A 115,343-nucleotide genomic window follows, 5' to 3' on the forward strand; every position below is an offset into this window, starting at 1 on the left:
TTTCTAAATGCAATAATTAGTTCTAAATTCTATTAAACTATACTATAATCTCTTATTTTAAAGGATTTTCTCAAAAAAAGAAATATGTAATAGCCATTTATCTATAAAAACTAGACATATTTTAATAGATTTTAACCTTTTACTAGACTATTCTTCCAAAATGGCTATATTTTGTCCGTTATTCTTCATTCTCATTGGAAATTATTTCTTCTTCTTCCGTAATTTCTTGATTAAACGGTTCAAAATAAGCACCTACCCCAATGTGAATAATACCTTCTGCATTAGGATCAAGTTGCGCTGCAATTGATGGATACACTTTCATCTTTTCTGAAAAGTCTCGTATGGAAGACTCTACCATAAATCCATCACTCATAAATAACGTAACTTCTTTACTGTTCAACTCATTCTTTGACCAGTGTATTTCTGAAATGATATTTAGAATGTTTGTAGGGAGTTTGCTCAATTCTTCAGACATTTCGGCTAATACTTTCTTATCCGTAAAATTTACTAGTAGCGGAGCATCTCCTGATAATCGTTCATTTTCACTATCCGCGAGAATCTCTCCATTCCCTAGAATTGGATAATAACTATTTTCCTTTTTTATATACCCAATTCTTTCATGCTCTACCATTCTAATTTCTACTGTCCATGGAAGCTTTGTCTCAACAGAAACCGTTTTGACTATCGGGTTCTTTTCGAGAGTTTTAATAATTTCCTCTTTTTGTATTGTCCAAATATTAGTATTTTTTATTATACCGCTTTGTTCAATAACCTGTTCCTCTGGATAAAAGGAATTGCCAATAACAACAACTGATTTAACATGGCTAAGTGGCGATTGAAGATAGACAATGATAGATAATAAGAAGAAAAAAATAGATAGGTAAAATACAAGGCGCCTATTAGCCTTTTTTTTACGGGCTTGCTTCAATTTGGGAATACGGTCCTCTATTGAAACAATTTTCTCTTTCGTCATTTCTATTCTTTCCCTTTTAACAAATTAACACATTAAAACGGCATACCAGATGCCGTTTAGACTGAGTTATTTAAATTATAACATAACATTCACCAAAACATATAGTAGACATATTGATAGTTCCCTAATTAAATTTTACCAATTTTAGTAAAAGACTTTTTCCAAATTCCGCTGTTATCCTTGTGGTCCTAAAATGAATGTATTATTTGCATCATAATCCCCTATTTTAACCTAATTACATATCGTTTAGAGTCTCGCATTTCTACTAATATTTAACAGAATTCCTACCGAACACAAAGTTAAAGTTAAGGAGGAACCGCCATAACTCAAGAATGGGAGGGTTATACCAGTAACAGGTATTAAACCTATTACAACGCTAATATTGATCATTACTTGCACTGTTAACATGGATACGATACCTAATGCGAGAAATCTACCAAATGAATCAGGTGCCTCTAATGCAACTCGGATACCACGCCAAAACAATAAAATAAATAATAATAATAATATTGTTCCACCAATGAAACCTAGCTCTTCTCCGAGAATGGCAAAAATGAAATCTGTTTGCGGTTCTGGAAGATAAAAATACTTCTGCAAACTATTCCCTAATCCTACCCCCATTAATCCTCCGGGTCCAATTGCATACAAGGATTGAATAATTTGAAACCCATCACCTAAAGGATCTTCCCACGGGTTCAAAAAGGCTGTTATCCTACTTATACGGTACGGTGCAGAAATAATAAGTAAAGCAAAACCCACTAAACCTAACAACCCTAATCCAATAAAATGTGATATTCTTGCTCCAGAAACAAATATCATAATCATACAAGTTAATACTAACACCATTCCAGTCCCAAGATCTGGCTGCAACATGATTAACCCAAATGCAGTAAACACTAAAAGCAAGGCTGGAAGAAATCCCTTTTTAAAGGAGGTAATATATTTTTGATTTACTGATAAAAAAACCGCCAGAAATATGATGAGACCCAATTTCATAAATTCAGATGGTTGTATACTGAATGCCCCAATTCCAATCCAACTTTGAGCTCCACCTCTGGTTAATCCAATCCCTGGAATCAACACGATTAGAAGAAGTCCAAAACAAACCAGTAAAATGGTTTTTGCATACTTCGCCCAATTGCTATATGGAATATACATAAAGAAAAACATTCCCGCTACCCCAACACCAGCAAACAATAATTGTCTTTTAACAAAATAAAGTGAATCAGCATACTTATACTCCGCCCAAATATATGAAGAGCTATATACCATCACTATCCCAATCAGTAATATTAATAATATAACAGTTAGTAATATATAGTCTGGCTTGTCCTTTATGGAAATCTCTCTATTAAACAAAAAAACACCCCTCGCAACAATTGTTGATTTAGGGGCATTTAATAGTCTATAACAATGGATTTTTATTAATACAAGCCCCTACTCTATTGTATGCACGGCTTGTATAAACATGTCTCCTCTTTCTTCAAAAGTCTTATATTGGTCCCAACTCGCACAAGCTGGTGATAATAGAATTACATCACCAGGTTCAGACATTCCATAAGCTTTGATTACAGCATCCTCTACATTTTCAGCATGAGTAATGGCATTGATTCCTGCTTTTTCTGCGGTATTTTTTAATTTTTCAGCAGTCTCACCAAAAACAACAATTCCTTTTACATTTTTTAGATAAGGGATTAGATCATCAAATCCATTACCTCGGTCTAAACCGCCTGCTAGTAATATTGTTGGTTGTGCAAAGGATGATAGTGCTTTTTGAGTTGCTAATATGTTAGTAGCTTTCGAGTCATTATAAATTAAACGCTCATTCTTGTTAGCAATAAATTGTAGACGATGTGTGACACCACTAAATGTCTTTAGGACTTTACTAATTCCTTTATTCGTTGCACCGCTTAATTTAGCCGCACATACTGCAGCTAGAATATTTTCTAAGTTATGAGTACCAACTAGTACAATATCCTTTAAAGCAATAACTCTTTCCTCTTTAAAATACAAGTTTTCACTATCTACCCATGCACCATTTTCTTGCTTAACAGAAACCGAAAATGGCACTTTGATTGACCTTGCTTTTCTAGAAGCATCGGAAACATTTGGTTCATCTGCATTATAAATTAGATAATCATCCTCTAATTGATTGAGAAAGATATTTGATTTTGCTTCTTTGTAGTTGTCTAATGTCTTATGATAATCCAAATGAGCCTCAAAAATATTCAACAACACAGCAATCTTAGGTCTGAATTTTTTTATTCCCATCAACTGAAAAGATGAAAGTTCTAGTACTAGTCTTTCATCTTGACCAAGATCCTTTGCTACTTCCGTTGCAACGATTCCAATATTTCCAGCTAGTTTAACTGGCGCCTCACTAGCAATTAGCATTTCGTAAATAAGCATAGTAGTTGTTGTTTTCCCATTGGAGCCGGTAATCCCTATAATAGTTCCTTCTGCCAATTGGCTAGCAAGTTCAATTTCTGTAATGATTGGTATATCTCGGTTAACTGCTTCTTTTAGAATTACATTTTCATAAGGTATGCCTGGGTTTTTCACAATTAAATCTATATTATCCAATACAGAAAGTGGATGTGAGCCAACAACCACCTCTGCTCCTAACGTACGTAACTCCTGAACCACGTCATCCTCATTATTTGCTTTTAAATCATTAACTCGCACATGTATACCACTATCTAATAACACTTGCGTTGCAGCTGTACCACTTTTCGCTAGCCCTAGAACAAGCACATGTGAATAAGGAAAATCAACTAATTTATTCAACCTAACCACACCTCGATGTAGATACCAAGAGCAGCAAAAATAAGTCCCATTAACCAAAATGTAGTAACAACTCTCCATTCTGACCAACCGACTAATTCATAATGGTGGTGTAATGGACTCATTTTAAAGACCCTTTTCCCGGTAGTTTTAAATGATATGACCTGAATAATCACAGATAAAGTTTCCATTACGAAAACTCCACCGATAATCACTAACAATATCTCCATTTTTGTCAAAATAGCAATGGCAGCTACAGCACCACCAAGTGCTAGTGAGCCGGTGTCTCCCATAAAAACTTTTGCAGGGTGAGCATTAAATACTAAGAATCCTAATAGAGCCCCAACAATTGCTAAAGAGAATATAGCAACTTCTACTTGTGGCTCTCCATGCCATGCTAGAATCCCAAACGCACCAAATGCAATTGCTGCTGTACCAGCTAATAGTCCATCTAGACCATCTGTTAAGTTTACCCCATTGGAAGCTCCAACTAGCATAAAGATAATAAGAAATGCATAACCAATACCAAGATCCCATTGAATTTCTGTCCCTGGTATTTGAATATATGTTGGGAATCCCTGATTCTTTAATATAATATAAAAAATAATGGCAATAATAATTTGTCCAAGCATTTTTTGCTTAGAGGTCAATCCTAAGTTTCTTTTTAGAACGACTTTTATAAAATCATCTAGAAACCCTAGTAATCCATAACCTAAAAGTACAAACAATAATAAGCCTATTTCGTAACCAAATTCCCCATCACCGTATTTATTGACCATAATGAAAGAAGTGATAACAATACTAAGGATAATGATGAGTCCCCCCATTGTAGGGGTACCCTTCTTCTTCATATGCGACTGAGGTCCTTCTTCCCGTATACTTTGTCCAAACTTTAAACGTCTTAAAAACGGAATTAAAATTGGGGACAAAAGGACGGTAATAAGAAATGCTATAGCTATTGTTATGATTAAACCTAATAAATTCACTGAAATTTTCCTCCTTAAAGTGCCAACCGTCCAACCCATCTATCTCTTTTTTGTTATTTTAGCTTTTCAATAATCGATTCGAATTTCATTCCTCTTGATGCTTTAAATAATATTAGTGTGTCTCTATTCAGATATTGCTCTAATTCCGGAAGAACTTCCTCTTTCAACTGGAAATGTTTTACGTCCATATTAGGATATTTCTTTTGTACTGCCTGGCTTATCACGTACGAGTCCTCACCAATTGTGTAAAGACTAGTGAGGGAATCATTTACAACTTCTGCAACCGTCTCAAGTAACGCTTTAGATCGTTCCCCTAACTCATAAACATCTCCAAGTACTACTACCTTGTTTTTAAATCCTCCCATTTTCTGGACAACATCTATAGCTGCCATCATGGAAGTGGGGGACGCATTATATGCATCATTAATAATAGAAACATCATTAATGCCAGTTAACAATTCAAATCTCATACCAGTCAATGATAAAGTTCGGAGTGCATGTTGAATCTTATCTGTGCTAATATCTAATATTTCACCTAAAATTACCCCATATGAAGCATTCTTGACATTATGTGAACCTAATAGAGAAACAGTGTATTCATTACCATCTGAACCTTTAAAAGTTGTTTCATTTCTCCTTAACTCAATATCAGACGCAATAAAGTCATTATGAGTTCCAAATCCTACTTTGATTACATTGTTTCGAGCATGAACATGATTGAGTAATTCTTCATCCCCATCAATAATTAATTTGCCATTGTTAGATAGGCCGCTAAGTATTTCCAACTTAGCTTTTGCAATTCCTGCACGTGTTTCTAAATATTCTATATGTGATTCACCAATATTTGTAATGACTGCATAATCTGGCTTAGCAATCTTAGATAGTAACTCAATTTCCCCAAAACTACTCATTCCCATTTCCAGAACAAGAATTTCTGTATCTCTGCTCATAGAAAGAATTGTAAATGGGAGTCCATATTCATTATTGAAATTTCCATCTGTAAAATGTGTTTTATATCTTTCTTTTGCAATGGAAGCAATAATGTCCTTTGTGGTTGTTTTACCGTTTGAGCCTGTCACACCAATAACAATTGGATTGACTTTATTGCGATAAGCACTCGCCAAATGCTGTAATGCTTTCGTTGTATCTTCTACCAGAAAAACGATTAACTCATCTGTTAAACCTTCAGGCAACTCTTTATTTTTATCCCAAAGAGTTGCAATTGCTCCATTTTCATAAGCTTGCTTTATAAATTTATGACCGTCAAAAGATTCCCCAACTATTGGAATAAATAAGGAATCCTCTGATTTTATTCTACTATCAGTAAAAAATCTATTAATATTTTGATCATCATGAATTTCCCCACGGTAGTTAGGAAAAACAGATGTTAACCATTTGACCGTAAATAACATATTTATTACTCCTTCATAAACAATGCTTCTTTAGCCACCTCACGGTCATCAAAATGATGCTTGACATGGCCTATTTGTTGGTATGTTTCATGTCCTTTACCTGCTATTAAGATAATATCATGTTCGGTTGCTTGGCTAATTGCTTTGTAAATTGCTTTTCTGCGGTCAGGAATTACTTGATATTTACCTTCTGAGTTAGTTACACCACTGATCATATCGTTTAATATTATATCAGGGTTTTCCGTGCGGGGATTATCAGAAGTAAAGATTGCTTCATCCGCATATTTCAACGCAATTTGAGCCATTAACGGTCTTTTTGATCGATCTCGATCACCACCACAACCGACAACTACATATACTTTTCTTTTCGCAAATTCGCGTATAGTAGTTAATACGTTTTCTAAAGAATCAGGTGTGTGTGCATAATCAACAATGACTGAAAATGAATTCTCATGGTTTACAAGCTCAAAACGCCCAGTTACACCTTGTATGGTTTCAAGTGCCTTTTTTACAATAGAAAGAGGAACCTCATTTACTAGTGCAGCAGCACTTGCAGCTAACATATTAGATACATTGAACTTGCCAATTAATTGACTATTTATTTCAGTATTTCCATTTGGAGTACATAATAAAAATTTAGTTCCTGTAGGCGTCAATGTAATGGATTTGGCCATAATCATAGCTTCATTATCTATCCCATATGTAATAACCTTTTGTGCAGTGGAACGTATTAATTTAGAAGATGCTCCATCATCAAGATTTATTACTGCGTACTTCCTGTTGTTTGAATGATACCCACTTCCCAATTGTGCAAACAAAAGACTCTTTGCTCGCAGATAATCATCCATGGAATCGTGGTAATCTAAGTGATCTTGCGACAGGTTTGTAAAAATCGCGGTATTATAATCGCAACCATAAACTCTTCCTTGATCAAGTGCATGAGAAGATACTTCCATAATGACTTGTTTAACCCCACTGTCAATCATCTTTCTAATCGTGTTTTGTAGAAATAAAGCATCTGGGGTAGTGTTGTCAACTGGAAAAACATCTTCACCAATTTTCATTTGAATGGTCCCAATGACACCTGTCTTTTTACCATGATATTTAAATATTTGCTCTAACAGGTAAGTTACGGTTGTTTTCCCGTTCGTACCTGTGACGCCTATTAAGGGAACTTGATTGGTCGGATATTGATAAAACTTTGCAGCAGCCATGGCTAGAAAACGAATTGTATCTGGGACAATTACAACGGGAACTTTAGCTTGTATATCCCTTTCAGCTACAATTACTGCAGCTCCGTTTTTTACAGCTTCATCAACATAATGATGACCATCTACTGTAAAACCACTAATGCAAACAAATAAATCTCCCTTTTTAATCTCTCTAGAATCCATTTTTAGGTTATTAATTTCTATGTCGTAAAGTGCAGAGAACTGTTGAGCGAATGGATGAAAAGAAAGAATTTCCTTTAATCGCAAAAGACATCTTCCTTTCTCCAACATAATATTCTCTTATGTGGGTATTTTTAAGAGGGTAGACTACCCATAAAATAATTAACCACATCCAATTTATTATACCAGAATAATGGTTTATTCTGAATGATTTTCTACATCATTATTTTCAACTGTTTTCTTCATGTGTATAACTACTCATTAATTCACACAATTTATTAGAAACTGTGCGGTGACTAAGCAGTTTGGATGGCGCATCATACTCGCTTCGGAAATACACTCCACTTTCCGCGGGCGGCTGGTGAGCCTCCTCGTGCTTACGCACTGCGGGGTCTCACCTATTCCTATCCTCCCGCAGGAGTCTCCGTGTATTTCCTACGCTAGTTTTGAGGAAATATGAATAACAGTGCTATATTTCTAACACAAAAATTCATTAACCATATTAAATAGAAAACCAAGACCAGCGCAGGCAGAATACGGAGACTCCTGCGGGAATAGCACGTGTCCGAAGACCCCTAGAGAGGCGAACTTTCCTCGAGGAGGCTGAGGCCGGGCCCGCGGCAAGGTAGACACTGCGACGGTCTTGATCTGAGCAGATGTCGCCCCTGTGCTGGCAGTAAAAGCGGAGTATTCTGCCGGAGCGGTGTCGTACAGCTATACCCAATAACTAATTCTGTTGTAATTAAATTAGTTACCGCGCAGTTTCTATCAATTTTGTTATCAACACCATATTATAGAACTGGATTGGTTACAATGTATTGTGCGGGTTCTAGCTATCCCCGCTAATTATTATTCACTTCTATCTTTCTCTTTTTCTTTCTTCTCATCTGATACATACACTCTAATTTTTGATCCTGGCTCTACCTTTGTCCCTGCTGCAGGGTCTTGATCTACGATGACGTCTCCTGTTCCACTTACCTCTACAGACAAATCTGTCATCATTTGAACTAATTGATCTTTATCCAATCCAATCAAATCTGGCACTTCAACCTTTGGTTGCTCTGGCCATAGGTATTCCTTTTCTAAACCATCTTTGCGCGGTTCTACTCCCATAAGAGGAAGACTTTCTTTAATTATAGCACCTACAATAGGTGCTGCTACAGTACCACCAAACTGGCGCACTCCCTTTGGATTGTCAACAGCTACATATACGACAATCTCTGGGTCATCGGCTGGAGCGAAGCCAATGAATGACACAATATGGTTATTTTCTAAATAACCTCCATTTGGACCAACCTTCTGGGCAGTACCTGTTTTACCTCCTACTCGATACCCATCAACATAAGCAGGTCTACCGGTTCCTTTTGCAACAACACTTTCTAATGATTTTCTTATTTCCTCAGATGTTGCCTCGGAGATAACTCGATTCTTAACCTTAGGTTCCTTTGATGTTACAATCTCTTCTGTGCGTGGATCTACCCATTGTTTAGCAATAAATGGCTCGTATAGATAACCTCCATTAATTGCAGCAGAAACAGCCATTACTTGCTGTATAGGTGTAACAGAAACACCTTGGCCAAAAGCTGTGGTTGCAAGTTCTACAGGACCAACATTTTCCGGTTTAAATAAAATACCAGAACCTTCACCTTGTAAGTCAATACCCGTTTCTTGACCAAATCCAAATTCCTTAATATAACTAAACAACTTTTCTTTTCCTAGTTCTTCACCCAAGTGCACAAACCCAGGGTTACAAGAGTTTTGGACAACCTCTAAGAAGGTTTGCTCTCCGTGCCCTCCTGGCTTCCAACATCGTAACTTCGCACCACCGACTTCTATAGAACCATGGTCATGAAAATGGTCCTCATGCAGATCAACTGCTTTTTCTTCTAAAGCAGCAGCAAGTGTAATGATTTTAAACGTAGAACCAGGTTCATATGTACTCCAAATTGGTAGGTTACGACCATATATAGTCGGATCTACTTCTTGATAATTTTCCGGGTGAAAGTTTGGTCTTGTTGTCATGCCCAAAATACCACCAGTGTCTGGATCAACAGCAATCGCTAAAGCACCATCAGGATTATATTTAGCAACCGCTAAATCTAACTCACGCTCCATAATCGTATTAATACGTGAGTCAATCGTGGTTACAAGGTCATAGCCGTCTTTTGGGGGAGTGTAGACGTCTGCTAGTTGATTCAATCGTTTACCCTTCGCATCCGAGTAAAAGGATAAACTCCCCTCTTCACCTTTTAACATTTCGTCGTAATAGAGTTCTAGTCCCATAAGTCCTTGATTATCAATACCTGCAAAACCAAGTACATGTGATAAATCGTCTCCAAATGGATAATTTCGTATCGAATCCTTTGCTAAATAGACTCCCTCAAGATTTAGGGTTCTAATAGCCCTTACTTGTTCCTCGGATAATTTTCTTCCTTCTGGGTTTATATTTTCAGACATGGAAGACTTGGTTACATGCTCTAACACCTCTTCAAAAGGCATGTCCAATATTTCAGCAAGTTTTTTTGCAGTATTTTCGGGATCCTTTATTTGTCTTGGAACCAGTACAATAGAAGGAGCAGTTACGTTTTCTGCCAAAATTTCTCCATTTACATCTAATATAAGACCACGTTCTGGTTGGAATTCAATATTTCTACTCCACAACTTGTCTGCTTTTTCCACCAATTGATCACCCAAGACAAATTGAACATATCCCAAGCGGAGATCAATAATCGCAAAAACAATTATGCCAATAAGAAAAACAGCGACTAATCGTTTTCTAACTGTTACAGTCGATACTCGTTTCATGATCCATCTCCTTCACATAGGTAGGCTTGTATCAACTATATGTAATTAAAAAATGATTAGAACACTGTTTTTCATCAATTGTTTTATATATCATTGAAAACTTTATTCGAAAACATCTACCGATTCTTCTTCAGTTGATTCCGTGTCGTTATTTTCTTCATTAGCTTTTAATTCTTGTAGTTCCTTAGGAGTTTTTAATTCGACACCAAGGTAATTCCCATTGCTTATTGTTTGACCTTCCTCAATACTTTGAGTAACAACATAACCATTACCAATGGTTTCTATATCAAGCGAAAGCATTTCACCTAGTTTTAAAACATCTCTATGTGACCAGCCAATAATGTTTGGCATTGTAGGACTTTCAGTTAATATAATTACCTTTTCATTTGGTAATATCTTTGTACCTTCCTCTGCACTCAATTGGACAATTTTTTTACCATTACCAACAATTGAATAGTCAACCCCAAAAGCGCTCAATTGCTCCGTTAAGTTACTAACAGACTTCCCTTTAACGTTAGGAATCTCAAAAGCACTTACTTTACTAGTTTCACCCTTATCAGGATCGATACTCAAATAATGTAATGCATTCTCGATCACATTATTGAAAATAAAGGATACTGGAGCTGATCCAGGTTCAATCCCTGTTTCAAATTCTAAAGTAGGCTGCTTTACCGAAACATACATCATTAGTTCTGGATCATCAGCAGGTGCCATTCCTAGAAAAGAAAACACGTAGTTTTCTCTACCAACTAGATAACCACCTTCTGGATCAGGTATTTGGGCTGTTCCGGTTTTGCCTCCAACTGAATAATCTTCTAGATTAAATCGACTACCAACTGCATGTTCTGATTGTACAGCAGAAACTAAGAGTTTTCTAACCTGTTCTGCCGTTTCCTGGGAGATAGGTTCACCAACTACTTCTGGTTCATGATTTACTATTACATTTTCAGTATCTGGATCTACTATTCTATCAATTATATAAGGTTTAAGCATTTTACCGTCATTAGCAATAGCTGTAGCAGCCTTCATGATTTGGATAGGCGTAGCTGTACTACCCTGCCCAAATGATGTGGTTATTTTCTCTAATGGCCAGTTATATAGAATTTGCCCTTGGACTTCTCCTGGCAAATCAATTCCACTCGGCTTATCAAAATCAAATGCTTTCATATACTCAAGAAAAGTATCTGGACCCATTTTCTCCCAAACTAGTTTAGCAGCAGCAACGTTAGAAGATCTAGCAAACCCCTCATTATAGGATATAGTTCCCCAGCCTTTTCTGTTGAAGTCATGTATTGGGCTAATACGATCACTAATTTGATATTTTCCTGACATATAGCCTTCTTCGCCGTTATATACATTCGACTCAATTGCAGCTGCCCATGTAAACATTTTTACAGTAGATCCTGGTTCAAATGGAGTAGATATAGCGTCATTATACCAATTTTTAACATTCGCAGGATTATTGGGATTGTAACTTGGTCGATTACTCATCGCCAAGATTTCACCTGTTTTTGGATTCATTACAATAGCTGTCATTCTCTCAGGCTTATATTTTTCATCCACTTGAGACATGACATCTTCTACCAATGTTTGTATCTTCTGATCAATGGTTAAATATACATCATCCCCATTATCCGGCAATTGAATCACTTCATTTGGATCTAGCAGCTTTTTATTATAAATATCCCGCTGGTAGGAAATATATCCATCCGTACCTTTTAACAGGTCATTCATTTCACGTTCAATTCCCGTTACCCCGGAAATCTCTTTTAAAACACCATCTTCTGTCTCTCTGGCAAATCCAATAATATGAGATGCAAACATACCATTCGGATAATATCTAATATTCTCTTGTACAAATCTGATTCCAGGTAATTTTAATGCTTCAATTTCGTCTTTTGTTTGAAGTGAAATTTCCTTACCGATAGATCCGAACTCTACTTGTGATCTATTATCTTCAATCCCTACATTCAATCGCTCTAGAATATATGCCTCTTCAGCATTTAAAAGAGGAGCCAATTTCTTCGCTGTTTCTTCAGGATCCACAACATGTTGCTTCTCCTCTAAGTTTTCAGAGAATTTCTCATCGACAATTGCATACATACGGAAGGTTGGCATATCATAGGCTAATGTCATGCCATTTTTGTCATAAATTTTACCTCGTTCTGAATCCAGTGTATAAGAAGTGGTCCGTACTTTGTTCGCCCATTCATCTAACGAAACACCCTCTACTACTCCTGACGCCTGAATATACAAAAACCTACCTGCTACAAGTAAAAAAGCCATGATGAAGATAACCATTAATACTCCAGCCATGGCATGTGTAGTCTTATTCTTTTTCATCCCTAATCACCCGCATTATTGATTGAAAGCATTGGCTTGTTTAACTTCTGCAGCTTGAATAGTAAAACCGTTTTCCCTAGCAATCTGTGTGATTCTTTCCGGTCTACTTAAATCTTTAATCTCAAAAACTAAACCTTCGTTAACAACTTGTTGTTCTGTGATTGAACTTTGAATTGATTGAATTTCGCGATTTAATGAATCCGTAGAAGAAGAATAGGAAACCATTAAGCCTCCTGCAATTAGAAGAAAAACGGCTACAAACGAATAGAGCATTTTTTCTCCTTTGGTTATCCAGCTTTTTTTGCGAATGACGACTTTTTTATCAATTTGTGGTTGATATGATGTATAGGAATGTTCCCAATTTCTTGCATGATTTGCTGCCATTATTTATTCCATCCTTCCCCGTAATTAAAATCATCAGACCAGTTATTGACTTTTTCTACAATCCGAAGCTTCGCTGATCTTGACCTACGATTCTCTTCTAATTCAAATTCATCTGCTACTATTGGTTTTCGATTGATTGCTCTAAATGGAGCCTCGTATTCTTTTGGAATAACCGGTAAATTCCTAGGTGTTTCTTTTGGTGTACTCCATTTTTTGAAAGCTTGTTTACATATCCGATCTTCTAACGAATGAAAGGTGATAACAGCAATTCTACCTTGCATGGAAACTACCCGTGCTGCTTGGTGTAAGGCATCATGGAAAGCCTGTAACTCATCATTAACTGCAATGCGTATTGCTTGAAATATTCGCTTTGCAGGATGGCCGCCTTTCCTTCTTGCAGGAGCCGGAATAGCATCTTTTATTATGTCAACTAATTGAAAAGTCGTTTCAATCGCATTTGTTTTTCGATACTCTTCTATTTTCCTAGCAATTTGCTTCGAGAATTTCTCTTCCCCATATTTAAAAAAGATGGAGACTAAATCATTATACGACCATTTATTGACAATTTCAAAGGCAGATAATTCCTGTTCTTGATTCATCCGCATATCTAACTTTGCGTTATGTTGATAACTAAATCCTCTTTCCCCTCTATCTAGCTGTGGTGAGGATACACCAAGATCAAATAAAATGCCGTCCACATGAGATATTCCGTGTTTTTTTAGCTCTTCTTCTAGATGTCTAAAGTTACTATGAATGAAGAGAATTCGATCTTGATAGGCCAAGAGCCTTTCTTTTGCGGCTAGTAATGCATCCACATCTTGATCAAATGCAATTAACAATCCACCTTCACCCAGTTGTGAAGCTATCCTCTCTGAATGTCCTCCACCACCTAATGTACAATCTACATATGTACCATTCGGCTTTATATCTAAACCTTTTATTGATTCTTCTTTTAACACTGTATAATGTTGAAACATTTTTACACCCACTTTAGCGATTTCCTGTTTAAATATCAAAGTCCATTAAATTCTCAGCAATCTCTGCAAAAGACTCCTCAGACTCATTAAAGTAGTCTTCCCAATTTTCGCTAGCCCAAAATTCAATTCGATTTGATACACCGATTACCACACACTCTTTATCTAAGCCCGCGTAGTTGCGTAGAGGCTGTGGAATATTTATTCTTCCCTGCTTATCTACATCACATTCTACTGCTCCAGAGAAGAAGAATCGCGTAAAGGCTCTTGCATCTTTTTTAGTAAGTGGGAGTTTTTTTAGCTTTTCTTCTAGTATTGTCCATTCAGACATTGGATAAGCGAATAAACATTTATCTAATCCACGAGTGACAACAAAACGTTCACCAAGTTCATCACGGAACTTTGAAGGGACAATAATTCTCCCCTTAGTATCGAAGTTATGCTGGAATTCACCCATGAACATATAGTCCGCCCCCACTTTCATATATCCATATTACCACATTCCCCCACTTTCCACCACCTGTTTTTTAAAAAATGTATAAAACAAACAAAATCAGTAGTTTTGAACCAAAAAAATAACTGCCTTTCTTTGAAAAGCAGTTCAGCTAGAAGCTTGATATATCAAGCATTCATAGTCCGATATTGCTTTTAAGAAAGACAGTTAATTTAAAAGTGGGTAGAAGTGGTAGATGTTAAACATATACTACAAAATGTTCATTTTCAAACGAACAAGCATGGGTTGATAATTCTTTAAAGAAATTAATTCCATATTGATTTAAAAATGGTAGCGGATTCCAGATACGTTCTTGTAAACCATTCGGATTAAGAAGATTTTCTAGAATAGCATATTCTGCAAGTTCCTTCTGATATCGCTCTTCTAACACTTTAAAAATTCGTTTTTCTAGAAATTCAACATCTTGAATGAGAATTTCCAGGTTCTTCTCAGCAAGTTCATTAATATCCGAGCGGATTTCTTTAGCTATTTTCCGTAATGGTTCATGTGCCTTGGTAATAACAGCTTTTATTTCGGACACAGTTTCTTCAATCGGTGGGTTTATCTTCTCTTTAAACCATGCATCCCTAATATCCCCAACCTTACCATTAATGGCTGACTCTATCGGAATATTATATTTTCCTAATAATTTATCCGCTTTACGATCTACAAGGGTAAAAGATAGTCTAGGTACAACTGGAGGCATCTTCATGTCTAACGTATGAAAAGCTGACTTTAAAACAGACCAGTAACTAATTTCACCTGGACCACCAATAAAAGCCAAAGTTGGAAAAACTAAATCTTGCATTAAAGGACGTGTTACTACATTATTGCTTAACAACTCTGGGGTACTAATCGCTACCTGTTGCAATTCTTCAGTAGTTAAGATTACTTCATCCTGTTTCCCAACCCAATTACCTTCCCGATTTCTACTCAACAAAATTCGTTCTTTATCCTTATGATAAAAAAGATGACCATTTTCCTTTGTAACATCTAAAGAAATAGGATACCCATTTTCAGTTAATTCCTTAAAGGAAATGTATACACTATTGCTTATTTCTTCTTGTTTTTGAATCATCTTTAGGAAATATTGACTTTCAAGCTTTCTAACTAAAGCATGACCAGAGTCAACTAGCACAATTCCCGAATCGTTAAACAACTTCAGAATTAGTTGAGCAAAGAAGTCAACATATGTAGTTGATTCGTTAAGACAAGTTTCCACTAAAGTAGAGATTTCCTTTGTATACTCTGTTTCTCTAAGCTCTTCCAATACAGTTTTTACAAAATGTGATACATCCACATGTTCTAATTCTATTTGAGAGATTGAGCGCTTATCAAGAACTCGTTGTCCAACTTTGACTTTTTTCATTTTTTGGTCTCGATTTATGTATACATGATTTATCTCTTCAAAATCATGATCCTCTCCCGCAATCCAAAATACAGGAATAACCGGAACACCTAATTCTTCTTCTTGCTGTTTTGCTAATTGTATAATAGATATTACCTTGTTCACAGAATATAATGGCCCAGTTAACAGACCCGCTTGCTGCCCTCCAATTACTACAACACTATTTTCATCCCTCATTCGTTCAATATTTTGTAATGTAGCATCCGGAGCTTGCCAGTCGTTATTAAGCTGTGTTAACACTTCCACAAGTTCTTGCCTTTGATAAGAACGAGTTTTTATTTCTTTCAAACGATTATTGAACTCCATGTAACCATAATCAAAATAACTTATAATGGTTGGTTTTTGTTCACGATAATCCTGAATTAATTTATTTTTGTTATCAATTTTTATTGGTTCAATTCGCATTTATTACGTACTCCTTTAGAGGTAAATAGTCTATAGGTATTGTACAAGATAGACAGTAATTTATCATGTTTTCTGATTCGCTTTATATGTGGCTGCTTATCAAAACATAATAAGATGATAAAACCTTTTAATAACTTCAAACAAGGACACCTCTAAGAATCCCGTATAGAACAAGAGAAATATACAAAACAAAAAAAGACAAGAAAGATAATCGCCATAATAACTTTAGTGCTTTTTGATAATTAATTTCTGTGTTGTTCTTCCATTGTAGAACAATGATAATAGTAAGCATGCATAATAAAAAAACAATTATATACCCAATGAATGCTCCTTCAAACAAATAGGTAAGCAACGTATTTACAGCTATGATGTAAATAATAGTTGTCCAATTAATCGCCATTAGAAAAGCTTTATGTGGGTTTTGATACATAAATTTCAAAGAATAATAAGTTAATATTGTTATTAAAATCGGTGCTGTAATAATAAATGCAAGTAATATTATAAAAAAATCTAACATAAAAGAAAGTTCCCCTCTATACAACTAGTACCATAACTTTTTATATTGTATCAAAATATTAAGAATTTGTACTTAAGATACTTAATTATTTATTAATCACAACCCCAAAATGACATTAAAATAATTATGTATTATAATTAAAGTACAAATAAATAATTTTCTGACAACAAAGGGGGATAAATTAATGGGCAAAGCAAAAGTTGAAAAACTATTAATTAATTATAAGACATTGGAAGAATTCAAACGGTTTAAAGAATACGGTAATCAGGAATTATCCATGTTAGAAGATTTACAATCTAATATTGTAGAAAATGATAGTGTATCACCTTTCTACGGGATATATTACGGTGGATCACTCGTTGCCCGAATGAGCTTATATAGAGTTGATAAAAAATACGACAAATACTTTGAACCACAACATGATTATTTAGAATTATGGAAACTAGAAGTATTACCACACTATCGCGACAAAGGGTATGGTAAAACATTAGTAGAATATGCAAAAAGTTATAATCTACCAATCAAAACAAATCCTAGAATTAATTCCCATGGGTTTTGGGAGAAAATGGGGTTCCAAAAAGCAAAGTACGAAATGCAAAGAGATTTTGGTCAAAATCCGTTACTTTGGCTACCAAAAGGGATAACTGAAAAGAGCGTAGATTAAAATGTAAGCTTTTTCATTTTATATATCGCATATTAGTGTAAAATAATAATTATCAAAATTAATAATGCATTAAAAAGAGGCTAATCTAAATGACTAGCCTCTTTTGTCAAGCGATATAATATAATAGCATGATTTTTTTGTGGATCTGATATTAATTCCTTATGACCCTCGACTATCATTTCAACTATGTTTGGAATCCTTGAAACTTAAAACCCTATTACTACTTCTAAGTAATACCTTTAGTTTTTATAAGGTATAGGCATTAATTTTTTTCTCTAATCCACTTCCAAAGATTGCCCATTTCCTCCCAAGCATTTTCATATCGCTGCAATTGAATTTTTAACTTTTTATTCTCTTCTTCTAAATTTTTCAATAATTTTTCCTGCTCTTTTCTTGCCAGATCCTGGTGCTCCGCAAAACTAGATTTCATCTTCTCCAGCAACAAAATTGCGGATTCTATCGTTTCTTTTTCAGGGGCAGTCTTTGATTCCTCAAAACTCCAAATAGCTTTTCTACCACCAAGTTTACGTTCCTCTTTCGCCTGTTGTATCTGTTCCTGGTATTCTTTACGAATCGTTGCATTCCATCTAAATCCACAGGCTGCAGATGTTCTAGATAATTGTTTCGCCACCTCTTTAAAGGCTTCAAGTTGAGTTTTACCTTCTTTTATATGGCGAAGTACTGTTTCTGCTAATATAATGTCCTCGTCTTCTGTCCAGGCATCCTGCCTTGTCGCATTCATAACATCACTCCTTATCTCTTTGCTATCAATGTATGCACAAAGTAGGAGTGATAGAATACTTCTTAAATAATTTTCTAAATTATTCCTTCTTCTAGTTTCGGTTAAAAAATGCTAACACAGCATTTTTATGCTCTGGTGAATCCCAAAGTGTTGCACATTTACTGACCTCAGATTTCATCTTGTCTTTTAAACCTATTACACCTATCTCCTCTAAAAAACGACTTTTTAAGATTTGCATTTGCTCGTGTGACTTAGATAAATATGGTGCTAATAGTTTGTCTGATTCTTCCCATTCACTATAATTGATAACTCTATGAATCCAGCCTTTACCTTCTAATGCCTTTTCATCATATATAGTACCTTCTATAATCCATTGATTCGCAAAACTAGGATGGACTTTTTGAGCTAAGAGAACACCTCCACCCCACCCTGGTATAATCCCTAGATTGGTCTGAACAAACCCAAATTTTGTACCACTTTTAGCAATTCGTATATCACATGCAGAAGCAAGTTCACATCCACCACCAGCAGCTCCACCATTAAGTAGAGCAATAGTAGGTACTTTAAATACTGCCAATCGGTAAAGTACTTCCATCATAATTAGTAAACTATTTTCAGCTTCAGATGGAGATAGTTCTCCGTGCAAATCCGTTAAATCTCCTCCTGAACAAAACATCCTGTTGCCAGCTCCAGTTACAACTAAAAATTTCAAAGTATCTTTACTGGCTCTTTCTATAACTTCGAGCAATCTCTTGGCCATTTCTATCGATATTGCATTCCGCTTCTCAGGACGATTAATCGTGATGATGCCGTAAGCTTTCTCAGGGTGAAATTGATATGTAATTGATTCTTTCAATTGATACCCCCCTTTTTGTTAGATGCAAAAAACAGACCACATTACTGTGATCTGTTTTGGCAATTATGTTGTAGAAAAGAAAAAGATCTTTCTCTTCCGCAAAAGAAAAACAAATACACTCACTAAATTTTAGTGAATAGAGGTTTTTCTAATTAATTATTTGCTAACAACTTCTTTTCCATCATATTGTCCACATGATTTACATACATGGTGTGGCTTAGTTAGTTCTCCACAATTTGAACATTCTACCATGCCAGGCACGTGTAATTTGATATGAGTACGACGTTGTCTTTTAACTTTTTTAGAAGTTCTAGTTTTAGGTACTGCCATGACTTACACCTCCTTCAAATACGAAAGCAAAAACATGAATTACTTCTTATTTTTCTTTCTCGGTATCTTTGAATAATGACTCCAGTTTCTTAAAACGTGGATCAATTTTCACTTCTTTTGGTTTCTCTGAGAGTACTTCCCAATCATTCCCCTCTTGAATTAATCCATTTGGATCTAATTCTTCGGCGAATACACGATAGGGGACCTCCAATAGAATATTTTCCTTTATAAATGGCATTAAGTCAAGCACTTCTCCATGAATCGGATGAATTTCTGTGTCGTATTCTTCATCAATGTAGGCAGAAGATGAGAATATCTCTTTTGCATTGATTTCAAATGGATAAGGAACATCGACAAGTGTACGAGCACACGGTAAAATCATTTGCCCTGTAATAGTAAATGTGAAGAAGAATTGTTCACCTTGCATATTACATATACCTTGTACTTGTACAGGATCAATTTTTCGTATGTCATTGTTCATCGATTCCAGTTCAGAAACATCTACTTCACCAGAGAATGAAAAAGGCTTGTTATAAGCATTTTTCTTTAGTTGTGCTAATGTAAATTTCATTAATTTCACCTCAAGGCAACAAGAGTAATTTTAAAAGGAAAATGTACTTTTGTCAATATATTTTCTTTACAGTAGTCAAAAAGATTCTTATTTGTAGCATTCCCTGACCCTTTTTTCTATAATCAACCATAACAGGAAATATTTAATATGCAATAGTTAAATCATATTCGAGGTGTTTGTCGTGAATGTTTGTGGATTAATCGTTGAATATAACCCTTTTCATAATGGCCATATTCACCATATCAAAGAATCTCAAAACGTAACAAATGCAGACTGCATGATAGCAGTTATGAGTGGTTCGTTTCTTCAAAGAGGTGAGCCAGCAATTATTGATAAGTATCATCGAGCGAAAGCTGCTCTGTTATCCGGAATTGATATTGTTGTTGAATTACCATACGTTTTTGCTGTTCAAAGCAGTGACTTATTTGCTAAAGGTTCCGTATTAACTTTAAACGAGTTAGGCGTGAACAGCATTTGCTTCGGGAGCGAATCTGGTGATATTCAACACTTTATTCAAGCCTATGAAAACTTCAGTGAAAACCAAGATAGTTTTCAAATTAAACTCAAGGAAGCTTTAAATGATGGCAAATCTTTTCCTGATGCAAGCACAATAGCTTATGAATCAATTGGTTTAACAGAAGCAGGTATGAATTTATCTAAACCAAATAATATTCTTGGTTTTAGTTACATTAAGACTATAATGGAAGAAAATCTCCCTATCCAACCTTCAACAATTAGGCGAAAGAACAGTGAATACCACGATACAGAAATAACAAGTTCAATTGCTAGCGCTACTAGTATTAGAAAGCAAATATTTGACCATCATGTAAATGTTTCAGCATTAAATCACACCATGCCAACTGCCACTATTGATCAACTTAAGGCTTACAACCAAGTATCGACAACATTTCATCATTGGGAAAAATACTTTCCTATCTTACATTACCGGGTAACAACAATGTCGCATGAGGAGTTACGTTTAATTCATGGTATCGAGGAAGGTATTGAACATCGAATTAAGAGAACTGCAAAGGATGTTCGCTCGTTATACGAATGGGTAGAACGAATAAAAACGAAACGATACACCTGGACAAGAATACAGCGCATTTTTGTTCATCTGTTAACAAACACTAAAAAAACAGAAATCGAAGTCCTATCTAAATCAATCCCATACATACGCCTACTAGGTATGACAAGTAAAGGAAGGGATTATTTAAATAAAGTCAAAAAGGATTTACGTATCCCGATTTTTCCTAAGCTAACTCGTGAACTACCCCAAATGCTTCAAGTAGAGGAAAGAGCTTCTAATGCTTATTATAGTATTTTGCCGATTGAAAGTAGATATGCACTAATGAAGCAAGAATTAAGAGGTCCTATTATAGTTTAAAGATTAAAAGCCCCTTAATAACAAGACTAGCTTTGAGCTAGTTTTGTTATTAAGGGGGCTAGAATCCTCAGATTAATATGTTCCCTATTCTAATTCTTCCTTTAAATACTTTAAGGCATCGTCAAATGTATCAACAGGGACAATAACCATATCTGTATTAATTTCTTCTGCTTTTTTCTTAGCTACTTCATAATTGGAGTCTCCACCTCTACCACCTTCGTTCGGTGCAAAAAACACATCCACACCTTCACGGTCTGCAGCAACTACTTTTTTATCTATCCCACCAATACGACCTACATTACCATCATAATCTACTTCCCCGGTACCAGCTATTTGATGTCCCTTTGTTAAATCTCCCTCAGTAAGCTGATCATAAATCTCTAACGAAAACATTAAACCTGCACTAGGACCACCAATATTACCACTCGTAAAGGTAACTTCTGGGTTGACTTTAACATCCCTGTCCGTTACTAATGATATTCCAATACCTACTTGTTTTGTTTCTTGATCAATAATCCCTAACGTAATCTCTTTCTTAAGTTCCTGCTCATTACGAAGAATTGTTAAGGTTACAGTATCTCCTATACTCTTATCCTCTAAATAAGTAATTAGTTCAATAGATTCATTTATTTCTATGTTATCAATACCTACGATATGGTCACCCATCTCTAAAATTCCATCAGAAGGTAAATCAGGGGCTACACTTACAACATAAACCCCTTTATAGTCTATTGTAATATCTTTCCCAGCTGCAGTATACGCGACCACTGTAGAAGCTTCTTGAGAGTTTTCCATCATTCGTAATTGTGCTTGGAAATACTCATCATCCGAGATACCCTCAGGCCGAACATCCTTAATGTCTAAAATATCATGATGAGGTAATATGTGGGCTAGAAAATATTGTACTGGTGTAGCTTGTCCCCCTCTTACAGTAACTAGGTGAAAGTCTCCTTCACTCTTGTCAGCACCATCAACTTGAACAATTGGATTTAAAGCATCCGCTCCACCTGGCTTTTGAATATAATATGGTAATTCATATGTAGAAAGAAAAAAAGCAATAATTACAGCTGCAATCAAAGAAATTATTTGCCCCTTCGAAAACTTCATAGTAGTCCCCTTTCATAGCAACGCATCAGGCCATTCAACACTATAAATATAATAAATAACTTATCTGGATAAAAGTGTATGGCATATTCAGGTAATGTATGAGCGTATATTGATATAAATATTTAAAACTTGTCTCATTAATTATATGTTTTTTTAGAAGCAACATATTAGACTAGTTTTATTTTACTACTATCAAAAAAATAAGTACAGTTATGCAAGTAATTAGGAGGCAGTCACTTGAAGCAACTATTCAAAACATTCATGCTCGCAGCATTAACTTTTTTCTTCGCATTTACCTTAATTAAATATCCTAGTAATGCACTGGAGGCCAGCATCCGTGGGCTTGATATGTGGTGGGAGGTCGTGTTCCCCTCCTTATTGCCCTTCTTTATAACCGCTGAGCTATTACTTAGTTTCGGTGTTGTTAAGTTTCTAGGAGTTGTATTTGAACCTATTATGCGTCCGCTTTTTAATGTTCCAGGGGTTGGGAGTTTTGCTTGGATCATGGGGATGGTGAGCGGTTACCCTACGGGGGCAAAAATTTCTGTTCGTTTAAAAGAGCAAAAACAAATTTCACAAGTTGAAGCAGAAAGATTAGTTGCCTTCACCAACTCTTCCAGTCCATTATTCATATTTGGTGCGATTTCTGCAGGTTTTTTCCACGATGTTAAGTTAGGAGTATTACTTGCTGTTTGTCACTATGTGGGAAATGCTTTAACTGGAATTTGCATGCGTTTTTATGGACGAAACATGGATGAGCCCCATAAAAGAGAGAGTCGTAAGATATCACTTAAAAGGGCATTTTCTGCCATGCATGAAACAAGAATACTAGATAAACGGCCAATCGGAGAAATAATGGGAGATGCAGTTATTAACTCTATCAAGACACTAGTGATGGTTGGTGGATTTATAATATTATTTTCTGTATTAAATAAAATGTTATTTCTAATTGGACTTACTCCAATTATTGCTATGTTATTTCAAAGTGTTTTTCATGTGTTATTCTTACCCATTGAACTTGCTCTCCCATTTATTTCGGGTCTCTTCGAAATAACTTTAGGTGCAAATATGGTATCCAAAGAAAATATTGACCCTTTTCTTGCTAGTGTTATTATTGTAAGTTTTATTCTTGGTTTTAATGGTTTTTCCATCCAAGCACAAGTAGCAAGTATAATCTCAAAAAGTAACATTCGATTTTATCCATATTTCTTAGCTCGAATTTTACACGGATTTATAGCTAGTGTTCTTGCCATCATACTGTATAAGCCGCTTTACCTTGATAAGAAAGAAACTAATGTTGAAGATATGCCCGTTATCAATCCTGACCAAGAGAACGACTGGGTAAATATATTAACATCATTAGAACAAATAGGACCTATTATTACTATTGGAGCATTTGCATTAGGATTTATAATCTTATACCGACGTTCAAGGAATCATTTTTAAGAACAAGTTAGATTATGTAAATAAAAAGGGCTGTCTATATTTTGAGTATCAATTAGACAGCCTCTTAAATTATTGCTTATATTTTTGTTTTAGAGCTTCTGCTACAACAACAGGAACTAAATCTGTAACATCCGCTTTATATTTAGCTACCTCTTTTACAATACTTGAACTTAAAAAGGAGTATTGATTATTGGTCATCATAAACAATGTTTCAATCTTTGAATTCAACTTACGATTCATTGCTGTGATCTGCATTTCGTATTCAAAGTCACTGACAGCCCTAAGACCTCTTAAAATAACTTGAGCATTTCTTTCCTCTGCATAATCGATTAACAGCCCGTCACTTGAATCCACTCGCACATTAGGTAAATATTTTGTAGATTCAGTGATAAGCTCAATCCTTTCCTCTACAGTAAATAATGGTGATTTAGATTGATTATTAAATACAGCTACGATAACCTCATCGAATACTTTTGATCCTCTTTCAATAATATCTAAATGCCCAAAAGTAATTGGATCAAAGCTTCCAGGACAAATTGCCAGTTTCGCCATGCTTGCACCCCTCTGTTTAAAATTATACCTTTTGATAGATTGTTACCCCTATTGTTCCTCCGTATTTTGCCTGTTTTATTAAATTCAAACCAGGAACTTCATTAGGCAATTCATCATTTATTTCGTGCTCACAATAAATAATACCATCATCAGTCAACAAGTGTTCTTTGCTAATTATCTCTAATAGGTCTTTATAGCTGACTTTTCTATATGGAGGATCCAAAAAGATTAAATTAAATGACAGTTCCCTTTTTGCTGCCGCTGTTAAAGCCCTATATGCGTCAGCACGGAAAACTTCTATTTGATCATCTAACTCTAATAGAGATATATTTTCATAAATCGTTTTTATTGCTTTCGGATGTTTGTCTACGAATATACAATAGTCCATACCACGACTTAATGCCTCTATGCCTAATGAACCACTTCCAGCAAATAAATCTAAGGCTTTTCCACCTTGAAAGAAAGGACCCATTATCTGAAAGATTGATTCTTTAACCTTATCAGTTGTTGGTCTGGTGTTACTTCCTGGAACCGCCTTTAGTTGCCTTCCTTTATGTATCCCAGCTATTACACGCATCATGTTCACCTCGAATAATCATTCGTTACAATCCTACCATAAAGAAATAAGATATTAAAATAGAATATATTCTTTCTAGAAAAAAATGGTTATGATGTATATTATTTTTACCTTTGTACATAATAGCTTAATGGAACAGCTAATGCGTAGCTTGGTTGTTTCAAAACACGGAGAAGACTTACACTTCCCCATAAGTTCTCCTCCGGTTTCTCCTCTCCCTTTGCCTTTTTGTTTTCTAGCAAGGAAACAAAGGGACCTGCAGAATTATTTCTGCAGGTTTTTTTAATGGTTGGGATTTCACTACACTATCAAATAGTCATGTAAATACCAGTATTTACACAAAAAAACCTCCCGCATTTGCGAGAGATGTTATATTCCCATTTTATAATCGTATTGCTTGGCTTTGTCAGGTTTCGCATTTTCATATTCTGTACGAATAAATGGCTTATAGGAACGATCTACCTTTGAAACAAAGGAATATTTCAATAACTTCGTTTCAATTTCTTCAATTTTATCTTGGTCTACATACATAACGGCATATTTCAGTCTTCTTGAGACATAGATTATATATCCTAGTCGTTTAAGTTGCTTTATATTTTTAGAATGTTGAAACCAAATAATGATTCCTTGGCGTTTCGTTCTCATAAAAAATCCTCACAATTCCAAGCGTATTTATCAGTAGTTTAACAGAATTAGATCTTAACATCAATAACTATGCTAAGAAACCTTACAGCCACATCCGCCACCATGTCCACAACCATGATCCGTTAGTGCTGCACCATCTTTAGGAACTTTAATTTGATCACTAACACTGTAAGCAATGTATTGACTTATTTCATCTAGTAAGCCTTGGAATTTACGTTCTGCAATCTTAAAAGTTGCAACTTTATCATTTAAATCCATTGCACGTTTTTTCACGCGAACAGACTTCATTATCTCAGAGTAATCCGGATGATATCTACCAAAACGTTGTACATCTTCATATTGATCTTTGACAGATGCAAACTCTTTTATTAAGCTTTGTGTTTCTATATCACTTTCCATTGCTAGTTTGGCTTTCTTGTACTCTTCATAAACATCAGAGCTGAGTACCATTTCTGCTAGCATTTCAGATTTATCTAATATCGTTACATATTCTAAGGTAGCTATCATATTTAATTCACCTCCACCAATAGTTTATCATCTTTTTGGTGAAAATGAAAAACAATTAATCTTTCATCATTTCTGCAAATTGTATAAGCATCCCTACCATTTGAACATTTTGATTCACTTTTTCAATTTTTTGAGAGAGTGTCTTTCCATAGTAACGTTTTGCTTCCAATTCAATTTCAGAAATCTTAGATGGATCCCTCGTTAGATAGCGATACCATTCCGGATTATTCCGAATAAAATTTAGTAGATCTGGCCTCGTGGTTAGATGTTGATATAATTTTTCATCCATGAATATCACTAATCCCTAAACCAACCAAAGGGATTGGAATCTTCATGACGGGATCCTTTTCTTGCCCCTTGGTGTTGGTCAATTAACTCTTGTATAGTAGCAATGGTACTACTTAACTGATGAACTTGTTTCTGAACTTTATCTATATCCATGTTTTCTGCATATTTCATAAGTTGATTAAGAAACTCCGACTTATTCTTCTCTTTATCCTCCGAATAACTTGAATCTTCATCTTCCTTGTATTCATTCCAGAAGGAATCTTCCTCACCTAATAGCATCCATTTTTCATAATACTCTTGCCAGGAACGACCAGTTTTTCTAATCTCCTTACGAAGTTTTGGATGTTGATTAATAAAATCTCTGAACTGTTGAATAGTTGGATCTAGAGAGTTATTACCCATATTATTTCACCCCATTTTAACAGCTTACCTTAGGCAATATTTCACTAGTATAAAATATGCTGTTGTCATGGTTCGTGTGCACTATCTAAAAATCACAAGCTATTCTGTGGGTTTTGTTAAAAAGTTTTGAGTATAGTATAACCGGTAAACTCCTACACCGAGATGAGTATAATCTTCATGAAGTAATGCTTCACGATGTCCTTTACTATTTAACCATCCCTCTACAGCGGCAGGGGCATCAACATATTGGGAAGCAATATTCTCTCCAGCTGCAAAATAATAAATCTCTTTATTCTCTAGACGCTCTTTTAATCCATCTCCATCCGGGCTGTAATGAGAGAAATAGTTACTATCTGACATATCTTTACTATGTGCAAAAGCTACCTCACTAACTTTTTCTTCCCACAATAAGGTATTCACATCGAAGTTGTTACGAATAACATTAGTAATATCGAATATTTGTTGCTCCATTCCATTCTCCACTTTTACCCAATCCTCATCTGTTAGACTTGGCAAATCCGGCAATCCTCCACGATATCTGAGTCCATAAGGTCTTTGTAAAAGCAGCACATCACCAGTCAAAACTCTAACGGATGATAATTTGTTCGTGAATGTATCGAAGTATACTTGTGCATACACATTATCCGATAGTTTAACAAGTGGACGCATTTGTAAATCCTCTTCATCTAGGAAGAAAGTATAAGCAGAAATCCCTTTCCTGTATGAAATTTCTTCTGCAAATTGTAGTTCTGCACTAACATTGTCATAAGTTTCTCCAATTGTTAGAGGCTCTATTGAGATATCCTTGCCGGTTGCATAAATTGTTTGAACCTTGTCATCCTCTACACCGAACTGAATATATTGTGTTTGATTATTTGTATAGACCCACCAGGTGTAACCATAACTACTTAAATCCCTTCGCTTAGGCTCACCGAACTCAGCCAATAATTCATCTGTACCCTTACCAACCCAACGGTAGATGTCACCTTTGAACTTTTTATTTAAGACAATATTTTCTGGGACTGACTTCTTGATGAAATCCTTTTGCTTTTGAGAAGTAATATGATTGATGTTCTCCATCGATTTGTCTGCTTCTAGTTGCTTTTTTTCCATAAGAAAGAATGTAAACGTTGCTACTATGATAAAAATTAATATTACCCTAAACCATCGCATATCAATCTAGCTCCTTCTATTAAATCTTATAGTCAACTATATGATTCACTATCAACTATCATGCATAAAAAATAGAATTAAAATGTGCAACGGTAAAATCTATTATTATATTAGTTAGGATTATATTTAGAGTATTGGTTAATTTAATCTAACAGATTATTGAAAGAAACTGCGCGGCTAAAGATTTTATTTGGGAGCACCTAACCCGCTTCGGAAATACACTCCGCTTTTACTGTCAGCACAGGGGCGACATCTGCTCGGAAGAACCGTCGCAGTGTCTACCTTGCCGTGGGCGGCTGGTGAGCCTCCTCGTGCTATCGCACTGTGGGGTCTCACCTATGCCTATCCTCCCACAGGAGTCTCCGTGTATTTCCTACGCTAGTATCAACTTTCAAAAAATTACTAGCATTTATTAAAAAAACATAATACAATACCTAACTTTAATTAGAAGATAATAACTAGCGCAGGCAGAACAAGGAGACTCCTCGAAAATAAAGAACAATTTTCTTCGTGCGATGATTAACCTGCCGTAGCCTTCCTTGGGACTGCGATTACTCGCCCCACCGAAAACCATTGTCCTACGGGAATAGCACGTGTCCGAAGACTCAGAAAGAGGCAATCTTTCCTCGAGGAGGCTGAAGCCGTGCCCGTGGAAAGCGGAGTATTCTGACGAGGCGGTGTCGTACTGCTATCCCATTAACTTATTGTGTTGTATTTAAACTAGTTACCGCACAGTTTGCATCATTTGCAACAAACTGCTGAAATAGGCCATGAATTCTGATTGTTATCAGGAACTACAAAAAGATTCGTTACAATTTCATGACTAATCTTAATAGAGCCTACTTAAAATTTCCCATTTTCATTGCAAGTTATGACAAATAATACTATTATTAATTTAGTGAGCAAAAATGTGAGGTGTATAGAAATGAAATTAGAAAATTTAGGAATTGAAGATACAGTCATTGAATTGAAACCACTTGACCATGTTATGGGATTAAATGCTTTCATTCGTGCTGGACAATGGGATTATGAAAGAGTTACATACGACTACAAAATTGGTTCCAATGAAGAAAATGTTACATATTATATCCGCGTTCAAGGATATGCCGTAGAAGGTGATGTGGATCGTAAGGATGCTGTTATTAAATTACTTACCCCATTACTTGGTAAACATTACTATCCACATGGAGTAGAGTATGGGGAAGGCGAGAACTTCCCAGAAAACCTTATTGAGCGTGCAAATAAAATCTTAGAAAAGGTTAGTGAAGAATTAAAAGCACTGACTGCTGAATAGAACAATTTAAAAAAGCCAACTACTCAGAACTTCTATGAGTAAGTTGGCTTTATTTTTGATTTCTCAATAGTAATGAAGAAAAAGTCCTATTCACATACATAATTTCATGCTATATTTTGTATAGTGTAATACAGAAATTTCCGTTTTATGGAGAGGAGAAACTCTTTTTGTTACGTAAAATTATCTTATTATTAATTATTGTTGCATTATTAATTATCGGTTATTTTGTGCTTTCCTTATCGATTCCTTTAATAGTTGCATTAATTACCGCTCTATCATTAAATCCATTAGTCCGTTTACTCCAATATCGCATTAAACTGAATCGGAAAGCCTCTGTATTAATTGTTTTCCTTTTGTTTCTGATAGTTGTAGGTTTACTTGGTACATTTTTAGTTACAAAGGCAATTGGTCAGGCTGTTAATTTCGTTGAAGATGTTCCTTCTCATATTAATAAAATCAATACTATTTACAGTGACTGGGAAGGTCGAATAAGTGAGTATGGAAAAGATTTACCTAATGAATTTGTAGTTGCTGTTACAGATAGCTTTAATACATATGTAACCTCATTAAATGCTACATTGAAAGAACATTTAACGATTAATAGAATTGCTGGTATTTTCTCTCAGATTCCACAGTATATAGTTAGTATATTAGTATATTTAATTGCACTATTTCTTTTTATGCTAGAATTACCGATTCTAAGAGAGAAAATCTTTAATATCTTTACTAAAGAAACTGCTGAAAAAGTTACCTTTATGAATAATAGAATAAAAAATGTCATCGTTGGCTTTTTTAAGGCTCAATTTTTAGTTAGTTTAATCATATTTGCTGTATCTTTAATCGGACTGTTCATAATTGCACCAGAGGTTGCATTAATCATGTCTTTAATTATTTGGATTATCGATTTAATACCGATTATCGGCTCTATCATAATACTAGGTCCTTGGGCTTTAATCATGTTCATGGCTGGTGATGTATCAGTAGGAATTGAGCTTTCAATTTTAGCGATAATTTTACTTGCAATTAGAAGAACAGTCGAACCAAAAGTAATGGGTAAACATATGGGGCTCTCTCCTCTAGCAACATTAATTTCTATGTTTTTAGGACTTAAGATATTTGGATTATTAGGATTTATCATTGGACCATTAATTTTGATTATTTATATTTCAGCTAGGGAAGCTGGTATACTAAGACTAAATATTAAAATATAAACTGCTCCAAGAGGATCTCCACAATGCAAAAAGAAAGTGATAGCGAATATGCTATCACTTTCTTTATGTACCTAAAATTGCCTTTATTAAACCAGTTGTTTGACCACCATCAAATAATACATAAAGCAGTAAATATACTGCAATTCCTGTAATTGCGGAACCAAACCATATTACTGCCGTTACGGGCCCTATTTTGCGGTGCTTTGTAATTTTTCGTTTAAAAGCTAAATAAAGCGTTACAAGTCCAAAAATTGCTCCAGTTGTCGCTAATATAATATGAAAAATCAAAAATATAGTATAATAAATTTTCAATTCTTCTGGTCCACCAAAGCTTGTATTTCCCGCGAATATTGTCCGTGACATATAAATAATAAAGAATAATAAGGCACTTATTGCTGCGGCTACCATTGTCTTCTTATGAGCCTTTGGTCTATCTGTAACTATAAATCGCCAACCAATTGCAACTAAAACAGCACTAAGAAAAATAAAAATAGTACTAATTGTAGGTAAAATTGCCATAGTTACCTTCCCCTCCTTCTATAAAAACTCGCATTCACTTATGACTTCAAGTACCAACTTAATATTTAGGTAAGGAGAATCCTTCCCCTCTCCCCTTATTTATTTAATTTGCATCATTTGTTTGAACAGTAGTAACCGGTAAAGGATCTATTTTTAATGCTTCTGGACTAAACCAAGAATAAAACACTTTTGCCAAAATACTTCCATACGTAATCTCTTGCATAATTTTCATAATAATACCACCAAGCTGCTGGTCCTCCAATGTACTTAAAGAAGAGAACATTTCAGGACCAGTTATTTGGAATGAAGATGCTAAACCTGATAATACATCACCTGGTACACATAATGCTAATGCCTGAATCCAAGCACCACTTGAACTATAGGCTGCAAATAATGGTGCATCAGCAAAGATAATCAATACACAAGCTGGAGTAATCAACACACTATTTCCAAAGATATAAAATATCTTCCCTAATGGATGCTTAATATGTGCGAATTCCTTAACCGGTGACATAATTGGAAACCAAACTAAGAAACCAGCAATTAACAGAACTAAATGAAAAGTTGTGTGGAAAACAGGTGATGATTTGGTTAAATCAAAGATAAACGGTAAATGGTACATAGAAAATAAACCATTAAATAAAATTATGGATATTAGTGGAAATGTTAATACTTTCATAACCGATCTAATCACAGGTTTAAGAAGTACCTTTTCCCAAATCCACACTGGTATACCTTTTATCATCAATATTGGAAATACAATTAAATATATTGCCATTTGGATCATATGTGCAGTTAAAGTTATATGGGTTAAGAGATCAACGGGTGATCCTTTAACAATATAAAGCAACACCAATCCAAGATAAAAAAGGCTTTGCTGCTTGACTGACGGTCTATCCTCTACTCCAAACTTGTGGCGTAAAGGTCCAGTAATTAGGAAGTATGTAACGCCTAATAGAGCAACAAATAAAAAGAAGTAAGGACTCCATAATGCACGAAATCCGAATAATTGTAAATTAAGCCACATAGTAATTCACTCCATAGTAATCCTATTATCTATCCTATTAATTATAACCTAAATTCCATATAGAAACACTGATTTAATATGACAACTTTTTAAAGATATAGCTTAAAATAAAATAGGATCGGGGGATACAAGTTCCCCGATCCTATTTATGTTTACCACCAAATTACTAAGGAAAGTGCAGCCACAGTTAAGATAGCCGCCCACACTCCACCATATATCATTACAGAAACCATTTCATGTCCTTTATCTTTCATATGCATGAAGTAATAGAACTGAAATGCAACTTGAATTAGTGCGAGAACTAGTAATAATGGAATAGCAAACATTTTACTCATAATACCAGAGCCCACAATCAAAAATGCTAAGATTGTAAATAGGATCATTGTGGCAAAGGAAATTAACTGCTTTTTCATTTCTTCTTTATTTTGTTGTCTTTGAAATTCTCCGGATTTGGTGTTATTTGCCATCGTTTATGCCACCTTCCCCATTAGGTAAACAACTGTAAAGATGAATACCCAAACTACATCAATAAAGTGCCAATATAGACTAAATGTATTGAACTTTGGTGCATTGTATAGATTTAATCCACGTTTCGCATTTCGAATCATAATAGCGGACAACCAGCAAAGACCAAATAATACGTGCCCTCCATGGAATCCAACTAAAGCATAGAAAGCAGATCCAAAAGCTGAAGAACGGAATGTAAATCCAAATTCATGAATATAGTGGTAAAACTCATAAATCTCACAGCCAAGGAATGCGATACCTAGTAGTCCTGTAATACCTAACCACAATTGCATCTTTTTAAAATCGTTATTTTTCATATGATACATTGCGTATACACTAGTTAAAGAACTAGTTAAAAGTAGCATTGTCATAAGAAATACTAATTCTAATCCGAAAAGATCCTGTGATGTTGGTCCACCAGCAGTTGAATTTTTCAATGCAAGGTACGTACCAAAAAGACTGGCGAATAGAACTGTTTCTCCACCTAGGAAAAACCATAACCCTAGAAACTTATTCTTCCCTTCAAGGGTTGCCTTCTCAGGATGCTGTGGCATAACTTCTGGGTTTAAGGAATGATCGTGACTCATATTAGTCAGCCTCCTTTTCTAGTTCTTCTTTCGTAATATGGTAGCCATGGTCATCCTTCAATGATCGAACTAACATACAACCTAATGCAAGTCCCATACCACCAAATAGGAAAATATAAGCTATATCATTTACAGTTTGATAAATAAAACCGAAACTTGCAATAAAGAATCCTACAGTCATTAAGAACGGTAAAATAGATCCATGCGGCATATGAATATCACCAACAGGTTCCGCAGGTGTCATCTTACCGTTACCTTCCATTTTCTCAATCCATAATGGATCCAAACCACGAACTAATGGAAGTTGTTTAAAATTATAGTATGGAACTGACTTATCGACAGCCCATTCTAGCGTACGTGCATCCCATGGATCTTGTGGTGCAGGATCTCCTTTAAACCAGCAATATATAGCGTTATAAAGGAAAATTATTACACCAATTGACATAAAGAGTGCACCAACAGAACTAATAAGGTTACCTAAATCCAGGCCTTGGTTTTCTAGGAATACCCAGTAACGACGTGGCATACCCATAAGACCCAAGAAATGCTGGATAAAGAATGTCATATGGAAACCGATGAAGAAGTTCCAGAATGCCCATTTTCCAAGTTTTTCATTAAGTACTCTTTTAAACATAATAGGCCACCAATAATGACAAGCAGCTAGAATTCCAAACACTACCCCACCGACAATTACATAGTGGAAATGGGCAACTACAAAGTACGTATCATGATATTGATAATCGGCAACACTTGAAGCAACCATAACTCCTGTCATACCTCCAATAGTAAAGGAAGGAATAAATGCTAATGCCCATAGCATTGCAGAGTTAATCGTAATATTTCCACCCCAAAGGGTTAATAACCAGTTAAAAATTTTAATTCCAGTTGGAACTGCAATCGCCATTGTTGCAATCGCAAATATCGAGTTAGTTACAGGACCCATACCAACCGTAAACATATGGTGAGCCCATACCATAAATCCTAAAAATCCAATTAGAATTGTTGCAAATACCATTGCGGTATAACCAAACAAACGTTTCTTAGAGAATGTAGCAAATATTTCACTAAAGACACCGAACACTGGTAGAATTAAGACATATACTTCTGGGTGTCCAAAGATCCAGAATAAATGTTGCCAAATAATAGAGTTACCACCGAGTGCAGTATCAAAGAATGCCGAACCAAACATACGGTCGAACATTAATAAGAATAAACCAACCGTTAATGCTGGAAATGCGAATAAAATTAATACACTAGTTATGAATGTTGTCCATGTAAATAATGGCATACGCATAAAAGTCATACCTGGTGCGCGCATATTAACAATTGTTACAAGGAAATTAATCCCCCCCATTAATGTACCAGCACCGGACAACTGTAAACCCAAGACATAATAATCAACACCATGTCCTGGCGACGTTGTCGATAGTGGTGCATATGCAGTCCAACCAGCGTCTGGTGCGCCACCTGTTAACCAACTTACATTTAACATAATCCCACCAAATAAGAATAACCAAAAACCCAATGCGTTGACAAATGGAAATGCCACGTCACGAGCCCCTATTTGTAGTGGCATTATGGCGTTCATTAATCCTAATAATAATGGCGTGGCCGCAAAGAAAATCATGGTAGTTCCATGCATAGTAATCATTTCATTGTATAGACCAGCTGAAATAAAATCATTTTCAGGCTTTATTAATTGGATACGAATAATCACAGCTTCTAATCCACCGAGCAGGAAAAAAAATGCACCACCATAAAGATATAGTTTACCTATTTTTTTATGGTCAACAGTTGTCAAATAATCCCATAACACGGCAGCGAAGCTCGTTTTCTGAGCAGTTAATGTACTCACAAAATAAACCTCCCTTTTTCAATCATCAAATCCTATTGTTCAATTCCGTTACCAGCATCTTCCGTGGTAATTTCAGATGGACTTAATTGTAATAAATACTCTGCAATCAACGCTGCATCATCTTGACTCACTTCTGGATACTTACCAGTCATTTTATTACCTGGCTTAATTAATTCTGGGTTTACAATCCACTCAACAAGTTTTTCTTTTGTCATTTCTTCAATTCCCGCCAATCTCGAACGTTCACCAAAGTTTGTTAAATTTGGACCAATCGCTGCGGCAGATGAACCGATTGCATGACAACCAAGACAGTTGTTTTCGTTGAATAGTTCTCTACCTTGAGCTGCCGCGTCTGTTGCAGGCTCTGCTGTTTCTGGATCAAAGTTTTGCATGTCTGCAACCCATTGTTCAAATTCTTCTTGACTTACTACAACAACCTTAAAGTCCATTAAAGAATGAGATGGCCCACAAAACTCTGCACATTTCCCCCAATATACTCCCTCTTCATGGGCATCAAGAAAGAAAGTGTTTTCGTTTTCAGGGTTAACATCTAATTTACCAGATAAAGTTGGTACCCAGAATGAATGGATTACATCAGAAGATTTCATATTAAAGTAAACTTTTGAATTCACAGGAATGTATACATCTTGACTTGTTTGAATTTCAAGCCCTTCATAATCAAAATGCCACCAATATTGATTTCCTGTAACATTAATATTTAAATGGTCACTAGCATCAGCATCGTCAGCTAAATCAAACGTATATATAACAGTTGGAACTGCAATGATAATTAATAGAATTATTGGTATTGTAGTCCAAACTACTTCTAATGTTTTATTTCCTTCAACTTGTTTTGGAATAAAGTCCTTTTGACCTTTTTTCTTTCGGAATTTAATAAGAGCTAGAACTAATAGAACCATAACAACAAGAAAAACAAAGGACATGATAACAGTAGGGATAATTATTAAATCCAATGATTTTTGTGCCCCTACACCTTTTGGATCTAATGCTGTTAAGTTTTCCTTACCACAAGCTGCTAGAAACAGTGCTACTAATCCTAACAGGGATAATACCTTAAATTTTCCCATCCAGCCTTTCATTTATTTATACCTCTCTTTCTATTTTTCCTTCTTAATATAAGTATTAAGTAAGGATTTTAATTATTAACTGGGAAGTGCTTCTTGTATCATTCCCATTGGTTACGATGAACTTTTCCTTATAGAACAAAAATAAAACTTTACAATATTTATTATGCCTAAATAGCCAAAAATATTGTATCTAAAAGGAAACAAATAATAAAAGGCAATTACTATTTAATCTTTTGTAAGCACATTCATGTTGTAAATTAAAAAATACAATTTTAATTCCGTAAGGTACAATAGCTTTTCCCGTTTTCTTTGAGGAAGTTGTCACTTTTAAAACCATCCTGTAAATCCCTCCTTTAACCCTCAAATAAATAGGAACATATAAAAGAAGCATTTGTGTAACTTTTGTAAGTACTTCTTTAAAGTATGTTATTAATCATGCTAATTGTATCACGGTTTAATCTTACAATCTATTTGCCTTCAGGTTAAAATCTGTAAAATTTGCTCGAAAGCTTCTGACAATTTTGTGAACTTTATAACCAAAACAAATATAAGGCAGAAGTGCCTTATTTAAAATTCAATCGTTGTCTATGTAATCGTAGAACCAGAAGCATTCGTAAATTTACAGAATATCCCCTATACTATTTCTAGCAGACAATGAAAAAGTTTGCAAGGTTTTTTTACTATTTCCAGTAGTTCCTTATTCAATTGCGTCTAATGTTTAACAATTATGTGTCAACTGAAGTTCTAAGCCGAAAATCATTTGCTTTATAGTAAGAGTAAAGTTTAATATTGAGATTAGTACCATAATTACTTTTAGAAAAACACAACAGGATATAAAGTGAGGATAATGTTTATGATTAGATTATTAAAATGGCTTTCGGTTTTGGCTGTCATAGGAATGACGTTCGTTCTAATTGGCGGTGCATTAGTAACCAAAACAGAGTCTGGTGATGGTTGTGGCGATAGTTGGCCACTATGTAAAGGTGAATTAATTCCATCAGAAATAGATATGGAGTTAATAATTGAGTTAAGTCATCGGTTAGTTTCAGGTTCAGTAGGAATTATTGTTCTTGTATTAGCTTACTTAGCATGGAAACATATTGGGAATATTAGAGAAGTTAAATTTCTGTCATTATTATCAGTAATATTCCTTGTTCTACAAGGCCTTATAGGGGCTGCAGCGGTTATATGGGGACAATCGGACTTTGTACTTGCTGCACATTTTGGTATTTCCTTAATTTCATTCGCAGCAGTATTTTTACTAATGTTACTAATATTTGAGATTGATAAGAAATTTGATGCTTCATCATTACATATTAAAAGGAAGCATCGAATAGAGATATATGCCCTGACTGTCTATACTCTAATAGTTGTTTATACCGGGGCATTAGTTCGGCATATAAATGCGAATTTAGTTTGTGGTGATTGGCCATTCTGTTCCAATACAGCCCCTCTTGATTTTGCCTCATACAGCTTTGAGCAGTGGGTACAAATGGGACATCGCTTAGCAGCAGGTGTTTTATTCATCTGGACTATATCACTTTTTGTAAGAATGATAAAAAACTATCGTCAAAGTAAAGTTATGTATTGGGGATGGATTACAACTGTTAGTCTTATTTCAATGCAAGTAATATTTGGTGCACTTATCATTTTCACTTTATTAAATCTGCTAGTTGCTCTAATGCATGCACTTGTTATTACTTGTTATTTTGGGATGCTAAGTTATTTCATTCTACTATCAACTAGAAGTTCGGCAATGGAACGTAAACAACAAAAACTTATAGAATCAGTAAGTTCAAAGATCAAATAATGACAATCCAGAGTTTTCGATTGACCATAGCTATAAATACTAAGCAAGCTGCAGTTCCTAAAGGCACCTGTAGCTTACTTAGTGTAAAATAACACCCTTTTCTTAATGAAAAAATGTTATTATTTCATACCCCTATAAACTTACCAAATATTTCCTTTAAGGTCTTACAACTTTGATTGGCCCCACTTCCTAGCACATCTGGTATTTTGATTTCTCTATTACTCGTGGTAGAGATTTACCACCAACTGATTTCTAATTCATACTAACACCAAATAACCATTAACTATGCTAATGACTACTACTATTTTAGTCTTAGGAATTAAAACATCGGTAAATATATAGTCATGTCAAACTAAAGAAGTATCGCAAGACCTGCAATGCTTCTATCCTAAATTAAATCCATCCTCTATTTTCATTCAGCCATTTTACACTTTCTGTTTTCTCTCCATTTACATACAATCGAAATATATCGGGTCTTGCATAATGACCTGTTACATCAAAATCTAGTTGACTTAGAGCTATATCTTCTAAATTCAAATCAGCAATCACAATTTCTTCCCTTCCATATATAGGTTCTACAACATATTCACCTAAGGGACCAACTACCGTACTACCACCCCTGCACATTTCTTCTGGTAAATCAGCTAAGTCATCGTAACAGGCCAAATCTTTCGGATACATGTCTTTCGTTACATATTGATTGCATGACAAAACGAAGCAACGTCCTTCCATTGCTATATGCCTAATCGTTGATTGCCACGTTTCTCTTGAATCAGCAGTGGGTGTGATGTAAAGTTGTACACCTTTTGAATACATCGCTGCCCTAGCTAAAGGCATATAGTTTTCCCAGCAAATTAATGCACCTATCCTTCCGTATGGTGTTTCAAATACTGGTAAAGTACTCCCATCCCCCTCACCCCAAACAATCCTTTCAGCTGCTGTTGGCTTCAACTTTCGATGCTTACCAAGTAGATTACCATCCGGGCCAAAGAATAATACAGTACAAAAAAGTGTTCCACCAGTACTTTCGTTATCTTTTTCAATTACACCAATAACAAGATAGACACCGGCTTTTCTAGCCGCCTCTCCTAATTTCATTGTAGACTCTCCAGGTATAGTAACAGAGTTTTTCCAATACCTTAACCAATCTCGTCGCCCTTGTGTAGTACGACTCCCGATTTTTGAGCCAAATGAAAGCCCTCTTGGATATGCAGAAATGAAAGCTTCTGGAAACACTACAATTTTCGCACCTTTTTCCCCTGCCTTTAGCGTCAACTCAACCGCTTTCTGAGTGCTCTCCTCTTCGTTCATAATAACAGGTGCAGCCTGCACAATTGCAACACGGACATTTTGATTTTCGTTCGTCATATATATCCTCCATTATTTATTTTTTCTAGAACATTAATTATCCCGCTTTAAGTAGATAATTCCTTTCATTTAGATACTTTTTATATTTGCCTAACCCCCTTCCTTGAGAATTGATTAAATTACACCATCTCCTTTAATTCTAATTCTTTTAAAATAGTTGGAATAAATTAAAACATTTATCTTTAAATAATATATTTATTAAAAAAGACACCCCTTTGTCTAATTTAAATAACGAAAGGATGCCTCTACTTATGTGGTTAGAAATACTATTTACGTATTTAATGTCTTAAACATAACTGTAAACCAAAAAATGTTCTATAGAAAGAGCCCTTTTATAATTAAACTCTTCTTAATAACTAATTATTCCCTTCTTATCCAATTTACAATAATATTTGTGTTTTAGATAATCTAATTTTGCATAAGTTTTTGTAGCTTCATCCCTTACTCGGTAGTCGAGAATAATTCTATTCCAGAACTTGTACCAATCCTCGTTGCACCTGCCTCGACCATTTGTTTTAAATCATTTAGGTCACGAACTCCACCTGAAGCCTTTACACCTATTGTTGTACCTACAGTTTTTCGCATTAACGCCACATCTTCAAATGTTGCACCGTGATGTGAGAAGCCAGTAGATGTTTTAACAAAATCAGCTCCGGCTTTTACCGCAAGTTGGCAAACACGAATTTTTTCCTCATCAGTTAATAAGCATGCTTCAATAATAACCTTTACTAATGCTTTCCCTTTTACAGCTTCGATCACCGCCCGGATATCTCGTTCAACAAGTCCGTCATTTTTATCCTTTAATGCACCAATGTTTATAACTGTATCTACTTCAGTAGCACCGTTATTTACTGCATCTTTTGCTTCAAAGGCTTTTGTTTCTGGCGTATTTGTACCTAATGGAAATCCTATAACTGTGCATACGTTAACTTCTGTACCTTTTAACATTTCAGCTGCGATATTTACCCATACAGGGTTTACAACCACAGATGCAAAGTCAAATTGTTTAGCTTCTTCACAAAGCTTCATAACGTCTTCCTTTGTTATTTCAGGTTTTAATAGTGTATGGTCAATAAGTTCCTTATAATTCAACTATGCTCTCTCCTTTATATATAGCCTCTAGGCTTACTAATCTACTTTATTCTGCTTAATTTAGCCAACTTTGACACAATTATACTCCACTTTTCCATATGTCACTATCCACTAAATACTTGTAATCCAAACTGTTATAACAATATGATAAAAGAATTTTATGCATCTAAACCTAGAATGGAAATAATACTTTTTTATATTAACATCACAGTTACTGCAGTAAACCAAGTGAGTGAGAGCTTTCACTAAAACATTATTTCGCTATATTGGAAAGCTCATCCCTATCTTAACATGTAACATGAAATTTTCTCCATCCAATTAGCCGTGTTTTTCATCACCCACTTTAGTTGAATCTTCACGTTAGTATTCAATCTCTGTTTTATAAATTATTGTATCTGTCACAACAAGACCTCCAGATGTTTCCAAGCTAGAAATGTGATTTATCAATTGTTATAACGGGTGTTCTATTTGCTTAAAAAAACTTTTTGTTATCAACAATAAAAAATAAGAATCAACAAAATCAATAATTAATCTTCGCTTTAAGATTTTAATTAACTAATAACTGGATGGCAATAAACGTGACTATTTGGATGGTTTATTATAACAAAAAGTAAGATACCATTAACATAAAAATATAAAGATTATTTTCATACAAGCAATTGCCAAACAGAAAAAGGCCACAATTTACAATAGTAAAAGAAAAATCGAATTAACTATTCGAAAACTAAATTTGTTTAATCAAAGGCCTATTTCACTTCAATTTCTTAAAAAAACCCACTGCAAGCTAGTAAATTTTTACAGAAGGTTGATTGAAAGTCTGTAATAGAGTGAATCATCCTAGTTTCGATTAAAGAAATTTACTATCTAACAGCAACATATTATAAAAGGCTTCTTCCCATTATCAATATATAAGACTCTTCTATTATAAGGAGGTGGTATTCTTCAGTTCTCTATGATTCCTCTAAGCCTTAGCAACCAAAAAGCCGGTTAAACCAAGTCTGATTGAACAAGCCTTTTTCGTGGGCTAAATATTTACAATGATATTTTAAGAAAGTACATATTATTATAGAAGGAGAAGATAATAAATGAGACTTTTTCAAGTATTAATGTTCATTCCTATCATTTTACTCTTTGCTTGTGGTGAGTATAGTGAAATCAATCCGGATATGTCTGAAACAGTAGCAGACTTTTCTTTTACAACCCAAGATAATGAAGTATTAAGTCTTAATGATCTAAAAGGTGAATGGTGGATTGCAGATTTCGTTTTTACCAATTGTGAAACAGTGTGCCTCCCGATGACATATAACATGTCAAACTTACAAAGAAAACTAAAAGAAAATGATATAGATGTACAGCTCGTCTCATTTTCTGTAGATCCAGATTATGACAGTCCCGAAGTGTTAAAGGAATATGCTATGCAATATGATGCGGATTTTAGCAACTGGAACTTTTTAACAGGTTATGACTTCCAAACAATTAGAGAGCTGTCAATCAAGTCATTTCGTTCTCTTGTACTGGCACCAAATAATGGTTCAGACCAGGTTACACATGGTACAAGCTTTATGCTAGTAACTCCTGATGGAAAATATATAAAAAGTTATGATGGAGTAGATGCAGACGAGATGGATAGAATTGTTGGAGACTTAAAGAAGGTTCTATATTAATAGTAGATTTTTATGGAGGAATAAAAATTGAGGAAATACAAATTTAATATGTTAGTTCTAATCCTTTTCCTAGTTGCTTGTGGTAGCAAAGAAATTGAGTCAAATATGTCGCAAAAAGTACCAGAGTTTGATTTTACAACACAAGAAAATGAAAAGTTAGGATTAAAGGATTTAAAAGGTGAATGGTGGATTGCAGATTTTATTTTCACAAAGTGTACTACAGTATGTCTTCCAATGACAGCAAATATGTCGAAGTTACAAGACCAACTAAAAAATGAAGGTTTGGATGTCCAAATAATATCTTTTACAGTAGATCCCGCTAATGATTCTCCAGGGGTATTGAAGAAGTATGCACAAGTTTATGATGCGGATTTTAGTATGTGGAGTTTTTTAACAGGCTATGAATTTGAAGAAATTAAGGAGTTTTCAGAGAACGCATTTTACTCGGAGGTATCAAGAGCACGAGATTCAGATCAAATAAATCATGGTGTCCGTTTCTATTTAGTTAATCCAGATGGAGAAATTATAAAATATTATGATGGTATCGATATGGATGAGGTCAAAACTATTATAGATGATTTAAAAAAAGTCTTATAAAGATTCATTATTATCATTAAAAGGGGTACAAAGTTTATGTTTAAAAATAGAATAGTTATTTTCATTAGCATACTTATTTCCATACTGATAATTATAAGTTTTTTGATACCTAGTGAAACGAAGCCATCTCCTAATACCAGGATAATACTAGAGCACACTTATAAAACATATATTGCACCCGGATGTTTTGAACAATCAAATCCAACAAATTATCTAGAAGATTCAACATTAGCGAAAGCAAAAGCCTTAAGCTATAGCCCGAATGGACCTTGCACAATGGAAGTCCTAGAAAGTGAAAAGGATTCATTCATTATTAGTTTACTAAAAAATGTTGGAGTTATAAATAAAAAATGGGATAACTGGTAAGATTAATTGTTGGAATATAGGATTTTTACGCCACTCCTCAATTATATAAATATACTTACTTTAAGGGAAATAGAATCCCCATTCACTAATTTTCATACTATATTGCGGACTAGTCCTAGGTAACTAATAAACCAACAGTTACATCATATAGATATGTTAACAACACGAGATAACGTAAACTCTAGAATTCTATGCTCAATATTGCACTTATTTGTTTTAGAGTTAAGGAGGAAATATAACTATGCTATTTGAAGATCCAGTATTAGCTAGCAGATTTTTAACAATGCTCACTCTTTCCTTTCACATAATTTACGCAACCATTGGTGTAGGTGTGCCACTCATGATTATGATTGCACAATGGGTTGGAATTAAAAAAAATGATGTACATTATATTTTATTAGCCAGACGATGGGCAAAAGGATTTGTTGTAACTGTTGCAGTTGGGGTTGTTACAGGAACTGTAATGGGACTCCAGCTTTCACTGTTATGGCCAAATTTTATGGAATTAGCAGGTCAAATTATTGCTTTACCTTTATTTATGGAAGTATTCGCTTTCTTCTTTGAAGCAATATTTTTAGGTATATATTTATACACATGGGATCGGTTTGAAGATCAGCGAAAACATTTTTTCTTGTTAATTCCAGTTGCATTAGGTGCGGGTATGTCAGCTTTGGTCATTACCATAGTCAATGCATTTATGAACGCACCACAAGGTTTTGATATTGTTGATGGACAACTCATTAATGCAAATCCAATTGCTGCAATGTTTAACCCAGCAATGCCAACTAAAGTTTCCCATGTCCTTGCAACTGCTTATATGACTGTCGCATTTATGCTTGCTGCAATTGCAGCTTACCGTTTACTAAGAGGCTCAAATCACGTTTATCATAAAAAGGCACTTTACTTAACTATGAAAGTGGGGTTAATTTTCTCTATTGCAACAGTAATTATTGGGGATTTCTCCGGAAAATACTTAGCAGAGTATCAGCCCGAAAAATTAGCTGCAGCAGAGTGGCACTTTGAAACCGAAGAAGGTGCACCCTTATTAATGTATGGAATACTTGATGAAAATAATGAGGTTAAAGGTGAAATAAAAATTCCATTTGCCTTAAGTATATTAGCATTTGGTAATCCAACAGCAGAAGTAATTGGACTTAATGAATTTCCTGTGGAAGAAACCCCTCCACTTATTATCCATTATTTCTTTGATTTAATGGTTACAATTGGTGTCTTTATGATTGTCTTATCACTTATATTTTGGATAGGAATAAAGCGAGGGTGGAATTTTGTAAAAGCAAAATGGTACCGTTGGCTAATCGTACTAGGTGGCCCATTATCTTTTCTAGCTATCGAAGCAGGATGGTGGATGGCAGAGGTTGGACGACAGCCGTGGATTCTCAATGGAATCATGACTGTAGAAGAAGCTGCCACATCTAGTGACTATGTCGGACTAATGTCCATTCTATTTATTCTTTTATATATCGTATTAGGAACTGGTACGATTATCGTACTTCGCCGAATATTTAAGGAAAATCCAGTAGAGAAAGAGCTTAAAATCCCACAAGGGGGTAATAACGCATGACATTGGAAATTTTAGGTATAACAGTTTTATGGACATTTTTGTTCGGGTACATTATTTTAGGATCAATTGATTATGGCGCCGGTTTTTTTAATGCATACAGTATTATTACAGGGAAAGACCATATATTATCTAATATTATACAGCGTTACTTGTCTCCTGTTTGGGAAGTTACCAATGTATTTTTCGTGTTTTTTTTCGTAGGGATTGTGGGTTTCTTCCCTAAATCAGCCTACTATTTTGGAACCATTTTTCTAATACCAGGCAGTATTGCGTTGATCCTACTCGCAATTCGAGGTTCATATTATGCATTTGAAACCTATGGAAATAAAGGACATAAGGGCTATGCGTTTATTTATGGATTATCAGGTCTTCTTATACCCGCTTCTCTTTCCATTGTACTTACGATATCAGAAGGCGGGTTTATATATATAGAAGATGGGAATCCTGTTCTAGATTACTGGGCGTTATTCATAAGCCCATTATCATGGTCGATTGTACTCTTAAGCATTGTAGCGGTGCTTTATATTTCGGCCGTTTTTCTTACTTGGTATGCAAATAAAACAGGTGATCTAAAAGCTACTAATCTAATGCGTAAATATGCACTGATATGGGCATTTCCTTTAATCATTACTGCAGCCGGGATTATTTATGAGTTAAGTTTCCATAGCTCTGAACATTATGAGCGAATAATAGACCTAGGTTGGATGTTCGGACTATCCTTTTTGTTATGGATTGCAACAGTATTATTAATTTGGAAACAAAAAAATTATGGAACTGCCGTTTGGTTATTAATCGGTCAGTTTACCCTAGCCTTTTATGGATTCGGAATTTCACACTATCCTTATTTGCTGTATCCATACTTAAACATTTACGAAGGATTTACAAATCAGGCAATGGCAATTTCACTAGTTGTTGTGTTTATTCTTGGCCTTGCGTTGTTAATACCTTCTCTATACCTGCTTTTAAAATTGTTCCTGTTTGATAAGAATTACCTACAAGGAAAACAAAAGAAAGAGTGAGAGATATGCTAACAGATTTTCTTATTTTTGTTGCTCCATTTATTATAATGATTTTAGCACTGGTACTAGCATTTATAGCATCATTCAAGGATGACCACGTGAGCAAAAATAAAAAAGTATAGGTATTCGTTATTAGCTACCAATCTGTAAGAAAGAGCTTCGTCACTTGGACAAAGCTCTTTTCTTTTTATTTTATGTTTGATTATTCATTCATGATTACAGACAGTGAAATGTACCATTTTTGTTCCAATATACCATTAATGTTTTTTATAATACTTTGAAATAAAAATCTTTATTAAAGAGACTAGGGAGATATCCCTAGTCTTTTTATACTTGGTATGATTTATCTATAATTAAAATCGGTTTGATTACAGAACCATTTGAGGAATCAGCGAACGCTCGATCGACATCTTCTAATTCATAAAATTTCACCAATTTTTCAATAGGGAATTGACCATTTTTAAAGAATGTAACCAGTTTTGGAATGATTAATTGTGGTACTGCATCCCCTTCGATTACACCACGCAATGTTAATGAGTTTGCAACTACATCGTTAAAAACATTAAATGTTAAGTCGCGCTTACCGACAGCCACTGTTGCACATATACCTTTCACGCGTAAGCAATGCAGTGCAGCTAATGTAACTTCTGGGACACCCGTCGTTTCGAATGAGTAGTGAGCACCTTTCCCTGTTATTTCCTTAATTTTTTCAACTGGATCTTCACTTTTGGAATTAATTATGTGTGTTGCACCTAGCTCTTTCGCAAGCTTTAAACGACTATCGTGAATATCTACCGCAATAATTGGATAACACCCGGCTATTTTTGCAGCTAACATACCACTTAATCCTACAGCACCTGTACCGAAAACAACAATGCTATTACCTGGTTCAGGGTTGATAGAATTTAATACCGTGCCGCTACCAGTCATAATACCGCAACCAAATGGTCCTAAGTAGCGTAAATCTACATCTTTATCTACTTTAACTATATTATTTTCATCTACTGTAGTGTACGTAGCAAAGGACGATTGACCAAAGAAGAGTGATACATCTTGATTTTCTTCCGTTGTAAGTGGTGTATCACCATATTGATTTTTACCACCGTAGTTAAGTTGAATCATGTTTTCACAACCACCTGCATTACCTTCTAAACAGTTATCGCAAATACCACAGTAAGCAAAGCCTAATACTACGTGATCACCTGGTTTAACAGATGAAACGTTTTCCCCGACTTTTTCAACAATACCAGAGCTTCGTGACCTAATACTACTGGGGATGGTACTGGAATGGTCCTATCAAGAACTGTTGCGTCGGTATGACAAACACCGGAAGCAACTAGACGAACTAATACTTCGCCAGCCTTCGGTTCAGCTAAATTTAAAGTTTGTTTTTGAAAATCCTTTTCAGTAGTTGTAACCATAGCATCAATTTTCATTTAAATACCTCACTTTATTTATTAGTTTTACAAATTAATAATCGCCTTATACGTTATTTTTATACTTTAAAGAAGTAAGTATTAAGTGGACTATTATCGTTGTAAATTCATTTTTCTTGACATTAATCAATTGTTAAAAGCACTGGCTATGAGTGGTAAATATTGTGTGATGAAAAACTGGCCAGAAGTGGTAGATTCTTATTGCCGTAATCAATTTATAAATACACTTTGCTCAATTTGTTTTACCTTATAGAAATATCCTTTATTCTCCATGAGATCGTCATAAGTTCCTATCTCTACAATTTTACCTGATTCCATTACTATAATCTGATCCATATTTTCTAGTCCAGTTAGGCGATGACTAATAAGTACAACTGTATCCTTTTTCGCTTCTTCAAAAAGGTAGTTATAAATATATTTTTCCGTCAATACATCCATGGATGAGGTCGGCTCATCTAGAAACCATATTGGAGCTTTCTTTAGCAATACTCTTGCAATTGCGAGTCGTTGTTTCTCACCTCCTGAAAGGTTCTCTCCTTTTTCTAGAACCTGGTCGTTTAACGTAAAATGATGGAGTTTAACTTTTTCTAATACATTTTCCATCTCTTTGTCTGATAATTCGTTCTTGGCAATCATTAAATTGTCACGAATAGTTCCATAAAAGAAATGATTCTTTTGAAGTACAACGTTTGTGCTTTTCCAAATGCTTTCTTGCGATAATGTATTCATCGATTTATTATTTATATAAATCTCACCTTGTTTTACGGGGTATATTTGTAATAATAATTGCATCAATGTTGATTTTCCAGACCCGCTAGGGCCAACAATTACTGTTTTGGAACCAGATGGTAAATTAAATGAAACATCAGATATTGTATTCTTTGAATCATTAGGAAACGCAAATGATAAATCATTCACTCTAATATACGGAGATTTCTTTAAAGACAATTTTTCTTTACTTTCTTTAATCGTTTCCTGTTCATGTTTTATACTTACAACATTGTTCAGTCTTGTTGCTGCTTGTCTGCTATCTTCCAAATAACCTGGAAATACCGACATGGATGTAGTATTTTCAAATGCCGTTAATGATACCATCACAAGCATTGCAAGGTAGATCCCATCAAGCTGTTCTATAGAAACTAAATAAGCTCCAAAACCTAGAACAGTAAACGACACTAAAAAGGATAAGAAAGTATTGGAAGACTCACTCAACAATTTATAAATACTTTCATTTTCTTGTTCCTTTAAATAGACATCTGCAGAATTACGGAGTCTGATTTCTTTTATCTCTAATTTTTGATATATTTTCAGGTCGCGAAATCCAAATAGAAATTCAGATACTTCTGTAGATAGTTTACCTCTACTATCCCTGACTCCCCGCTCTACTTTTTTTTGCCTAAATGCGATGATTGCTGGAAAAATAAATGTTGTCACAATAAAACCGATAAGTATAATCAATGTTACCTCGATTGAAAAATAGGTAACGAAGAAAATAGTACACAAAAAGACTAACAACAAAACAATTGGCGGGTAAAATACACGTAAAAAGAAATTTTGCAATGATTCTACATCCCCAACAATCCTGGAAAGGAGGTCTCCACTTCTATATTTTTGAAAGTTAGCTGGTGCTAATCTTTCGATCTTCTCGTAAAAAGAAACACGTAAATTGCTTAACATAGTAAAAGTCCCTCGATGTGAAAAATAACGCTCTCCATAACGAATTAATGCTGAAATAATTCCTAGCAGTTTAACAGAAGCTACGAGAATCATTAACGTGTAAATAGGCGGTTCTAGAGCGGACTTTGAAATTAAATACCCACTTAATGCAAATAGACCAATAGCTGTTATACCAGCAACAAATCCACAAAGAATGGAAATTATAATATCTCTTTTCTCCACAAACATTACCTTGCTAATCACGATTAAATCTTTCATTCTAAAAACCTCCCTGCTGTACCGAAACCATATTACGGTACGCTTCATTTGATCGTAGCAATTCTTTATGAGTACCGGATGCTACTATCACTCCATTTTCCATATAGAGTATCTGGTCAGCATTTTTAATCGTATGTAGACGATGCGCAACAGTTATAACTATGGATTTCTTCGATAACTCTTTCATTGAGGACTGCAAGATGTGTTCTGTTTTTAAATCTAAGCCAGTTGTCGGCTCATCAAATAAAATAATAGATGGACATTTTAAAAAAGCTCTAGCGATAGCGATTCGCTGTCTTTCTCCACCAGAAAGACCCCTTCCTGCTTCTCCAATTGGTGTATCATATCCATTACGAAGTGATTGGATTAACTCAGAAATTCCGGCTTTTTGAGCGGCCCTTACTATGTCTTCTCTCGCAGTATTCGTATTTCCACCAATAGCAATATTTTCTGAAATAGTACCCGAGAAAAGATATGGATCTTGTGAAATATAACTTATTCCATCAAACCAATCCTTTTCACTGTACAATTTCCGTGGGCTTTCATTTAAAAATACTTCCCCTTTAGAAAGTGGAACAAGACCAGCAATAACATGTAATAACGTTGTTTTTCCAGATCCTGTCTTACCGACTATTGCAATCTGTTCAAATGGCTTTATTAACAAATTAATGTTTTGTAAAGAAAATAAATCATTTTCACGGTAGCTAAACTCCGCTCCCCGTATTTCAATGGAAGGTGGAGTTGAACTTTTTAATCTTTGCTCCCCCCATTCAACGGACTTTACAGTAGATGCTAATTCATTTTCTAGCTTATTGGCTGCACCCAAACTTCCTCTTCCTGTATGGAAAGCGCTACCTAAGTCTCTTAATTTCGTATAGAATTCTGGTGCCAAGACTAGCATTAGAAATCCAGTGTAAAATGATAGGTCATGAAAAATGATCATACCTAAAGCTACATCTAAAGCAACAAGCCCAATACTTAGCATGGAAATAAATTCTAATGTTAAGGAATTCTGAAAAGCAATTTTTAAAATATCCATCGTCGAATCCCTAAAGCTTAGACTACTTTTTCGAATAGCTTCGTTTTGTTCTTTTGATTGGCTATATAATTTAAGGGTTGTAAGCCCTTGTATGGTATCAAGGAACTTCCCCGAAAAACCTCCCATCTTATTTAATTGTTCTTCCGTTTTATCTTTTGTTTTATTGCCAATTACTATCATAAATATAGGAATAAATGGTGCAGTAAATAGAATAATAATTCCTGTAGCTATATGCTCTGTAAAAATAAAGATAAGAATCATAATAGGTATAATACTAGCCTGAAACAGTTGCGGAATATAACTACTAAAATAACTATCGACTTCGTCCACAACATCCATCACCACACTTACCTTTTTACCTGACTGCCCTTGGATCGATAACTGAACTGGACTAGCAAAGAATTTATGCAGAAGTATGTTTCTTAGATCACGCTTCACTTTAGAAGCCATCTTAATACCAATTCTTCCACTTAAATAATTGAACAGAGTTCTTGCAAATAATATTGCTAATAGCCCAATTAATAGGGGAATTATTTCAGGGAATGAATAATCTTTTATGAAAATATAATCTACAATTGTGACAAACAAGTAACTCTGTCCAATAATTAATGTTCCTGATAGTATAGCAAAAAAACCTAATAAAAATAATTTCCCTTTTTGCTTCTTTGCCATATCTTTAAGCACAATCATTATTTTTCCTCCCGAACCTATTAGTGAATACTTTCACAAAATTATACAAAACAAGTCTGATGCTTGTAAAGTAATAGAAATGCATTTATTGGAATTGTCATTATTAATTCAATAAAACGATTATGATTGCTTCCGGATACACCACTATTCCATGTACTTCAACTCTTCCACCATAAGATCATAATTCATTGCACCCTTTACGATGAATTGTATGACACCTTTCGAATCAATCATATATGATGTTGGGTATGCCCTAAATTGAAATAATTTGAGGTATCGGATGTTTTATTCAACATACCGGGAAAGTCATTTCATGTTCTTTCACAAATTCGATAACATCCTTTTTACCTTTTCCTATTCTGTCGAATTCACAGCTAAAATAACTATATCTTTATTATAAAGCTTTTAAAATTCGGGAATTTCCACTCTACACGGAGAACTACAAGTAGCCCAAAAGTTAAAAATAACACGTTTTCCCCAATAATCTGATAGACGTATTGTTTTTCCCTCAAGTGACTTTAATTCAATGTCAGGTGCAATTTGACCTTTAGAAAGTCCAATTTCACCAAATTCCAAACTACTTGCACTATCCACTTCATCGGTCATTTCTTTAGGTGAATTTATAAAATCTCTAATGATAAACAATTTATCCTCATTTAAGTATAGAAACACCCTGATTTAGTACTTCCAAATCAGGGGTGTTCTTTATGGTCACGGCAGTTTACTATATACTACTATAATCTTTATACCGGAGTGGGATTTTTATTTTTCCGAAAAACATTCTTTAAGAAAGTAAAACTTTATTCAGCTGGTGTTGGAAAGGAAAGTACCATTGAATGTTAGTTGAACGAATCGGACTTTTACTAGATGGTGATCTCCAATACCATTCTATTATTTTATTAGAATTCCTGAAGTGGAAGTCTTACAGTTAATTATGCTGCTGCGATAGAAACTAAATACAGACAATCCTACTAAAAAGATTTCATTTCTATCATATTTTGCTTTCATGGAAATTGTTTGAATATCTAAAGGATTAAGTGTTGAATATATAAGTTAGGCTACTAATCATTAAATTATTATAGATTTAACAGTCGAGTTAACTGCTCTTCACCTAGGTAACTTCCGATATAAAATGTACCGAATTCTGCAAACCTAGCACTCACTTCATCAAAACGCATTTCATAGATTAATTTTTTAAAATCAATAGGATCATCAGCAAATAAGGCTACACCCCACTCATAATCATCTAATCCAACTGAACTTAAAATGATCTGTCTTACCTTACCATTATAACTTCTCCCAATAATACGATGGCTTTTCATCATTTGATTTCTTTCATCAGGGGTTAGCATATACCAGTTATCATTGCCGATACGAAGTTTGTTCATAGGATAAAAACAAATATTGTTCGTTTTAGGTATCTGTGGATACAAACGTTCCCTAATTTTAGTATCACTATAAGGGTCTTTCCCTTCTGGTAAATAGTTAGTTAATTCTACCACAGACACATAGGAAGTTGATTGTGTTGTAAACTTAGCAAACCTCGTTTTATTGATGGCCAATTCAGCCTGTGCTAACTCCTCTAGGTTCGGTCTTAAGAACATGAACAGAAAATCTGCTTTATGACCTAAGATTTGGAAAATCGCATGGCTCCCAGTCTTTTCATCTTCAACAACTTTCCACTGTTTACACACTTCTAATAGTTCTTCTAGAATTTCTCTACGTAACTGCACAGAAATTTCATTCCAGATTTCCCACTTGATTTTTCGAAAATCATTTAAACAATACCATCCCTCAAGTGTTTTAGGTGCATTAGACATACTCCTAACCTCCATTTACATCGCCTAATTATATTTTTTTTACAGATCTATCTTATCTTAATCACAAATTTAAAAAACAACTTTATTAATTATCTATATTAGTAGTTATTATTTATTTAATTTTAAAAGTTGTATGCCCTTTTACCCCCTTGTTAATTCATGTATTTCACATAATACTGGCATATCGATTAATTCTTTTTCAGTTACAATATTCCAGTTTATTCCACTTGGTTTGTCGTAAGTGGAATTCGTTCTAAATAGTTCTGTTTCAGTTGCAATCCAATCAACAGTTAAATCAAATGACTTTTTAGGAATATCCGCTTCAGTTAATTGAGTACTATGAATAGTACTTATTACCGGAATATCTGGATTTCCAAGTTCTCTTATTATTGCGTATTCCCTATCTGCATACCCTGCTCCTTTACCTACTCTTCTACCATCTCTGTTGAGAGCTACAGATCCAACAATAAATAGATCAATATTGGGAATGTCCGAAAGTGCAATTTCTCTACCATAAGATTTCATATGAGAAAGGCTAACCGCCCTTCTTTCCTCACCAACTGGAACCCATTCTGGTTTAATCATGATAAAGCCAGCTCTTAATCTAGGAGTTGGTACAAGTAATATTTTTCCGTCTTTTAGGATTTGAACTCTTATTGGTAATTGTGGAGAATCAGGATTAACCTTAATTACATTTGCTTTCTTATAATCAGGAATCATTGTTACTAGATGCGCTGCACTCTCAGCACCTTTGAAATTAGGAATACGATTGTTCAAAGGAAAGGGGAATCTTCCTAGTTTATGGTCAGTTAAATGTTTCCATTTCATCTCACGAATTTCTTGTTTTGTTATCATAAATAACTCCTACCTTAATAGATACTGTTTAGACTTTTAAGCCATATACCAACTTTAAAAGATATCAAAATACAAACTAATTGAAAGTACTGATTTTATAAATCAACAAACCGGTAAAACTGGATAATCTATTATTCAGTTTTACCGGTGCAAACACTCTATAAGATTGGTTTTTTAACACTTTACTAATTTTCTAGAAACAAAATTTTTTCACGAATAACATTAATTTCGAATAAGATAATCAAATGCACCTAGTGCTGCTGTAGCACCAGATCCCATGGAAATAATAATTTGATTATATGCGCTATCAGTACAATCACCAGCAGCAAACAGTCCAGGTATACTTGTCGCACCACGATTGTTTACAACAATTTCACCGATTCGATTCTTCTCAACAGATTCATCAAGCCAATCGGTATTTGGTACAAGTCCGATTTGAACAAAAACACCCTGTAGTTCAACATGGTTCTCTACTTTTGTCTCGCGATCCATATAGCTAATTCCGTTTACCTTGTCTGTGCCAGAGATTTTTGTAGTTTGAGCATTCTTTATAACATTAACATTTGGTAAACTATACAGACGCTTTTGTAGTACAGTATCTGCTTTTAACTCTGTTGCAAATTCAAGAACTGTCACATGATTCACAATTCCAGCGAGATCAATAGCAGCTTCGATACCAGAGTTACCTCCACCAATAACAGCTACGTCCTTGCCTTCAAACAGTGGACCATCACAATGTACACAGTAGGCTACACCTTTATTCTTGAATTTTTCTTCACCAGGTACACCAATTTTCCGCCAGCTAGCACCCGTTGAAACAATAACACTTTTGCTTTTAAGAACAGATCCATTTTCAAGTTCAATTTCAAACATATTTTTTTTGTCTAGTCGAATTACACTTTGCAAGTTTATAATATCAATATCATAATCTTTCACATGTTCTTCTAAGCTCGCTACAAGTTTAGGGCCTTCTGTACTTTTAACACTGATAAAGTTTTCAATACTCATTGTATCAAGTACTTGACCACCGAACCGTTCTGTAACAATCCCAGTCCGAATGCCTTTGCGTGCTGCATAAATTGCTGCACTTGAACCAGAAGGGCCACCACCAATAACAAGCACATCATACGGCTCTTTTTTAGAAAGTTCTGCTGCATCTGTACCACTTCCTAATTTAGAAAGAATTTCTTCCATGTTCATTCTGCCACTTCCGAATTCTTGTCCATTTAAATAAATAGTTGGCACTGCCATAATGTTTTTGCTTTCTACTTCTTCTTTATTTACCGCACCATCAATCATCGTATGGGTAATACCGGGATTTAGTACACTTATTATATTTAGCCCTTGTACAACATCAGGACAGTTGTGACAACTCAGACTAACGTATGTTTCAAAATGATATTCTCCTTTAATGTTTCTTACTTGTTTAATGATGTTTGGGTCAACTTTCGGAGATCTTCCACTAACTTGTAATAAAGCCATCACTAATGAAGTGAATTCGTGGCCTAAAGGGATTCCTGCAAAAACAATACCTGTATTTTCACCAACACGGTTTACGCTGAAGCTTGGAGTTCTTTCTAAAGTAGTTTCTTCAACAGTAATTTTTGATGACATAGAGGCTATTTCTTCAATCAACGATAGCATGTCTTTTGATACTTGATTAGATCCTACACTAACTTTAAGAACTATATCGTTTTCCAATAATTCAAGGTATTGATATAATGTTGTTTTAATATCGGCTTCCAGCATGTAATCACTCCTCTTATATTTTACCTACAAGGTCAAGGCTAGGTCTAAGTGTATCGGATCCTTCTTTCCATTTTGCAGGACAGACTTCTCCAGGATTACTACGTACATATTGTGCAGCTTTTATTTTGTCTACAAGAATACTTGCATCACGACCAATACCGTCTGCATTAATTTCAACGGTTTGAATAACCCCATCTGGATCAATGATAAAAGTACCGCGGTCGGCAAGACCCTCTTTTTCGTTTAATACTTCGAAGTTACGTGTAAGTGTTTGTGAGGGGTCACCAATCATCGCATAAGTAATTTTGCCAATTTTATCAGAGCTATCGTGCCATCCTTTATGGACAAAATGAGTATCAGTAGAAACTGAAAATACTTCAACCCTAAGTTTTTGTAAGTCTTCGTATTGATCTTGAAGATCCTCAAGTTCTGTGGGACACACAAATGAGAAGTCTGCAGGATAAAAACAAATAACACTCCATTGACCTTTTAGGGTTTCTTCATTTACATCTATAAACTCTCCATTTTTGTAAGCTTTTGCTTGGAATGGTTTTACTTCAGTACCTATTAATGACATAATTAATTTTCCTCCTAATTGTAATTTGGTAAATTAGAATTACCTGTAAATACTATTTATAAACCTAATGAAATCTTTATTAATTAAAACTGGGTCCAATAGGGTTGTTATTATCTCCTAGTCCTAATGGAGTCAATACTCTACCTTTCCTCTTATATATTATTTGTGATTATTTTCACAAAACGGACTAATAATTTGCCTCTATAATATAAATTTAATAATCTTTCCCATTTTTATTTCTATTGGACATGCTTAATTATAATAAATATAAATAACAATTGGACCATCCAGTTTTATAACATTATCCCCAACCACTTAAAACTTATGAAACAATAACACTTCTACTCTTAAGGACTACACCATTTTTTAATTCAACTTCTAATATATCATCATTCTTTTCTATACTATTCACTCGCTGTAAATTAAAGATATCAATACTATAATCTTTTATATATTGTTTGACGCTCACTACAAGCTTAGGTCCCTCAGCAGTTGTAACACTGATAAAGTTCTCCTTACTCAAAGTATCCAGAACTTGGCCTCCAAAACATTCGGTAACAATCCCAGTGCGGTTACCTTTACGTAATGCATTAATCGCCGCACTTGCACCTGATGGGCCACCACCAACAATAAGAAGATCATATGGCTCTTCTTCATAAAGCTCTGATACACTTGGGGAACTACCTAATTTAGATAGAATTTCTTCGATAGTCCCTAAATCTTCTTCACCAAGATGATTAGACCTAAATCTAGAAGTTCTTTCTAATGTTGGTTTCTCAATAGTAATTTTAGTGGATATGGTGACTAGCTCTTCAATAAAAGAAAGCATATTTTTAGAAACATTATCTGATTCTACAATTACTTTAATAACTAAATCGTTACCCACTAATTGAGGGTGTTCGACTAATTGTGTTTTTTACATCAGCTTTAAGCATTGTTTATCACTCCCCTTTTATTTTACTAAACGGTCAAAATTTGATCTAAGTGTACCCGGTCTTCTATTCTATTTATCGGGACATCTTTCATTATAATAAATATAAATAATAAACTGACCCTCCAGTTCTAATACTTTTCACCCAACCACTACTAGCATTTCTTTATACAAAAATGACCCTCAGTTTTACTAAGAGCCACTGTAAATTTATAAAATTGTAATTTATTTGGTTGATATATTAAATGAGTCTGTAAGTACACTAGCAAATCTTGAAATACCTTCTTTGATTAAATCCTTTTCTCCACGACCATAAGTAAAACGTACATAGCCTTTATCTGAACCAAATATTTTCCCTGGAACAAATGCTACCCCCTTTTTTATAGATTCATCCAGTAACTTATATTCGTTAATTTGTTCATCCAACTTATACCATAAATGAATGCCACCTTCTGGAATAATAAACTTCTCTTGATCATTCGATATACTTAATAAGGAATTTATCAATAAATCCCTTCTCTCCTTAAGTTGAATTCTCAGCATCGAAATGTGTTTGTCGAACTCAGGGGATTTTAAATACTCATTAGCGATCCACTGAGGAAATATACTATGCCCGTAATCTACTTGTTGTTTGGCATCTGCTAAACGCTCAATAACCTTTTGTGGACCAATAATCCATCCTATACGTAGTCCAGATGCCACTATCTTAGAAAGCGAACTTACATACACAACATTTCCATTATAGTCAATTGACTTTAAATTTGGACCTATATCCCCATTAAATGAAGTTAACCCATATGGATCATCCTCAATAATTGGGATACCATATTCTGAAGACAATTCTAATATTCTTTTCCGCCTATTTACAGACATTTTTGTGCCGGTTGGGTTTTGATGATCAGGATTTAAAAACAGCATTCGAATACGATGTTTTTTTTGTAGTGATATTATATCATCAGGATTCACACCATATTTATCAACAGGTAATAATAATGTATTAAGTCCAGCTGATTGAAATACAGGCAAAGAATAAAAATATGACGGATTTTCTATTGCAACAGTATCACCTGGTTTCAACAAACATTGTACGATTAGATGAAGGGCTTGTTGTGCGCCAGAAGTAATGAGTATAGACTCAGGAGTAACAGAAATATTCTTATAAATTTTCACGTGATTAGAAATTGTCTCACGTAGCCCTTCATTTCCCTGTGGGTGATCATAGCCTAAATGACCATCGAAAGGATGCTCTGTTAGAATTGAACGAAATTGGTCAGCAGGAAATAGGTCTGGAGCTAATTCACCACTAGCTAAATTAATTAGTTTATTTTTTTGTGTTTCTGTACGAAGTTTCTGAACTAAAGGAAGATTAGGGAGAAATGATCCATCTTCAACATATCTCCCCCAGTTTGGAATACGTTTATGTGATATTCCCCATATGTCTGTACTTATACGCGTGCCACTTCCTTTTATCCTTTCCACTACACCAACAGACTGTAGTTCATCATAAGCTGATACAATAGTGCTACGATTGACATTCAGTTTCTTGGCTAATACCCTCTCCGATGGCAAAGGGTTATCAGGAGAAAACTCTCCAGTTGCAATACCCTTTTCTATATTTTCAGCTATTTGTTTGTAGATAGGCTTTTTTGATGATCGATCTATTGAAAAATCCATATATATTTCATCCCTATTAACCATATTTTATGAATTTAATATATTTTATAATTAAACATACGATTATAAATCTAGACGCCGATGTAGCATAAATTTCAGTTTAAGGTTAAGTTATTACAATGACAAATTTCCTAGTAACTTTCCCCATCTTAGAAAAACTCAAATTCCTTTATCCTTAGTAAGAAAATGTTCTTTTAATTATTTCCTTGGGATAACGTCTTGTAACTTAGCAAGGAGTAGTACCGCTTCCTGGATTAATCAAAGTATGACGACTAGTTTTGGTTAGCTGTACTTATATTCAAGATCTAATTGTTAATAAAGGCGACCAGTTTGGCCGCCAATCTTCATTCAATTTCTATTAATAAATCATTAACTTCAATTGAATCCCCATCATGAACATGAATTGATTTAATTACTCCACTAAATGGCGCTTGAACTGTAGTTTCCATTTTCATGGCTTCTGTTATTACTAACTCATCACCTTTGGCTACTTCCTGTCCTTTTTCACAAACAACTTTAAGAACTGTTCCAGGCATAGTAGCACCAATTTGCTTCTCATTCCCTTTATCCGCCTTAGGTCTCGATGTAACTTGCGTCTGAACACTCTTATCTCGAATGATAACCTGACGCGCTTGACCATTTAGCTCGAAATAAACAACCCTTGTCCCATCTTCTCTTGGTTGCGAAATGGAAATTAATTTCACAATTAATGTTTTTCCTTGCTCAATCTCTATCTCAATAATTTCACCTATATTCATTCCATAGAAAAATGTTGGTGAATCAAGAACAGATACATTTCCATATTCTTCATAAAAATGATGATAATCCATAAATACTTTTGGATATAAAGCATAAGCAATCATATCGAAGCTTGTAACTTGACGGTCCAACGTCTTAAATAATGTATCTCTCATATGTGTGAAGTTGATAGGTTCTAATAATTGACCTGGTCTTTCCGTAATAGGATTCCTACCTTTTAGAATGATACGCTGCAGTTCTTTCGGAAAACCTTGATATGGCTGGCCCAAATAACCACTTGCAAACTCAACAACTGAATCCGGAAAATCAATCGTATCACCTTTTTCATAAACATCGTCTTCCGATAAATTATTTTGCACCATGAAGAGCGCCATATCCCCTACAACCTTAGAAGAAGGAGTTACTTTAACAACATCACCAAACATATCATTGACACGGCGATACATTGTTTTCACTTCATCCCAACGTTCACCTAAGCCAACTGCTTTGGCTTGTTGTTTAAGGTTACTATACTGTCCACCAGGCATTTCATGTTGATAAATCTCGGTATGTGGTGCATTCATGCCACTCTCAAATTCATGATAATATTCACGTACACCTTCCCAGTAATTGCCTAGTTTTTCATAACTCTGTACGTTAATTCTTGGTTGTCTTTCCTTACCTTCTAATGCATGATACAAGGTCTGTGCACTTGGTTGTGATGTTAAACCAGCCATCGGGCCATTGGCAACATCTACAACATCAACTCCTGCATCAATTGCTCGTGCATACATATGGACTCCATTACCACTTGTATCATGTGTATGCAAATGAATTGGAATATCAACTGTTTCTTTCAACTCAGAAATCAAGCGATATGCCGCTTCCGGTTTTAATAAACCAGCCATATCCTTAATGCCTAAAATATGTGCACCGGAAAGTTCAAGTTCTTTCGCAAGTTTTTTGTAGTAAGTTAAATCATATTTCGTTCGTGCTGGGTCTAAAATGTCTCCTGTATAGCACATCGCAACCTCTGCAATTTTATTTTGATCTCGAACAGCTTGAATAGCTGGTCTCATACCTTCTACCCAGTTCAAGCTATCAAAGATTCTAAAAACATCAATTCCAGCACTTGCACTTTTCTCAACAAACTCTTCAATTAAATTATCAGGGTAATTTTTATAGCCAACTGCATTACTTGCTCTTAACAGCATTTGAAGAAGTACATTTGGCATCTTCTCTCTTAAGGACAATAGTCTTTCCCATGGATCTTCTTTCAGGAAGCGATATGCAACATCAAAGGTTGCACCTCCCCACATTTCCACAGAGAATAAGTTTGGCAAAAGCTTTACTGTTGGCTCAGCAATTTTTTCTAAATCCTTCGTACGAATACGAGTTGCTAATAAAGATTGATGAGCATCACGGAAAGTTGTATCAGTCAGTAGTACTTCCTTCTGATCCTTTAACCAATTAGCTAAGCCCTCAGGACCTTTTTCATCTAGGATTTGCTTTGTTCCATTCGTATAATCGAGGTGGTCGAACTTAGGAACAATAGGATTATCAAATGCTGGTTTTGCTTTTTTAGTAATTCCTTCAAAACCATTTACAGTTGTTTCCCCAATAAAGGTAAGCATTTTAGTACCACGGTCTTTACGTTTTGGAAAAACAAATAATTCAGGAGTCTCATCAATAAATGTTGTATTGTACTCTCCAGTAATAAATTGCTGATGAAGCATAACATTTTCTAAAAATGGAATATTTGTCTTAATTCCTCTAATACGAAACTCTTTTAAGTTACGAACCATCTTTTGTACAGTTTGCTCGAAGGTTAATGCCCATGTTGAAACTTTAACTAATAAAGAATCATAATGTGGAGTAATTTCTGCACCTTGGAAGCCATTTCCTGCATCAAGTCGAACGCCAAATCCTCCACCAGTTCGGTAAGCCATAATCTTACCTGTGTCTGGCATAAAGTTATTTAATGGGTCCTCTGTTGTTACTCGGGATTGTATTGCATAACCCTGTGTTGATATTTTATCTTGTTCCGGAATTCCAATAGAGGGTTCATGAATATTTTGACCATCTGCAACTTTAATCTGAGTTTGAACAATATCTACCCCAGTTATTAATTCTGTTATAGTATGTTCTACCTGAACACGTGGATTAACTTCAATAAAATAGAATTCATTGTCTTTTACTAAAAACTCAACAGTACCTGCATTTAGATAATCGACATTTTTCATTAATTGTACAGCTGCATCACAGATTCTTTCTCTTAATTCTTCTGATAATGATAAACTAGGTGCAACCTCTACTAATTTCTGATGTCTTCTTTGTATGGAGCAATCTCGTTCGTATAAATGTACAATATTACCGAACTGATCACCAATAATCTGTACCTCTATATGTTTTGGTTGTTCTATTAATTTTTCAACATAAACTTCATCACTACCAAAAGCCGCTTTTGCCTCAGACTTCGCTCGCTCATAACTTTCTCTTACGGTATTAGCACTTCTTACAATACGCATACCGCGGCCGCCTCCACCCAGTGAGGCTTTTATAATAATTGGATATCCATATGTATCACCAAAGGATTCTACTTCTTCTAGTGAAGTTACTGGACCATCCGTACCCGGTATAACTGGTAAACCTGCTTTAACTGCTTGGCTTCTTGCTCTTACTTTGTCGCCAAACATATTCAAGTGCTCACTTGTTGGTCCAATAAAGATAATCCCTTCTTCTTCGCAACGCTTGGCGAATTCGATATTCTCCGAAAGAAAACCATACCCAGGATGAATTGCATCCACTCCAACACGTTTAGCTATTTCAATTATTCCCTCAATATCTAAGTAAGCATCGATTGGTTTTTTACCTTCACCCACAAGGTAGGATTCATCTGCTTTATAACGGTGATAAGAGCCTAAATCTTCTTTAGAATAGATCGCAACCGTACGAATATTTAGTTCTGTACATGCTCTAAATACTCGTATTGCAATTTCACCACGATTGGCTACAAGAACCTTCTTAATTTTATTTAACTTGACCATTTTGTTCCTCCTTTAATAAACCGATTATTTGGAATATCATTTTCACTTACAGGAGCAAGTTCCCGTTCTTTCTTTTTAACAGTCATAGCAATATTATTTAATACACCCATGGAAGCTAATAATATTAATAATGAAGATCCACCATAGCTTACAAAGGGTAGTGTTACACCAGTTATCGGTAAAATCCCACTAGCAGAACCAAGATTGATGAACGTTTGAATTCCAATCATAGAGGAAATCCCAATTGCTAGTAAAGCACCAAAACTATCATTACATTTTCGAGCAATGAATATTCCTCTTATTACAATTGTTGCAAGAAGTCCAATTACAATTACCACACCTATAAACCCTAACTCCTCTGCAATAACAGCCATAATGAAATCTGTGTGTGGTCCAAATAAATACCCTAGCTTCTGCACACTTTGTCCAAGTCCTTCTCCAGTCAACCCTCCAACTCCTATAGCAACATAAGATTGTATAAGTTGATAACCATCATGCTGTGGTGACTCAAAAGGTTGATACGCCCCAGTAAAACGACTGATTCGTTCATCTGTGACCATACTTGGAATCGCTATTGCCAACAGTATTAATCCTATTGCAATAAGTAAAAACAAATGCTTAAATCGTATTCCAGAACTAAATATAACCGAACAAGCAATTAGGAAAATAATAGCAGCTGTACCAATATCTGGTTGAGCAACAACTAGTCCTAAAATAATTCCGGTTAATATTAATGGCGGAAGTACACCTCTTTTAAAATTGTTTATGTATGCTTGTTTTTTGGAATAGACAGAAGCAAGATACATAATAATACCAAGTTTTGCAAATTCTGAAGGTTGAAGATTAAGTGGTCCAATACTAATCCAAGATTTAGCATTACCTGCACTATAACCAAATAGTCGAACAGCAATTAATAAGAATATAATCCCCAATACAATCAACTTGATTAGTTTTTGATATTTCCTATAAGGAAAAAGGGTACAAAACAAAAATCCAACTAATCCTAGTCCAAACCACTGTAACTGCCTTACTAAATAATGTGTGCTTTCATTTCCTTCGACCACAACAGCCATTACCATGCTGGCACTATATATCATCACAATACCAAATCCAGATAAGACAATTGGTGCAATCAGTAGTGTAAAGTCACAATCTTTTAATTTTCGAAACATCTTGTCCCTCTCCAATTTGCATTTATAGCTGACTAATTTATTTCTCTATGTTTACAAAACCTGTAAACTTGTACTATTAAACAAAAAAACCTTGCCATTCCATATGTAGGCAAAGTTTTTAAACACAAAATACTCCCACACGAAATTAGTGGTATTACACAGACTTTTGTGCCGCATCATGAAGTATGTTTAATCGTCTCTCAAGGTTTTCCAAAAGAGCTTTTCCTTCATCTTCATTAATTAAGTTTAATCGTACTGCAAAGTCAATCTCTCTAGAGAGACCAAACATTTGAGTATCTAAAACTTCCTCATATAATGGACATTGCGGCATGGTAAGGTTATCAATTTGAACTTCAATAAGCCGCAAGATCTTATCAGCATCAGCCTTTAGAAGGGCATAGGCTTTTTCACGATGATCGATCGTAACCTTTTGTATCACAATTATCCCCTCCACCAAAAACAAACCTACCTGTTTATTTTATAAGCTTGTTTCTTGTTTAATCATACATTCCTCTACTATTATATTATCGTTTACACCAGTAAAATGCAAATGTTAGTTTCACATTAAACCATTAATATTACTTAAAAACTCTTTGTCTTTTCAATTAATGGTTATCTCTGATATTCTTAATAGGTGAAAGATTTCTTTAGGAAAGGTGGAAAAACATGATTGTTCCTATACAAGGAAATGTAGCATATCAGATTACAATGGATCCAACCGTTTGGATATTTGATGATCGCAAAATTATTTTAGAAGAGGCGTTTACAAATAACCAGAAAAAAGATGAGGTTGACGAAGCAAAACTAGCTGCAGAAAGATGGGAAAACGCTATAGGTAGAACGGCAAAACCTCCTGTAAATAAAAGCTTAACAAAACACGAAAGAGAGAACATCTTAAAGTATTCTTATTTAATGCCCATAAATGACTTTTTAGATTATGCTGAGATTAAATCAGGTTCAAACAAAGTTACACTTGATACAGATAATGGTGATGTTACTATGACCGTTGAGCAATTATATAATAGCTATTTATTATTTGCGATTGATGGAAAACCACTAAAAGAAGACGGCCCGGTACATCTTTTATTTAAGGATGGTACTAATAAGGATAAACCGATAAAAGGAGTTAAAAAGATTATAATTAATTAATCTTAAACTTACATAGGATAATCGAGGATATATTAAGAGTTACTTCTTAATTCATATCCTCTTTTTTAATAAGTTGTATAATTTAACATCTAATACTCAAAATAACCGTAAGGTATTTCCCCTTTATATACACTAAATAGGAGGAGTGTTAGATGTTTATTCGACTAGGAATACTAGCCTTAAGCTTTTTACTACTTATGGGTTGTGCTCAGGATAATGAAGAGCATTCTTTACCAACTGAAAAAGAAAACCCGGATGACCGAATTATAAATGTAAAAAACTCAGCTCCTAGAGAAGAGCGAGACCTTTCTAATGAACAGATTGCGAATCATTTAGCACATGTTGCAAGTGAGGTACCAGAAGTAAATGATGCTGTTTCCATTGTAGTTGGACCTTATGCAATCGTTGGAATTGATGTAGATAAGGAATTAGACCGTTCAAGGGTCGGAACTATAAAATATTCTGTTCTTGAGGCACTGCAACATGACCCTTATGGAAGAACTGCTGTAGTAGTTGCTGACGCAGATATCAATGAAAGAATCCGTGGGATGAATGATAAGATAAAGCAAGGATATCCTGTACAAGGAATTATTGATGAAGTGGCAGCGATCGTCGGTAGGTATATGCCAGACTTTCCAATAACAGAAGACCAACCAGAGGAACCAGATCAAAACAAGGAAATAATCGATGATGAAAAAGAACAGAAAAAAATGGATGATATTGAAAATGAACAATCCGAGAATTATCGAGAAAAAAGAGATGAATAAAAAGATGAGGTATCCGGTTTGGATGCCTCATCTTTTATATTTACTCGTTTGCTTTGATATTATTATAATACTGAACTCCGAATTGAGAACCTTCTGAGACCATCTTGGCATTTTCTAATTGATCTAATTCCAGATCGTCTACTTGATCTGGTTTACCCGCATTATAAAATGTTAAATCCTCATCTATCTCTTGTGAATCTGTTAATGAGGAATGATTTTTTTTAGTTTTAGTTCCCATTAGATACCCCGCTACACCAAGTCCTAACGCTGAAACTACATACCGCTTTTTCACTCTATCATCCTTTCTACCGTTTATTTTAATGTTCCTCTTTTATGATGAAATTAAACATTTTTCATAGAGATATGATATAGTTAATATACAGTTCTTTAACTCTCGAGGTGGTAAGATGCAAGTTAAATGTGTTTTATGTGATTTAGTTGAAAATATAGATGATTATTCCCTAGAGGCAAAAAGATTACGAAACCGAAAAACCCATATGTATTTATGTCAAAGTTGTAATAAAAGGATCAAAGAAAAAACATTGGATCGCCATTCAACTGGGAAGTTTCGTTTATATGAAGAAAAGAAAAAAGAAGATGAATTAATATAACACTACGTTCTAAATGAAGAAGAGGCACAATCAGGTTTCTGACCTGATAAGCCTCTTTTAATTATGTCGTTTTTTTACTTTTACGTTGTAGGTGTAAGCGAGCACGGTAGACACCTAAAACTAAACATATTATTACTAAGCTTTCTGTTAATGGCAGTGGCGAACCACCTGTTGCTACCGACCAAACATAAAACAATATGTACAATACGAATATACCTATTGCTAACAAAATATAAACGATAATCGATTTTAAGATAGGTAACTTTTTGGCGAAACCTAACTTATATGCTAAAGCAGCAAGAATAAAGTTGAGTGGGTATAAAATATTAAATAATTGCTCAACACCATAGTGTTGCATAATAAAATCATAGACCATGTGAATCCCCCATTATGTATGTTCAAATCTAATCATACTAAATTTCAAGTAAACTTGCTAGCATAGTCTTTTAATAATCACTCACTCCTTAGTAATAGCTGTGCTCGAAAGCTAGTAAATATTTGCACGGAGATAATTAGTTCAGATACCATTAGTTAATAATGGGTATAGCGGTACGACACCGCTCCGGCAGAATACTCCGCTTTCTGCTGGAGGATAGGCATCGGTGAGACCCCGCAGTGCGTTAGCACGAGGAGGCTCACCAGCCGCCCGCGGAAAGCGGAGTGCATTTCCGTAGCGGGGATGGTGCCGTGACAAGCATCTTAAGTACCGCACAGTTTCTATCAATTATGTATAACAACAAAACTATTAGAAAATGGCCTTAGTAATATTATTCAACTTTGCTGACACTGAATAAAATACTTTGAACTAGTTTATAAAAAGTCTTATACTTGTTATGTACACTAGAAGGAGTGTTTTTATGAGAAATATTAATATACCGGCTTTACTTTTAGCATTGCTCGTTGTTTCTATGTTTATTGGCGTTGGATTTGCAATTGCGTTAAGAAGTATTTGGCTAATTCTGTTATTTATTGCTTTAGGTTTTGGCATAATGGGTGCAGGAATTGCCAAGAAAAGAAAAAGTGGCTCACACGCGTGAGTCACTTTTTTGCTTTAATTAAGAAATCATTTAGTATACGTTGGTGAATATCTGGGTGACCAGTAAACACAGAATTTCTTTCTAACATCTTAATCGGTTCACCAGCAATATTCGTAGTTACACCACCCACTTCATGAACTAAGATCATCCCTGCTGCAAAATCCCATGGTGAAAGACCCATGGTTAAATATCCCTCTAAAACACCTTCTGCAACAAAAGCGAACTCTAAAGCAGCAGACCCATACGTTCTTGAACCACGAGCTGTCTTTACCAATTCCTGCATTATTTTTTCATTCACTAATCTGTTTTCACATAACCATAGATGATTCAATCCTATTACTGATTCTTCTAATATAGCAGGTTGTGCTAATCGGGAGAGTTTTAAATCATTCTTATATGCTCCTTCTCCACGTTTAGCCGAATAAAGCTCATCCTCCATTACATTATAGATAAGTCCTATTTCCCCTACTCCGTTATAATAGATTGCAACCGAGATTGCAAAATTACGTTTTTGTTGAACAAAATTCATCGTACCGTCAATGGGATCAATAATCCAAACGGTACCATCTAGTGTCTTTACATCATCACCAAACCCCTCTTCCCCAATCAAAAGATGTTCAGGAAAAGTAGTTTTAATTTTTTCCAGAAAATATTTTTCAGTATTCTTATCCATTGATGTAACCAAATCATTTGGATTGGATTTCGACCCTATTTCAATCGGATCATTAATCTTTGTTCTTATCGTTTTTCCTGCTTCCAAGATCCATTCTTTTGCTTTGTTATAAATTTTATCTTGTGTTATTTTATTCATTATGTAATGGCCTCCATTTATTAGCTACTACTATTAATAGTATCAAAATAAAATAATTGAGTATACATATGAAGCTTCGCACAAATAACTCAAGGAAGCATTTATTGTTCCTTGAGCTATTTGTGTTACTTATCGAGTAAGGATAATAATTTCTTTCTTAATAGTTTTAATTTTTCTTTGGATTTTATTATTTGAACTTTATCCTCGGCTTGTAATGCATCATATAAGGTTAATAATTCATAATCAATTTCCATTCGGATTACGGGGATTTTTTCTTTTTCTTCATTCTTTCTGACTTCTTCTAGTATATATTTCAAAAACTCCACATCCTTTCGAACAGATTTTGAAAAAAATAACACTTTAGTTGTCCATGTTTTCATGAACATTCAGTCTGTTTTCTTTATATATATGAGATTTATCAAAATTCGTTCTTAGGTTAATCAACCTGCAAACACTTATGCTTGACTTGTTTATATTAAGTTGCTCATAATAATAAATGTAATCTAAGTTAATAGAAAGGTGTTTAGTAAATGAATTTAATAGGCTTTGTCAGATCAGACTTCGATACATTTCAAATAGATGGATTAGATAAGCGAATGGAAGCTATTCAATCACGTATTCAACCAAAGTTTCAAACAATTGGCGAAGAATTAGTGGACCATTTGTCAAGTAATTTAGGAAATGAGGTTTTTCTACATATCGCAAAACACGCTAGAAGAACAGTGAATCCACCTAAAGATACTTGGTTAGCAATTTCTCACAATAAAAGAGGGTATAAAAAACATCCACATTTCCAAGTGGGACTGTTTGACGATCATTTATTTATTTGGCTAGCTTGTATTTATGAATTGGATAATAAACAGGAGATAGCGAAAAGCTTTCTTAGTAATTATAAAGAACTAAAAAACTTGCCAAAGGATTTTGTGGTCTCATTAGATCATATGAAAAAGGATTCTATAAACCTAGATGAACTTGAAAAATCTCATTTGGAACGATTTCGTGATGTTAAAAAGGGTGAATTTCTCATCGGAAGACATGTATCATCCAATGACCCAATTGTCTCGAACGGGGACGAATTAGTGGGACTCATTAAAGAAACTTATGATTCTTTGATTCCTTTTTATCAAATGGCTCTACAAGCATAAAAGGTCTCTCCAATTAGGAGAGACCTTTTATCTCATCTTCACAATAATGCTTTCACTATCTCTAGCTTTTTTCATGGTTTGATAGCTCGAATATCCTGAATCCTTTTCAAAATCAGCAAAATACTTCTTTTCCTCGCTCTTTGATGGTACTACTTGCTTAAATTTACGATATCCTGCGAGCAATATCTCTCGTTCTATTCCTTTCTCGTAAGCTTGTTCAACCAATGAGAAGAATTGTATTACATCAATAATTTCATCTTTTGACCAACTTAGATCAACTGGATAAGAATAATTCAAGTGCTAACTCACCTCACATACTCCACTTATTTTTAACTTCTTCTGCTTCGATCATCATTCTGTCTATTAGTTCTTGAACTGTCGGTAAATCTTGTATTCCAAGAGCTCCTTGACCTACCCAACCAAATCCAAGATCTGCTTTACCATCATATATATAATTCCTATTAGCCCTACCACTTATGTACTCTTTTAATCCTTCATACCCTACCTCTTTTTCTTCTAATTCTAATATTTTATCCGTCCATGAATTCTTTATGGCACGTGCTGGAGCTCCAAGTGAACGCTTAATCACAACAGTTGCATTTTCATCAGCATCAAGTATAGCTTGCTTATAAACTGGATGTGCGTGAACACATTCCTTGGTTGCAATAAATCTGGTTCCCATTTCAATTCCTTCTGCACCTAATGCTAACCCAGCCATCAAACCTCTTCCATCAACAATACCACCTGAAGCAACTACAGGAATAGATACACTATCTACAACTTTTGGAGTTAAAACAATTGTGCCCGTATCTGACCGCCCTAGGTGACCACCACCTTCATGTCCAACAACTATTACAGCATCAGCACCTAATTCCTCAGCCTTCTGAGCTTGTCTTTTCGCAGCCACTAAAACTAATGTTTTTATTGGATGTCCTTTAACCATCTCCAGGACACCTTTTGGATTCCCACCTGTTACCGAGATGACTTCCACCTTTTCCTCTATAGCAACTTCAACCATTTGTTCAAATGGACGATTATATTGACCAATAGCAAAATTAACACCGAACGGTTTATTAGTAAGATTTCTCACTTTTAATATCTCATTCCTTAAGGCTTCAGGACTCTCTAGACTCATTGCTGTAATTTGCCCTAGTGCACCGGCATTAGATACGGCAGCGGCTAATTCAGCATATGCTAGATATGCTAGACCACCTTGAATGATGGGATATTTGATTTTAAATATCTCAGTAATTCTTGTTTTCACAGTTCACTTCTCCTCTTCATTTAATTTTCATTGTTTATACAATCGTATCACTTCCCAATAAGTGTTTGCTAATTTAATAATCGATACTATTTACAAAACAGAAAAAAAGTTACACAACTGTGTAACTTTGGAGAGGAATAGTGATTATGTGTAATTGTAACCTGCTACTTATTTGGGTTTGACTTACAAGTGGGGCATGTGCCATAAAGAACTGTAACCTTATTATTTTCAAAGTGTTCAATCGTTTCTTGGCATTGCTGACAAATAATAGTACCCATTAATCTCAGCTCCTCTTCACTTAAGTATGTCTTTATTTATCATTATATGCAATAATTATGTCATATTGCATAAATAGTATAACACATTAACACAAAGAAGAACCAGTAGAATTTCTCTACTGGTAAAAATATTTATTTAATTGTTTCAATTAAATTTGGATCAAGTATTTCATAGCCTCTTTCCCGAAGCCCGATAACAATTTCTTTTAATGCTTCATTCGTCCACTCACGATCATGCATTAATAAATTTGCCCCATCCTTTAATAAGGAGTAAGGTACATCGACTTCTGGACCTTCCCCCGTTACCATTGCCGTAACTAATTTATCCTTATCAAAGTAAGGTTGAAAATAATCGTATCCATAGGACCAATTCATTAGAACCATCTTCTCTTCCTCTACTATCTTTTTTGATTCCTCAGTATTGACTCCATGTGGCGCTCGAAAGAATTTAGGTCTTTCACCTATTATTTCTTCCATTCTATCGTTTAAATTAACTAGCTCAGCTCTTTGCTTCTCGGTATCATTCTCAATTTCCTTTAAATTAACATGGTTATAGGTGTGGTTACCTATAACAAACCCCATATCATGAATCTGTTTCAATACTTCCGCTTCTTCCGGTGTATCAATAAAATGTCCGTTCACAAAGAATATTGCACCTGCATTTAACTCTTTTAAAGTTTTTGCCATTTCAAGTGAATATTTTTCAGGAGCATCGTCAATTGTAAGTAATACGACTTTTTCATTGGTTCCCTCATTTATTGGGACTAATGACCAGTCATCTGCAACCCGGTACTGGGCAACAGTATCTTTATCTATTTCCTCTTCGGCTTCTTCCTCCACTTCCATATTATCTGAATTATTATCTTCTTCCACCGTTTCACTATCTTTCTCTAACGAGTTGTTAGTTTCCGAACCCTTTTCTTCAATTGGTTGTTCATCTTGTTCTTTATCAGTACTCGTACATGAAGCTAGGAGAAGTATGAGTATCGATATAAACATGATTACTAGTGCCTTTTTCATATGATTCCCTCCTGTTGTCTGATGCCAAGTTAATTTTAGAATAATCAACCATAAAATACAAGACAACCTATAATTAGGTTGGACAAAAAAATATAAAATAGTTCCGAAATAGTTGGAAATAGTAAGTACATACACAATTCTTTAAGCATAAGAAAGGATATATTAGATGAATAAAGTATCAAAGGTTTTTTACATTTCCGTTATCATTAGTATTTTATTTATTATTTGGGGCGTAATACCAGATACCATTCTCCCGGAGGGCAACCTAGAAAATGTTACATCTAATCTACAAAGTGTTATCGTAGAAAATTTTGGGTGGTTTTATTTAATTAGTGCATCCTTTTTCCTATTCTTTTCTCTATTTCTCATCTATTCTAAATATGGCAAGATTAAATTAGGGAAACCCAATGATGAACCAGAATATTCCTACCTTACTTGGTTTGCTATGTTGTTTAGTGCTGGTATGGGGATCGGATTAGTTTTTTGGGGGGGCTGCCGAGCCACTATCTCACTTTCATAATCCACCATATGGTGAACCAGGAACTAGTAGTTCAGCTAAAACTGCAGTGCAATATAGCTTTTTCCATTGGGGGCTGCACCCTTGGGCAGTATATGCAACAATCGCACTTGCACTTGCTTATTTTAAGTTTCGAAAAAAGTCTTCTGGTTTGGTTAGCGGCATATTAGTACCTTTATTTGGTGAAAAAGGGAAAAATGTTTGGGGTACGATTGTTGATTGTATAGTTGTGTTTGCAACAGTATTTAGGGTAGCAACATCTTTAGGCTTCGGGGCTATACAAATAAGTGGAGGATTATCGTTTGTATTTGGAATTGATCAAAATTTTATATACCAGATGATTATTATCATTGTTGTTACAGTGTTATACATGTTGTCTGCATCAACCGGAGTGAATAAAGGTATTAAGTATTTAAGTAACGCAAATATTATCTTTGCTTTTGCTCTGATGGTATTTGTACTAATACTTGGCCCAACCAACTTCATTCTCAATTTCTTCACTACTTCTTTTGGGAACTATATTCAAAATTTACCTAGCATGAGTTTTCGTATGACTCCTTTTAATGAAGATAATACAGAATGGATTAAAGGCTGGACAATTTTTTATTGGGCGTGGTGGATTGCTTGGGCTCCATTTGTAGGAACTTTTATTGCACGGGTTTCTCGTGGTAGAACAATAAGAGAGTTTGTTCTTGGTGTATTACTTGTACCAACTATATTTGGAGCACTCTGGTTTTCAGTCTTTGGTGGTTCAGCAATTCATCTTGAGTTTTTTGAGGGTAAGGATATATATCGTTTTGTGAATGAGTTAGGAGAAGAAACAGTTTTATTTGCAGTATTAGAGAATCTACCACTTAGCACGTTAATTTCTCTTCTCGCAATCTTACTAATCAGCACTTTCTTCATAACTTCTGCCGATTCAGCTACATTCGTACTTGGAATGCAAACTACCGGGGGACGATTAGATCCTCCAAATTCAGTCAAGCTGATATGGGGAATTATTCAATCTGGCGCAGCAGCTGTTTTACTTTGGCAAGGTGGTTTAGGTGCTCTACAAACCGCTTCTATAATAGCAGCCTTCCCATTTACCATTATTATGCTTCTAATAGTAGCCTCATTGTTAAAGTCGTTTAAGCAGGAAGTAAAAGAGATGGAGATGAGAAGAAAAAGTTAGCAGAAGATAACTTACAGAAATAGTAAAAAGAGTGATGTATGCACATCACTCTTTTTACGCCATTCTTAAAGCATATGAATTGGTGTACCTAATGCTACCTCAGCAGCTTCCATCGTAATTTCACCTAAAGTTGGGTGAGCATGGATGGTTAATGCTATATCTTCAGCAGTCATACCAGCTTCAACGGCTAATCCAATCTCAGAAATCATGTCACTAGCGTTTGGTCCAGCAATTTGACCACCTAATACTAATCCATCTTCCTTACGAGTTACTAATTTTAAGAAGCCATCCGTTGCATTAAGAGATAACGCACGGCCATTTGCACCAAATGGGAACTTAGCAACTTTAACATTATAACCAGCATCTTTAGCCTCTTTTTCAGTTAAACCAACTGAAGCAAGTTCAGGTTCAACGAAAGCTACTGCCGGCATACCGATGTAATCAACCTCTGATTTTTCTCCACTAATTGCTTCAGCAGCAATTTTACCTTCGTAAGATGCTTTATGAGCAAGTGGAGCACCGGCAACGATATCACCGATCGCATAAATGTTAGATTTATTCGTACGGCATTGCTTATCGACTTTGATTAGTCCTCTTTCATCCACTTCAATACCTACTTGTTCAAGACCAATTTCTCTAGTGTTTGGACGTCGACCAACCGTTACAAGTACATAATCTGCTTCAACAGTTTCTTCTTTACCGCCAACTTCATATGTTACTTTAACACCATCTTTAGTCTCTTCAACGCCTTTTGCCATAGCTTCTGTTACGATAGTTGCACCTTTATTCTTAAGGCGTTTTTTAACAAGTTGTGTCATTTGTTTTTCAAAACCACTTAGAATATCCTTAGCACCTTCTAAGAACACAACTTCCGTACCGAAGTTAGCATAAGCAGAGCCAAGTTCGCTCCCTACGTAACCAGCACCGATAACTACCATTTTCTTTGGGATCTCTTTAAGATTTAATGCACCAGTTGAATCTAATACACGGTCAGAAAACTTAAATGTTGGAATTTCAATTGGTGAAGATCCTGTTGCAATAATACAGTTCTTAAAAGTATAAGTTTGAGAAGTTTTCTCATCCATCACTTTAACTGTATTTTGATCAACAAAATAAACTTCACCCTTAACGATGTCCACTTTGTTACCTTTTAATAGGCTCTCAACGCCTGACGTTAGTTTATTTACAACGGATGCTTTCCACTCTTGAACTTTTTCAAAGTCGACAGAAACTTTCTCCGTTTTAATACCAAGAGCTTCGTTTCCTTGAGCTTTCTCTACAGAGTGACCAGCTTCGATTAATGCCTTTGATGGAATACAACCAACATTTAAGCAAACTCCACCTAAAGTTCCTTTATCCACGATTGTTACTTTTTGACCTAACTGTGCTGCGCGAATAGCTGCAACATATCCCCCAGGTCCTGCACCAACAACCAGTGTGTCTAGTTCAATTGGAAAATCTCCTACTACCATATTCCTTACGCCTCCATCATGATTAATTGTGGATCATTTAATAATCGCTTGATTTGATTTAAGGCCATTTGAGCTGTAGCACCATCTACGATACGATGGTCAAAACTCAATGATACTGCAAGTACAGGAGCAATAACGATTTCTCCGTCACGCACAATTGGTTTTTCAGCAATTCGACCGATACCTAAAATAGCTGCCTCTGGATAGTTAATAACTGGAGTAAACCATTGACCACCAGCAGAACCAATATTAGAAATTGTACTTGATGCACCTTTCATCTCATCTGGTGCTAGTTTACCATTTCTAGCTTTATCTGCCAATTCATTAATTTCAGCAGAAATTGCGAAAATAGATTTACGGTCAGCGTTTTTCACTACAGGAACTAGAAGTCCTTTGTCTGTATCTGCTGCAATACCAATATTATAATAATGCTTTTGTACGATTTCTTCTGTTGCATCGTCGATAGAAGCATTTAAAATAGGATATTGTTTCAATGCTGATACTATTGCTTTCACTACATAAGGTAAATAAGTTAATTTAATACCTTGGTCAATTGCAACCTGCTTGAATTTCTTACGATGTGCTACTAAAGCAGTTACATCTACTTCATCCATTAATGTTACGTGAGGAGCTTTAGACTTAGAATTCACCATTGCTTTAGCAATCGCTTTACGGATTGGGCTCATTTTCTCACGTGTTTCAGGGAAGCTTCCTTCTAAAACAGGAGCTTTAGCTTGTGATGCCGGTGCTTCTGTTTTTGCTTCATTAACTGCTTCCACTGTCTCAGAAGCTGGTTGTCCACCATTCAAGAAACTATCTACATCTTCTTTTGTTACTCGACCATTCTTACCTGATCCTGATACTTGTTTAATATTTACATTGTTCTCACGAGCATATTTACGAACTGATGGCATAGCAATGATACGCTTTCCATCATCAACAGCAGACTCGGCAGCTTGAACATTGGTAGCTTCTACTTTTGGTGACTCTTCCTTAACGTCCTCTACAGGTTCATCAGATCCACCTAAGTCTTCATAGCCTTCAGCATCAAAGGAGATTAACGTATCACCTACTATTGCAACTTCTCCTTCTTGTACGAAAATCTTTGTAACAGTTCCTTCTACAGGAGAAGGAATTTCTACTACAGCTTTATCGTTTTGCACTTCGCAAAGTATATCGTCTTCTTTTACTTGGTCGCCTTCTTTTACCATCCATGAAACAATCTCACCCTCGTGGATTCCTTCACCGATATCTGGTAATTTAAATTCAAACGCCATAAGAAAAGCCTCCTATCATAATTAGAAATTCACTACAGTGTTTACTTTTTCAATGATGTCATTATAGTTTGGTAACCACACTTCTTCTGCTTCAGAGAATGGGTATACCGTATCTGGTGCTGTAACACGTAATACCGGAGCTTCTAAATGTAAAATTGCTCTTTCTTGAATCTCTGCAACAACATTTGCAGCAATACCAGCCTGGCGTTGTGCTTCTTGTACTACCACTACACGATTAGTTTTCTTAACTGACTCTAAGATAGTATCCATATCAATTGGTGAAACTGTACGTAGGTCGATAACTTCTACATCAACACCACTTTTCTCAAGTTCTTCTGCAGCTTTAAGTGAAGCATGAACCATAGCTCCGTAGGTTACAATGGTAACGTCCTTTCCTTCACGTTTCACATCTGCTTTTCCAAGTTCGATTGTATATTCTCCCTCAGGAACTTCACCACGGAAAGAACGATATAGTTTCATATGCTCTAAATAGATGACAGGATCATTGTCACGAATAGCTGAAATTAATAATCCTTTTGCATCATATGGTGTAGATGGAATAACTACCTTTAGTCCAGGTTGTTGAGCCATTAACCCTTCTAATGAATCTGCATGTAGTTCAGGAGTGTGAACTCCACCACCAAATGGTGAACGGACAGTAATTGGTGCAGTATGTGTACCACCTGAACGGTAACGCATACGTGCCATTTGACCACTAATAGAATCAATTACTTCATATACAAAGCCGAAGAACTGAATTTCAGGTACTGGGCGATATCCTTGAAGTGCAAGACCAATTGCAAGTCCTCCAATTCCTGATTCAGCTAATGGCGTATCAAATACACGATCTTCTCCGAATTCTTTTTGTAGACCTTCAGTTGCACGGAATACACCGCCGTTTTGGCCGACATCTTCACCAAACACTAACACGTTTTCGTCATTTTTCAGTTCCACGCGTAGTGCATCAGTGATTGCTTGAATCATTGTCATTTGTGCCATTGTTTACTTCGACTCCTTTGCTTTATACTCTTCCATTTGTTCTACTAAGTTACTAGGAAGTGTTTCGAACATATTTGAAATAAAATCAGTAACTTTTTGTTTAGGATGTTGGTCAGCTTTTTTAATAGCTTGTTTAATATCATCTTTAGCCTTTTCAATCACTTCATTTTCTTCTTCTTCTGACCATAGCTTCTTACCTTCTAGGAATTTACGGAAACGAACTAATGGATCTTTTTTCTCCCACTCTGAATCAAGATCTGCAGAGCGATAACGTGTTGGGTCATCACCAGCCATTGTATGTGGACCATAACGGTAAGTAATAGTTTCGATTAACATTGGTCCTTCACCAGCAATAGCACGTTCTCTTGCATGTTTTGTAGCAGCATAAACAGCTAGTACATCCATACCATCAACTTGGATTCCTTCGATACCAGCAGCGATAGCTTTTTGCGCTAATGTTTTAGCAGCAGTTTGTTTCTCTCTAGGCACAGAGATAGCGAATCCGTTATTTTGAACGACAAAGATATTATGAGCGCCATATGCACCAGCAAAGTTAATACCTTCATAGAAATCACCTTGTGATGTACCACCATCACCTGTATATGTGATCGCAACATTTTTCTTACCACGCATTTTAAGTCCTAATCCAACACCGGCAGCCTGTACATATTGTGCACCAATGATAATTTGTGGTGGAAGAGCATTAACTCCCTCTGGCATTTGGTTTCCGTGGAAATGTCCTTTAGAGAATAGGAATGCTTGATAAAGTGGTAAACCATGCCAAATCAACTGAGGAACGTCACGGTATCCAGGTAAGATATAGTCATCTTTCTCAAGTGCAAAGTGACTCCCTAATTGTGATGCCTCTTGACCAGCAGTTGGTGCATAGAATCCTAAACGTCCTTGACGATTTAATGCGATAGAACGTTGATCAAGAATGCGAGTATAAACCATTCTTCTCATAAGCTCTTTTAATTCATCATCTGATAAATCTGGCATGTCATCCTTATTGACAATCTTTCCATCTTCATTAAGAATCTGGAACATTTCGAACTGACTTTCAACACTCTCTAAAACGTGTTTCAAAATAGTTCACCTCTTCCTTTCTTATATCCTTTTTAAAATAATCTTTACTATCCTTCCCAAAATCAAGGAAAATCTGTACCTATTTGCTGATTTTGTATATGTGTGAAACACAGGTGTTAATCCTGGTATAAAAAAGAACAATGAAACTGTTACATAAACTTCGCAAAAATTACTGGTACAATTTTTAATACAACTAAAGTTTAGCTCATACAAATCGATTCGGTCAACTACTTTGATTTATGTTTTTCTATTTTTACTAGTACAACCTATCATCTCGTAGGTAATTACGTATAATTGCATAATATCTGTTATAGTTTCACATACATTCTGTATCAATTAGCTGCAAAATAAGATTAGTGAACAAAAAAATACTCATCGATTTATCGATGAGTATCCAAAATTAATTATTCTCTATATAGGTGACCTTTATTTCCGCTGCTTCATAAAAGCTTTTTTTCAATTCGTTATATTCTAATGTGAAGTCATTGAATGTTTTATTTGCTTCAATTACCTCTTGATATTTCAAATTAACTTTTTCAATGTGAGCCTGTAAATCTTCTTCCTCAAGATCCTCCTGAAGGAATTTATTATATAATTCTTTTTCTAATGTTAACGATTCATTATATGTTTTATGAAGTGTTTCATAAGCTTCGAAACGTTTGACCATTGCCTCATACATGGATAAAGCTTTATTTTTAACTTCTTCATCTTTTATTTCTTCAATTAGTGCCTTTGACTTTTCAAATTCTTCACGTGATGCGTCTAAGCTTTCTTTCTCGGACTTAATTTTCTCCGACCGTCCTTCTATAGAAGCAATCGCTTTACTTGTAAGTTCCTGAATTTGTTCCATCTCTTCTATGCCAAGTTCAATTATTTCTTTATATAACTCTTGTTCCTCTTGCTCGAGCTTGGTAATATCATCTTGCTGTTTTTGAAAATCTTCTTCTAATTGAACAGCAGCTTCTAAATGGTTATATATTTGCGTTTCTGGACTATCACCACAACCAGATAACAATAATACCATTCCTATAGTAAATATACCGATTACATGTTTAAACTTCACGTTAATAAGTCCTCCTCTTACAATGCTACGATGTCTTGGTTTATTCTGAACTGATACTTAGTATATCACAAAATTATTCAGATGAGGTCACTAATTATGGAGCATGTCTATACTAAAAATATGCCTTTAACTAGTAAAATATGATAAACTATTTTAATGATTATAATATGATAAATTAAAAAGAATCATGATAAGAATGAAATGGAGTGAGACATATGCTAACAATGGAAGATGTAGTTCGTGAGGGTCATCCTTCACTTCGCAAAGTTGCCCATGAAGTATCTCTACCTCCCTCAGAGGAAGAGATTTCATTATTACAAGATATGCTGGAGTTTTTAAAGAATAGTCAAGACGAAAAAGTATGTGCTAAATACAATCTCAGACCTGGTGTTGGTATCGCTGCACCACAATTAGGCATCGAAAAAAGGATGGTAGCTGTACATTTCGAGGATACCAATGGCAAACTATATAGTTATGGATTGATTAATCCGAAAATAGTCAGCCATTCAGTTGAAAAAGCCTACCTCACTACTGGTGAAGGCTGTTTATCAGTTGATCGTAATGTGGAGGGTTTTGTCCCAAGATATGCACGAATCACAGTAAAAGCCACTGACCTTGAAGGTAATCCAATCAAACTTAGATTAAAAGATTACGCTGCAATTGTTTTCCAACATGAAATCGACCATTTGAACGGTGTCATGTTTTATGATCATATTAATAAGGATAATCCATTTGATATTCCGGAAAACTCAAAATCTATAGATTAAAAGATGGGTTTGACACATTCTTTGTGTCAAACCCTTTTGTTTTATCAATGCATAGAAAAGATAATAACGAGAAAAATATGAATAAGCATACTGGACCTTAGTATCTAACTAACCTTCTTTGGGTTTCTCTTTAAAATAAATTTTATAGTAAATAAATGATTTTTATTTCAATATTTTCAAATCCATACTATACTATAGATAAGAGGGATTGGACGGTAGAAGTTTTTTTATATTGCTTTTCTTTAATCTTTTAGAAAGGAGTGTATGTCCTTATGTTACGTCGCCTAAAAGAAAAGCTAAAGAAGCGTTGGAAAGATTTTTTAGGCCGGGGACGTGTACCGACAACTTTTAAAGAATAAAGAAGAAGTGAAGACAGGGTATAATGATACGCCAATCTACCGATAATGATTTATCTAACAACAGTATAACCTGTCTTTTTTGTTAAGTTTTAGGATTAAATGGAATAAATGTGGAATTAGTACTTATGTATGATAGACCGGATGACTATCATTGAATTAAAATTGTATCTAAATTTACTACGAGCACTAACTAATCAATACGGAATGGACTACATAAAAAGCTTAGCATCAATATTTGTAACTTATTAGCTTTTCTTTTTATGATTTCTTTGAATGGAAATTAAATGTTTTAGAGAGAGACAGGAGAGATAGTATGATATTTAAAGTAATTTATCAAGAATCATCGTATGAAGCACCGATACGAGAACGTTCTAAAAGCCTTTACGTAGAAGCTGAATCTGAAAAAGATGTAAGACTAAAACTAAAAGACCGAGAACTAAATATTGAATTTATCCAGCCACTTAACGAAGCCCATCTAGAGTACGAAAAGAAGTCAGAAGAATTTCAATTGGAGACAATCTAACTTATGAAATTTGTAAAAAATGATCAAGCAGCGGTATTTGCATTAGGTGGACTAGGTGAAATAGGAAAAAATACGTATGCAGTTCAATTTCAAGATGAAATTATCTTAATAGATGCTGGTATTAAATTCCCTGAAGACGAATTACTTGGGATCGATTATGTTATTCCAGATTATACGTATCTTGTACAAAATCAAGATAAAATTAAAGGTTTAATTGTAACTCATGGTCACGAAGACCATATTGGTGGAATTCCATATTTGCTGCGTGAAATTAACGTACCAATTTACGCAGGTAAGCTAGCACTTGGATTAATTAGAAACAAACTAGAAGAACATGGACTATTAAGAAATGCAAAATTAAATCCCATTCAAGAAGATGATGTCATAAAATTCCGTAAAACATCCGTAAGCTTTTTCCGTACCACACATAGTATTCCAGACTCATATGGTATTGTCGTAAAAACACCACCAGGTAATATTGTTCATACTGGTGATTTCAAATTCGACTTCACTCCAGTTGGGGATCCAGCTAACATAACAAAAATGGCAGAAATAGGAAAAGAAGGAGTACTATGCCTTCTATCGGATAGTACAAACAGTGAGGTTCCAGGTTTCACACTGTCCGAGAAAGTTGTTGGCCAAAATATAAGTGAAATATTCAGTCGTGTTGATGGAAGAATTATCTTTGCTACTTTTGCTTCCAATATCTATCGACTACAACAAATGGTAGAGGCAGCCGTTAAACATAATCGTAAAGTTGCTGTATTTGGACGGAGTATGGAGTCCGCAATTAACCTAGGACAAGAATTAGGTTATATTCAAGCTCCTAAAGGTACTTTCATTGAAGCAAATGAAATAAACCGTTTACCAGCAAATGAAGTAACTATTCTATGTACTGGGTCACAAGGTGAAGCAATGGCTGCATTATCGCGTATTGCTAACGGTACTCATAGGCAAATTCAAATTATCCCAGGTGACACTGTAGTGTTCTCTTCCTCACCAATCCCAGGAAATACACTTAGTGTTAGCAAAATAATAAACATGTTATACCGTGCAGGTGCAGATGTTATCCATGGTAAATTAAATAACATTCATACTTCTGGACATGGTAGTCAAGAAGAACAAAAGTTAATGCTTCGATTGATGAATCCGAAGTTCTTCATGCCAATTCACGGTGAATATCGAATGTTAGTGGAACACACAAAACTTGCAGAAATGTGTGGCGTCGAATTAGAAAATTCTTTTGTGATGGATAATGGAGATGTACTTGCCTTAAGTAAAGATAGCGCACAAGTCGCTGGAAAAATCCCTTCTGGTAATGTATTTGTAGACGGAAGTGGTATCGGCGATATTGGAAACATTGTCCTACGTGATCGACGTATCCTATCTGAAGAAGGACTTGTTATCGTTGTAGTAAGCATAAACATGAAGGAATTCAAGATTGCTGCTGGTCCTGATATTATTTCTCGCGGATTTGTATATATGCGAGAATCAGAGGATATGATTAATGAAGCTCAAAAACTTGTAGCATCCCATTTAAATAAAGTAATGGAAAGAAAAACAACACAATGGTCTGAAATCAAAAATGAAATTACTGATACTATTGCTCCATTCCTTTATGAAAAAACAAAACGTCGTCCAATGGTCTTACCAATAATAATGGAAGTTTAAATTAAATAGGAAGTTTCTCTGATTAAGGAGAAACTTCCTTTTTGCCTTTTTTATATAGTCTAAATTAATCATCTATCACTAATTGTCGTTCAAATCTTGCAATATCTTTGTCTGCCCCTACCACTACTAGGATATCTTCTTTTGTTAAGATATCGTCTGGTGTTGGCGAAACATTAATATTAGTTCCCTGCTTGATCGCTACTACCGTACATCCATACTTAGCACGGATATCAAGTTCAATAATTGACTTACCTACCATCTTTTTCCCTGCCTTGACTTCGACTATACTATGGTCATCTGAAAGTTCTAAATAATCTACAATATTGTTTGAAATAATGCTGTGTGCTATTCTACGCCCCATATCTCTTTCAGGATGCACCACTTGATGTGCACCAATCTTATGTAAAATCTTAGCATGATAATCATTTTGGGCCTTCACCGTAATTCTCTTAACTCCTAATTCAACTAGCACAACCGTAGTTAAGATACTCGCTTGGATGTTGTCTCCGATTGCAACAATTACATGATCTATATTTTTTATTCCTAATTCTTTTAGTGTCGTTTCGTCTGTAGAATCAGCTATTACAGCATGAGAGGCAATATGTTTATATTGATTAACTCTTTCCTCATCACGATCAATCGCCAATACTTCCATACCTTCTAGATTTAATTCCTGGCAAATGCTTCCCCCAAATCGACCTAAACCAATCACTGCAAACTCTTTTCTCATAGCAGTTCCTCCCTGACAATACGTGCTTAATTTATACTTTAACAATTCAAAGAAAAAGAAGCAATTCCTTTGGGATTTGCTTCTTCGTCATTTTTATATTGCATCAAGCATCTGAAACTGTGAACGTACTAATTCATAATATTCACCTTTAGATTTCATTAACTCATCGTGACTACCATTTTCTAATATTTTACCATGTTCTAAAACATAGATATTATCTGCTTCTCTAATAGTAGAAAGCCTGTGTGCAATGATGATAGAAGTTCTACCTTTCAGTAGTCTACGTAGAGCTCCTTGAATCTTTAATTCTGTTTCTGTATCAATACTTGCTGTTGCTTCATCCAAAATAATAATACTTGGATTCGCAAGTAACGCTCGAGCAAAGGATAATAATTGTCTCTCCCCTGCAGAAAGAATATTACCTCTTTCCTCTACTTCTGTTTCGTAGCCTTTAGCTAAACGAGAGATAAAGTCATCTGCACCTACTGTTTTTGCAGCTTCAATGACCTCTTCATCACTAGCATCCGGACGTCCAAAGCGAATATTCTCCATGATAGTACCCGAAAAGATAAACGTATCCTGAAGCACGACACTAATATGCTGACGTAAACTCTTAAGTGATGCTTCCCTTAGATTGTGACCATCAATCTTCACTTGGCCTTTCGTTGGATCATAGAAGCGACTAATTAAGTTTGCAATCGTTGATTTACCACTTCCGGTATGACCGACTAAAGCAATGGTTTGACCAGGCTTCATCTCGAGTGATATTTCATGAAGAGCAATTCGATCATGATCATAAGAAAATTGAACTTTATCAAACTCAATATGGCCCTTCATTTCTTTAAATTCATAAGGATTCTCTACTTCATCAACGTTCGGTTTCTCATCTAAGTACTCAAAAATACGTTCAGATGATGCCATAGCTACTAGTAGCTGATTATACATTTGTCCTAAACGTGAGATTGGGTCCCAGAACATTCCTAGGAAGAATGCAAATGCAATAAAAGTTCCAAGATCGATTCCACCATTAGGTTCTCCTAAAATAATTAAATGTGCCCCGTAAGCGATTAGAATTACCGTACCAATGGCATTACTCATCTCAACAAATGGTCGGAACATGGCACTCTTCTTCGTTGCATTAATCCATGCATTGTAGTTATCCGTATTTAAGCCATCAAAGAACTCTGTATTTTCTTTTTCCTGAGTAAAAGATTGAGTAATACGGATTCCTTGAATACTCTCGTTCAAGTGGGAATTCATTCGAGATTGTTGAATACGTACCTCTTGCCAAGTCCGTCTAATCTTTCTTCTAAGGACTGTCGAAATATAGAACATTAACGGTAGAATTACCAATACAGCAATAGCTAATTTCGGACTTAATGTAAAGAGTATCGTTACGATACCTAGCAATGTTGCAATATCCATCAGTAGGTTGATGATACCATTTGAGAATAGGTCCTGAAGTGAATTCGTATCATTCATTATTCTAACTAAGATCGATCCAGCTGATCTAGAATCAAAGAAGTTATTCGATAATCCTTGTACATGGGTGAATAAATGTTGTCGTAAATCATAAATAACATTTTGCCCAAGTAAGTTAACCCATTTAATTCGTAAATAATTGGCTATATAACTGATTAAATAAAGAACTCCGATGGTGATAACAAGATAGAATAATAAAGTTGTATCTTTATTTGCTATAGCAATGTCAAAAGCAGCCTTACCAATTAGAATAGGAATTGCTAATCTTACGGCAGTAGATACGATCATTGCAATTATTGCACCTAGTAAATACGTCTTTGTATAAGGCTTTAAATAGACTAGTAAACGCCATATTTGTTTCCAGTTAAAGGGTTTTTCAATTGCTTGGTCGACAGTATAATAAAAACGTTTTAAATGCCGTTTATCTCTATTTTTTTCTTCTTTGGTAGCCAATTAAGTCCCCCCCCTTTAATTCACAGAATTCATGATTACATCATGATCTTGATATTGAATGTCATATATTCTTTTATATGCTCCATCCTCTTTACGAAGCAATTCATCATGTGTTCCACGTTCGACTACTTTTCCGTTCTCTAATACTAATATTTCATCTGCATGCTTTAAAGAAGAGATTCTATGGGCGATAATAAACGATGTTCTCCCTTTCATTACTTCTTTTAAAGCTTTTTGAATTTGGAATTCTGTTTCCATATCTACAGCACTTGTTGCATCGTCCAATACTAGAATACTAGGGTCAACGCAAATAGCACGAGCAATGGCGATACGCTGTTTTTGCCCTCCGGAAAGCCCCATACCTCTTTCTCCTAGTAAGGTATCATAGCCTTTAGGCATTTCCATGATAAAATCATGTGCTTGAGCTCTTTTTGCAGCTTCCATAATTTGCTCATCCGTTGCATCCGGATTACCATAAGCAATATTTTCCTTAATAGAAGTTGAGAACAAGAAAGATTCTTGTAATACAAAACCTATATGATTTCTTAATGTTTTTAAATCATACTCTTTTACATCTCTTCCATCTATTAATACCTCGCCACTTTCTGGCTCATAAAAACGTGTAATTAATTGGGTAATACTAGTTTTACCTGATCCTGTTGCCCCTATTAAACCAATAGTCTTACCGGGTGGTGCATCAAAATTAATATTCTTTAAGGCAGAATCATCATCTTTTGTATACGTTAATGTGACATCTTTAAATGTCACGTGACCTTTAATAGGTTTTTTCACAGGGTTTTCTTTTATAACAATATCTTCATGTTCCTCTAAGATTTCTCTTAAACGTTCCCCAGATGCTTTAGCTTGTGAGAACATATTAATAACATAACCAACGTTCATTAGTGGCCCCATAATATACCAAACTAAACTGAAGAAAGCCATTAACTCACCTAATGCAAGATCCCCATCTATTACGAGGTAACCACCAAAGGCAAGTAAAGCAACCGCACAGACATTACCGATAAACTCCATTAATGGGAAAAACTTTGCCCACAGTAAAGAGGTACTAATATAGTTCTGGCGGTAATCATCATTACTATTAGAGAATCTACCAATTTCGAAGTCCTCTCTCGATAATGATTTAACCGTTTGCATCCCACTTATATTTTCTTGAACCCTGGTATTTAGTTTTCCAAAGGATTTACGTATACCACGGAATGCCGGATGTGCTACCTTCTCAAACTTCATAACGACAATAATTAGAAATGGCATGGCTGCCATCGTTACAAGTGTTAACGGTACAGAATAATAAAACATGACACTTAAACTAATCGTAATCAGTAAAAGGATACGAATTAATTCCGCAAATCCAAATGATAGAAAAAAGCGGAATCCTTCCACATCAGATGTTAGACGGGACATAATATCCCCTGTTTTAGCGTTATCATAATATTTAAAAGATAGAATTTGAAGTTTTTTATAAAGTGCATCACGTAATTTATAAACAGTAGCAACTCCAAAACGTTCCCCTAAGTATTGATGAAAAAAAGTTGCAATCCCTTTGATTAACATCAGAATTACGAAGATTGATGAGATCCATGGTATTAAATCATATCTCTCTCCACCTACCACATCATCGATTGTTATCTGTAAGATAATTGGATAGACAACTGTTATGACCGTTACAAAGAACAAGAAGAACAGTGACCAGAAAAAGTACTTCCGATACGGCCAATAAAATTCTTTAAGCTTCCTAAATGTATCCACCCTTTTTTCCTCCCCAATGTTGAAATTTCTATAACACGTAACTACTAATATAACGGTTTCCGAAATAAATTACCATAACTTTTGCTTAATTTTTAAAAAATATTTTTTATTTTTATTAAACTAAATATAAAGAGGCTTCTCTCAATGGAGAAGCCTCTTTAACATTAACTTAGTTTCTCATTAACCATTTGTGCAATTTCTTCCGCATTTTGACCACTTGCACTGATAACTGGACCAGCAATACTTGTGTCTGCCATTCCCATGACATCTTTATCCAATCCGGAAATCACACAACAATCACAGTGAGCAGTGTCTGCTTCTGATTTCAATTCAATGACCTCATGCCCCATTGCCATTAATGCTTCTTTTACATCTGTAAGGGACTCTTCTACCCCGATTCTTGCCATCATATCACTCCTCTAGGTATACAATTTACATGTATAGTTTGACCGAAAGTAAGGAAGATATGCGACTTAAGCAACATTATTAGATAATGTTTGTAAAACCTTAACTACTGCACGGACTCCTACTGGCAATGCCTCTTCTTTTGGATTAATCTTAGCATGGTGCAATCCATATTCAGAATTAACTCCTAGCCAAAACATGAAGCCAGGTATCTCTTTTAACATAAAGCCAAAATCTTCTCCTGTCATGGCTTCCTTTGCTTCTACATACTGGATGTCCATTGAGTTTATTGTTTGTTTAAATAAACCAACATAAGTCGAGTCATTGAACACCTGGTAATAATTTGAGCCATAATCCAATTTTATTTCACAATCAAAACTCTCTTCATATCCACGTGCTATTGTCTCTATTTTTTTCTTAATTGTATCAATTACAGTTGGATTTAAAGTACGTATTGTTCCTTCTAATCTAGCTGTTTCAGCAATTACATTTTGAACATGACCACTAGTCATTTTCCCAATGGTGACAACGGCACTATCAAGTGGATCTAGCCCACGTGATACAATCGACTGAATAGTTGAAATAAAACTGCCAGCCGCTACTGTCATATCTTTCGTTAGATGGGGATATGCAGCATGGCCACCTTTTCCTTTAAAATCGATAAACAGTTCACTTGTATTAGCAAATAATAAACCAGATTTACTGGAAACAGTTCCAACCGGATATTCTGGTGCAATATGCAATGCAAAAATACAATCCGGCTTCCATTTCTTAAATGCCTGTGATTGTAGCATTGGAAGAGCACCACCTGGCCCCTCTTCCGCCGGTTGAAAAACAAATACGACATTATCCTGAATTGGATTGTCGATAATATATTTTAATGCTCCTAAAGCAATAGTCATATGAAAATCATGACCACAGGCATGCATATTCTCGACATGTTTAGAGGAATAATCGAATCCTGTTTCCTCTTTAATAGGAAGTCCGTCTATATCAGCTCGATACCCTATAGTTTGTTTGGGATTTGTACCCTTTACCTTTACAAGGATTCCCGTTCTCCATGTTTGAATTTCAACTCGTTCTGATAACATCTCATTGATTCTTCTCAGGAGATATTCTTGAGTTTTATATTCCTTAAATCCTAGTTCTGGAATTTGATGTAAGTCTCGTCGGATTTGCTTAAGTGTTTTAAAGTCCATAGGTTGTCACCAGCTTCAATTATCTAATTTACGAAGCTCTTGTTTGATTTCTGTTTTTGCTTTAGTTCCCTCATCAATTTCTTTAAGCACTTTTGCTGGTGTTCCTGCAACTAACGTATTAGGTGCGACATCTTTTGTAACAACTGCACCTCCAGCTACAACTGCACCTTTTCCGATTGTTACACCTTCTAGCACAACGACATTTGCACCAATTACTACATCATCTTCGACTACAACAGGCTTAGCAGATGGTGGTTCAATAACCCCAGCTAATACGGTACCTGCACCAATATGACAGTTCTTCCCAACAGTTGCACGTCCACCTAATACTGCATTCATGTCAATCATGGTACCCTCACCAATCACAGCACCTATGTTAATCATAGCTCCCATCATAATTACCACTCCGTCACCAATTTCAACTTGGTCACGAATTACAGCACCTGGTTCAATTCTAGCATTAATATTTTTCAGATCTAATAATGGGATAGCTGAATTCCGGCGGTCATTTTCAACCACATAATCTGAAATTACCGTTTTATTATCTTCAAGAAAACTAGATATCTCTTTCCATTCACCAAATAACACTCCACTATTTTGCTCTACAAAAGATTGAATCTTTCCATAGGATAATGTATGTAAATTTTCTCCTTTTATATATACTTTAACAGGTGTACTTTTTGTGCTATTGGATATAAAATTAATAATTTCATTGGCGTCCATCATTTTCATGGTGCAGCCACCTCCTAATTTTTATAATTTTCACTTTAACATGGTGATTGAAATTGGGCAATGAAAAAGTTAGACAATAAAGAATCCACTACACATAGTGCAGTGGATGTTTCGTTACCTAGTTGGTTTGTTTTTTCCCGAATAGATATCTTTTCTTATTTCTTTCAGTATAGCCCTTCTTGTGAGGATACCATCAAAATATCCTTCTTCATCTACCACACATACAAATGGATAATTTATCAATGCCTTCAGACCATCAATTAATGTATCTTCTTTTAATAACTTTGGTATATCTGTTACCATTACTTCTTTAACCTGTAATTCGGATAGACGATCTATTTCAAATCGTTCTAGACCTAAGATTTCATTCAGAATTTTAGTTTTCCCAACTGTACCTTCTAACTTATACGTAGAATCCAACACTGGAACTGCTGAATATCCTGATTTAACTAATACTAAAAGGGCATGCTCCAATGGGTTATTTACTTGAACATGGGCAACTTTTTCAGAGGGAATCATCATATCAGCGATGGTAAGTGATGTTAATTCCCTATCTTGTAATAAACTCATAATACCCGCTCCTTTTCTATAAGACTCTTAGATACAAACTCTAGATGAAGGGGCTTTCTTTTTTAGTTACTTTTAGAACTTTTCACTCTCTAATCTTAGTGTATCATACTTACACCGATTTTAGCATGTACGACATACCACTTAAATAATTGAAAATAAAAGTAACATCTTCTATAATATGAGCATATGCTCATATTATAAGAGAGGTGAAAAAATAACATGGCTTATCTACCACTTGAAAATGAACTAGTTGAAAACATCTCACAAACCTTTAAAGCATTGTCTGATCCAACAAGAATTCGAATATTACATTTGTTATTTCATAAGGAGTGTTCTGTTAATGAGATAGCGAATGAATTAGAAATGCAGCAATCAACTATCTCCCATCAATTAAAATACCTAAAACAGCTAAGATTAGTAAAAAACAGGCGTGATAAAAACATGTATTTTTACTCTATTGATGATTATCATGTAATGAATTTGTTAGAACAAACTATTGATCATTCAAAACATACGATTGGAGGGTTATAGATGGGGAGTCATCATCACCATAATCATGACCATCATAGCCATGGCCATCATCATCATTCCGCAAATAAACGTGTATTAATGATAAGTTTTATTGCTATTTTTACGTTTATGATTGTAGAGGCAATTGGCGGATTTCTTACGAATAGTTTGGCTTTAATTTCAGATGCTGGGCATATGTTAAGTGATGCTGCTGCATTGGGCTTAAGTCTCCTTGCCTTTAAAATTGGAGAACGGAAAGCAACAAAGGAAAAAACATTTGGTTATAAACGATTTGAAATTATTGCTGCATTTATTAATGGTGTAACATTAATCATTATATCTCTTTATATATTCTATGAAGCAATAACTCGTTTTGTTGAGCCCCAAATGGTGGACTCTAGTATGATTTTTATCGCTATCCTAGGACTCCTAGTTAATATTGGTGTCGCATTACTTTTGATGAAGGGTGACTCAAAAGATAACTTAAATATAAGAAGTGCTTTATTACATGTAATTGGGGATTTATTAGGCTCTGTCGGTGCTATTATAGCTGGGCTTTTAATCATGGCGTTTGGATGGTATATAGCTGATCCCATTGCTAGTATTCTTGTCGCAATACTGATTACTATCTCTGGCTATAGGGTAACGAAAGATTCTCTTCATGTGTTAATGGAGGGGAAGCCAAATAATATTCAACCTAATGACATTCTTACAGAACTGAAAAAAATCAAAGGAGTTATCAATGTTCACGACCTGCATATTTGGTCTATAACATCAGAATTACCGATGTTAAGCTGCCATATAGTTGTTGAAGATGGTATTGATAGAGATGAATTGATTACTAAAGGTAGTGAAATATTAAGAAACTCATTCAACATCAATCACTGTACCCTTCAAATAGAAGGTAAAAACATATCAATCTATACATGCAACCACTGTAATTAAGCTAAAAGGGCTTGGATACTACAAAAATCCAAGCCTTTTATTTAAAATTAAAATGGGAATTTATTTAACCACTGACCACCATCCATCGTGACAACTTCCCCGTTTATGTAAGCTGCTTTATCTGACAACAAGAAATAAGCTAATTCAGCTATTTCTTCAGGTTTCCCTAATCTTCCAAGTGGAACAGATTCTAACGTTCTCTTTGCGGCTTCTTCCGATAGAAATAGCTTTTCAGCCCCACCAGTTCTTTCTATCGGCCCTGGAGCAATAGCATTTACCCGAATGCCATACTTTGTTCCCCATTCTACAGCAAGTGTTCTTGTCATATTTAAGACACCAGCCTTTGCTGCCGATGAGTGAATAACCCCTGCTCCAGCATTCCATGCATATGTTGCAACCATATTAAGAATAGATCCTTGAATATTTTCTTTAATCCAATAACGACCGACTTCACTTGAACAGTAAAATGTTCCGTTTAGAACAATATCTATAACAGATTTCCACCCATTTACAGATAAATCTTCAGCAAAACAGATGAAGTTTCCGGCTGCATTATTTACTAAATGATCTATTCTTCCAAAACGATTCACCGTTTCAGAAACCATCCGCTCAACATCTTCAGGCTTTCGTACATCCATTGGGACAATATGAAGATCTCCTCTTGCTGTTTCAATTAATTCATTCTTTACAGCAATTAGCTTTTCTTCTGTCCTACCGGTTAACACTACATTTAATCCTTCTTCTGCAAATTTTTTAGCCATATATTTCCCCATACCACTGGAACTACCAGTTACAATAACCGTTTCATTTCCCATATAATTATCCTCCTATCACCACTATACAATCATACTATTTCTATTTATTGAAAAAGTCAAAAAACATGTTATTCTTTTCTCTATCATAATGTACTATAAAGGTATGTATGCTATAATTTATTAACATTAAAGTTCACGAAGGTGACATGATGAATAGAAGATCATTCTTAAAAAAATTAATAGGCAGTACTATTACCTTATTTGGATTAACAGGTGGTACTTATTATTATGCAAGGAATATTGAACCTGGATTACTAACAATCCAATCGGAATCTATAGTCTCAACAAAGATACCAGCATCATTTGATGGATTTAAAATAGTTCAATTTTCTGATACACATATTGGATTTCAATATACCTTAACACAATTTCATGATTTAATAACAAAAATTAATGCATTAAATCCCGATATAATTGTCTTCACAGGTGATTTAGTAGATGAACCTAATAAATATGATTGGAGTCCAAAACTAACACAACTATTACATGACTTGAAAGCATATTATGGAAAGTATTGGATCTACGGAAACCATGATCATGGAGGCTATGGTACAGAAATTGTCCGAGACGTTATGGAAAAGGCTAATTTTAATTTACTACAGAATAGTCATCAAGTTATTGAAAAAGATGTGGACCGTATCATTTTGGCAGGGATTGATGATGTCATTCTTGGGTCGCCCAATTTGACCGAAGCACTACAACATACAAATCCTGAACTTTTTACCATACTTCTTTCTCACGAACCAGACTTTGCAGATATAGCAAAAAAACACCCTGTAAACGTCCAACTATCTGGTCATAGTCATGGAGGACAAGTACGACTACCATTTCTAGGACATCTATACACCCCTATTTATGCTGAGAAATATGTAGAGGGTAATTATACATTTGATTCTAGTGATTTTAAACTATTTGTAAGTAGAGGTATTGGAACTACTAGATTACCCTATCGCTTTTTCTGTAAACCAGAAATAACGGTCTTTACCTTAAATAAACCTTAAACATGCTCCCATGTACATTCGCCCGCATACATTGATAGTAAGTTGGTGTAGAAAGGGAGAGTTAAATGAATAATCAACAAATCCAAGGTTATTACAATGGTTATAACCAAACAGATGAAAGAATTTTTCCGATTGTCCCATTTTTGACTGGATTAGTAGCTGGACCACTATTATATAACGCATTCAACCCATATTATGGATATCCAGCACCATACCCTTATCCAGTTCCTGTTCCATATGATTATGGATATAATTATGGTTATGGAAATCCATACAATCAGGGCTATGGAAAAGGTTATTATTAGACTGAGGAAGCCTTAATAGGCTTCCTCTTATTATGACAAGATTAACCCCTCCATCCAACTAAGAACCTGCAATCTATGATACTTACCTTAAGTTGTAACAGATTATCCATAGTTTTGACAGGTGTTAAATGATAAGATAGGTTAGAAAAGAAACACATACTAGCTGAGGAGGATTATGACATATGACAGATTCTACCCATCAGCTAATGAATTTACATAACGGAGGACTATTATGAAAAGACAATTTCTTATTATGGTGATAACAGGAGTTATACTACTACTTTCTGCATGCGGTCCAAAATATGAAGGTGATTATTCTTACCCCATAGCAGATTTCACATTTACGAATCAAAATGGTGAACAATTTAGTAAAAGTGAACTCGAAGGAAAGATTTGGATTGCCGACTTCATCTATACTACATGTGAAACTGAGTGCCCACAGATGACTTATTCTAAACAGAAAATAGACCGAGCTTTAAAAGAAGAAGGTATTGAAGATGTAGAGTTTGTTTCCTTCAGTATTGATCCAGAAGTTGATTCTCCAGAAGTATTAAAGGAATATGGTGAAGTACGAGGAATTGATTTTGAAAAAGATAATTGGACTTTCTTGACCGGCTATGACTTTGACGCAATAAAAGAGTTTGCTGTGAAGTCATTTAAAATTCCAGTAGAGAAAATGGATGATTCCTTTATGCACGGGGTACAACTATCTATTGTCAGTCCTGAAGGTAATGCCATAAAACATTTTAACGGATTCACACTTACTGACGAACAAATAAAGGAAATGGTTGCCTTCATTGAAGATATGCAATAGTGATTGACACAAAGTGATATCAATCAAACAAAAATCCGAACTATAATACAGAATTCCTCAGTTAGAATTCCATTAGTTCGGATTTTTTCATTTCCTTATCCAGTGATTCTTATTACACGATTGATTAGAAACTGTGCGGTAACTAGTTTAATTACAACAGAATTAGTTATTGGGTATAGCTGTACGACACCGCTCCGGCAGAATACTCCGCTTTTACTGTCAGCACAGGGGCGACATCTGCTCGAAAAGACCGTCGCAGTGTCTACCTTGCCGCGGGCCCGGCCTCAGCCTCCTCGAGGAAAGTTCGCCTCTCTAGGGGTCTTCGGACACGTGCTATTCCCGCAGGACAAGGAATGCTTCGTCAGCGTAATCATCGCACGAAGAAAATTGTTCTTTATTTTCGAGGAGTCTACGTATTCTGCCTGCGCTAGTTTAGTTTTTTAATTAAAGATAGTAATTAGCATGTATTGCCAGCAATTGAGCACCAATATTTCTATTTACTCTATCTCAGCGAAGGAAATACACGGAGACTCCTTGAAAAAGAAAATCACTTTTTCTGCGTGCGATGTATAGCTTTCGTAGCGTTCCTTGTCCTGCGGGAGGATAGGCATCGGTGAGACCCCCAATGCTTTAGCACGAGGAGGCTCACCAGCCGCCCGCGGAAAGCGGAGTGTATTTCCGTAGCGGGTATGTTGCTCTATCCAAGATCCTTAGTTACCGCACACTTTCTATCAACTATGCAAGTAAAATAGATCTAGTAAAAGTGTACCTATTCCCCTTCTGATGGTATCTTTTATAATTATTGTTTGAAAGTGGACAAGCTTTAAGTTACTATTAATACAAACTACGAAAGGAGGTATAACAATGACAAATAATAATACTGTTTCCCTACCTGACTTAGCAAGAGCAATCTATACAGTAAACAGACATGCAAAAACTGCACCAGAACCACAGCACCTTTACTTTATTAAGAAGGAATCCATTAACCGATTATTAAAAGAAAAGCGTGCTAAGAAGATTGGACTGCACTTCTCTCAGCATCCTAAATTAAGTAATCAGCATTCTACCCTCTTAGTCCAGGTAGATGACTATTATTTTCATATCCCTCCCTCAAAGGAAGACTTCCAGAATCTAAAACATTTAGGAGAACTTGATCAAAATTTTCGTAATCCCCAAACGAAAATGTCATTATCTCAAGCAAAGAAGATAATCTATCAATATATTGATTGGAAGCCAGTAAATAAGAAACCTAATAAACCTAGGCAATATTCATCTTCTTATTTCACACCATCATCACTCGGGAAAATGGAATGGCCCCCACGTAAAACTTTTCGATAATAAATGTCTCAGAAGGGATAACACCCAACTGAGACATTTTTCATACCTTATTTCTTCGTAACCATAATGATTTTATAACATGTATCATACACAAAAAAAGGCCAAATATAGCTAATGCTTGCAATGAAACCTTAAATAATTGATACGTTAACAACTCTACTTCTCCGACCATAAGTACAACCAAGAAAAAAATAACAATAAAAGCAAGCCCACTTAGCAGATAGTTTAAAAGCCTTTCCGATTTAATTGATATCAGGATATATGTAATCGGACGAATCATAAAATAGCACCCTACAATACCTAGAAATATTACAGCTGTAAAAAACACCTCTTTTGGTATTCCTAATGACTGTAAATGGGATAGTTTAATCCAGTCAACAAAGTCTTTGTCCATGCAATTCACACCTTCCTTACCTACCCATCATTCTAAACTATTTTAGTGAAAACTATACGATTAGAGCTAGTTTTAACTTATTTTTCTATAAATTTGCTATAATTGGCTTAAAGTTGGTTCCTTGAGAGGTGGTAATGAATTTGAACAAAGCGGTATTCTTCATCATGCTTGGTGCAGCATTATGGGGTACGATTGGTTGGTTTGTAAAAAACTTGTATACATATGGTTTTACTCCTATGGAGGTTGTTACGTTAAGAGCAGCGTCAACTGCTCTCCTTTTAATGATTTATTTAGTTTTTAAATCACCAAAGACATTGTACTTACAATCCCTAAAGGATCTGAAATACTTCATTGGAACAGGAATATTTAGTATTATATTTTTCAATTACTGTATGTTTACTGCAATTGAATTATCAACCATACCGGTTGCAACAGCTTTACTATATACTGGTCCTGCATTTGTCACTATCTTCTCTTATTTTTTGTTTAAGGAATCCTTTACAAAACAGAAACTTATTGCTTTAATGGGAACCCTTCTAGGAACATGCTTAGTCGTCGGACTTCTGCCTTTAAATCTGATTTCAGTTCCAATGGCAAGCATTCTCTTTGGAATTGGTTCTGGTGTTGGTTATGCTTTATATAGTATCTTTAGTAAATATGCTTTAAAGAAGTATTCTAGTTTAAGTATTACTACCTTTACTTTTATTATTGCTTCGGTAACACTAATTCCCTTTTTTCCATTCCAAGAGAAAATACAACTATTAATCGAACCTGAAGTTCTTTTTTATGTCTTTGGACTTGGACTATTTCCAACGGCAATTGCTTATATTGTCTATACATATGGTTTAAATAAAACAGAGGCATCCAAAGCCTCCATTTTAACAACTATTGAACCAGTAGTAGCTACTCTAATAGGAATTTTTATATTTCAAGAAGCATTTACCTTTGTACAAATGATAGGTATGTCACTAATAATCGGAGCTGTTATTTTCATGCAAACAAAGCAAAAAAAAGATTTTCAAGGAAAAAGTAAAGTAATTATCTAGCATCCTGGAGGTACGAATATGGAGAAACTATTAAACCATCAAGTGAATAAAATCGAGATTTCTGGTATAAGAAAATTCTTTAATATGGTATCCGGTGAGAAAAATGTAATATCTCTAACAATTGGTCAACCAGATTTCTATACACCTGACCATATTAAACAAGCAACCACGGCTGCATTATTAAAGAATCAAACAACGTACACAAATAATGCTGGGATTATCGAACTAAGAAAAGCGATCGCGGATTTTTACGGTAACAATTACAATGTGAGCTTCCATCCTGAGGATGAAATTATTGTTACAACAGGAGCTTCCCAAGGAATCGATATAGTTTTTCGTACCATATTAAACCCAGGGGATGAAGTTATCCTACCTGCACCTATATATCCGGGCTATGAACCTCTTATCAAGCTTGCTGGAGCAAACCCGGTTCATATTGATACAACAAAACACGATTTTAAGTTGACCAAGGACATATTGGAGAACGCCATTACACCAAAAACAAAATGTGTCGTTCTCCCCTACCCTTCCAATCCTACTGGTGCATCATTTACAGAAAATGAACTAAAAGAACTTATCTCAGTATTAAAAGATAAAAATATATTCATACTAGCAGATGAAATCTATAGTCAATTAGTATACGATATTCAACATGTTAGTATAGCCAGCTTTTCAGAAGTACAAGACCAAACAATCGTGGTAAATGGGTTATCTAAGTCACATTCTATGACTGGATTTAGAATTGGTTATGTCCTTGCCCCGAAATGGTTAACTAAACATATGTTAAAAGTTCATCAGTACAATGTATCGTGTGCCTCGTCCATTAGTCAATACGCTGCTCTAGAAGCTTTGACAAATGGTTTAGATGACCCACTTGAGATGAAAGATGTCTACCTTACCCGTAGAGACTATGTATTCAAGAGACTCATTCAGATGGGACTTTCAGTAAATAATCCTAACGGGGCATTTTATCTCTTTCCTAAATTCCCAACATCCGAGATGTCCTCATTTGAATTAGGATTAGATTTGGTAAAGAAAGCAAAAGTAGCATTAGTACCAGGTGGAAGTTTTTCTGTATACGGTGAAGGTTATATGAGGTTATCTTATGCCTACAATCAGTCCACACTAGAAGAGGGACTTAATCGATTAGAGAACTATTTAATAAAGCACATGAATAAATGAAGCAATAGCAGGGATATATAGAATATATCCCCCTATTGTCTATATGACAGTTATTTTTGATTTATCTTTTCTCTACTATCTAAATGACTTTTGTTCTTTTTTTAGTTCTTCATACATATTTAATAAACGATCTAATTCTTGACTAAGTGCAATGGACTCTAAACTAGTAATTCCTTGTTTTAAAGCTACGGAACTCATTGTTTTTCTTAATGTCTCTATCTCTTTTAGGAGCTTGTCAGTATCGTACATATATAAATTACAATACCTCCTTTACTATTTCTATTACTTTAGCATATGACATCAATATTGAACAACTGGGATGACAATTATTTTTGTCTTTTCCTTTTATGTACATTTTCACACTTATTTTCTCTTATTCTTGTTATAATAACTATATAATAGAATACAACAATGAACTATTTACGAAGAAAGGAATGTCTTCTTTGGCCGAAGTAAAACAAAAAAATGAATGGGTAGAATGGGGTAAGGCAATTGTTATTGCCATCATTCTAGCATTTTTATTACGAACCTTTATATTCGCAACTTCCATTGTTGAAGGAGATAGTATGGACCCTACTCTTCAAGATGGAGAGCGTGTTATATTTAATAAATTTGTTTACATGGTTGACGAACCTGATAGAGGAGATATTGTCATTATCCATCGGCCAGAAAAAAATTACGTAAAACGTGTTATTGGCCTACCCGGTGAGACGATTGAGATTAGAAATCATAAACTCTATATTAATGATGAGCTTCATGATCAAACGTTTTTAACTGAGGATGCGAAAAATCATACGGGCAGCTTTGGTCCGATTACCATTCCGGAAGGCAGATACTTCGTTATGGGGGATAACCGATCCATAAGTAAGGATTCTAGAAATGGTTTGGGCTTTATCATGGAGGATGAAATTATTGGCAAGTCTGAATTTGTATTTTATCCATTTAGTGAAGTAGCTAAAACGAGATAAATAGTATCAGATTAATCAACATGCATAAGGTTGTCTTTTGGATAGATCATCCATAAAGACAACCTTTTCAAATTGTTAAGATTGTTAAATTATGACAAGTCAGTTGCTTGGTATTATTATTTTTCATTATCCCAAATTAGACTGCCTATGAAATAGATAAGGATTACAAAACATAGTATACCGAATATTGTCTCCATTCCCATGATGTGACACCTCCTAAACCTATTATATGTATAATTTTACTATTTATAGAGAGCTATGATTCAGTGAATGCCATAGCCAATAAGTATGCAGAAGGGAATATGATATAAATTCCTGTCTGCTAAATAAGTCTAACCTTTTATATCATATCATATCTAATCCCTAAATAAAGAGAAATATGTTAAGATATAAGTAAAAATATTGACGAAAAAAATCGAACAAGTATAAGTAGAAGTGCGAGCTAAACTTGGGAATTATAGAAGGAATAACACTCATGTTTTCCTAGGCATAAATAATGGAAGTTGGTGATTACTTGTTACACTGTCCATACTGCGGTTCTATCGTTAAGGAAGAGGAAACTTTCTGCGTACAATGTGGAGAGAAGCTTCCTAATGATATTCATCTACGTTCAACCAAAAAGAAACGATTTAATAAATATTGGTTTATTCCTCTAGTATCATTAGTTGTCGTATTGCTTGGGATTAACTTTTTTAATAATTTCTTACAAAACCAGACAGACCAAGCAAAAAAGTACTACGAACTCGGTGAAAAAAGCCTAGAAAAAGGAGATTATCAATCTGCAAAGGACTACTTTATAGAAGCGGTTGATGAGAAACCTAATTTTGTTCAAGGACAAGCTGCCCTTGAGTTCATCAATAAGACATTTGAAATTGACGAGGTACTTAGTAAAGCAAATAACGAGTTAGAAAATAGCAATTTCCAATCTGCACTCACCTTACTTAATGACGCGGAATCTTCTTTAAAGAACTTTGATGGTGTTGCAGCAACTGCATTGGTAGATAAAATTGTTACTCGTCGCAATACCATTAAGGTGGAACAATTAAAAAGCTTACTTAGTGAGAACCCATCAATTGATGAGTTAAAGGTATTACTATGGGAGGCTGATTCTATTAAAAATCCTGAAGCCATGCAGATAACAGAAAATATACGTAATCAAATAGTTGATTTCACATATACCAAGGCTAGTGAACAACTATCTGAAAAACATTTCAGTGATGCACAAATGATTGTTGAAGATGGAATAAAATATGCACCTAACTCTGAAAAGCTGCACAGTTTACAGACGACTATTGAAAAGGAAAAAGTCTCCTTTGAAATTACTCAACAGCAGCGAATTCAACAAGCTATAGATACAGCGGAAGAAGAGCGTGAGATGAATGAGACTGATGCCATTAAAGTTGATTCTGTTAAGCTTGAAAATGATGATCAAGGTAATTTAGTTGTAAAAGGTGAGGTTAAGAGTATTGCTACCATACCAGTTAGCTCCATCTTAGTAGAATATTCTTTACTTACAAATGATGCGGAATTCCTATCTAACGAGGTCTATGTTTTCCCAGATACTCTATATCCCAAGGAAAGTGGGAAGTTTGAATTTACGCATTTTGACATTAATCAAGATGTAAAAAATATTGATATTAAAGTCAAAAAGATTACCTGGTACACCAACTATTAAGTAATCTGATGGAGTGAAGCTATGATAAAAACGGATAGAAAATTACCCTTTGTTGTTTCTATTATCCTTATTATTCTAGGAATTGCTTATTCAGTATACCTTTATTCTGAATGGCAAGGCACTAATTTAGTAGTTAACAACCCTATGATTAAGAAAGTACAATCAGAAAATGAAACAATAAACTTGAAATCAATTGTACATGAAGCAGAAAAGAATGTTGTCCAAATTGAAGCACAGAGTAATAATCAAACTCTAACAGGATCAGGATTTCTATATAATGAAAAGGGCGACATTATAACTAATGCACATGTTGTTCAAGATGCCGATACCATCTATGTCAGAACAGCTAATGCACGTGTCTACCCTGCAGCTGTGATTGGAATGGGTGACAACACTGACATTGCTGTCCTTCGTGTACCACAGCTTGCTGGTGAAACTGGATTATCAATTGACACAGATACATTAGCAGAAATTGGTGATGAGGTAATTGCCCTTGGAAGTCCACATGGTTTTCAAAATACAGTTACCCTTGGTATTATTTCTGGTACAGAACGGAACTTTACTGTAGATGGATTTGATTATAATAATGCCTATCAAATCTCTGCTCTCATAACGCATGGTAATAGTGGTGGCCCACTAATAAATCGTACTACTGGTGAAGTTATTGGTATTAACTCCGTAGGAACAGAGGATGGTACAATAGGATTCAGTATTCCCATCATTGACGTGATTAAAGAGATTGAAAATTGGTCAAAAGAAGCACAGAATAGTCAACTTAACTTTACAAATACGGAGGATTTATTAAATACAATTGACCCTACACAATTCACACAAGACGCCGAATATGTAATGGAATATTTCTTAGATAGTATCATCATAAGAGATTACGTTGCTGCCTATTCATTATTAGGAGATTCGATTCAAACACAAACATCATATTCCTCCTTTCGTGAAGGATATATTCAGATTGTAGATGTTAAGTATAACCACCAATCGACCACCATTGTTGAAGACAACCATGCTTCTATAAAGGCAGATGTTACGTTAGTTAAGAATCAACCTAATGAAGAGGAACAACTACATGAAAACATAACTTATGAATTTATCATAGGATTTGAGAACGACCAACTAAAGATTGTTAGTATAGATTATAAATAAAATATGACATAAACAGGCCCCAAACTTGTAATAAGCTATTCCAGCATTAATCAAGTTTGGGGCCTAACCCCTCTTAAAAATGGTTTAATAATGAGCCTAAGCTAAGAATTTAGTTAACTGGGTGGCTGGTAATGGTTTACTAAAATAGTATCCTTGCATCTCGTCACATTTTTCACTAGTAAGGAATTTTAACTGTTCTATTGTCTCGACACCTTCTGCTATTACTTTCATATTAAGAGAATGGGACATGTGAATAATTGATTTTACAATAGCATGATTTTCCTTCTGACTTTCATTTAAGAACATTTTATCAATCTTTAGTTTGGTAATCGGAAAAACACTCAAATACTTAAAAGATGAATATCCAGTGCCAAAATCATCAATTGAAACCAATACACCTAATTCACGTAACTGATGTAAAGTCTCCAAAATCTCTTCTTCATTTGACATTGCCATGCTTTCGGTTATCTCTAACTCTAGATAATTAGGATGAAGATCTGTTTCCTCAAGTACTTGCTTTACCTTTTCTACTAAATTAGGCTGATAAAACTGTTTTGCAGATAAATTCACACTTACAGTTAATGGCTTAAGACCTTTATCCTGCCATTCTTTATTCTGTCTACAGGCTTCTGATAACACCCAATCACCAATATCAATAATAAGTCCTGTTTTTTCGGCCAAAGGTATAAACTCCGTAGGACCAACCTCTCCTCTATCAGGATGATTCCATCGTATTAATGCTTCTAATCCAACAACCTCATCTTTACGTAAATTCTTCTGGGGCTGATAATGAAGCTCAAATTGATTTTCCCTAAGAGCTTTCCTAAGCTCCGCTTCCATCGTTAACATAGACTTAAAGTTCTCAGATATAGATGATTCAAATAAATTATAATAATTTCTATGTTTTCCTTTAATGACATACATTGCCGAATCTGCATGTTTAACTAGATCCGAGGCAGTTGTACCATTCTCAGGGTAAATGCTTATCCCGATACTTAATGTTGTATATATTTCATATTCATGTATCTTGATCGGTCTTTCAAATTCAGAAATAATATCTTTTGCTAAACTTTTTGACCCTTCCTTGGTTGTATTCCGTTTTAAAATTAAGAATTCATCCCCACTCATTCTAGCAATAAACGTGTCCATTTGTTGGAATGTTTTTAATCTACTAGCACAAGCCCGGAGCAACTCATCCCCGAAAGAATATCCTAAAGTATCATTTATTTCCTTAAAATAATCTATATCCAGAAAATAAACCGCTAGCTGTTCATCAGTTTCTTTTGCCTGTATAATTGCTTCTTTTAGAACTTTATTAAAAAAGTTACGGTTTGGTAAGTCAGTCAAATCATCATAATAGGCCATATATTCGATTTTATTTTCTGTTTCTATACGTTCGGTTACATCTTTGACACTTGCAGCTCTGATAATCTTACCGTTTTTGTAATATGGATATTCTATCATCTCGATATAGAATAAGGTACCATCCTTCCGTACACCTTTCAGTTCAAGTAGCCCATTTAATGCAAGATGTTCATAATCTGCCAGTTTCTTATAGCTTCTAGGGTCAATTAACTGCTCTATGGATTTTCCTTTTAATTCTTCCTTCGAATAACCGAACATCGTTGCAAATGTTTCATCACAATCGATTATATCTGTCTTTCCATACAGAATGATTCCTTCCACAGAACTATTAGAAATTTGATTAATATACCGTTTTATCTCATCCGCTCTATTTCGTATAGATAACTCATTAATGATTAAACAATATAAATTATCTTGCAACACTTGAGATTTAACTTCTAATAACTTACCTTTTTCCTTTTTTATTTCCATTAACAAATGAGAAGTCGTGGATTCCAATAATAAATGAAAATCTAAACAATCATTGATAGATTTGTCCTCTTCATAGTCGAGGTTTAATATAGCGAAAGCTTTATCACTTCCCTCAAGGATAGTTCCACCTTTATCAACAAACAATATAGCTTCATTTAAGAAGGATAGTAACTGTTTATTCATTGGTAAAAGTAAGTGTTCTTGACTCATAAAGGATTCTCCTCGCTTGTTATCTATTTTATCCAATACTAATTCGTTCTTTTGGATAGTGATAATCCCCTGTTTTCTTTGTTTTCTTAAACATAAATAGGAAAGTAATGATTCCTACTCTACCGATAAACATCAATATCATGAGAATTATTTTGGTGAAAGTTGATAACTCAGCTGTAATGCCTAAGGACAGTCCAACAGTTCCAAACGCAGACGTAACCTCAAACATAATCTCTGTGATGGAAAATGGTTCATATGTCGTAATAAACAGTACCGAGACAAAGACCATTAACATGGCCATCAATGTAACAGTTACGGCTTTCATAAGATCATCTTCATGAACTTCTCTTCTAAAAATACGTATACTACTACCACCACGTGCGTATGTAATAATAAAAATAACCGCTAAAGCAAATGTAGTTGTTCTGATTCCTCCTCCTGCACTACTAGGAGATGCCCCAATAAACATCAAGAACGACATCCACAAATGATTGGACTCGGTCAATAAACTTACATCCATGGTAGAAAGCCCACCACTTCTAGTGGTTATAGATTGAAAAAGAGAATAGAATACACTTTCATGCCAACTCTTTCCTACAAAGAAATTACGCATGTCTAATAAGTAAATAACAATACTCCCAATGATAATTAAGATTCCAAAGGTCAATGTGGTTACTTTGGTGAATAAACTAAAATGCATAGTCATTTGACTATTTTTCTTTGAGAATAAAAAGTTTTTAATTTCTATTAAAACCGGAAAACCTATTGCACCAAAAATAATCAACAACATATTTATAAATTGGATAAAGTAATCATCTTTATATGGAATAAGTGAATTTCCAGTTATATCAAAACCTCCATTAGTAACTGCGCTTATCGTACCAAAAAAACCATGAAAAAACGCCTCAGAAGGTGATTCAAAGTACTTAAGAAAATAAGTACCCAAAATAAGGAAGGAGATAATTTCCACCGTTAACAAAACAATGAAGATTTGCTTAATCAAACGAACCATACCTTCAAAATTCGTTTGATTTTGATCAGTCATAATTAATTGTCGTTCCTTTAGTCCGATCTTCTTACCGATTAATAGCCATATAAATGTACCAATTGCCATAACACCAACCGCACCAAGTTGCAGAATAAAGGCTAGTATAAAAATCCCTGTAGTACTTAATGTATCAGAAATGGTTATCGTACTTAACCCGGTAACACTTAATGCACTAACAGCGGTAAAAACTATATCTATAAAAGCTACTTCTACCCCATCCTGAAATGCAGCAGGCAAACATAGTAGTGCCGTAGAAAAAATGGCAGCTAATACATAAAAAAACAATATCATTCTAACTGGTGATAATTTGTTTATCCAACGTAATAAAGACTTTGGTAAACTCATGAGTATTCATACTCCTTGAAATTTCCTGTATTTTCAGGAAATCTTCCATTTTTATTATAGCATGTTTCATCCTTATTGCCTTCACTATCCGACAAATTGTCCATTTAATAATAAACTATCATCGTATATTATGATTTTGTCGACCATTCTCTAAATTTGATGATAAACTTAAGTGTATAATATCCACAGATTATAAAGCAAAATAATAAATTTGGAAAGACTTGTAGAGAATTTTGGAGGATAATTATGGAATTAACACCAGAATTAGGTCAAAAAATTATCAATGAAACCAGTAAACTCATCAATGAGGATATAATTATCTTAAATGAGCGCGCTATTATTATCGCAAGTACTGATCCCACCCGTATAGGAGATTATCATGAAGGAGCCTATCTCACCATTCGAAACAACTCCACGACAATATTATCAGAAAAGCATGTCCAAGAGTTAGAGGGGATCCGCCCTGGTGTTAATTTACCTATCACGATTAAAAACGAAGTAATTGGTGTTATAGGTATTACCGGAGACCCAGAAAGGATTATTCCATTTGCATCTGTTATGAAAAAGATGACTGAATTATTAATCCGTGAAAATATCTTAATACAGGAAACAGAATGGCATGCTAGGGCTATTGAATCATACTTCTTTGATTGGATTCAAATGGATGAGATTACTACTGAATTTATTTATAAAGGTAATTTACTCGGTATAGATATTCCTCCACCATTTAGATGTATCATTATGGAGATTAAACAAGAAGTAAGTAACGACCAATTACATGTAATCCTAAACCTTCTTCATTTAAAGATTAAGTGTACGGCTATTCGCTGGGGAAATAACCGAATCTTAATCTTAACGGAAGAAAAACACTATGAGTCACAACAATTAAAATTGCAATTACGCTCTTTACAAAATTATGTAACTGACAAGTTTAATATTTTAATTTCAATCGGGATTGGCACCATGTCGGATACATTTAGGTTGAAGGAATCTTACCACAGAGCTATCAAAGCCTTAACTATCGGTAAACTTGATACCATTACTGCTTATGATGATTTATTGTTAGAAATTTGTTTGGATGAAATTAGTTTGGATGTTAAAGAGATCTTTATTGAGAAAGTATTTTCTAACTTATTATATGAGAAACCATTATTTCAGACATTGAAAACTCTTCTTAGTAATAACATGAATTTAAAACACACAGCAAAAGAACTGCATATCCATATTAATACCTTACATTATCGATTAAGTCGTATTGAACAATTAACTGGATATAACCCTAAAGACACCTATTCAATTACTCTTTTCTATATGGGACTACACTTCTTGGATGAACATCTAAAATAATACGTTATTTTTATAATTTTATTGTATATTAATCCATTTTCGCAAAGCGTCTTTTCTTATAGAATAAAAGAAAAACTCTAGGAGCATGCCCCATGCTAGAAGAACATTTAAAGAAGAAGTTACAATCTATTGTCGGTGAAGAAAACTATCAAGATTCTAAAACTAGTTTACTATCTTATTCATATGATGCAACTCCGGGATTTCAATCTCTTCCCGACGCAGTTATATCACCAAGAAATAAACATGAAGTTGCGGACATTGTGAAGCTTTGTAATCAACATAACATTCCCATTGTACCTCGTGGATCTGGTACTAATTTGAGTGCTGGAACAACGCCACTTTATGGCGGAATCGTTTTATTAATGAAACACTTTAATAAAATCTTAGAAATAGATGAAGAAAACCTAACTGTAAGGACACAACCTGGCGTCATTACACAAACAATAATTGAAGCAGTGGAAGAAAAAGGATTCTTCTATCCTCCTGACCCTAGTTCCATGAAGATATCACAAATTGGTGGTAACATTAATGAAAATTCTGGTGGCCTTCGCGGATTAAAATATGGTGTAACTCGTGATTATGTAATGGGACTAGAAGTGGTATTACCAAATGGTGAAATCATAAAAACAGGAGGAAAACTAGCAAAGGATGTAGCAGGTTATGATCTAACGAGATTATTTGTTGGTTCAGAAGGTACTTTAGGAATCGTTACAGAGGCAACATTAAAACTCATTCCAAAGCCTGAAACAAAGAAAACTATGCTAGTACTCTACCAAAATCTTGATGCTGCAGCAAAATCTGTATCTGCTATCATTGCCAATAGAATTATCCCTGCTACACTAGAATTTTTAGATCAACCGACATTAAAAGCAGTGGAAGATTTTGCCCAAATCGGCTTACCTACCGATGTAAAAGCGGTATTAATTATTGAACAAGACGGCCCTATAGAAATTGTCGAACAAGACATGGATAGAATCGCAAAAATCTGCAAGGAAAATCAAGCTATAGAAGTTACTTTAGCAAAATCCTCAGAAGATGCAGAAGCACTAACGACTGCAAGGAGAGCAGCATTATCAGCTCTAGCCCGTCTAAGGCCAACTACTATATTAGAAGATGCTACTGTACCTCGATCTGAAATTGCTAAGATGGTAAGTGCTATAGAAGAAATAGCCAGAAGAAACCAAGTAACTATTTGTACATTTGGTCATGCTGGCGACGGGAACCTCCATCCTACTTGTCTTACCGATATTCGAGATAAACAAGAAATGGAACGTGTTGAAAAAGCATTTGAAGAAATTTTTCACAAGGCTATTGAGCTGGGTGGAACAATAACGGGTGAGCATGGTGTAGGTGCGATGAAACTTCCCTATCTTCACTTAAAAGTAGGAGAAGCTGGGATTGACTTAATGCGAAACATTAAATTAGCATTTGATCCAAATAGCATTATGAACCCTGGTAAGGTCTTTACAGATATAAACAGGAAAAGAGTGGTGGTTCAAAAATGAAAACAGCTGAAAGGGAAAGAATCGCACAGGGATTTAAAGAAAAGATGGATTACGATCAAATACTTAATTGTATGCGTTGCGGCTTCTGCCTTCCAAGCTGCCCCACTTATATTGAGTCTGGCATGGATGAATCACAATCACCCCGAGGGCGAATTGCGATGATGAAAGCAGTTGTGGATGGTGAAATGGAGCCGGACGAAGATGTTAAGCGCTCACTTGATTTATGCCTAGGTTGTAGGGCATGTGAACCGGTTTGTCCATCCGGTGTAAAGTATGGTCACCTTCTAGAACAGGCTCGAGATATAATAAATCAAAATAAAAAGCAGTCATTACCAGAGAAAGCTGTGCGGGGAATCGTGTTTAACAATCTTTTCCCACACCAAAATAGAATGGTTGCAGCAACCAACCTACTTGGTTTTTATCAACGCTCCGGTCTACAAAAAGTAGCCAGAAAAAGTGGTATCATGAATTTCTTTCCAGAATCGTTAAGCACAATGGAAAAAGTTCTTCCTTCTGTACCTACAAAGAAAGAACTTAAAAATAGACCAAACCATTTACCTGCTTTAAAAAGACAAAAGAAAAAAGTTGCCTTCTTTTCTGGATGTCTCATGGACACCATGTTCATGAAAACAAATGATGCAACCATGAAACTCCTCCAATATGCAGGATGTGAAATAGTTATTCCAGATACTCAAAACTGTTGTGGTGCACTTCATGGTCACAGTGGCGAACGGGAAAAATCAAAAGAAATGGCAAAACGAAATATTCAAGCATTTGAGGATGTTGGTGCCGATTACATCATAACAAATGCTGGTGGTTGTGGAGCTTTCTTAGTAGATTATGATTATTTATTAAAAGATGATATAAATTGGTCTGAACGCGCCAAGGAATTCTCTGCAAAAATTAAAGATATTACAAGCATTTTAGTAGAATTAGATTTTGCAAATGAGAATTTAACATTAGATGAACAAATTGTTACGTATCAGGACTCCTGTCATTTAAAAAATGGACAAAAAACGTTTATGGAACCAAGGAAGCTGTTACAATCCATTAATGGTGTTACGTATATTGAGATGAAAGATGCAAGTAGATGTTGTGGTTCTGCAGGTATTTATAACATCGTAGAATCAGAAATGTCGATGGAAATTTTGGACTATAAGATGGACCAAGCAAAAAAGACAAGAGCAAAAACAATTGTCACAGCAAATCCTGGCTGTTTACTACAAATGAAACTAGGGATTGAACGTGAGGGTCTATCCGGTACAATGAGAGCTGTTCATATTGTAGATTTCTTATTAGAGGCTTACGAGAAAGACCACAGATAACACGGAGTTTGCACAGGTTAAGGCTAGTCTAATAAATAGGGCTAGCCTTTATTATAGAAGCTTTTTAAATCTATTCAATAGTTCTTCCCCTTCATAACCCTTCTCAATCAATTCACTAAGCATTTCTTCAATTTTACTATTTCTTTTATCAATGATTTTGCCCATAAACATAACATTAATATGTTTTCCAATTTTATTAATACTATCAATTGAAGTAATGAATGTTGCAGGTGCATTAGTTAATTTGCTTATTTTCACTTCAATCATCACTTGCTCTTGTTTTTCCTTCATTTCCTTAAAAAACTCTATATATTTTTTATCTAATAATGCCTCTATAAGCCATGTATTATTATCATCCTCCCGGTTAATAATGAGACCATCTAACAAATCAATATCTGTTTTCACGATCTCTTCATTTTGACTTTCAACAATTTGTAAAGCTTTTAACAAAAAAGTTTTCATAATTCTATTCTCCCCCCTTTGTGTCTTTAGTAATGAATCAGAAAAGAAGTAAATTATTTATCAAGTGTTTATTATTAAGTTTAGTTTACCAAAATTTATCAATAAATGATAACTAATTTAGGCAGTTATACTAACAATGTATGGAGGTTTCGCCTATGATTTCGCTAGTGATTACAATTTCTTTAATCATCTTTCTGATTGTTTTACTTATGATCCGCGCAAACCGTATAACCAAAGCCATTAGTATGAAGGAAAATATGGAAGAATAAAAAGACATAATTAATTATATAATCATTTAAGTTACGAGGCTGGGACAAAAGAGTTTTTGATTGTTTAGAATCCGAACGAACATGAAAAGCGCATAGACCCGCTCCGGAAATATACTACGCTTTCCGCGGGCGGCTGGTGAGCCTCCTCAGAGCTAAAGCTCTTCCGGGGTCTCACCGATGCCTATCCTCCCGCAGCGCATAGACCCGCTCCGGAAATATACTACGCTTTCCGCGGGCGGCTGGTGAGCCTCCTCAGAGCTAAAGCTCTTCCGGGGTCTCACCGATGCCTATCCTCCCGCAGGAGTCTCCGTATATTTCCGGAGCTGATGTGGCGTTTCGTTCAGGTTTTCAACTTTTACTTTTAGTTATGTCCCAGCCTCCTTTTGTTTATTATGTTACTTAGAACAAAAGTTACTGTATAATTAAATCAAAATAACACTTTGTACTGGAGTGTCAAAGTTATGATACGTGATTTACGTAGAGTTTTTCTTATACTTATACTATTTTTCCTAGTTTCATGTTCGAATAGTGAACCTGCAATCGTAAAAGTAAATACTCCCCCTGAAGAGGTAACAGATGAACCTGAACTTATTGAAGAATTGGTCAATGACGAAGAAGTAGATGAATTTATTGAATTTAAACTAAATGATGAGATTTTACGTGTGAATTTAAAACAAATTCCAATTCTTAGTGCCTATCTACACGCAGCTGAAGACAGACAATCCATTATTGAACAAATGGGTATTCAGCAAATGGTGAATAAAGAAGAAAATAGTATTTACTTATTAGAATTTGCATGTTTGGAAGATCAATGTTCCTACTTATTATTAGATGAATCAAGTGAAAATACAGGCTTATTAGTAGCCGACCTGGCGAGTTTCGAACAAGCTACGGTATCGCCGGAACAATCAAAGTTATTACTAAAATTCACTAGGGAATCAAACTATGAATATCCGTTATCCAATGCAGTTGTAGTTGATTTAGAAAATTGGGAAGTTCTACCGTTAGAGAATGAAACCATTACAAATAATTTATTTGATTTCCAGTGGCCAATTTTATCCGTTAATTGGATTGACGATGAAACCATATCCATATCTATTCCCGAAACTCTCGAAACGAATAAAGAACATCCAGATAATACAAATGATAAAGTAAATGAGGTAATTTTCAAGGTAGGGAAATAATAATATTTACCAGTTTTTCTTTAGGATAGACAATAATCAATATGCTAATTACTAAAGGTGTTCCAATCCGGAGCACCTTTTTTATGTGAATTGGAAACACCTAACAAGTATATTTCGATAATGTTTCAAGATGCTAAATAATGTAGGTTATTTTCTAAAGGAGGAATACTCATGACAGTTGGAAGTCAAATTAAACAAGCAGTAGCTGGTTTAAAAAGTGTACAAGCAAGTTTCGAGCAATTTGCACTACAAACAGAAAATAAACAAGCAAAACAGATGTATGAACAGGCTGCACAGCAAGCCCAAAGTATTCTAGATAATGTTGAGCCTCGTGTGCAACAAATCGAACAGGAAGAACCTCAGTACAAGGGATTTTAACTAGAGGAGAGGCTTCCCCTCTCCTCTTCTACCAAAATAGAACTAGGTGATAATAATGAAAAAGTACCGAATCATAATCATATATGGAATCTTCACATTGTTAGTATTAATTGGTTGCACGAATGAAGAAGCTAATCCATCTACTTCCCAGGGACAAGTGAATGTATCACAGATTTCATCTAAACAGATTTACGACCAGAAATTTGCAAATGAAGCAAAACAATTATTATCCCAAAAAGAAAATGTTCAGAAGGTTTTTGCTGTCAATACAAATGAATTGCTTATTATTGCAATAGAAGTTCCCCATCATGAACGGTTTCAACTATCAGAAATTAACAAAAAGTTATCAAAAGAGATGGATAAGAATTTTAAAGGTGATAACTTAACTGTTGAGCTTGCTACTGATAAAAAGATAATTTTAGAATTAGAAGTGCTTGAAAGACAATTACAAAACAATACCATTAGCCAAAAAGAGCTAAATAAAAAGCTAAAGCACATTAGCAAATTACTAAAGGAACAAACATAACACCAATTGGTATAAAAAGAAAGAAGGACTGATTATGGCAGATAAAAAGAAAAAAAACCTCCCTCCAAATGCTCAAGATTATCAAGATTCTCAAGATAAAAGAGAGGTTAAGCGTCCAATATTAAAAAATTGCATTAAAGCATTTTTAGTGGGTGGATTTATTTGTTTTATCGGCCAGCTAATTTCTACATTTTATATTTATTATTTTGACTTCACGGAACAAACAGCTGGAAACCCTACTACCGCAACATTAATCTTTATTACCATGCTACTAACAGGTTTTGGAGTGTACGATCGTATAGGTCAATTTGCTGGGGCAGGCTCTGCTGTTCCTGTAACCGGATTTGGCAATGCTGTAATCTCAGCAGCCATTGAGCATCGTACGGAAGGTTTTGTACTTGGAGTCGGTGGTAACATGTTTAAGCTCGCAGGTTCAGTTATTCTGTTTGGTGTTTTCTCCGCATTTGTTGTGGCATTAATAAAAACCATAATTTTAACATGGGGTGGATTATAATGTTGACTGGACACCGCACTTGGATATTTGAGAATAATCCCGTCATTATTTCAACTGGGACTGTTGGAGGTCCATTTGAAGCAAATGGGAACATTCCCCATGCTTTTAACATTTTACACGATGATATGTGGTTAGAACAAGCATCCTTCGAGAAAGCACAGCAAATGATGATGGAAGAAGCCTGCCAATATGCACTTAAAAATAGCTCCATCCAAAAAGAACAAGTGTCTTTTTTTATCAGTGGAGATTTAATAAATCAAATAACACCAACAAGTTTTGCCGCTAAAACAATTGGTTCACCTTACTTTGGTTTATTTAGTGCTTGTGCTACATCAATGGAGAGCTTAGCACTTGCAGCATTTATGATAAATGCAAATGGTGCAGATTATATACTTAGTGGAACATCTTCACATAATGCAGCAGCTGAGAAACAATTCCGTTATCCAACTGAATACGGAGGACAGAAACCTCCTACTGCACAATGGACCGTAACAGGTGCTGGCTGTGCGTTAGTTGCTAAAACAGGTCAAGGTCCAAGAATAACCTCGGCAACGATTGGCAAAATTGTCGATATGGGAATGACTGATCCGTTTAATATGGGCGGAGCAATGGCGCCAGCTGCAGTAGATACCATCATGACCCACCTAAAGGAAAGAAAGGTAGATATTTCGTATTATGATTTGATTATTACTGGTGATTTGGCACATATAGGAAGAGAAGTTGCATTAGATTTACTCCACAAAAACGATATAAATATACCGGAGGAGAAATTTGTTGACTGTGGTCTAACAGTGTACCGTGAAGATCAACCCGTCTTAGCTGGTGGTAGTGGCCCAGCTTGTTCAGCAGTTGTAACCTATGGTCATTTCTTGGATTTAATGAAAAAAGGGAAATTGGGAAAAATACTAGTTGTAGCGACTGGGGCCCTTCACTCCCCATTAAGTGTGAATCAAAAAGATCCAATTCCATGTATTGCTCATGCAGTATCTATAGAAGCTGGGAGTGATGTAACATGATTTTTTTCTGGGCATTTGTTATCGGTGGATTTATTTGTGTAATCGGACAAATCATGTTCGATGTTTTTAAATTGAGTCCGGGTCATACATTGAGTATTCTAGTGGTTTCTGGTGCTATTCTGGATGGATTAGGATTATACGAACCCTTAATTGATTTTGCCGGAGCTGGTGCAACAGTACCCATTACAAGTTTCGGGAACTCATTAGTCCATGGAGCTATGCAAGAAGCAGAAAAACACGGAATCATCGGTGTCATTACTGGAATGTTTGAGGTTACTAGTTCTGGTATTTCCGCTGCAATCATATTCGGTTTTATCGGAGCTTTACTATTCAAACCTAAAGGTTAGAACGTAAGGAGGATAAATGATGACTGTTGGTTCACAAGTAAAAACATGCTATGCGAGTATTAAAAACATCGAAGCAACCTTAGGAATACTAGCCAACCAAACGAATGAAGTTGATGCTCGGAATGCTTATCGAGAAACTCAAGAAATGATAACTGAAATAAAGAATGACTTAGAAAAACAGGTCCTAACGCTTGCTCGAGAGGAACCACAATACAACCAATAGAGAGGATTAGTAACTATGCCTGATTGGATTCAAATTATAATTCGTGCGTTCTCCCTCCTTATCATTTTATTTTTTTTTACGAAATGGTTGGGGATGAAGCAACTATCACAACTAAATATATTTGAGTATATTACTGGCATTGTTTTAGGCGGTATTGTTGCTATCCATGTGAGCACATTAGATAGTCCTATTCATTTTGCGTTAATATCTATGTTTATTTGGTTTATCTTCCCTTATCTAGTTGAATTAATTTCCTTAAAGAGCAAGGCATTTCGCAATTTTACCCAAGGAAAAAGCCGAGTAGTTATTCAAAACGGAAAGATTATGGAAGATAATCTAAAAAAGGAACATTATTCAACAGATGACCTATTGGAGAGTCTACGTGAACGAAATATCTTTAAAGTCGCAGATGTAGAATTTGCTGTTCTGGAACCAACAGGCAAACTTAATGTATTACCTAAAAGAGAAAATCGCCCAATTACAGCAAAAGACCTAGCATTAAAACTTGCTCCCGATCGGGAACCACAAACCGTCATTATGGACGGTAAACCACTACTCGAACCCTTGGCAAATATATCATTAAATCCTACTTGGTTAGAAACAGAATTAGAAAAAATGAATGTTAGTATAGAAAATGTGTTTTTAGGACAAGTGGATAGTGATGGGCAATTAACTGTTGATTTATATGATGATACTTTAGCTGTACCAAGCCCCTCCCAGAAACCACTCTTACTGGCAACCATGAACAAATGTCAGGCAGATTTAGAATTATTTGGTCTGGCAACTAATAATGAAATGTCCAAACAAATGTATCAACGAAATAGTGAAAAGTTACAAAAAGCAATTGATTATATTTCACCCTATTTACGTTAAAACCCTAATCTTGTAGGGTTTTATTTTTTGCTAATGTTACATAATTTTTCCTGTTAGGTGGAAACGTATAAGAAAACGGATAGTT

At 35.0% G+C, this 115,343-nt stretch carries 113 protein-coding genes and 3 pseudogenes; 43 read left to right on the plus strand and 73 right to left on the minus strand.

The genetic code is table 11. The features are described from left to right. Positions 1–178: 178 nt before the first annotated feature. From BN999_RS03285 to BN999_RS21190, 13 genes are all read right to left on the minus strand, one after another. On the minus strand, positions 179–973 hold the full coding sequence (locus BN999_RS03285; protein WP_096269969.1) for a cell division protein FtsQ/DivIB: 795 nt from the start codon (positions 971–973) through the stop codon (positions 179–181). 246 nt (positions 974–1,219) lie between these two features. After that, positions 1,220–2,332 (minus strand): stage V sporulation protein E, encoded by a 1,113-nt coding sequence (gene spoVE / locus BN999_RS03290; RefSeq protein WP_176481859.1) that lies wholly within the window; start codon positions 2,330–2,332, stop codon positions 1,220–1,222. A 78-nt stretch (positions 2,333–2,410) separates the two neighbouring features. After that, positions 2,411–3,760, minus strand: a complete 1,350-nt coding sequence (gene murD, locus BN999_RS03295) for a UDP-N-acetylmuramoyl-L-alanine--D-glutamate ligase (protein WP_096269970.1) — start codon at positions 3,758–3,760, stop codon at positions 2,411–2,413. Next, complete coding sequence (gene mraY / locus BN999_RS03300; protein ID WP_255247386.1) at positions 3,757–4,743, minus strand: phospho-N-acetylmuramoyl-pentapeptide-transferase; 987 nt, start codon at positions 4,741–4,743, stop codon at positions 3,757–3,759. The genes murD and mraY overlap by 4 nt, the downstream gene beginning before the upstream one ends. A 53-nt stretch (positions 4,744–4,796) precedes the next feature. Beyond that, positions 4,797–6,155: a UDP-N-acetylmuramoyl-tripeptide--D-alanyl-D-alanine ligase gene (locus BN999_RS03305; protein ID WP_096269972.1), complete on the minus strand. Its 1,359-nt coding sequence runs from the start codon at positions 6,153–6,155 to the stop codon at positions 4,797–4,799. 5 nt (positions 6,156–6,160) lie between these two features. Further along, positions 6,161–7,633 (minus strand): UDP-N-acetylmuramoyl-L-alanyl-D-glutamate--2,6-diaminopimelate ligase, encoded by a 1,473-nt coding sequence (locus BN999_RS03310; RefSeq protein ID WP_096269973.1) that lies wholly within the window; start codon positions 7,631–7,633, stop codon positions 6,161–6,163. Between the two features lie 762 nt (positions 7,634–8,395). Then, on the minus strand, positions 8,396–10,351 hold the full coding sequence (locus tag BN999_RS03315) for a stage V sporulation protein D (RefSeq protein WP_096269974.1): 1,956 nt from the start codon (positions 10,349–10,351) through the stop codon (positions 8,396–8,398). A 102-nt stretch (positions 10,352–10,453) separates the two neighbouring features. Next, a complete protein-coding gene (locus BN999_RS03320; RefSeq protein WP_096269975.1) occupies positions 10,454–12,694 on the minus strand; it encodes a penicillin-binding protein in 2,241 nt (746 codons plus the stop codon). A gap of 15 nt (positions 12,695–12,709) precedes the next feature. Next, a complete protein-coding gene (ftsL, locus tag BN999_RS03325) occupies positions 12,710–13,078 on the minus strand; it encodes a cell division protein FtsL (RefSeq protein WP_096269976.1) in 369 nt (122 codons plus the stop codon). Next, positions 13,078–14,055, minus strand: coding sequence for a 16S rRNA (cytosine(1402)-N(4))-methyltransferase RsmH (gene rsmH, locus BN999_RS03330; protein ID WP_176481885.1), 978 nt, complete (start codon positions 14,053–14,055; stop codon positions 13,078–13,080). Before rsmH ends, ftsL begins: the two co-directional genes overlap by 1 nt. A gap of 28 nt (positions 14,056–14,083) precedes the next feature. Next, the gene (gene mraZ, locus BN999_RS03335; protein ID WP_096269977.1) at positions 14,084–14,515 is read right to left on the minus strand and encodes a division/cell wall cluster transcriptional repressor MraZ; all 432 of its coding nucleotides are present in this window, start codon (positions 14,513–14,515) and stop codon (positions 14,084–14,086) included. A 229-nt stretch (positions 14,516–14,744) separates the two neighbouring features. Beyond that, positions 14,745–16,358, minus strand: coding sequence for a bacillithiol biosynthesis cysteine-adding enzyme BshC (bshC, locus tag BN999_RS03340; protein ID WP_096269978.1), 1,614 nt, complete (start codon positions 16,356–16,358; stop codon positions 14,745–14,747). Between the two features lie 136 nt (positions 16,359–16,494). Further along, positions 16,495–16,875, minus strand: a complete 381-nt coding sequence (locus BN999_RS21190; RefSeq protein WP_096269979.1) for a DUF3397 domain-containing protein — start codon at positions 16,873–16,875, stop codon at positions 16,495–16,497. Positions 16,876–17,059: 184 nt separating this feature from the next. On the opposite strand from BN999_RS21190, the gene BN999_RS03350 reads away from it, so the two are divergent. Further along, positions 17,060–17,539: an N-acetyltransferase gene (locus tag BN999_RS03350; protein ID WP_096269980.1), complete on the plus strand. Its 480-nt coding sequence runs from the start codon at positions 17,060–17,062 to the stop codon at positions 17,537–17,539. 262 nt (positions 17,540–17,801) lie between these two features. Here the strand turns inward: BN999_RS03350 and BN999_RS03355 are convergent, their stop codons facing one another. The 4 genes from BN999_RS03355 to BN999_RS03370 form a co-directional block, all read right to left on the minus strand. Further along, positions 17,802–18,281 carry an RsfA family transcriptional regulator gene (locus BN999_RS03355; RefSeq protein ID WP_096269981.1) on the minus strand — a complete coding sequence of 160 codons (480 nt, stop codon included), beginning with the start codon at positions 18,279–18,281 and terminating at the stop codon, positions 17,802–17,804. A gap of 91 nt (positions 18,282–18,372) precedes the next feature. Further along, the gene (locus BN999_RS03360; RefSeq protein ID WP_096269982.1) at positions 18,373–19,137 is read right to left on the minus strand and encodes an enoyl-CoA hydratase/isomerase family protein; all 765 of its coding nucleotides are present in this window, start codon (positions 19,135–19,137) and stop codon (positions 18,373–18,375) included. Positions 19,138–19,293: 156 nt separating this feature from the next. Continuing rightward, entirely contained in the window at positions 19,294–19,467 is a 174-nt protein-coding gene (gene rpmF / locus BN999_RS03365) for a 50S ribosomal protein L32 (protein ID WP_096269983.1), read from the minus strand. Between the two features lie 46 nt (positions 19,468–19,513). After that, a complete protein-coding gene (locus BN999_RS03370; RefSeq protein WP_096269984.1) occupies positions 19,514–20,038 on the minus strand; it encodes a YceD family protein in 525 nt (174 codons plus the stop codon). Between the two features lie 181 nt (positions 20,039–20,219). Between BN999_RS03370 and BN999_RS03375 the strand changes: the two genes are divergently transcribed. Continuing rightward, a complete protein-coding gene (locus tag BN999_RS03375; protein ID WP_096269985.1) occupies positions 20,220–21,425 on the plus strand; it encodes a nucleotidyltransferase in 1,206 nt (401 codons plus the stop codon). An 84-nt stretch (positions 21,426–21,509) separates the two neighbouring features. Here the strand turns inward: BN999_RS03375 and BN999_RS03380 are convergent, their stop codons facing one another. Then, positions 21,510–22,532 (minus strand): SepM family pheromone-processing serine protease, encoded by a 1,023-nt coding sequence (locus BN999_RS03380; RefSeq protein WP_096269986.1) that lies wholly within the window; start codon positions 22,530–22,532, stop codon positions 21,510–21,512. Between the two features lie 237 nt (positions 22,533–22,769). Here BN999_RS03380 and ylbJ point away from each other — a divergent pair, with 237 nt between their 5' ends. Further along, positions 22,770–23,978, plus strand: coding sequence for a sporulation integral membrane protein YlbJ (gene ylbJ / locus BN999_RS03385; protein WP_255247387.1), 1,209 nt, complete (start codon positions 22,770–22,772; stop codon positions 23,976–23,978). A 69-nt stretch (positions 23,979–24,047) separates the two neighbouring features. Here ylbJ and coaD read toward each other — a convergent pair whose 3' ends face one another. From coaD to BN999_RS03420, 7 genes are all read right to left on the minus strand, one after another. Beyond that, positions 24,048–24,530, minus strand: coding sequence for a pantetheine-phosphate adenylyltransferase (gene coaD / locus BN999_RS03390; protein ID WP_096269987.1), 483 nt, complete (start codon positions 24,528–24,530; stop codon positions 24,048–24,050). A gap of 22 nt (positions 24,531–24,552) precedes the next feature. Then, positions 24,553–25,107 carry a 16S rRNA (guanine(966)-N(2))-methyltransferase RsmD gene (rsmD, locus tag BN999_RS03395; RefSeq protein WP_096269988.1) on the minus strand — a complete coding sequence of 185 codons (555 nt, stop codon included), beginning with the start codon at positions 25,105–25,107 and terminating at the stop codon, positions 24,553–24,555. Between the two features lie 369 nt (positions 25,108–25,476). After that, positions 25,477–25,752, minus strand: coding sequence for a YlbG family protein (locus BN999_RS03400; RefSeq protein WP_096269989.1), 276 nt, complete (start codon positions 25,750–25,752; stop codon positions 25,477–25,479). A gap of 72 nt (positions 25,753–25,824) precedes the next feature. Continuing rightward, positions 25,825–26,259 (minus strand): YlbF family regulator, encoded by a 435-nt coding sequence (locus BN999_RS03405; protein WP_096269990.1) that lies wholly within the window; start codon positions 26,257–26,259, stop codon positions 25,825–25,827. A 55-nt stretch (positions 26,260–26,314) separates the two neighbouring features. Continuing rightward, a complete protein-coding gene (locus tag BN999_RS03410) occupies positions 26,315–26,548 on the minus strand; it encodes a YlbE-like family protein (RefSeq protein ID WP_096269991.1) in 234 nt (77 codons plus the stop codon). 8 nt (positions 26,549–26,556) lie between these two features. Next, the gene (locus tag BN999_RS03415) at positions 26,557–26,949 is read right to left on the minus strand and encodes a YlbD family protein (RefSeq protein WP_096269992.1); all 393 of its coding nucleotides are present in this window, start codon (positions 26,947–26,949) and stop codon (positions 26,557–26,559) included. Between the two features lie 99 nt (positions 26,950–27,048). After that, positions 27,049–28,122 (minus strand): CAP domain-containing protein, encoded by a 1,074-nt coding sequence (locus BN999_RS03420; RefSeq protein ID WP_096269993.1) that lies wholly within the window; start codon positions 28,120–28,122, stop codon positions 27,049–27,051. A gap of 925 nt (positions 28,123–29,047) precedes the next feature. On the opposite strand from BN999_RS03420, the gene BN999_RS03425 reads away from it, so the two are divergent. Next, a complete protein-coding gene (locus BN999_RS03425) occupies positions 29,048–29,416 on the plus strand; it encodes a YugN family protein (RefSeq protein WP_096269994.1) in 369 nt (122 codons plus the stop codon). A 167-nt stretch (positions 29,417–29,583) separates the two neighbouring features. Then, complete coding sequence (gene ytvI / locus BN999_RS03430) at positions 29,584–30,627, plus strand: sporulation integral membrane protein YtvI (protein ID WP_096269995.1); 1,044 nt, start codon at positions 29,584–29,586, stop codon at positions 30,625–30,627. 63 nt (positions 30,628–30,690) lie between these two features. Here the strand turns inward: ytvI and BN999_RS03435 are convergent, their stop codons facing one another. From BN999_RS03435 to coxB, 6 genes are all read right to left on the minus strand, one after another. Continuing rightward, entirely contained in the window at positions 30,691–31,146 is a 456-nt protein-coding gene (locus tag BN999_RS03435) for a DUF420 domain-containing protein (RefSeq protein WP_096269996.1), read from the minus strand. 103 nt (positions 31,147–31,249) lie between these two features. Further along, a complete protein-coding gene (gene ctaG, locus BN999_RS03440; RefSeq protein ID WP_096269997.1) occupies positions 31,250–32,173 on the minus strand; it encodes a cytochrome c oxidase assembly factor CtaG in 924 nt (307 codons plus the stop codon). Positions 32,174–32,325: 152 nt separating this feature from the next. Then, the gene (gene ctaF / locus BN999_RS03445; protein WP_096269998.1) at positions 32,326–32,640 is read right to left on the minus strand and encodes a cytochrome c oxidase subunit IVB; all 315 of its coding nucleotides are present in this window, start codon (positions 32,638–32,640) and stop codon (positions 32,326–32,328) included. 3 nt (positions 32,641–32,643) lie between these two features. Then, entirely contained in the window at positions 32,644–33,267 is a 624-nt protein-coding gene (locus tag BN999_RS03450; RefSeq protein ID WP_096269999.1) for a cytochrome (ubi)quinol oxidase subunit III, read from the minus strand. A 1-nt stretch (position 33,268) separates the two neighbouring features. After that, complete coding sequence (gene ctaD, locus BN999_RS03455; RefSeq protein ID WP_096270000.1) at positions 33,269–35,122, minus strand: cytochrome c oxidase subunit I; 1,854 nt, start codon at positions 35,120–35,122, stop codon at positions 33,269–33,271. 32 nt (positions 35,123–35,154) lie between these two features. Continuing rightward, the gene (gene coxB, locus BN999_RS03460; RefSeq protein WP_096270001.1) at positions 35,155–36,222 is read right to left on the minus strand and encodes a cytochrome c oxidase subunit II; all 1,068 of its coding nucleotides are present in this window, start codon (positions 36,220–36,222) and stop codon (positions 35,155–35,157) included. Positions 36,223–37,063: 841 nt separating this feature from the next. Here coxB and BN999_RS03465 point away from each other — a divergent pair. After that, the gene (locus BN999_RS03465) at positions 37,064–38,020 is read left to right on the plus strand and encodes a COX15/CtaA family protein (protein ID WP_096270002.1); all 957 of its coding nucleotides are present in this window, start codon (positions 37,064–37,066) and stop codon (positions 38,018–38,020) included. Between the two features lie 393 nt (positions 38,021–38,413). On the opposite strand, the gene BN999_RS03470 is transcribed toward BN999_RS03465, so the two are convergent. Beyond that, the gene (locus BN999_RS03470) at positions 38,414–39,388 is read right to left on the minus strand and encodes a carbon-nitrogen hydrolase family protein (protein WP_096270003.1); all 975 of its coding nucleotides are present in this window, start codon (positions 39,386–39,388) and stop codon (positions 38,414–38,416) included. Positions 39,389–39,829: 441 nt separating this feature from the next. Beyond that, positions 39,830–40,480 (minus strand): deoxyribose-phosphate aldolase, encoded by a 651-nt coding sequence (gene deoC / locus BN999_RS03475; protein ID WP_096270004.1) that lies wholly within the window; start codon positions 40,478–40,480, stop codon positions 39,830–39,832. Positions 40,481–41,565: 1,085 nt separating this feature from the next. Between deoC and BN999_RS03480 the strand changes: the two genes are divergently transcribed. From BN999_RS03480 to cydS, 6 genes are all read left to right on the plus strand, one after another. Beyond that, entirely contained in the window at positions 41,566–42,144 is a 579-nt protein-coding gene (locus BN999_RS03480) for an SCO family protein (RefSeq protein ID WP_096270005.1), read from the plus strand. Between the two features lie 27 nt (positions 42,145–42,171). Continuing rightward, the gene (locus tag BN999_RS03485) at positions 42,172–42,741 is read left to right on the plus strand and encodes an SCO family protein (RefSeq protein ID WP_255247388.1); all 570 of its coding nucleotides are present in this window, start codon (positions 42,172–42,174) and stop codon (positions 42,739–42,741) included. 36 nt (positions 42,742–42,777) lie between these two features. Next, entirely contained in the window at positions 42,778–43,107 is a 330-nt protein-coding gene (locus BN999_RS03490; RefSeq protein ID WP_096270006.1) for a hypothetical protein, read from the plus strand. A gap of 241 nt (positions 43,108–43,348) precedes the next feature. Beyond that, on the plus strand, positions 43,349–44,689 hold the full coding sequence (locus tag BN999_RS03495; protein ID WP_096270007.1) for a cytochrome ubiquinol oxidase subunit I: 1,341 nt from the start codon (positions 43,349–43,351) through the stop codon (positions 44,687–44,689). Further along, positions 44,686–45,708, plus strand: a complete 1,023-nt coding sequence (locus BN999_RS03500) for a cytochrome d ubiquinol oxidase subunit II (protein ID WP_096270008.1) — start codon at positions 44,686–44,688, stop codon at positions 45,706–45,708. Before BN999_RS03495 ends, BN999_RS03500 begins: the two co-directional genes overlap by 4 nt. A 5-nt stretch (positions 45,709–45,713) precedes the next feature. Further along, positions 45,714–45,830 carry a cytochrome bd oxidase small subunit CydS gene (cydS, locus tag BN999_RS21195; protein ID WP_373453619.1) on the plus strand — a complete coding sequence of 39 codons (117 nt, stop codon included), beginning with the start codon at positions 45,714–45,716 and terminating at the stop codon, positions 45,828–45,830. A gap of 205 nt (positions 45,831–46,035) precedes the next feature. On the opposite strand, the gene BN999_RS21200 is transcribed toward cydS, so the two are convergent. The 14 genes and pseudogenes from BN999_RS21200 to BN999_RS03565 all read right to left on the minus strand — a co-directional run bounded on the left by BN999_RS21200 (position 46,036) and on the right by BN999_RS03565 (position 63,807). Beyond that, the gene (locus tag BN999_RS21200) at positions 46,036–46,638 is read right to left on the minus strand and encodes a zinc-binding dehydrogenase (protein ID WP_373453622.1); all 603 of its coding nucleotides are present in this window, start codon (positions 46,636–46,638) and stop codon (positions 46,036–46,038) included. A 105-nt stretch (positions 46,639–46,743) separates the two neighbouring features. Then, a pseudogene (locus BN999_RS21205) lies at positions 46,744–47,144 on the minus strand (alcohol dehydrogenase catalytic domain-containing protein); the annotation flags it as partial. A gap of 210 nt (positions 47,145–47,354) precedes the next feature. Next, positions 47,355–49,079: a thiol reductant ABC exporter subunit CydC gene (gene cydC, locus BN999_RS03510; protein WP_096270009.1), complete on the minus strand. Its 1,725-nt coding sequence runs from the start codon at positions 49,077–49,079 to the stop codon at positions 47,355–47,357. A 1-nt stretch (position 49,080) separates the two neighbouring features. Further along, entirely contained in the window at positions 49,081–50,808 is a 1,728-nt protein-coding gene (gene cydD, locus BN999_RS03515; protein WP_096270010.1) for a thiol reductant ABC exporter subunit CydD, read from the minus strand. Between the two features lie 405 nt (positions 50,809–51,213). Continuing rightward, positions 51,214–51,480, minus strand: a complete 267-nt coding sequence (locus BN999_RS20965; protein ID WP_255247389.1) for a peroxiredoxin family protein — start codon at positions 51,478–51,480, stop codon at positions 51,214–51,216. A 404-nt stretch (positions 51,481–51,884) separates the two neighbouring features. After that, positions 51,885–52,628 carry a hydrogen peroxide-dependent heme synthase gene (hemQ, locus tag BN999_RS03525; RefSeq protein ID WP_096270011.1) on the minus strand — a complete coding sequence of 248 codons (744 nt, stop codon included), beginning with the start codon at positions 52,626–52,628 and terminating at the stop codon, positions 51,885–51,887. A gap of 141 nt (positions 52,629–52,769) precedes the next feature. Next, on the minus strand, positions 52,770–53,483 hold the full coding sequence (locus BN999_RS03530) for a 5-formyltetrahydrofolate cyclo-ligase (protein WP_096270012.1): 714 nt from the start codon (positions 53,481–53,483) through the stop codon (positions 52,770–52,772). Positions 53,484–53,705: 222 nt separating this feature from the next. Further along, positions 53,706–55,232 carry an alkyl hydroperoxide reductase subunit F gene (gene ahpF / locus BN999_RS03535; protein WP_096270013.1) on the minus strand — a complete coding sequence of 509 codons (1,527 nt, stop codon included), beginning with the start codon at positions 55,230–55,232 and terminating at the stop codon, positions 53,706–53,708. Between the two features lie 13 nt (positions 55,233–55,245). Further along, entirely contained in the window at positions 55,246–55,809 is a 564-nt protein-coding gene (ahpC, locus tag BN999_RS03540) for an alkyl hydroperoxide reductase subunit C (RefSeq protein ID WP_096270014.1), read from the minus strand. A 325-nt stretch (positions 55,810–56,134) separates the two neighbouring features. Further along, positions 56,135–56,521 (minus strand): annotated as a pseudogene (locus BN999_RS03545) (FAD-dependent oxidoreductase); the annotation flags it as partial. A gap of 444 nt (positions 56,522–56,965) precedes the next feature. Next, entirely contained in the window at positions 56,966–58,414 is a 1,449-nt protein-coding gene (gene pdxR / locus BN999_RS03550) for a MocR-like pyridoxine biosynthesis transcription factor PdxR (protein WP_096270016.1), read from the minus strand. 344 nt (positions 58,415–58,758) lie between these two features. Continuing rightward, the gene (pyc, locus tag BN999_RS03555; protein WP_096270017.1) at positions 58,759–62,199 is read right to left on the minus strand and encodes a pyruvate carboxylase; all 3,441 of its coding nucleotides are present in this window, start codon (positions 62,197–62,199) and stop codon (positions 58,759–58,761) included. Continuing rightward, positions 62,187–63,371 carry a putative lipid II flippase FtsW gene (gene ftsW / locus BN999_RS03560; RefSeq protein WP_096270018.1) on the minus strand — a complete coding sequence of 395 codons (1,185 nt, stop codon included), beginning with the start codon at positions 63,369–63,371 and terminating at the stop codon, positions 62,187–62,189. Before ftsW ends, pyc begins: the two co-directional genes overlap by 13 nt. Before the next feature lie 154 nt (positions 63,372–63,525). Then, the gene (locus tag BN999_RS03565; protein ID WP_096270382.1) at positions 63,526–63,807 is read right to left on the minus strand and encodes a YlaN family protein; all 282 of its coding nucleotides are present in this window, start codon (positions 63,805–63,807) and stop codon (positions 63,526–63,528) included. 230 nt (positions 63,808–64,037) lie between these two features. On the opposite strand from BN999_RS03565, the gene BN999_RS03570 reads away from it, so the two are divergent. Both BN999_RS03570 and BN999_RS03575 read left to right on the plus strand, forming a co-directional pair. Next, positions 64,038–64,520 (plus strand): hypothetical protein, encoded by a 483-nt coding sequence (locus BN999_RS03570; RefSeq protein WP_096270019.1) that lies wholly within the window; start codon positions 64,038–64,040, stop codon positions 64,518–64,520. A gap of 152 nt (positions 64,521–64,672) precedes the next feature. After that, entirely contained in the window at positions 64,673–65,287 is a 615-nt protein-coding gene (locus tag BN999_RS03575; protein WP_096270020.1) for a YhcN/YlaJ family sporulation lipoprotein, read from the plus strand. 40 nt (positions 65,288–65,327) lie between these two features. Here the strand turns inward: BN999_RS03575 and BN999_RS03580 are convergent, their stop codons facing one another. Continuing rightward, the gene (locus BN999_RS03580; RefSeq protein ID WP_096270021.1) at positions 65,328–65,579 is read right to left on the minus strand and encodes a hypothetical protein; all 252 of its coding nucleotides are present in this window, start codon (positions 65,577–65,579) and stop codon (positions 65,328–65,330) included. Positions 65,580–65,694: 115 nt separating this feature from the next. Between BN999_RS03580 and BN999_RS03585 the strand changes: the two genes are divergently transcribed. Beyond that, positions 65,695–65,898, plus strand: coding sequence for a YlaI family protein (locus tag BN999_RS03585; RefSeq protein ID WP_096270022.1), 204 nt, complete (start codon positions 65,695–65,697; stop codon positions 65,896–65,898). A 61-nt stretch (positions 65,899–65,959) separates the two neighbouring features. On the opposite strand, the gene BN999_RS03590 is transcribed toward BN999_RS03585, so the two are convergent. Next, positions 65,960–66,256: a YlaH-like family protein gene (locus BN999_RS03590; RefSeq protein WP_255247390.1), complete on the minus strand. Its 297-nt coding sequence runs from the start codon at positions 66,254–66,256 to the stop codon at positions 65,960–65,962. A gap of 499 nt (positions 66,257–66,755) precedes the next feature. Here BN999_RS03590 and BN999_RS03595 point away from each other — a divergent pair, with 499 nt between their 5' ends. Then, positions 66,756–66,935, plus strand: a complete 180-nt coding sequence (locus tag BN999_RS03595) for a DUF5325 family protein (RefSeq protein WP_096270024.1) — start codon at positions 66,756–66,758, stop codon at positions 66,933–66,935. A gap of 1 nt (position 66,936) precedes the next feature. Here the strand turns inward: BN999_RS03595 and BN999_RS03600 are convergent, their stop codons facing one another. Beyond that, positions 66,937–67,746: an inositol monophosphatase family protein gene (locus tag BN999_RS03600; protein WP_096270025.1), complete on the minus strand. Its 810-nt coding sequence runs from the start codon at positions 67,744–67,746 to the stop codon at positions 66,937–66,939. A 125-nt stretch (positions 67,747–67,871) separates the two neighbouring features. Beyond that, entirely contained in the window at positions 67,872–68,126 is a 255-nt protein-coding gene (locus tag BN999_RS03605; RefSeq protein ID WP_306418993.1) for a hypothetical protein, read from the minus strand. Positions 68,127–68,276: 150 nt separating this feature from the next. Here BN999_RS03605 and BN999_RS03610 point away from each other — a divergent pair, with 150 nt between their 5' ends. Continuing rightward, a complete protein-coding gene (locus tag BN999_RS03610; RefSeq protein ID WP_096270026.1) occupies positions 68,277–68,891 on the plus strand; it encodes a YktB family protein in 615 nt (204 codons plus the stop codon). Positions 68,892–68,918: 27 nt separating this feature from the next. On the opposite strand, the gene BN999_RS03615 is transcribed toward BN999_RS03610, so the two are convergent. From BN999_RS03615 to BN999_RS03630, 4 genes are all read right to left on the minus strand, one after another. Continuing rightward, a complete protein-coding gene (locus BN999_RS03615) occupies positions 68,919–69,188 on the minus strand; it encodes a UPF0223 family protein (RefSeq protein ID WP_096270027.1) in 270 nt (89 codons plus the stop codon). A 13-nt stretch (positions 69,189–69,201) separates the two neighbouring features. Then, positions 69,202–70,155 carry an NAD(P)H-dependent flavin oxidoreductase gene (locus BN999_RS03620; protein WP_096270028.1) on the minus strand — a complete coding sequence of 318 codons (954 nt, stop codon included), beginning with the start codon at positions 70,153–70,155 and terminating at the stop codon, positions 69,202–69,204. Between the two features lie 164 nt (positions 70,156–70,319). Next, positions 70,320–70,433, minus strand: a complete 114-nt coding sequence (locus BN999_RS03625; protein ID WP_096270029.1) for a GapA-binding peptide SR1P — start codon at positions 70,431–70,433, stop codon at positions 70,320–70,322. Between the two features lie 132 nt (positions 70,434–70,565). Next, the gene (locus BN999_RS03630) at positions 70,566–71,453 is read right to left on the minus strand and encodes a polysaccharide deacetylase family protein (RefSeq protein ID WP_096270030.1); all 888 of its coding nucleotides are present in this window, start codon (positions 71,451–71,453) and stop codon (positions 70,566–70,568) included. Positions 71,454–71,619: 166 nt separating this feature from the next. Between BN999_RS03630 and BN999_RS03635 the strand changes: the two are divergent. Then, positions 71,620–73,144: pseudogene (locus BN999_RS03635) on the plus strand (glycine betaine uptake BCCT transporter). 65 nt (positions 73,145–73,209) lie between these two features. On the opposite strand, the gene lpdA reads toward BN999_RS03635, so the two are convergent. From lpdA to BN999_RS03660, 5 genes are all read right to left on the minus strand, one after another. Continuing rightward, complete coding sequence (gene lpdA, locus BN999_RS03640; RefSeq protein WP_096270031.1) at positions 73,210–74,616, minus strand: dihydrolipoyl dehydrogenase; 1,407 nt, start codon at positions 74,614–74,616, stop codon at positions 73,210–73,212. Positions 74,617–74,621: 5 nt separating this feature from the next. Continuing rightward, a complete protein-coding gene (locus BN999_RS03645; RefSeq protein WP_096270032.1) occupies positions 74,622–75,893 on the minus strand; it encodes a dihydrolipoamide acetyltransferase family protein in 1,272 nt (423 codons plus the stop codon). Positions 75,894–75,914: 21 nt separating this feature from the next. Next, a complete protein-coding gene (locus BN999_RS03650) occupies positions 75,915–76,892 on the minus strand; it encodes an alpha-ketoacid dehydrogenase subunit beta (RefSeq protein ID WP_096270033.1) in 978 nt (325 codons plus the stop codon). Positions 76,893–76,895: 3 nt separating this feature from the next. Then, positions 76,896–77,939 carry a pyruvate dehydrogenase (acetyl-transferring) E1 component subunit alpha gene (gene pdhA / locus BN999_RS03655; RefSeq protein ID WP_176481886.1) on the minus strand — a complete coding sequence of 348 codons (1,044 nt, stop codon included), beginning with the start codon at positions 77,937–77,939 and terminating at the stop codon, positions 76,896–76,898. 439 nt (positions 77,940–78,378) lie between these two features. Next, the gene (locus BN999_RS03660) at positions 78,379–79,041 is read right to left on the minus strand and encodes a YkyA family protein (RefSeq protein WP_255247391.1); all 663 of its coding nucleotides are present in this window, start codon (positions 79,039–79,041) and stop codon (positions 78,379–78,381) included. A 215-nt stretch (positions 79,042–79,256) separates the two neighbouring features. Between BN999_RS03660 and def the strand changes: the two genes are divergently transcribed. The 3 genes from def (at position 79,257) to rnjA (ending at position 82,361) form a co-directional block, all read left to right on the plus strand. Beyond that, positions 79,257–79,808, plus strand: coding sequence for a peptide deformylase (gene def, locus BN999_RS03665; RefSeq protein WP_096270035.1), 552 nt, complete (start codon positions 79,257–79,259; stop codon positions 79,806–79,808). A gap of 672 nt (positions 79,809–80,480) precedes the next feature. Continuing rightward, complete coding sequence (locus BN999_RS03670) at positions 80,481–80,690, plus strand: DNA-dependent RNA polymerase subunit epsilon (protein ID WP_096270036.1); 210 nt, start codon at positions 80,481–80,483, stop codon at positions 80,688–80,690. 3 nt (positions 80,691–80,693) lie between these two features. Beyond that, on the plus strand, positions 80,694–82,361 hold the full coding sequence (gene rnjA, locus BN999_RS03675; RefSeq protein ID WP_096270037.1) for a ribonuclease J1: 1,668 nt from the start codon (positions 80,694–80,696) through the stop codon (positions 82,359–82,361). 64 nt (positions 82,362–82,425) lie between these two features. Here rnjA and BN999_RS03680 read toward each other — a convergent pair whose 3' ends face one another. From BN999_RS03680 to cbpB, 7 genes are all read right to left on the minus strand, one after another. Next, entirely contained in the window at positions 82,426–83,091 is a 666-nt protein-coding gene (locus BN999_RS03680) for a potassium channel family protein (protein WP_096270038.1), read from the minus strand. 93 nt (positions 83,092–83,184) lie between these two features. After that, positions 83,185–85,026 (minus strand): ABC transporter ATP-binding protein, encoded by a 1,842-nt coding sequence (locus tag BN999_RS03685; protein WP_096270039.1) that lies wholly within the window; start codon positions 85,024–85,026, stop codon positions 83,185–83,187. 15 nt (positions 85,027–85,041) lie between these two features. Further along, positions 85,042–86,793 carry an ABC transporter ATP-binding protein gene (locus BN999_RS03690; protein WP_096270040.1) on the minus strand — a complete coding sequence of 584 codons (1,752 nt, stop codon included), beginning with the start codon at positions 86,791–86,793 and terminating at the stop codon, positions 85,042–85,044. Between the two features lie 164 nt (positions 86,794–86,957). After that, positions 86,958–87,200, minus strand: a complete 243-nt coding sequence (locus BN999_RS03695) for a YkuS family protein (protein ID WP_096270041.1) — start codon at positions 87,198–87,200, stop codon at positions 86,958–86,960. A gap of 66 nt (positions 87,201–87,266) precedes the next feature. Continuing rightward, positions 87,267–88,397, minus strand: a complete 1,131-nt coding sequence (locus tag BN999_RS03700) for an N-acetyldiaminopimelate deacetylase (RefSeq protein ID WP_096270042.1) — start codon at positions 88,395–88,397, stop codon at positions 87,267–87,269. 15 nt (positions 88,398–88,412) lie between these two features. Further along, complete coding sequence (gene dapD, locus BN999_RS03705) at positions 88,413–89,129, minus strand: 2,3,4,5-tetrahydropyridine-2,6-dicarboxylate N-acetyltransferase (RefSeq protein ID WP_096270043.1); 717 nt, start codon at positions 89,127–89,129, stop codon at positions 88,413–88,415. Positions 89,130–89,243: 114 nt separating this feature from the next. Continuing rightward, positions 89,244–89,699, minus strand: a complete 456-nt coding sequence (gene cbpB, locus BN999_RS03710) for a cyclic-di-AMP-binding protein CbpB (RefSeq protein WP_096270044.1) — start codon at positions 89,697–89,699, stop codon at positions 89,244–89,246. A gap of 219 nt (positions 89,700–89,918) precedes the next feature. Here cbpB and BN999_RS03715 point away from each other — a divergent pair, with 219 nt between their 5' ends. Next, positions 89,919–90,230 (plus strand): ArsR/SmtB family transcription factor, encoded by a 312-nt coding sequence (locus BN999_RS03715; RefSeq protein ID WP_096270045.1) that lies wholly within the window; start codon positions 89,919–89,921, stop codon positions 90,228–90,230. Further along, complete coding sequence (locus tag BN999_RS03720) at positions 90,231–91,154, plus strand: cation diffusion facilitator family transporter (RefSeq protein WP_096270046.1); 924 nt, start codon at positions 90,231–90,233, stop codon at positions 91,152–91,154. 47 nt (positions 91,155–91,201) lie between these two features. Here BN999_RS03720 and fadH read toward each other — a convergent pair whose 3' ends face one another. Continuing rightward, positions 91,202–91,969 carry a 2,4-dienoyl-CoA reductase gene (gene fadH, locus BN999_RS03725; protein WP_096270047.1) on the minus strand — a complete coding sequence of 256 codons (768 nt, stop codon included), beginning with the start codon at positions 91,967–91,969 and terminating at the stop codon, positions 91,202–91,204. Positions 91,970–92,118: 149 nt separating this feature from the next. Between fadH and BN999_RS03730 the strand changes: the two genes are divergently transcribed. The 4 genes from BN999_RS03730 (at position 92,119) to BN999_RS03745 (ending at position 95,427) form a co-directional block, all read left to right on the plus strand. Further along, a complete protein-coding gene (locus BN999_RS03730) occupies positions 92,119–92,970 on the plus strand; it encodes a metallophosphoesterase (protein WP_096270048.1) in 852 nt (283 codons plus the stop codon). Positions 92,971–93,035: 65 nt separating this feature from the next. Then, positions 93,036–93,275 (plus strand): penicillin-binding protein, encoded by a 240-nt coding sequence (locus BN999_RS03735; protein ID WP_096270049.1) that lies wholly within the window; start codon positions 93,036–93,038, stop codon positions 93,273–93,275. A 232-nt stretch (positions 93,276–93,507) separates the two neighbouring features. Further along, the gene (locus tag BN999_RS03740) at positions 93,508–94,089 is read left to right on the plus strand and encodes an SCO family protein (protein ID WP_096270050.1); all 582 of its coding nucleotides are present in this window, start codon (positions 93,508–93,510) and stop codon (positions 94,087–94,089) included. Between the two features lie 864 nt (positions 94,090–94,953). Next, positions 94,954–95,427 carry a YkyB family protein gene (locus tag BN999_RS03745; RefSeq protein WP_096270051.1) on the plus strand — a complete coding sequence of 158 codons (474 nt, stop codon included), beginning with the start codon at positions 94,954–94,956 and terminating at the stop codon, positions 95,425–95,427. A gap of 40 nt (positions 95,428–95,467) precedes the next feature. Here BN999_RS03745 and BN999_RS03750 read toward each other — a convergent pair whose 3' ends face one another. Further along, a complete protein-coding gene (locus BN999_RS03750) occupies positions 95,468–95,821 on the minus strand; it encodes a hypothetical protein (protein WP_096270052.1) in 354 nt (117 codons plus the stop codon). Positions 95,822–95,955: 134 nt separating this feature from the next. Between BN999_RS03750 and BN999_RS03755 the strand changes: the two genes are divergently transcribed. Together BN999_RS03755 and BN999_RS03760 are read left to right on the plus strand one after the other, a co-directional pair. Continuing rightward, the gene (locus BN999_RS03755; protein ID WP_373453620.1) at positions 95,956–96,867 is read left to right on the plus strand and encodes a DMT family transporter; all 912 of its coding nucleotides are present in this window, start codon (positions 95,956–95,958) and stop codon (positions 96,865–96,867) included. 18 nt (positions 96,868–96,885) lie between these two features. After that, entirely contained in the window at positions 96,886–98,049 is a 1,164-nt protein-coding gene (locus tag BN999_RS03760; RefSeq protein WP_096270054.1) for an aminotransferase A, read from the plus strand. 75 nt (positions 98,050–98,124) lie between these two features. On the opposite strand, the gene BN999_RS03765 is transcribed toward BN999_RS03760, so the two are convergent. Then, a complete protein-coding gene (locus BN999_RS03765; RefSeq protein ID WP_096270055.1) occupies positions 98,125–98,298 on the minus strand; it encodes an aspartyl-phosphate phosphatase Spo0E family protein in 174 nt (57 codons plus the stop codon). Between the two features lie 194 nt (positions 98,299–98,492). Between BN999_RS03765 and lepB the strand changes: the two genes are divergently transcribed. The 3 genes from lepB to BN999_RS03780 all read left to right on the plus strand — a co-directional run bounded on the left by lepB (position 98,493) and on the right by BN999_RS03780 (position 101,850). Next, the gene (lepB, locus tag BN999_RS03770) at positions 98,493–99,017 is read left to right on the plus strand and encodes a signal peptidase I (RefSeq protein WP_096270056.1); all 525 of its coding nucleotides are present in this window, start codon (positions 98,493–98,495) and stop codon (positions 99,015–99,017) included. Between the two features lie 496 nt (positions 99,018–99,513). Further along, positions 99,514–100,692, plus strand: a complete 1,179-nt coding sequence (locus BN999_RS03775) for a zinc ribbon domain-containing protein (protein WP_255247392.1) — start codon at positions 99,514–99,516, stop codon at positions 100,690–100,692. Positions 100,693–100,713: 21 nt separating this feature from the next. Next, the gene (locus BN999_RS03780) at positions 100,714–101,850 is read left to right on the plus strand and encodes a S1C family serine protease (RefSeq protein ID WP_096270057.1); all 1,137 of its coding nucleotides are present in this window, start codon (positions 100,714–100,716) and stop codon (positions 101,848–101,850) included. 96 nt (positions 101,851–101,946) lie between these two features. On the opposite strand, the gene BN999_RS03785 is transcribed toward BN999_RS03780, so the two are convergent. Further along, positions 101,947–103,896 (minus strand): sensor domain-containing protein, encoded by a 1,950-nt coding sequence (locus BN999_RS03785; protein WP_096270058.1) that lies wholly within the window; start codon positions 103,894–103,896, stop codon positions 101,947–101,949. A 28-nt stretch (positions 103,897–103,924) separates the two neighbouring features. Continuing rightward, positions 103,925–105,289 carry a TrkH family potassium uptake protein gene (locus tag BN999_RS03790; protein ID WP_096270059.1) on the minus strand — a complete coding sequence of 455 codons (1,365 nt, stop codon included), beginning with the start codon at positions 105,287–105,289 and terminating at the stop codon, positions 103,925–103,927. A 246-nt stretch (positions 105,290–105,535) separates the two neighbouring features. On the opposite strand from BN999_RS03790, the gene BN999_RS03795 reads away from it, so the two are divergent. The 3 genes from BN999_RS03795 to BN999_RS03805 all read left to right on the plus strand — a co-directional run bounded on the left by BN999_RS03795 (position 105,536) and on the right by BN999_RS03805 (position 109,466). Continuing rightward, the gene (locus BN999_RS03795; protein ID WP_096270060.1) at positions 105,536–106,636 is read left to right on the plus strand and encodes a CdaR family transcriptional regulator; all 1,101 of its coding nucleotides are present in this window, start codon (positions 105,536–105,538) and stop codon (positions 106,634–106,636) included. A 92-nt stretch (positions 106,637–106,728) separates the two neighbouring features. Further along, on the plus strand, positions 106,729–108,141 hold the full coding sequence (gene glcD / locus BN999_RS03800) for a glycolate oxidase subunit GlcD (protein WP_096270061.1): 1,413 nt from the start codon (positions 106,729–106,731) through the stop codon (positions 108,139–108,141). After that, entirely contained in the window at positions 108,138–109,466 is a 1,329-nt protein-coding gene (locus tag BN999_RS03805; protein ID WP_096270062.1) for a (Fe-S)-binding protein, read from the plus strand. The genes glcD and BN999_RS03805 overlap by 4 nt, the downstream gene beginning before the upstream one ends. A 51-nt stretch (positions 109,467–109,517) precedes the next feature. On the opposite strand, the gene BN999_RS03810 is transcribed toward BN999_RS03805, so the two are convergent. Then, positions 109,518–109,928 carry a YwpF family protein gene (locus tag BN999_RS03810; protein WP_096270063.1) on the minus strand — a complete coding sequence of 137 codons (411 nt, stop codon included), beginning with the start codon at positions 109,926–109,928 and terminating at the stop codon, positions 109,518–109,520. A gap of 730 nt (positions 109,929–110,658) precedes the next feature. On the opposite strand from BN999_RS03810, the gene BN999_RS03815 reads away from it, so the two are divergent. The 8 genes from BN999_RS03815 (at position 110,659) to BN999_RS03850 (ending at position 115,258) form a co-directional block, all read left to right on the plus strand. Beyond that, positions 110,659–111,381 (plus strand): hypothetical protein, encoded by a 723-nt coding sequence (locus BN999_RS03815; protein ID WP_096270064.1) that lies wholly within the window; start codon positions 110,659–110,661, stop codon positions 111,379–111,381. 171 nt (positions 111,382–111,552) lie between these two features. Continuing rightward, positions 111,553–111,759, plus strand: a complete 207-nt coding sequence (locus BN999_RS03820) for a DUF1657 domain-containing protein (RefSeq protein ID WP_096270065.1) — start codon at positions 111,553–111,555, stop codon at positions 111,757–111,759. A gap of 55 nt (positions 111,760–111,814) precedes the next feature. Next, positions 111,815–112,285: a hypothetical protein gene (locus tag BN999_RS03825; protein ID WP_096270066.1), complete on the plus strand. Its 471-nt coding sequence runs from the start codon at positions 111,815–111,817 to the stop codon at positions 112,283–112,285. Positions 112,286–112,319: 34 nt separating this feature from the next. After that, a complete protein-coding gene (gene spoVAC / locus BN999_RS03830; RefSeq protein ID WP_096270067.1) occupies positions 112,320–112,799 on the plus strand; it encodes a stage V sporulation protein AC in 480 nt (159 codons plus the stop codon). Beyond that, on the plus strand, positions 112,799–113,815 hold the full coding sequence (gene spoVAD, locus BN999_RS03835; RefSeq protein ID WP_096270068.1) for a stage V sporulation protein AD: 1,017 nt from the start codon (positions 112,799–112,801) through the stop codon (positions 113,813–113,815). Before spoVAC ends, spoVAD begins: the two co-directional genes overlap by 1 nt. Then, entirely contained in the window at positions 113,812–114,162 is a 351-nt protein-coding gene (gene spoVAE / locus BN999_RS03840; protein WP_096270069.1) for a stage V sporulation protein AE, read from the plus strand. Before spoVAD ends, spoVAE begins: the two co-directional genes overlap by 4 nt. 19 nt (positions 114,163–114,181) lie before the next feature. After that, a complete protein-coding gene (locus BN999_RS03845; RefSeq protein ID WP_096270070.1) occupies positions 114,182–114,385 on the plus strand; it encodes a DUF1657 domain-containing protein in 204 nt (67 codons plus the stop codon). Between the two features lie 15 nt (positions 114,386–114,400). Continuing rightward, positions 114,401–115,258, plus strand: a complete 858-nt coding sequence (locus tag BN999_RS03850; protein WP_096270071.1) for a DUF421 domain-containing protein — start codon at positions 114,401–114,403, stop codon at positions 115,256–115,258. Positions 115,259–115,343 lie beyond the last annotated feature (85 nt).

It is taken from the genome of Paucisalibacillus globulus (genome assembly GCF_900184735.1).
Lineage (GTDB): Bacteria > Bacillota > Bacilli > Bacillales > Amphibacillaceae > Ornithinibacillus > Ornithinibacillus globulus_B.

Bases quoted from the DNA above. Each gene is read 5' to 3' on its own strand.
- BN999_RS03575 (WP_096270020.1), top strand. From the start codon at position 64,673: ATGTTTATTCGACTAGGAATACTAGCCTTAAGCTTTTTACTACTTATG.
- BN999_RS03470 (WP_096270003.1), bottom strand. From the start codon at position 39,388: ATGACGAACGAAAATCAAAATGTCCGTGTTGCAATTGTGCAGGCTGCA.
- BN999_RS03820 (WP_096270065.1), top strand. From the start codon at position 111,553: ATGACAGTTGGAAGTCAAATTAAACAAGCAGTAGCTGGTTTAAAAAGT.
- BN999_RS03805 (WP_096270062.1), top strand. From the start codon at position 108,138: ATGAAAACAGCTGAAAGGGAAAGAATCGCACAGGGATTTAAAGAAAAG.
- BN999_RS03815 (WP_096270064.1), top strand. From the start codon at position 110,659: ATGATACGTGATTTACGTAGAGTTTTTCTTATACTTATACTATTTTTC.
- BN999_RS03850 (WP_096270071.1), top strand. From the start codon at position 114,401: ATGCCTGATTGGATTCAAATTATAATTCGTGCGTTCTCCCTCCTTATC.
- BN999_RS03410 (WP_096269991.1), bottom strand. From the start codon at position 26,548: ATGGATGAAAAATTATATCAACATCTAACCACGAGGCCAGATCTACTA.
- BN999_RS03720 (WP_096270046.1), top strand. From the start codon at position 90,231: ATGGGGAGTCATCATCACCATAATCATGACCATCATAGCCATGGCCAT.
- rsmH (WP_176481885.1), bottom strand. From the start codon at position 14,055: ATGTTTCAACATTATACAGTGTTAAAAGAAGAATCAATAAAAGGTTTA.
- BN999_RS03735 (WP_096270049.1), top strand. From the start codon at position 93,036: ATGAATAATCAACAAATCCAAGGTTATTACAATGGTTATAACCAAACA.
- BN999_RS03320 (WP_096269975.1), bottom strand. From the start codon at position 12,694: ATGAAAAAGAATAAGACTACACATGCCATGGCTGGAGTATTAATGGTT.
- glcD (WP_096270061.1), top strand. From the start codon at position 106,729: ATGCTAGAAGAACATTTAAAGAAGAAGTTACAATCTATTGTCGGTGAA.
- BN999_RS03680 (WP_096270038.1), bottom strand. From the start codon at position 83,091: ATGAGAAAAGAGTTTGCAGTGATTGGTTTAGGTCGATTTGGGGGAAGC.
- BN999_RS03740 (WP_096270050.1), top strand. From the start codon at position 93,508: ATGAAAAGACAATTTCTTATTATGGTGATAACAGGAGTTATACTACTA.
- BN999_RS03425 (WP_096269994.1), top strand. From the start codon at position 29,048: ATGAAATTAGAAAATTTAGGAATTGAAGATACAGTCATTGAATTGAAA.
- BN999_RS03780 (WP_096270057.1), top strand. From the start codon at position 100,714: ATGATAAAAACGGATAGAAAATTACCCTTTGTTGTTTCTATTATCCTT.
- BN999_RS03305 (WP_096269972.1), bottom strand. From the start codon at position 6,155: ATGTTATTTACGGTCAAATGGTTAACATCTGTTTTTCCTAACTACCGT.
- BN999_RS03370 (WP_096269984.1), bottom strand. From the start codon at position 20,038: ATGAAATTTACATTAGCACAACTAAAGAAAAATGCTTATAACAAGCCT.
- BN999_RS03605 (WP_306418993.1), bottom strand. From the start codon at position 68,126: ATGAAAACATGGACAACTAAAGTGTTATTTTTTTCAAAATCTGTTCGA.
- BN999_RS03435 (WP_096269996.1), bottom strand. From the start codon at position 31,146: ATGGCAATTTTACCTACAATTAGTACTATTTTTATTTTTCTTAGTGCT.
- BN999_RS03795 (WP_096270060.1), top strand. From the start codon at position 105,536: ATGGAATTAACACCAGAATTAGGTCAAAAAATTATCAATGAAACCAGT.
- BN999_RS03845 (WP_096270070.1), top strand. From the start codon at position 114,182: ATGACTGTTGGTTCACAAGTAAAAACATGCTATGCGAGTATTAAAAAC.
- fadH (WP_096270047.1), bottom strand. From the start codon at position 91,969: ATGGGAAATGAAACGGTTATTGTAACTGGTAGTTCCAGTGGTATGGGG.
- rpmF (WP_096269983.1), bottom strand. From the start codon at position 19,467: ATGGCAGTACCTAAAACTAGAACTTCTAAAAAAGTTAAAAGACAACGT.
- BN999_RS03490 (WP_096270006.1), top strand. From the start codon at position 42,778: ATGTTTAAAAATAGAATAGTTATTTTCATTAGCATACTTATTTCCATA.
- BN999_RS03755 (WP_373453620.1), top strand. From the start codon at position 95,956: ATGAATTTGAACAAAGCGGTATTCTTCATCATGCTTGGTGCAGCATTA.
- cydC (WP_096270009.1), bottom strand. From the start codon at position 49,079: ATGAAAGATTTAATCGTGATTAGCAAGGTAATGTTTGTGGAGAAAAGA.
- BN999_RS03595 (WP_096270024.1), top strand. From the start codon at position 66,756: ATGAGAAATATTAATATACCGGCTTTACTTTTAGCATTGCTCGTTGTT.
- BN999_RS03750 (WP_096270052.1), bottom strand. From the start codon at position 95,821: ATGGACAAAGACTTTGTTGACTGGATTAAACTATCCCATTTACAGTCA.
- BN999_RS03785 (WP_096270058.1), bottom strand. From the start codon at position 103,896: ATGAGTCAAGAACACTTACTTTTACCAATGAATAAACAGTTACTATCC.
- ftsW (WP_096270018.1), bottom strand. From the start codon at position 63,371: ATGTTTCGAAAATTAAAAGATTGTGACTTTACACTACTGATTGCACCA.
- ctaG (WP_096269997.1), bottom strand. From the start codon at position 32,173: ATGTGGCTTAATTTACAATTATTCGGATTTCGTGCATTATGGAGTCCT.
- BN999_RS03480 (WP_096270005.1), top strand. From the start codon at position 41,566: ATGAGACTTTTTCAAGTATTAATGTTCATTCCTATCATTTTACTCTTT.
- BN999_RS03630 (WP_096270030.1), bottom strand. From the start codon at position 71,453: ATGAAAAAGGCACTAGTAATCATGTTTATATCGATACTCATACTTCTC.
- BN999_RS03495 (WP_096270007.1), top strand. From the start codon at position 43,349: ATGCTATTTGAAGATCCAGTATTAGCTAGCAGATTTTTAACAATGCTC.
- BN999_RS03730 (WP_096270048.1), top strand. From the start codon at position 92,119: ATGAATAGAAGATCATTCTTAAAAAAATTAATAGGCAGTACTATTACC.
- pdxR (WP_096270016.1), bottom strand. From the start codon at position 58,414: ATGGATTTTTCAATAGATCGATCATCAAAAAAGCCTATCTACAAACAA.
- BN999_RS03450 (WP_096269999.1), bottom strand. From the start codon at position 33,267: ATGAGTCACGATCATTCCTTAAACCCAGAAGTTATGCCACAGCATCCT.
- BN999_RS03745 (WP_096270051.1), top strand. From the start codon at position 94,954: ATGACAAATAATAATACTGTTTCCCTACCTGACTTAGCAAGAGCAATC.
- spoVAE (WP_096270069.1), top strand. From the start codon at position 113,812: ATGATTTTTTTCTGGGCATTTGTTATCGGTGGATTTATTTGTGTAATC.
- lpdA (WP_096270031.1), bottom strand. From the start codon at position 74,616: ATGGTAGTAGGAGATTTTCCAATTGAACTAGACACACTGGTTGTTGGT.
- BN999_RS03285 (WP_096269969.1), bottom strand. From the start codon at position 973: ATGACGAAAGAGAAAATTGTTTCAATAGAGGACCGTATTCCCAAATTG.
- BN999_RS03585 (WP_096270022.1), top strand. From the start codon at position 65,695: ATGCAAGTTAAATGTGTTTTATGTGATTTAGTTGAAAATATAGATGAT.
- hemQ (WP_096270011.1), bottom strand. From the start codon at position 52,628: ATGTCTAATGCACCTAAAACACTTGAGGGATGGTATTGTTTAAATGAT.
- BN999_RS03625 (WP_096270029.1), bottom strand. From the start codon at position 70,433: ATGGGTACTATTATTTGTCAGCAATGCCAAGAAACGATTGAACACTTT.
- BN999_RS03810 (WP_096270063.1), bottom strand. From the start codon at position 109,928: ATGAAAACTTTTTTGTTAAAAGCTTTACAAATTGTTGAAAGTCAAAAT.
- cbpB (WP_096270044.1), bottom strand. From the start codon at position 89,699: ATGAGTTTATTACAAGATAGGGAATTAACATCACTTACCATCGCTGAT.
- BN999_RS03590 (WP_255247390.1), bottom strand. From the start codon at position 66,256: ATGCAACACTATGGTGTTGAGCAATTATTTAATATTTTATACCCACTC.
- BN999_RS03645 (WP_096270032.1), bottom strand. From the start codon at position 75,893: ATGGCGTTTGAATTTAAATTACCAGATATCGGTGAAGGAATCCACGAG.
- BN999_RS03670 (WP_096270036.1), top strand. From the start codon at position 80,481: ATGATATTTAAAGTAATTTATCAAGAATCATCGTATGAAGCACCGATA.
- BN999_RS03400 (WP_096269989.1), bottom strand. From the start codon at position 25,752: ATGAGAACGAAACGCCAAGGAATCATTATTTGGTTTCAACATTCTAAA.
- BN999_RS21200 (WP_373453622.1), bottom strand. From the start codon at position 46,638: ATGACTGGTAGCGGCACGGTATTAAATTCTATCAACCCTGAACCAGGT.
- rnjA (WP_096270037.1), top strand. From the start codon at position 80,694: ATGAAATTTGTAAAAAATGATCAAGCAGCGGTATTTGCATTAGGTGGA.
- bshC (WP_096269978.1), bottom strand. From the start codon at position 16,358: ATGCGAATTGAACCAATAAAAATTGATAACAAAAATAAATTAATTCAG.
- BN999_RS03790 (WP_096270059.1), bottom strand. From the start codon at position 105,289: ATGAGTTTACCAAAGTCTTTATTACGTTGGATAAACAAATTATCACCA.
- pyc (WP_096270017.1), bottom strand. From the start codon at position 62,199: ATGGTCAAGTTAAATAAAATTAAGAAGGTTCTTGTAGCCAATCGTGGT.
- BN999_RS03350 (WP_096269980.1), top strand. From the start codon at position 17,060: ATGGGCAAAGCAAAAGTTGAAAAACTATTAATTAATTATAAGACATTG.
- pdhA (WP_176481886.1), bottom strand. From the start codon at position 77,939: ATGTTCCAGATTCTTAATGAAGATGGAAAGATTGTCAATAAGGATGAC.
- BN999_RS03700 (WP_096270042.1), bottom strand. From the start codon at position 88,397: ATGGACTTTAAAACACTTAAGCAAATCCGACGAGACTTACATCAAATT.
- BN999_RS03355 (WP_096269981.1), bottom strand. From the start codon at position 18,281: ATGAATGCGACAAGGCAGGATGCCTGGACAGAAGACGAGGACATTATA.
- ctaF (WP_096269998.1), bottom strand. From the start codon at position 32,640: ATGGCAAATAACACCAAATCCGGAGAATTTCAAAGACAACAAAATAAA.
- ftsL (WP_096269976.1), bottom strand. From the start codon at position 13,078: ATGGCAGCAAATCATGCAAGAAATTGGGAACATTCCTATACATCATAT.
- BN999_RS21190 (WP_096269979.1), bottom strand. From the start codon at position 16,875: ATGTTAGATTTTTTTATAATATTACTTGCATTTATTATTACAGCACCG.
- BN999_RS03760 (WP_096270054.1), top strand. From the start codon at position 96,886: ATGGAGAAACTATTAAACCATCAAGTGAATAAAATCGAGATTTCTGGT.
- cydD (WP_096270010.1), bottom strand. From the start codon at position 50,808: ATGATTGTGCTTAAAGATATGGCAAAGAAGCAAAAAGGGAAATTATTT.
- BN999_RS03315 (WP_096269974.1), bottom strand. From the start codon at position 10,351: ATGAAACGAGTATCGACTGTAACAGTTAGAAAACGATTAGTCGCTGTT.
- BN999_RS03775 (WP_255247392.1), top strand. From the start codon at position 99,514: ATGGAAGTTGGTGATTACTTGTTACACTGTCCATACTGCGGTTCTATC.
- BN999_RS03600 (WP_096270025.1), bottom strand. From the start codon at position 67,746: ATGAATAAAATAACACAAGATAAAATTTATAACAAAGCAAAAGAATGG.
- ahpF (WP_096270013.1), bottom strand. From the start codon at position 55,232: ATGCTGGAAGCCGATATTAAAACAACATTATATCAATACCTTGAATTA.
- rsmD (WP_096269988.1), bottom strand. From the start codon at position 25,107: ATGCGTGTAATAGCTGGGATACATAAAGGAAGGCAACTAAAGGCGGTT.
- spoVAC (WP_096270067.1), top strand. From the start codon at position 112,320: ATGGCAGATAAAAAGAAAAAAAACCTCCCTCCAAATGCTCAAGATTAT.
- coaD (WP_096269987.1), bottom strand. From the start codon at position 24,530: ATGGCGAAACTGGCAATTTGTCCTGGAAGCTTTGATCCAATTACTTTT.
- BN999_RS03530 (WP_096270012.1), bottom strand. From the start codon at position 53,483: ATGATAACAAAACAAGAAATTCGTGAGATGAAATGGAAACATTTAACT.
- mraZ (WP_096269977.1), bottom strand. From the start codon at position 14,515: ATGTTCATGGGTGAATTCCAGCATAACTTCGATACTAAGGGGAGAATT.
- dapD (WP_096270043.1), bottom strand. From the start codon at position 89,129: ATGAAAATGATGGACGCCAATGAAATTATTAATTTTATATCCAATAGC.
- BN999_RS03610 (WP_096270026.1), top strand. From the start codon at position 68,277: ATGAATTTAATAGGCTTTGTCAGATCAGACTTCGATACATTTCAAATA.
- BN999_RS03715 (WP_096270045.1), top strand. From the start codon at position 89,919: ATGGCTTATCTACCACTTGAAAATGAACTAGTTGAAAACATCTCACAA.
- BN999_RS03650 (WP_096270033.1), bottom strand. From the start codon at position 76,892: ATGGCACAAATGACAATGATTCAAGCAATCACTGATGCACTACGCGTG.
- BN999_RS03825 (WP_096270066.1), top strand. From the start codon at position 111,815: ATGAAAAAGTACCGAATCATAATCATATATGGAATCTTCACATTGTTA.
- cydS (WP_373453619.1), top strand. From the start codon at position 45,714: ATGCTAACAGATTTTCTTATTTTTGTTGCTCCATTTATTATAATGATT.
- BN999_RS03465 (WP_096270002.1), top strand. From the start codon at position 37,064: ATGATTAGATTATTAAAATGGCTTTCGGTTTTGGCTGTCATAGGAATG.
- BN999_RS03405 (WP_096269990.1), bottom strand. From the start codon at position 26,259: ATGATAGCTACCTTAGAATATGTAACGATATTAGATAAATCTGAAATG.
- BN999_RS03420 (WP_096269993.1), bottom strand. From the start codon at position 28,122: ATGCGATGGTTTAGGGTAATATTAATTTTTATCATAGTAGCAACGTTT.
- coxB (WP_096270001.1), bottom strand. From the start codon at position 36,222: ATGAAAGGCTGGATGGGAAAATTTAAGGTATTATCCCTGTTAGGATTA.
- ahpC (WP_096270014.1), bottom strand. From the start codon at position 55,809: ATGTCATTAATAGGTACTGAAGTAAAACCATTCCAAGCAAAAGCTTAC.
- BN999_RS03695 (WP_096270041.1), bottom strand. From the start codon at position 87,200: ATGGCAAGAATCGGGGTAGAAGAGTCCCTTACAGATGTAAAAGAAGCA.
- BN999_RS03765 (WP_096270055.1), bottom strand. From the start codon at position 98,298: ATGTACGATACTGACAAGCTCCTAAAAGAGATAGAGACATTAAGAAAA.
- BN999_RS03570 (WP_096270019.1), top strand. From the start codon at position 64,038: ATGATTGTTCCTATACAAGGAAATGTAGCATATCAGATTACAATGGAT.
- BN999_RS03500 (WP_096270008.1), top strand. From the start codon at position 44,686: ATGACATTGGAAATTTTAGGTATAACAGTTTTATGGACATTTTTGTTC.
- BN999_RS03380 (WP_096269986.1), bottom strand. From the start codon at position 22,532: ATGAAGTTTTCGAAGGGGCAAATAATTTCTTTGATTGCAGCTGTAATT.
- spoVAD (WP_096270068.1), top strand. From the start codon at position 112,799: ATGTTGACTGGACACCGCACTTGGATATTTGAGAATAATCCCGTCATT.
- BN999_RS03415 (WP_096269992.1), bottom strand. From the start codon at position 26,949: ATGGGTAATAACTCTCTAGATCCAACTATTCAACAGTTCAGAGATTTT.
- def (WP_096270035.1), top strand. From the start codon at position 79,257: ATGCTAACAATGGAAGATGTAGTTCGTGAGGGTCATCCTTCACTTCGC.